Annotated in this window: 116 protein-coding genes, 1 tRNA gene and 1 riboswitch (2 of these 118 cut by a window edge); of the genes, 38 read left to right on the plus strand and 79 right to left on the minus strand. The window is 66.0% G+C overall.

All coding sequences use genetic code 11. From position 1 onward, the window contains the following. Window positions 1–168, plus strand: partial view of a ribonuclease R gene (gene rnr / locus OU998_RS11795; protein WP_267513740.1) — the 3' end only. It extends 2148 nt beyond the left edge of the window; the window shows 168 of its 2316 coding nt (coding positions 2149–2316); its start codon lies off the left edge, out of view; it ends in the stop codon at window positions 166–168. Window positions 169–184: 16 nt separating this feature from the next. Continuing rightward, window positions 185–904, plus strand: a complete 720-nt coding sequence (locus OU998_RS11800) for an NUDIX hydrolase (RefSeq protein WP_267513741.1) — start codon at window positions 185–187, stop codon at window positions 902–904. Window positions 905–906: 2 nt separating this feature from the next. Here the strand turns inward: OU998_RS11800 and OU998_RS11805 are convergent, their stop codons facing one another. After that, on the minus strand, window positions 907–1473 hold the full coding sequence (locus tag OU998_RS11805; protein ID WP_267513742.1) for a hypothetical protein: 567 nt from the start codon (window positions 1471–1473) through the stop codon (window positions 907–909). A 126-nt stretch (window positions 1474–1599) separates the two neighbouring features. Here OU998_RS11805 and rpmG point away from each other — a divergent pair, with 126 nt between their 5' ends. Then, on the plus strand, window positions 1600–1767 hold the full coding sequence (gene rpmG, locus OU998_RS11810; protein ID WP_008262536.1) for a 50S ribosomal protein L33: 168 nt from the start codon (window positions 1600–1602) through the stop codon (window positions 1765–1767). Between the two features lie 82 nt (window positions 1768–1849). Here the strand turns inward: rpmG and OU998_RS11815 are convergent, their stop codons facing one another. Both OU998_RS11815 and OU998_RS11820 read right to left on the minus strand, forming a co-directional pair. After that, the gene (locus tag OU998_RS11815) at window positions 1850–3211 is read right to left on the minus strand and encodes a PleD family two-component system response regulator (protein ID WP_267513743.1); all 1362 of its coding nucleotides are present in this window, start codon (window positions 3209–3211) and stop codon (window positions 1850–1852) included. Further along, window positions 3208–3573: a response regulator gene (locus OU998_RS11820; RefSeq protein ID WP_267513744.1), complete on the minus strand. Its 366-nt coding sequence runs from the start codon at window positions 3571–3573 to the stop codon at window positions 3208–3210. Before OU998_RS11820 ends, OU998_RS11815 begins: the two co-directional genes overlap by 4 nt. 107 nt (window positions 3574–3680) lie before the next feature. Between OU998_RS11820 and OU998_RS11825 the strand changes: the two genes are divergently transcribed. Genes OU998_RS11825 through OU998_RS11835 form a run of 3 tightly spaced genes read left to right on the plus strand, consistent with a single transcriptional unit; the run spans window position 3681 to window position 7045 of the window. Beyond that, window positions 3681–4949 carry a DNA polymerase IV gene (locus OU998_RS11825; protein ID WP_267513745.1) on the plus strand — a complete coding sequence of 423 codons (1269 nt, stop codon included), beginning with the start codon at window positions 3681–3683 and terminating at the stop codon, window positions 4947–4949. 8 nt (window positions 4950–4957) lie between these two features. Then, window positions 4958–6253 carry a nicotinate phosphoribosyltransferase gene (pncB, locus tag OU998_RS11830; RefSeq protein WP_267513746.1) on the plus strand — a complete coding sequence of 432 codons (1296 nt, stop codon included), beginning with the start codon at window positions 4958–4960 and terminating at the stop codon, window positions 6251–6253. Window positions 6254–6289: 36 nt separating this feature from the next. Next, a complete protein-coding gene (locus tag OU998_RS11835) occupies window positions 6290–7045 on the plus strand; it encodes a polysaccharide deacetylase family protein (protein WP_267513747.1) in 756 nt (251 codons plus the stop codon). A gap of 40 nt (window positions 7046–7085) precedes the next feature. Here OU998_RS11835 and OU998_RS11840 read toward each other — a convergent pair whose 3' ends face one another. Continuing rightward, window positions 7086–7352: a DUF1467 family protein gene (locus OU998_RS11840; protein WP_267513748.1), complete on the minus strand. Its 267-nt coding sequence runs from the start codon at window positions 7350–7352 to the stop codon at window positions 7086–7088. A 77-nt stretch (window positions 7353–7429) separates the two neighbouring features. Between OU998_RS11840 and OU998_RS11845 the strand changes: the two genes are divergently transcribed. After that, window positions 7430–7786, plus strand: a complete 357-nt coding sequence (locus OU998_RS11845; protein WP_267513749.1) for a 5-carboxymethyl-2-hydroxymuconate Delta-isomerase — start codon at window positions 7430–7432, stop codon at window positions 7784–7786. A 13-nt stretch (window positions 7787–7799) separates the two neighbouring features. Here the strand turns inward: OU998_RS11845 and OU998_RS11850 are convergent, their stop codons facing one another. The 25 genes from OU998_RS11850 to OU998_RS11970 all read right to left on the minus strand — a co-directional run bounded on the left by OU998_RS11850 (window position 7800) and on the right by OU998_RS11970 (window position 28915). Next, window positions 7800–8354, minus strand: a complete 555-nt coding sequence (locus tag OU998_RS11850; protein WP_267513750.1) for a DUF6680 family protein — start codon at window positions 8352–8354, stop codon at window positions 7800–7802. 115 nt (window positions 8355–8469) lie between these two features. Further along, complete coding sequence (locus tag OU998_RS11855) at window positions 8470–8808, minus strand: DUF3088 family protein (protein ID WP_267513751.1); 339 nt, start codon at window positions 8806–8808, stop codon at window positions 8470–8472. A 186-nt stretch (window positions 8809–8994) separates the two neighbouring features. Continuing rightward, window positions 8995–10668 (minus strand): ribonuclease J, encoded by a 1674-nt coding sequence (locus OU998_RS11860; RefSeq protein ID WP_267513752.1) that lies wholly within the window; start codon window positions 10666–10668, stop codon window positions 8995–8997. Then, window positions 10669–11445, minus strand: coding sequence for a type III pantothenate kinase (locus tag OU998_RS11865; protein ID WP_267513753.1), 777 nt, complete (start codon window positions 11443–11445; stop codon window positions 10669–10671). It lies immediately after the preceding gene. Window position 11446: 1 nt separating this feature from the next. Beyond that, window positions 11447–12211 carry a biotin--[acetyl-CoA-carboxylase] ligase gene (locus tag OU998_RS11870; protein ID WP_267513754.1) on the minus strand — a complete coding sequence of 255 codons (765 nt, stop codon included), beginning with the start codon at window positions 12209–12211 and terminating at the stop codon, window positions 11447–11449. A gap of 4 nt (window positions 12212–12215) precedes the next feature. Continuing rightward, complete coding sequence (gene nuoN, locus OU998_RS11875; protein WP_267513755.1) at window positions 12216–13658, minus strand: NADH-quinone oxidoreductase subunit NuoN; 1443 nt, start codon at window positions 13656–13658, stop codon at window positions 12216–12218. 8 nt (window positions 13659–13666) lie between these two features. After that, window positions 13667–15151, minus strand: a complete 1485-nt coding sequence (locus OU998_RS11880) for an NADH-quinone oxidoreductase subunit M (RefSeq protein WP_267513756.1) — start codon at window positions 15149–15151, stop codon at window positions 13667–13669. 4 nt (window positions 15152–15155) lie between these two features. Beyond that, a complete protein-coding gene (nuoL, locus tag OU998_RS11885) occupies window positions 15156–17228 on the minus strand; it encodes an NADH-quinone oxidoreductase subunit L (protein WP_267513757.1) in 2073 nt (690 codons plus the stop codon). Window positions 17229–17230: 2 nt separating this feature from the next. Then, the gene (nuoK, locus tag OU998_RS11890; RefSeq protein ID WP_008264046.1) at window positions 17231–17539 is read right to left on the minus strand and encodes an NADH-quinone oxidoreductase subunit NuoK; all 309 of its coding nucleotides are present in this window, start codon (window positions 17537–17539) and stop codon (window positions 17231–17233) included. Further along, entirely contained in the window at window positions 17539–18165 is a 627-nt protein-coding gene (locus tag OU998_RS11895) for an NADH-quinone oxidoreductase subunit J (protein ID WP_267513759.1), read from the minus strand. The genes nuoK and OU998_RS11895 overlap by 1 nt, the downstream gene beginning before the upstream one ends. Window positions 18166–18239: 74 nt before the next feature. Then, complete coding sequence (gene nuoI / locus OU998_RS11900) at window positions 18240–18731, minus strand: NADH-quinone oxidoreductase subunit NuoI (RefSeq protein ID WP_183195166.1); 492 nt, start codon at window positions 18729–18731, stop codon at window positions 18240–18242. After that, entirely contained in the window at window positions 18731–18958 is a 228-nt protein-coding gene (locus OU998_RS11905) for a hypothetical protein (RefSeq protein ID WP_267513761.1), read from the minus strand. The genes nuoI and OU998_RS11905 overlap by 1 nt, the downstream gene beginning before the upstream one ends. Next, complete coding sequence (locus OU998_RS11910; RefSeq protein WP_267513763.1) at window positions 18955–19188, minus strand: hypothetical protein; 234 nt, start codon at window positions 19186–19188, stop codon at window positions 18955–18957. The genes OU998_RS11905 and OU998_RS11910 overlap by 4 nt, the downstream gene beginning before the upstream one ends. Then, window positions 19189–20268, minus strand: a complete 1080-nt coding sequence (gene nuoH, locus OU998_RS11915; protein WP_267513765.1) for an NADH-quinone oxidoreductase subunit NuoH — start codon at window positions 20266–20268, stop codon at window positions 19189–19191. A 3-nt stretch (window positions 20269–20271) separates the two neighbouring features. Then, the gene (gene nuoG, locus OU998_RS11920) at window positions 20272–22317 is read right to left on the minus strand and encodes an NADH-quinone oxidoreductase subunit NuoG (RefSeq protein ID WP_267513767.1); all 2046 of its coding nucleotides are present in this window, start codon (window positions 22315–22317) and stop codon (window positions 20272–20274) included. Continuing rightward, window positions 22317–22562: a hypothetical protein gene (locus OU998_RS11925; protein WP_267513768.1), complete on the minus strand. Its 246-nt coding sequence runs from the start codon at window positions 22560–22562 to the stop codon at window positions 22317–22319. The genes nuoG and OU998_RS11925 overlap by 1 nt, the downstream gene beginning before the upstream one ends. Continuing rightward, on the minus strand, window positions 22562–23053 hold the full coding sequence (locus tag OU998_RS11930; protein WP_267513769.1) for a hypothetical protein: 492 nt from the start codon (window positions 23051–23053) through the stop codon (window positions 22562–22564). Before OU998_RS11930 ends, OU998_RS11925 begins: the two co-directional genes overlap by 1 nt. A gap of 2 nt (window positions 23054–23055) precedes the next feature. Beyond that, a complete protein-coding gene (gene nuoF / locus OU998_RS11935; protein WP_267513770.1) occupies window positions 23056–24369 on the minus strand; it encodes an NADH-quinone oxidoreductase subunit NuoF in 1314 nt (437 codons plus the stop codon). A 393-nt stretch (window positions 24370–24762) separates the two neighbouring features. Then, window positions 24763–25044: a hypothetical protein gene (locus tag OU998_RS11940; protein WP_267513771.1), complete on the minus strand. Its 282-nt coding sequence runs from the start codon at window positions 25042–25044 to the stop codon at window positions 24763–24765. Continuing rightward, window positions 25044–25721 carry an NADH-quinone oxidoreductase subunit NuoE gene (gene nuoE / locus OU998_RS11945; RefSeq protein WP_267513772.1) on the minus strand — a complete coding sequence of 226 codons (678 nt, stop codon included), beginning with the start codon at window positions 25719–25721 and terminating at the stop codon, window positions 25044–25046. The genes OU998_RS11940 and nuoE overlap by 1 nt, the downstream gene beginning before the upstream one ends. 3 nt (window positions 25722–25724) lie before the next feature. Then, window positions 25725–26060: a nuclear transport factor 2 family protein gene (locus OU998_RS11950; RefSeq protein WP_267513773.1), complete on the minus strand. Its 336-nt coding sequence runs from the start codon at window positions 26058–26060 to the stop codon at window positions 25725–25727. Beyond that, window positions 26057–27331: an NADH-quinone oxidoreductase subunit D gene (locus OU998_RS11955; protein ID WP_420709736.1), complete on the minus strand. Its 1275-nt coding sequence runs from the start codon at window positions 27329–27331 to the stop codon at window positions 26057–26059. The genes OU998_RS11950 and OU998_RS11955 overlap by 4 nt, the downstream gene beginning before the upstream one ends. Further along, window positions 27331–27960, minus strand: a complete 630-nt coding sequence (locus OU998_RS11960; RefSeq protein ID WP_267513774.1) for an NADH-quinone oxidoreductase subunit C — start codon at window positions 27958–27960, stop codon at window positions 27331–27333. The genes OU998_RS11955 and OU998_RS11960 overlap by 1 nt, the downstream gene beginning before the upstream one ends. Further along, entirely contained in the window at window positions 27957–28568 is a 612-nt protein-coding gene (locus OU998_RS11965) for a NuoB/complex I 20 kDa subunit family protein (RefSeq protein WP_267513775.1), read from the minus strand. The genes OU998_RS11960 and OU998_RS11965 overlap by 4 nt, the downstream gene beginning before the upstream one ends. After that, on the minus strand, window positions 28538–28915 hold the full coding sequence (locus tag OU998_RS11970; RefSeq protein WP_183195155.1) for an NADH-quinone oxidoreductase subunit A: 378 nt from the start codon (window positions 28913–28915) through the stop codon (window positions 28538–28540). The genes OU998_RS11965 and OU998_RS11970 overlap by 31 nt, the downstream gene beginning before the upstream one ends. Before the next feature lie 205 nt (window positions 28916–29120). Here OU998_RS11970 and OU998_RS11975 point away from each other — a divergent pair, with 205 nt between their 5' ends. Both OU998_RS11975 and OU998_RS11980 read left to right on the plus strand, forming a co-directional pair. Beyond that, window positions 29121–30731, plus strand: a complete 1611-nt coding sequence (locus OU998_RS11975) for an AbgT family transporter (protein ID WP_267513776.1) — start codon at window positions 29121–29123, stop codon at window positions 30729–30731. Window positions 30732–30988: 257 nt separating this feature from the next. Next, window positions 30989–31615, plus strand: a complete 627-nt coding sequence (locus tag OU998_RS11980; protein ID WP_267513777.1) for a TetR/AcrR family transcriptional regulator — start codon at window positions 30989–30991, stop codon at window positions 31613–31615. Here OU998_RS11980 and OU998_RS11985 read toward each other — a convergent pair. Genes OU998_RS11985 through OU998_RS11995 form a run of 3 tightly spaced genes read right to left on the minus strand, consistent with a single transcriptional unit; the run spans window position 31612 to window position 34532 of the window. After that, a complete protein-coding gene (locus tag OU998_RS11985) occupies window positions 31612–32364 on the minus strand; it encodes a prepilin peptidase (RefSeq protein WP_267513778.1) in 753 nt (250 codons plus the stop codon). The genes OU998_RS11980 and OU998_RS11985 overlap by 4 nt on opposite strands. A gap of 33 nt (window positions 32365–32397) precedes the next feature. Further along, window positions 32398–34266: a ferrous iron transporter B gene (gene feoB, locus OU998_RS11990; protein ID WP_267513779.1), complete on the minus strand. Its 1869-nt coding sequence runs from the start codon at window positions 34264–34266 to the stop codon at window positions 32398–32400. Continuing rightward, a complete protein-coding gene (locus OU998_RS11995) occupies window positions 34266–34532 on the minus strand; it encodes a FeoA family protein (RefSeq protein WP_267513780.1) in 267 nt (88 codons plus the stop codon). The genes feoB and OU998_RS11995 overlap by 1 nt, the downstream gene beginning before the upstream one ends. A gap of 154 nt (window positions 34533–34686) precedes the next feature. Here OU998_RS11995 and OU998_RS12000 point away from each other — a divergent pair, with 154 nt between their 5' ends. Further along, entirely contained in the window at window positions 34687–35199 is a 513-nt protein-coding gene (locus tag OU998_RS12000; RefSeq protein ID WP_267513781.1) for a c-type cytochrome, read from the plus strand. Between the two features lie 4 nt (window positions 35200–35203). Here the strand turns inward: OU998_RS12000 and OU998_RS12005 are convergent, their stop codons facing one another. From OU998_RS12005 to OU998_RS12020, 4 genes are all read right to left on the minus strand, one after another. Next, window positions 35204–38410 carry an efflux RND transporter permease subunit gene (locus tag OU998_RS12005; protein WP_267516788.1) on the minus strand — a complete coding sequence of 1069 codons (3207 nt, stop codon included), beginning with the start codon at window positions 38408–38410 and terminating at the stop codon, window positions 35204–35206. Beyond that, window positions 38410–39534 carry an efflux RND transporter periplasmic adaptor subunit gene (locus tag OU998_RS12010; RefSeq protein ID WP_267513782.1) on the minus strand — a complete coding sequence of 375 codons (1125 nt, stop codon included), beginning with the start codon at window positions 39532–39534 and terminating at the stop codon, window positions 38410–38412. Before OU998_RS12010 ends, OU998_RS12005 begins: the two co-directional genes overlap by 1 nt. A 110-nt stretch (window positions 39535–39644) precedes the next feature. Beyond that, window positions 39645–40313 carry a hypothetical protein gene (locus OU998_RS12015; protein ID WP_267513783.1) on the minus strand — a complete coding sequence of 223 codons (669 nt, stop codon included), beginning with the start codon at window positions 40311–40313 and terminating at the stop codon, window positions 39645–39647. A gap of 119 nt (window positions 40314–40432) precedes the next feature. Further along, window positions 40433–41197 carry a class II aldolase/adducin family protein gene (locus OU998_RS12020; RefSeq protein WP_267513784.1) on the minus strand — a complete coding sequence of 255 codons (765 nt, stop codon included), beginning with the start codon at window positions 41195–41197 and terminating at the stop codon, window positions 40433–40435. 188 nt (window positions 41198–41385) lie between these two features. Here OU998_RS12020 and OU998_RS12025 point away from each other — a divergent pair, with 188 nt between their 5' ends. From OU998_RS12025 to OU998_RS12035, 3 genes are all read left to right on the plus strand, one after another. After that, a complete protein-coding gene (locus OU998_RS12025; protein WP_267513785.1) occupies window positions 41386–42516 on the plus strand; it encodes a DUF2336 domain-containing protein in 1131 nt (376 codons plus the stop codon). Window positions 42517–42547: 31 nt separating this feature from the next. After that, window positions 42548–43327: an NAD kinase gene (locus OU998_RS12030; protein WP_267513786.1), complete on the plus strand. Its 780-nt coding sequence runs from the start codon at window positions 42548–42550 to the stop codon at window positions 43325–43327. Window positions 43328–43390: 63 nt separating this feature from the next. Continuing rightward, window positions 43391–43867 (plus strand): Hpt domain-containing protein, encoded by a 477-nt coding sequence (locus OU998_RS12035; RefSeq protein WP_267513787.1) that lies wholly within the window; start codon window positions 43391–43393, stop codon window positions 43865–43867. 72 nt (window positions 43868–43939) lie between these two features. Here OU998_RS12035 and OU998_RS12040 read toward each other — a convergent pair whose 3' ends face one another. Then, window positions 43940–45082, minus strand: a complete 1143-nt coding sequence (locus OU998_RS12040) for a DUF2336 domain-containing protein (protein WP_267513788.1) — start codon at window positions 45080–45082, stop codon at window positions 43940–43942. 84 nt (window positions 45083–45166) lie between these two features. After that, complete coding sequence (locus tag OU998_RS12045) at window positions 45167–45964, minus strand: transglycosylase SLT domain-containing protein (RefSeq protein ID WP_267513789.1); 798 nt, start codon at window positions 45962–45964, stop codon at window positions 45167–45169. Between the two features lie 177 nt (window positions 45965–46141). Between OU998_RS12045 and OU998_RS12050 the strand changes: the two genes are divergently transcribed. Continuing rightward, window positions 46142–46882 (plus strand): TonB family protein, encoded by a 741-nt coding sequence (locus OU998_RS12050; protein ID WP_267513790.1) that lies wholly within the window; start codon window positions 46142–46144, stop codon window positions 46880–46882. On the opposite strand, the gene OU998_RS12055 is transcribed toward OU998_RS12050, so the two are convergent. The 6 genes from OU998_RS12055 to OU998_RS12080 form a co-directional block, all read right to left on the minus strand. Further along, window positions 46879–47892 (minus strand): NAD(P)/FAD-dependent oxidoreductase, encoded by a 1014-nt coding sequence (locus OU998_RS12055; protein WP_267513791.1) that lies wholly within the window; start codon window positions 47890–47892, stop codon window positions 46879–46881. The genes OU998_RS12050 and OU998_RS12055 overlap by 4 nt on opposite strands. A gap of 170 nt (window positions 47893–48062) precedes the next feature. Then, window positions 48063–49253: an elongation factor Tu gene (tuf, locus tag OU998_RS12060; RefSeq protein WP_267513792.1), complete on the minus strand. Its 1191-nt coding sequence runs from the start codon at window positions 49251–49253 to the stop codon at window positions 48063–48065. A gap of 109 nt (window positions 49254–49362) precedes the next feature. Continuing rightward, window positions 49363–51441 (minus strand): elongation factor G, encoded by a 2079-nt coding sequence (fusA, locus tag OU998_RS12065; RefSeq protein WP_267513793.1) that lies wholly within the window; start codon window positions 51439–51441, stop codon window positions 49363–49365. Window positions 51442–51606: 165 nt separating this feature from the next. Continuing rightward, a complete protein-coding gene (gene rpsG / locus OU998_RS12070; RefSeq protein WP_267513794.1) occupies window positions 51607–52080 on the minus strand; it encodes a 30S ribosomal protein S7 in 474 nt (157 codons plus the stop codon). Window positions 52081–52161: 81 nt separating this feature from the next. Next, window positions 52162–52536, minus strand: coding sequence for a 30S ribosomal protein S12 (rpsL, locus tag OU998_RS12075; RefSeq protein WP_008260482.1), 375 nt, complete (start codon window positions 52534–52536; stop codon window positions 52162–52164). Window positions 52537–52836: 300 nt separating this feature from the next. Further along, entirely contained in the window at window positions 52837–53166 is a 330-nt protein-coding gene (locus tag OU998_RS12080; protein ID WP_267513795.1) for a hypothetical protein, read from the minus strand. Between the two features lie 870 nt (window positions 53167–54036). Between OU998_RS12080 and OU998_RS12085 the strand changes: the two genes are divergently transcribed. Further along, the gene (locus OU998_RS12085) at window positions 54037–54831 is read left to right on the plus strand and encodes a hypothetical protein (protein WP_267513796.1); all 795 of its coding nucleotides are present in this window, start codon (window positions 54037–54039) and stop codon (window positions 54829–54831) included. An 86-nt stretch (window positions 54832–54917) separates the two neighbouring features. Here the strand turns inward: OU998_RS12085 and rpoC are convergent, their stop codons facing one another. Both rpoC and rpoB read right to left on the minus strand, forming a co-directional pair. Continuing rightward, window positions 54918–59114: a DNA-directed RNA polymerase subunit beta' gene (rpoC, locus tag OU998_RS12090; protein ID WP_267513797.1), complete on the minus strand. Its 4197-nt coding sequence runs from the start codon at window positions 59112–59114 to the stop codon at window positions 54918–54920. A gap of 147 nt (window positions 59115–59261) precedes the next feature. After that, window positions 59262–63377 carry a DNA-directed RNA polymerase subunit beta gene (gene rpoB, locus OU998_RS12095; protein WP_267513799.1) on the minus strand — a complete coding sequence of 1372 codons (4116 nt, stop codon included), beginning with the start codon at window positions 63375–63377 and terminating at the stop codon, window positions 59262–59264. A gap of 372 nt (window positions 63378–63749) precedes the next feature. Here rpoB and OU998_RS12100 point away from each other — a divergent pair, with 372 nt between their 5' ends. From OU998_RS12100 to OU998_RS12130, 7 genes are all read left to right on the plus strand, one after another. Next, window positions 63750–64166 (plus strand): hypothetical protein, encoded by a 417-nt coding sequence (locus OU998_RS12100; RefSeq protein ID WP_267513800.1) that lies wholly within the window; start codon window positions 63750–63752, stop codon window positions 64164–64166. 78 nt (window positions 64167–64244) lie between these two features. Further along, window positions 64245–64586: a hypothetical protein gene (locus OU998_RS12105; protein ID WP_267513801.1), complete on the plus strand. Its 342-nt coding sequence runs from the start codon at window positions 64245–64247 to the stop codon at window positions 64584–64586. Between the two features lie 70 nt (window positions 64587–64656). Further along, a complete protein-coding gene (locus OU998_RS12110) occupies window positions 64657–65619 on the plus strand; it encodes an IS5 family transposase (protein WP_267513802.1) in 963 nt (320 codons plus the stop codon). A 185-nt stretch (window positions 65620–65804) separates the two neighbouring features. Then, window positions 65805–66368 carry an FKBP-type peptidyl-prolyl cis-trans isomerase gene (locus tag OU998_RS12115; RefSeq protein ID WP_267513803.1) on the plus strand — a complete coding sequence of 188 codons (564 nt, stop codon included), beginning with the start codon at window positions 65805–65807 and terminating at the stop codon, window positions 66366–66368. 138 nt (window positions 66369–66506) lie between these two features. Further along, on the plus strand, window positions 66507–66992 hold the full coding sequence (locus OU998_RS12120; RefSeq protein ID WP_267513805.1) for a hypothetical protein: 486 nt from the start codon (window positions 66507–66509) through the stop codon (window positions 66990–66992). Between the two features lie 137 nt (window positions 66993–67129). Next, complete coding sequence (locus OU998_RS12125) at window positions 67130–69091, plus strand: M61 family metallopeptidase (protein ID WP_267513807.1); 1962 nt, start codon at window positions 67130–67132, stop codon at window positions 69089–69091. A 253-nt stretch (window positions 69092–69344) separates the two neighbouring features. Further along, window positions 69345–71333, plus strand: a complete 1989-nt coding sequence (locus OU998_RS12130; protein ID WP_267513809.1) for a M61 family metallopeptidase — start codon at window positions 69345–69347, stop codon at window positions 71331–71333. Window positions 71334–71516: 183 nt separating this feature from the next. On the opposite strand, the gene OU998_RS12135 is transcribed toward OU998_RS12130, so the two are convergent. Beyond that, complete coding sequence (locus OU998_RS12135) at window positions 71517–72194, minus strand: type 1 glutamine amidotransferase domain-containing protein (RefSeq protein ID WP_267513812.1); 678 nt, start codon at window positions 72192–72194, stop codon at window positions 71517–71519. 164 nt (window positions 72195–72358) lie between these two features. Here OU998_RS12135 and OU998_RS12140 point away from each other — a divergent pair, with 164 nt between their 5' ends. After that, window positions 72359–72550, plus strand: coding sequence for a hypothetical protein (locus OU998_RS12140; protein ID WP_267513814.1), 192 nt, complete (start codon window positions 72359–72361; stop codon window positions 72548–72550). Between the two features lie 87 nt (window positions 72551–72637). Here OU998_RS12140 and rplL read toward each other — a convergent pair whose 3' ends face one another. The 5 genes from rplL to OU998_RS12165 all read right to left on the minus strand — a co-directional run bounded on the left by rplL (window position 72638) and on the right by OU998_RS12165 (window position 75455). Continuing rightward, window positions 72638–73021, minus strand: a complete 384-nt coding sequence (gene rplL / locus OU998_RS12145) for a 50S ribosomal protein L7/L12 (RefSeq protein ID WP_267513815.1) — start codon at window positions 73019–73021, stop codon at window positions 72638–72640. Between the two features lie 62 nt (window positions 73022–73083). Next, window positions 73084–73599 (minus strand): 50S ribosomal protein L10, encoded by a 516-nt coding sequence (gene rplJ, locus OU998_RS12150; protein WP_267513816.1) that lies wholly within the window; start codon window positions 73597–73599, stop codon window positions 73084–73086. Window positions 73600–73956: 357 nt separating this feature from the next. After that, window positions 73957–74508 (minus strand): DUF2059 domain-containing protein, encoded by a 552-nt coding sequence (locus tag OU998_RS12155; protein WP_267513817.1) that lies wholly within the window; start codon window positions 74506–74508, stop codon window positions 73957–73959. 65 nt (window positions 74509–74573) lie between these two features. Continuing rightward, window positions 74574–75023: an NUDIX hydrolase gene (locus tag OU998_RS12160; RefSeq protein WP_267513819.1), complete on the minus strand. Its 450-nt coding sequence runs from the start codon at window positions 75021–75023 to the stop codon at window positions 74574–74576. A gap of 72 nt (window positions 75024–75095) precedes the next feature. Then, the gene (locus OU998_RS12165) at window positions 75096–75455 is read right to left on the minus strand and encodes a winged helix-turn-helix transcriptional regulator (RefSeq protein ID WP_267513820.1); all 360 of its coding nucleotides are present in this window, start codon (window positions 75453–75455) and stop codon (window positions 75096–75098) included. Window positions 75456–75556: 101 nt separating this feature from the next. Between OU998_RS12165 and OU998_RS12170 the strand changes: the two genes are divergently transcribed. Together OU998_RS12170 and OU998_RS12175 are read left to right on the plus strand one after the other, a co-directional pair. Then, entirely contained in the window at window positions 75557–76165 is a 609-nt protein-coding gene (locus tag OU998_RS12170; protein ID WP_267513821.1) for an NAD(P)-dependent oxidoreductase, read from the plus strand. A gap of 159 nt (window positions 76166–76324) precedes the next feature. Next, window positions 76325–77491: an aspartyl/asparaginyl beta-hydroxylase domain-containing protein gene (locus OU998_RS12175; protein ID WP_267513823.1), complete on the plus strand. Its 1167-nt coding sequence runs from the start codon at window positions 76325–76327 to the stop codon at window positions 77489–77491. Between the two features lie 18 nt (window positions 77492–77509). Here the strand turns inward: OU998_RS12175 and OU998_RS12180 are convergent, their stop codons facing one another. The 3 genes from OU998_RS12180 to rplK form a co-directional block, all read right to left on the minus strand. Beyond that, complete coding sequence (locus OU998_RS12180) at window positions 77510–78037, minus strand: DUF2059 domain-containing protein (protein ID WP_267513825.1); 528 nt, start codon at window positions 78035–78037, stop codon at window positions 77510–77512. A gap of 117 nt (window positions 78038–78154) precedes the next feature. Next, a complete protein-coding gene (gene rplA, locus OU998_RS12185; RefSeq protein ID WP_267513826.1) occupies window positions 78155–78844 on the minus strand; it encodes a 50S ribosomal protein L1 in 690 nt (229 codons plus the stop codon). Between the two features lie 3 nt (window positions 78845–78847). Then, the gene (rplK, locus tag OU998_RS12190) at window positions 78848–79279 is read right to left on the minus strand and encodes a 50S ribosomal protein L11 (RefSeq protein ID WP_135193053.1); all 432 of its coding nucleotides are present in this window, start codon (window positions 79277–79279) and stop codon (window positions 78848–78850) included. Between the two features lie 317 nt (window positions 79280–79596). Between rplK and OU998_RS12195 the strand changes: the two genes are divergently transcribed. Continuing rightward, window positions 79597–80430 (plus strand): hypothetical protein, encoded by an 834-nt coding sequence (locus tag OU998_RS12195; RefSeq protein WP_267513829.1) that lies wholly within the window; start codon window positions 79597–79599, stop codon window positions 80428–80430. A 196-nt stretch (window positions 80431–80626) separates the two neighbouring features. Here OU998_RS12195 and OU998_RS12200 read toward each other — a convergent pair whose 3' ends face one another. From OU998_RS12200 to OU998_RS12225, 6 genes are all read right to left on the minus strand, one after another. Further along, on the minus strand, window positions 80627–81124 hold the full coding sequence (locus OU998_RS12200; protein WP_267513830.1) for a GFA family protein: 498 nt from the start codon (window positions 81122–81124) through the stop codon (window positions 80627–80629). A gap of 153 nt (window positions 81125–81277) precedes the next feature. Next, complete coding sequence (nusG, locus tag OU998_RS12205) at window positions 81278–81853, minus strand: transcription termination/antitermination protein NusG (protein WP_267513831.1); 576 nt, start codon at window positions 81851–81853, stop codon at window positions 81278–81280. A gap of 13 nt (window positions 81854–81866) precedes the next feature. Beyond that, complete coding sequence (secE, locus tag OU998_RS12210) at window positions 81867–82166, minus strand: preprotein translocase subunit SecE (protein ID WP_267513832.1); 300 nt, start codon at window positions 82164–82166, stop codon at window positions 81867–81869. 70 nt (window positions 82167–82236) lie between these two features. Beyond that, window positions 82237–82312 (minus strand) — tRNA-Trp (locus OU998_RS12215). Between the two features lie 96 nt (window positions 82313–82408). Then, complete coding sequence (locus OU998_RS12220) at window positions 82409–83743, minus strand: hemolysin family protein (RefSeq protein ID WP_267513833.1); 1335 nt, start codon at window positions 83741–83743, stop codon at window positions 82409–82411. 95 nt (window positions 83744–83838) lie between these two features. Continuing rightward, the gene (locus OU998_RS12225; RefSeq protein ID WP_267513835.1) at window positions 83839–83973 is read right to left on the minus strand and encodes a hypothetical protein; all 135 of its coding nucleotides are present in this window, start codon (window positions 83971–83973) and stop codon (window positions 83839–83841) included. Window positions 83974–84110: 137 nt separating this feature from the next. Between OU998_RS12225 and OU998_RS12230 the strand changes: the two genes are divergently transcribed. Continuing rightward, a complete protein-coding gene (locus tag OU998_RS12230; protein WP_267513837.1) occupies window positions 84111–84743 on the plus strand; it encodes a DUF938 domain-containing protein in 633 nt (210 codons plus the stop codon). Here OU998_RS12230 and OU998_RS12235 read toward each other — a convergent pair whose 3' ends face one another. Next, on the minus strand, window positions 84744–85145 hold the full coding sequence (locus OU998_RS12235; protein WP_267513838.1) for a hypothetical protein: 402 nt from the start codon (window positions 85143–85145) through the stop codon (window positions 84744–84746). 679 nt (window positions 85146–85824) lie between these two features. On the opposite strand from OU998_RS12235, the gene OU998_RS12240 reads away from it, so the two are divergent. Continuing rightward, window positions 85825–86604 carry a pseudouridine synthase gene (locus OU998_RS12240; protein WP_267513840.1) on the plus strand — a complete coding sequence of 260 codons (780 nt, stop codon included), beginning with the start codon at window positions 85825–85827 and terminating at the stop codon, window positions 86602–86604. Here the strand turns inward: OU998_RS12240 and OU998_RS12245 are convergent. The 3 genes from OU998_RS12245 to crcB are packed head-to-tail and all read right to left on the minus strand — an operon-like array spanning window position 86588 to window position 88766. Further along, window positions 86588–87352, minus strand: coding sequence for an ATP12 family chaperone protein (locus OU998_RS12245; RefSeq protein ID WP_267513842.1), 765 nt, complete (start codon window positions 87350–87352; stop codon window positions 86588–86590). The two genes, OU998_RS12240 and OU998_RS12245, sit on opposite strands and share 17 nt — an antisense overlap. Continuing rightward, window positions 87349–88374 carry an RluA family pseudouridine synthase gene (locus OU998_RS12250; protein ID WP_183195541.1) on the minus strand — a complete coding sequence of 342 codons (1026 nt, stop codon included), beginning with the start codon at window positions 88372–88374 and terminating at the stop codon, window positions 87349–87351. Before OU998_RS12250 ends, OU998_RS12245 begins: the two co-directional genes overlap by 4 nt. Further along, on the minus strand, window positions 88371–88766 hold the full coding sequence (crcB, locus tag OU998_RS12255; RefSeq protein WP_267513843.1) for a fluoride efflux transporter CrcB: 396 nt from the start codon (window positions 88764–88766) through the stop codon (window positions 88371–88373). The genes OU998_RS12250 and crcB overlap by 4 nt, the downstream gene beginning before the upstream one ends. A gap of 144 nt (window positions 88767–88910) precedes the next feature. Here crcB and OU998_RS12260 point away from each other — a divergent pair, with 144 nt between their 5' ends. Continuing rightward, a complete protein-coding gene (locus OU998_RS12260) occupies window positions 88911–90107 on the plus strand; it encodes a hypothetical protein (RefSeq protein WP_267513844.1) in 1197 nt (398 codons plus the stop codon). 14 nt (window positions 90108–90121) lie between these two features. On the opposite strand, the gene OU998_RS12265 is transcribed toward OU998_RS12260, so the two are convergent. The 4 genes from OU998_RS12265 to OU998_RS12280 all read right to left on the minus strand — a co-directional run bounded on the left by OU998_RS12265 (window position 90122) and on the right by OU998_RS12280 (window position 93162). Next, entirely contained in the window at window positions 90122–90610 is a 489-nt protein-coding gene (locus tag OU998_RS12265) for a CC0125/CC1285 family lipoprotein (protein ID WP_267513845.1), read from the minus strand. A gap of 65 nt (window positions 90611–90675) precedes the next feature. After that, complete coding sequence (locus tag OU998_RS12270; protein ID WP_267513846.1) at window positions 90676–91401, minus strand: RluA family pseudouridine synthase; 726 nt, start codon at window positions 91399–91401, stop codon at window positions 90676–90678. Window positions 91402–91468: 67 nt separating this feature from the next. Further along, window positions 91469–91846: a VOC family protein gene (locus tag OU998_RS12275; RefSeq protein WP_267513847.1), complete on the minus strand. Its 378-nt coding sequence runs from the start codon at window positions 91844–91846 to the stop codon at window positions 91469–91471. Beyond that, complete coding sequence (locus OU998_RS12280) at window positions 91843–93162, minus strand: replication-associated recombination protein A (protein WP_267513848.1); 1320 nt, start codon at window positions 93160–93162, stop codon at window positions 91843–91845. The genes OU998_RS12275 and OU998_RS12280 overlap by 4 nt, the downstream gene beginning before the upstream one ends. A 70-nt stretch (window positions 93163–93232) precedes the next feature. Here OU998_RS12280 and OU998_RS12285 point away from each other — a divergent pair, with 70 nt between their 5' ends. After that, complete coding sequence (locus tag OU998_RS12285; protein WP_267513849.1) at window positions 93233–93655, plus strand: VOC family protein; 423 nt, start codon at window positions 93233–93235, stop codon at window positions 93653–93655. Between the two features lie 282 nt (window positions 93656–93937). Here the strand turns inward: OU998_RS12285 and OU998_RS12290 are convergent, their stop codons facing one another. The 3 genes from OU998_RS12290 to rpsU form a co-directional block, all read right to left on the minus strand. After that, entirely contained in the window at window positions 93938–94528 is a 591-nt protein-coding gene (locus tag OU998_RS12290; RefSeq protein WP_267513850.1) for a hypothetical protein, read from the minus strand. A 230-nt stretch (window positions 94529–94758) separates the two neighbouring features. Continuing rightward, the gene (locus OU998_RS12295; protein ID WP_267513851.1) at window positions 94759–96162 is read right to left on the minus strand and encodes a Do family serine endopeptidase; all 1404 of its coding nucleotides are present in this window, start codon (window positions 96160–96162) and stop codon (window positions 94759–94761) included. A gap of 152 nt (window positions 96163–96314) precedes the next feature. Beyond that, a complete protein-coding gene (gene rpsU, locus OU998_RS12300) occupies window positions 96315–96569 on the minus strand; it encodes a 30S ribosomal protein S21 (RefSeq protein ID WP_267516790.1) in 255 nt (84 codons plus the stop codon). Between the two features lie 200 nt (window positions 96570–96769). Here rpsU and OU998_RS12305 point away from each other — a divergent pair, with 200 nt between their 5' ends. Together OU998_RS12305 and OU998_RS12310 are read left to right on the plus strand one after the other, a co-directional pair. Next, entirely contained in the window at window positions 96770–97417 is a 648-nt protein-coding gene (locus OU998_RS12305; protein WP_267513852.1) for a COQ9 family protein, read from the plus strand. Beyond that, window positions 97414–97614 carry a hypothetical protein gene (locus OU998_RS12310; RefSeq protein WP_267513853.1) on the plus strand — a complete coding sequence of 67 codons (201 nt, stop codon included), beginning with the start codon at window positions 97414–97416 and terminating at the stop codon, window positions 97612–97614. The genes OU998_RS12305 and OU998_RS12310 overlap by 4 nt, the downstream gene beginning before the upstream one ends. Window positions 97615–97629: 15 nt before the next feature. Here OU998_RS12310 and OU998_RS12315 read toward each other — a convergent pair whose 3' ends face one another. Both OU998_RS12315 and purE read right to left on the minus strand, forming a co-directional pair. Continuing rightward, a complete protein-coding gene (locus OU998_RS12315; RefSeq protein WP_267513854.1) occupies window positions 97630–98724 on the minus strand; it encodes a 5-(carboxyamino)imidazole ribonucleotide synthase in 1095 nt (364 codons plus the stop codon). Continuing rightward, window positions 98725–99216, minus strand: a complete 492-nt coding sequence (gene purE, locus OU998_RS12320) for a 5-(carboxyamino)imidazole ribonucleotide mutase (RefSeq protein WP_267513855.1) — start codon at window positions 99214–99216, stop codon at window positions 98725–98727. A gap of 168 nt (window positions 99217–99384) precedes the next feature. Here purE and OU998_RS12325 point away from each other — a divergent pair, with 168 nt between their 5' ends. Further along, window positions 99385–99948: a GGDEF domain-containing protein gene (locus OU998_RS12325; RefSeq protein ID WP_267513856.1), complete on the plus strand. Its 564-nt coding sequence runs from the start codon at window positions 99385–99387 to the stop codon at window positions 99946–99948. A gap of 22 nt (window positions 99949–99970) precedes the next feature. Here the strand turns inward: OU998_RS12325 and OU998_RS12330 are convergent, their stop codons facing one another. Then, a complete protein-coding gene (locus tag OU998_RS12330; RefSeq protein WP_267513857.1) occupies window positions 99971–101776 on the minus strand; it encodes an autotransporter domain-containing protein in 1806 nt (601 codons plus the stop codon). Window positions 101777–102064: 288 nt separating this feature from the next. After that, window positions 102065–102175: riboswitch (glycine riboswitch) on the plus strand. Between the two features lie 145 nt (window positions 102176–102320). On the opposite strand from OU998_RS12330, the gene gcvT reads away from it, so the two are divergent. The 4 genes from gcvT to gcvPB all read left to right on the plus strand — a co-directional run bounded on the left by gcvT (window position 102321) and on the right by gcvPB (window position 107131). Beyond that, a complete protein-coding gene (gene gcvT, locus OU998_RS12335) occupies window positions 102321–103433 on the plus strand; it encodes a glycine cleavage system aminomethyltransferase GcvT (RefSeq protein ID WP_267513858.1) in 1113 nt (370 codons plus the stop codon). A 171-nt stretch (window positions 103434–103604) separates the two neighbouring features. Beyond that, a complete protein-coding gene (gene gcvH / locus OU998_RS12340; protein ID WP_267513859.1) occupies window positions 103605–103970 on the plus strand; it encodes a glycine cleavage system protein GcvH in 366 nt (121 codons plus the stop codon). A gap of 233 nt (window positions 103971–104203) precedes the next feature. Then, complete coding sequence (gene gcvPA / locus OU998_RS12345) at window positions 104204–105550, plus strand: aminomethyl-transferring glycine dehydrogenase subunit GcvPA (protein WP_267513860.1); 1347 nt, start codon at window positions 104204–104206, stop codon at window positions 105548–105550. 12 nt (window positions 105551–105562) lie between these two features. Then, window positions 105563–107131 (plus strand): aminomethyl-transferring glycine dehydrogenase subunit GcvPB, encoded by a 1569-nt coding sequence (gene gcvPB / locus OU998_RS12350; protein WP_420709738.1) that lies wholly within the window; start codon window positions 105563–105565, stop codon window positions 107129–107131. A gap of 107 nt (window positions 107132–107238) precedes the next feature. Here gcvPB and OU998_RS12355 read toward each other — a convergent pair whose 3' ends face one another. Further along, window positions 107239–107889: a squalene/phytoene synthase family protein gene (locus tag OU998_RS12355; protein ID WP_267513861.1), complete on the minus strand. Its 651-nt coding sequence runs from the start codon at window positions 107887–107889 to the stop codon at window positions 107239–107241. Window positions 107890–107893: 4 nt separating this feature from the next. Further along, the gene (locus OU998_RS12360; RefSeq protein ID WP_420709739.1) at window positions 107894–108910 is read right to left on the minus strand and encodes a polyprenyl synthetase family protein; all 1017 of its coding nucleotides are present in this window, start codon (window positions 108908–108910) and stop codon (window positions 107894–107896) included. A 123-nt stretch (window positions 108911–109033) separates the two neighbouring features. Between OU998_RS12360 and OU998_RS12365 the strand changes: the two genes are divergently transcribed. Next, on the plus strand, window positions 109034–109789 hold the full coding sequence (locus OU998_RS12365; protein ID WP_267513862.1) for a tRNA1(Val) (adenine(37)-N6)-methyltransferase: 756 nt from the start codon (window positions 109034–109036) through the stop codon (window positions 109787–109789). A 375-nt stretch (window positions 109790–110164) separates the two neighbouring features. Here OU998_RS12365 and OU998_RS12370 read toward each other — a convergent pair whose 3' ends face one another. Next, a complete protein-coding gene (locus tag OU998_RS12370) occupies window positions 110165–110947 on the minus strand; it encodes a HisA/HisF-related TIM barrel protein (RefSeq protein ID WP_267513863.1) in 783 nt (260 codons plus the stop codon). Window positions 110948–111008: 61 nt separating this feature from the next. Continuing rightward, window positions 111009–111072: the 3' portion of a sulfur carrier protein ThiS gene (gene thiS, locus OU998_RS12375; protein ID WP_267513864.1), read on the minus strand. Its footprint extends 134 nt past the window's final position; the window shows 64 of its 198 coding nt (coding positions 135–198); the start codon falls outside the window, past its right edge — the gene reads right to left on this strand; the stop codon is at window positions 111009–111011.

The raw sequence follows: 111072 nt of genomic DNA on the forward strand, positions 1-111072 counted from the left end.
CCGGAGCCGCGCGATCCGAACGCCCCGGCCCCGCGCTATGGCATTCGCGGACGCGGCGGCGACGGCCCGCCGATGCGCGGCAAGACCCGACCGGGCGGCCCCAAGCCTCCGAAGGGCGGCCGTCCCTCAGGCGGCTTGAAGGGCGTCCGCAAGGGCAAGCGGAAGTGACCCCGGGATGAGCGGAATGAAGGATCCCCCCTTCGACGCCGCCCAAGACCTCGCTGACGCTCCCCGCGTCGGCGGCGCCCAACGGCCCAAGGACGCGGCGACCCTGATTCTGACGCGGGGCGGATCGCAACCCGAAGTGCTGATGGGAAGACGCGCGCCAGGGCATGTCTTCATGGCGTCGAAATGGGTGTTCCCGGGCGGGCGGATCGACCGGGCGGATTTCACCGCCGCCTCAACGGGCGATTTGACGTCCGACGTCGCACGGCGGCTGGGGACCGAGGTTCCCGCCCGCCGCGCCCGCGCCCTGGCCCTGACGGCGGTGCGCGAGACCTTTGAGGAGACAGGGCTGATCCTGGGCCGCCCCGCGCCGTCCGCCAGCGTCGCCGGAGCGTGGCGCGACTACCGCCAGGCGGGCGCCCTGCCCGATCTGTCGGCCCTGTCCTACATCGCCCGCGCCATCACCCCGCCCGGCCGGACGCGGCGGTTCGACGCCCGCTTCTTCATGGCGCCGGCGGAGGCCCTGCTGACGCCCGAGCCGACCGCCGGCTCGGGTGAACTGGACGAGATCGCCTGGCTGCCGCTGGAGGACGCTCGCGCCCTTGATCTGCCCGCCATCACCCGCTTCGTACTGGGCGAACTGGCCGAGCGGTTTGGCCAGGAGCGGACTAGCCCCGAACGCCCCCTCCCCTTCGTCCGCATGGTGCGCGGCCGCCACATCGTCGATCATAGGGACTGACCCTATTCGACGACCGGCTTCGTCAGATCGAACTCGACGCGGAAATGCCGGTTCGGTCGGCGCAGCTCATAGGCGAACATCCGATCCGGATGGACCTCCATCGCCCAGACATTGGTGGTCGAGACCGCCGCGTCGTTGGCGTTGAACAGGGTGATCGATTCGGCGTCGACCGGGAACTCCTGCCGTTCGGCCGTGCCGCCGCTCGTCGTATCGCCCCCGTACCAGTGCAGCACGTCGGTCGTGCCGTCCTCATGCCGGTGATCATGTTTCAGCCGCAGGCCGGCGTCCGTCTTCGTCACCACCCAGGTCCGCGAACGGTCTTCGCCCACGGCGAACGGGATCCGCACCTCGTCCGGCGAACAGTCGCGGACGTGCATGATCAGCCGCTCGCTGGCGAACCGGGCGTCGGCGGCGTCGGTCGTGACGACCCGGCCCTCAAATCGCTGGCCACACAGGGCGTTGAGCTGCGCCAGGAAATCGTTCCGGGCCGGAGCGGGGGCCGCATCTGCGACGTCCGCAGACGACAGGGAAATCAGGGCCGCTGCGGCCAGCAAGGATGCGATTTTCATACGCCCAGCCTATATATGCGCCGCGCCGCATCAAGGCGGCATCGCGCCCGTTGACTTTGGGTCGATCCTGAGTATGTTCCGCGCCTCTTATTTTAAGCGGCTTTCGCCGTCGCAGAGGTAATTCCGATGGCCAAACCGGCTTCCATCAAGATCCGCCTGAACTCCACGGCCGACACCGGCTTCTTCTATGTCACCAAGAAGAACGCCCGCACCATGACCGAGAAAATGGTCGTCAAGAAGTACGACCCGGTCGTGCGCAAGCACGTCGATTTCAAGGAAGGCAAGATCAAGTAAGCACTTGATCTGCTGATAAATTTAAGACGCCCGGCTGTTCACAGCCGGGCGTTTTTCTTGTTCGACGCAGCGTCCGAACGGCTCAGGCGGCCTTGGCGACCACCTTGTTGCGGCCACCGGCCTTGGCCTCGTAGACACCCTCGTCGGCGCGCTTGAGCAGGCTTTCCGGCGTATCGCCGTCGCCCGTGGTCGCCGCAACGCCTATGGAAATGGTGACGGCCAGCTGTTCTTTGCCGCCCATGACCCGGAAGGGCGCGGAGGCGATGTCGCGACGGATTCGCTCCGCCACCATCTGAGCGTCGTCCAGCCCGGCGCCCGGCATGACCACCACAAACTCTTCCCCGCCCATCCGGCACGGCAGATCGACAGCCCGCACATTGGTGGCCAGACGTACGGCGAACTCGGCCAGCACCTCGTCCCCGGCGTCGTGGCCGAAACCATCGTTGACGGATTTGAAGTGGTCGATGTCGAGCATCAGCAGGGCGACAGAAGCACCGCCGTGCGCAGCCCGTCCCACCAGAGCCTGCAACTGCCCGGTCATGTAGCGACGGTTATGCAGGCCGGTCAGGGCGTCGGTGACGGCCATCTCCAGGCTGCTGTCCAGCTTCTGGCGCAGAAAATCGGTATAGCGCTTGCGTCGGATCTGGGTGCGCACCCGCGCCGAAAGCTCCTCGGGATCGACGGGACGCGGCAGAATGTCGGTGGCGCCCAGTTCCAGCGCCTTGACCATGCGCGGTCGCTCGCTCGGCTCGACGATGGCCAGGATCGGCGCCCGGCGCGCATCGCCCGACTTGGCCAAGGCCACGACCCTCAAACCGTCGAAGGCTTCAGCCGCCACATTGACGATGATCAGATCCAGGGGGCCCTTGGCCGCCGCCATCGCCGCCTCTGGATCGGTCTCGATGGCGACGCGATGCTCGCGCCCCAATTCGGCGGCGATCTTCTCGGCCTGGGCGACGTTGTCGTCGACGATCAGAACACGCCCGCCTTCGCTGCGCAGGCGTGCGACCCCCTCGCCTTCCACGCCCATGCGCCGGCTGCTTTCCTCGCGCTCGCGCAGCTCGTCCATCACCTGTTTCAGCCGCGTCAACGACTTCACGCGCGCGAACAGGACGACGTCGTCGATAGGCTTGGTCAGAAAATCGTCCGCCCCGGCCTCAAGGCCGCGAATCCGGTCTTCGCGCCCGTCCAGCGCCGTCACCAGCACCACCGGTATGTGTCGCGTCTCCGCCCGCGCCTTCAGCAGACGACAGGTCTCGAACCCGTCCATACCCGGCATCATGACATCGAGCAGAATCAGGTCCGGCTGATGCTCGGCGGCGAGCTCAAGCGCGGTGGCACCGTTTTGGCAGGTCAGGACGTCATAATATTCGATGGTCAGCTTGGCTTCGAGCAGACGGACATTCACATCCACATCGTCGACCACCAGGATTCGCGCACTCATCCCAGATGCTGCCGTATCGTTTCGAGGAAGTGCACGACCGAGATGGGCTTGGAGATATAGGCCTCGCACCCGCCCTGGCGGATACGCTCCTCATCGCCCTTCATGGCGAAGGCGGTCACGGCGATGACCGGAATATGGTTCAACTCCTCGTCGTCCTTCAGCCATTTGGTGACTTCGAGACCGGAGATTTCAGGCAGCTGGATATCCATCAGGATCAGGTCCGGATGATGCGCCCGCGCCAGAGCCAACGCCTGCAGGCCCTCACGGGTCTGAAGGGTTTCATAGCCCTGGGAATCGAGCAGATCATGAAACAGCTTCATGTTCAGCTCGTTATCCTCGACGATGAGGACTTTTTTGGACATCGTCACCTGACCTGCCGCGCCTGCGAATTGGCGAGGCTTCATTGTGTGCGATACTGCCACTCTCAGTCTTAAGTTGGCGTGAAGCCAAGGTTACGGAGACCTTAAGCTTGGCCATAAAGGCCGTCTGCCGCGACTGCCTGTGGACCGGCGAAGACCCCGCCGGCCCGCCTGAACGACGCTGTCCGTCATGCGGATCGCGTCGTGTCGTCGCAGACCCCGAACTGGATCAACTGTCCATCGCCCACATGGACTGCGACGCCTTCTATGCGTCGGTGGAAAAGCGCGACCGACCCGAGCTGCGCGACAAACCTGTCATCGTCGGCGGCGGCAAGCGGGGCGTGGTCTCCACCGCCTGTTATGTGGCGCGCCAGTACGGGGTGGGCAGCGCCATGCCGATGTTCAAGGCGCTGAAGGCCTGCCCCGAAGCCGTGGTGATCAAGCCCGACTTCGCCAAATATGTTTTCGAATCGGAACGTATCCTCGGCGCCCTGGGTCGACTGACGCCCCTGATCCAACCCCTGTCGCTGGACGAGGCCTGGGTCGATCTGTCCGGCACCGAGCGGCTGAACGGCGGCCCGCCGGTCCTTCAACTGATCCGGTTCCAGAAGCAGATGGAAGACGAGACCGGCCTGACCGTCTCCATCGGCCTGGCCCCCAACCGCTTCCTGGCCAAGATGGCGTCCGAGATGGACAAGCCGCGGGGCTTCTCCGTGGTCGGCGCCGCCAACGCCCAGGCCCTGTTGGCGCCGCGCCCCGTCACAACCCTGCCCGGCGTCGGGCCGGTGTTCGGCAAGGCGCTACGCAGCGACGGCTACGCCACCATCGGCGATCTGGCGAAGGCCGACGTCCGCGACTTGGTCAAACGCTATGGCGAGTCCGGCCTGCGCCTGCACGACCTGTCCCACGCCCGCGACGCCCGCGCCGTGAACCCAGACCGGGACCGCAAGGGCATGAGCGCAGAGACCACCTTCAATGAAGACCTGGTCACGGCCGAGGCGCTGGAAACCGAGCTTTGGCCCCTGTGCGAAAAACTGGCGTCCAAGGCTCGACGCGACGGCGTCGCCAGCCGCGTCCTGGTGCTGAAGCTGCGCCGCGCCGATTTCAAGATCATCACGCGCCGCATCAGCCTGCCTGACCCAATTCAGACCGCCCGCGCCCTGTTCGCCGCCGGCCGTGATCTGCTGAAGCCCGAACTCGGGCCGCCCTATCGCCTGATCGGCATCGGCATGGCCGACATCCAAGATGCCGACGACAGCCCGAGCGGCCTGTTCCAAACCACTGAGACCCGCACCCTGAAGACCGAACGCGCCATCGACAAGCTGCGTGAAAAGTTCGGCAAGGACGCCGTGGTGGCGGGGCGAGCGTTGAAGCCCTAGAAAGCGGCATGGACCTCGCCAAACGCGCCTATGACCATGGTTTCCGCCTGGACCCCATCGTTCGCAGCCTGCTGGACACCGACTTCTACAAGCTGCTGATGCTGCAGATGATCTGGCGCGAGCATCGCGACACGCCGGTCGTCTTCCAGGTCATCAATCGCACCAAGTCCGTCCGCCTGGCCGACGAGATCGACATCGCCGCCCTGCGCGACCAGCTGGATCACGCCCGCACCCTGCGCTTCACCAACAAGGAACTGGTCTGGCTGTCGGGCAACAGTTTTTACGGCGTGAAACAGATCTTCTCGCCCGACTTCATCGCCTGGCTGACCGACTACCGCCTGCCCGAATACGACCTGTCGGTTCAGGACGGCCAGTATGTCCTGACCTTCTCCGGAGCCTGGGCCGAGGTGACGCTATGGGAAATCCCCGCTCTGGCCATCCTCAACGAACTGCGCTGCCGCACCGGTCTGCGCCGTCTGGGACGGTTCGAGATGGATGTCCTCTACTCACGCGCCAAGACCCGGCTCTGGTCCAAGGTCGAGCGGCTGCGCGCCCTGCCCGATCTCGCCCTGTCCGACTTCGGCACCCGCCGTCGTCACGGCTTCCTGTGGCAAAGGTGGTGCATCCAGGCGCTGAAGGAAGGCCTGGGCCGGTCCTTCATCGGCACCTCCAACGTGCTCCACGCCATGGAGAATGATCTGGAGGCCATCGGCACCAACGGCCACGAACTGCCGATGGTCATGGCGGCCCTGGCGCCGGACGATGCGGCCCTGGCCCAGACGCCCTATGCCGTGCTGGACGAGTGGCGGCGGCACTATGGCGGCAATCTGCTGGTCGTCCTGCCCGACGCCTTCGGCACCGAGGCCTTCCTGGACCAGGCGCCGGACTGGGTCGCCGACTGGACCGGCTTCCGCCCTGACTCGGCCCCGCCCATTGCTGCGGGCGAACGATTGATCGACTGGTGGCGCGAACGGGGCCGCGATCCGAAGGAGAAGCTGCTGATCTTCTCGGACGGCATGGACATCGACGGCATCGAAGCCGCCCACGCCCATTTCCATGGCCGAGCGCGTCTCAGCTTCGGCTGGGGCACCAATCTGACCAACGACTTCCGCGACTGTTCGCCCGCATTCGCGCCGGAGCTGGAACCCATCTCCCTGGTCTGCAAGGTCGTGGAGGCCGGCGGTCGCCCGGCCGTCAAACTGTCGGACAATCCCGAAAAGGCGGTCGGCGATCCGGCCGAGATCGAACGTTATCGCCGCGTCTTCGGCGTCCGCGGCCTGACCGTCCAACCGGTCAAGGTCTGAAACCCGGCCTTAAGCCCGATCGGTCATAAGAGCGGCATGAACGCCTTCATCGACAAGATACGCCGCCGCGCCGGCCTCTATCTGGATGTTCGTCCCGCGACGATCCAGCCGACGCGAGGCGTATTGAGCCTGTCTTTCGACGACATCCCCGCCTCGGCCTGGCTCGAGGCTGGGCCGGTGCTGGCGCAGCACGGGGTGAAGGCCACCTATTATGTCTGCGGCGGTCTCGCGGGCGGACGCAATCTGGATCTGCCCCAGTTCGAGACCGAACATCTGCAAGCCCTGCACGCCGCCGGGCATGAGGTCGGCTGCCACACCTACGAACACGTCTCGACCCTGCGCCTGTCGCCGGCCGAACTGGACGCCAGCCTGGCTCGCAACGCCGCCTGGGTGTCGGAACGGCTGGGCGATTATCAGATGCTCAGCTTCGCCTATCCGTTCGGCGACTGCGCCCTGACCACCAAGTCTGTGATCGACGGCCGCTTTCTATGCGGCCGAGGCGTGGGCAACGGGATCAATATAGGCCGTGCGGACCGCAGCCTGTTGCGGGCCATCGGTCTGGAGCGCCGCCGCCTGCCCAACTATGATCTCGAAAAGCTGATTGAAAACACCGCGGCGTCAAAGGGTTGGTTGATCGCCTACGGCCACGACGTCAGCGACGCCCCCACGCCCTACGGCTGCAAACCCGAAGACATCGACCGCCTGATCCGCCTGGCCAAGGCCGCCGATCTGGACATCCAACCCGTCGCGGCGGCGTGGCGGCTGGCCGAGGGCGCCCGCCCGCCATCCTAGCCGTTGCGCCTGAGAATTAATGACGGCCTTCCTTAGACCGTCACACCGCCGGCGCGCGCGAGAAGTCCGGCAGGGGCAGCCAGCCGGTGAAGATCAGCACCATGACGAAGACCCAGACCAGGGCCGCGACCCAGGTGGTGGTGATGAATTTGCGCTTCAGGTTCGGCGTGGTCGGCGCGCCCCACTGGGCGCCGTCCGTCGGCGGTTCGTGCGTCTCGCGCGAGGTTCCCAGCGGCAGGACCGCGAACAGCACCGTCCACCAGACGATGATGTAGATGCCGAACATGGTGATGGGGCCGATGGGCATGAGACCTCCTGGTCCGGGCTTTGGCGTCCGGTTGAAACCGGTCTAGAGGATCAGCCCCCCCTCGACGAGTCCCCGACATGCCGCAGATCACCGTGGAATACACCCGCCGCCTGGCCGAGATCGACTGGACCCCGGTGGCGCTGGAGATCCACCAAGCCGCCGTCGAGATCGCCGGGGCCGCCCTGTCGACCTGCAAGACCCGGCTGATCGCCCTGGATCACGTCGTCATCGCCGACGACGCGCCCGACACCGCCATGCTGGCCTGCCGCGTCGGCCTGATGCTGGGCCGCACGCCGGAGCAGAAGATCGCCCTGAGCGAACGGGTGCTGGAGATTCTGACCGCCGCCCTGGCCGGCAGGGCCGACAAGGTCGAGGTGTCGGCCGAGGTGTTCGAACTGGACGAGACCTATCGCAAGGCCACGCTCGGCGACTGATACACTTTCCGCTTTATCCGATTTTGGCTTTAAAAATACTCTGCCGATCCTTCGGAGTGCCGTCTTCGTTGAAGTACCATTTCCAACGCACGTCCATTTCCGCATTCTGAACTTGAGCAAATTTGGCATGCCCCACGGGATGATAGCTTCGTTGTATATCGGACGCCTTGATGTGGTCACTCATCCCTAAGTGCCGAATAATTCTTTCGATTATTGTATTGTAGCGTTCTACCTTAAGTTCCCAGGGGGTAGGTTCAGCTGTTGCGTTCCAGAACTGTTGATAGGCTTCCCTGACATCGAGTGCGTTCATAAAAACAATGTCGATCAGGTTAAGGGCGTTAACAGCATCACCATGAATGATATTGCCTCGATGCCGAAGCAACGTTTCCAATATATAGGACTGTGATCTCCGCTCAGCATCAATTCGGTCGTTCGTCCTTCGGAGTTCTTCTGCGATCTCCGCCGCACGTTTGGGTGCGCTGAAAGTGGCCCAGACGGCAACACAAGCGGCACCGAACGTCGCAATCGCAGCAATGGCTTGTACCCAAGCAGCGCCAACCTCAGCCATCTACAGCCCCCATTTACCTAGCGCGAGTTTTTGCCATGAAACTTGAGCGTGCGCCACGGCCCCCTGCCGTAAGACTTGGTCTTAAAAATCCGCGTATAGTCCTCCGGCCGCGCCCTCAGGGATGCGGCCGGCCGACGCCGTAGCGGGCCGCCAGATAGGGGGCGATGGCGTGATCCTGAAGGAAGCGACGCCCGGTCGTTTCGCTGACCTGGGCCTCGGGCCAGTCCAGTTCGCCGTCCAGGATCAGGATCGGGCAGCTCTGATGCGCTTCGCCGACCTCGGCGATGACCGGCGGGCGCGGGCGGGCATGGTCCAGATAGACCACCTCAAGGGCGTCCCGCAGCTGAGGATAGAAGGCGAGCACGCCCTCGACATAGGCGCCGGCCGGACAGAACCACGGGCCGCCCTGGTCGTCATGCCAGTCGGGATTCAGCAGGAAGAGTCGTTCGGCCATGAACGCGATATAGCCGAACCGGGGCGGATGAGGCGATGCCAATTCGCAGCCGCCACGCCTGTCCGGGAGGCCAAGCGGCTGAGAGCCGAGATACGGAGGGCTGAAGCTCGCCCCCTGCCCCACCTGTCCGGGGCGCGGACAGGTGGGCCCTCGAGACGAACCCGAGGGTGAAGCAGGCGCGGGGCGTCAGACGCGCAGAACGACCGTCTCGACGATGGGACGGCGATCCCAAATCTGCTGGCTCGCCTTCTTCAGCACGCGAGCGACGGCCTGTTCGATGACCATTTCGTCGTCCAGGGCGTCGCCCTTCAGGTTCTTGATCACCTGTTCGACGCGCTCGGCCAGATTATCCAGGGCGTCGCCCAGGGGCGTGGCGGTGTCGCCCGGCAGACCGACGCTGCGGATGTCGATGTCGCTGGCGATACGGCCGCGCTTGTCGAGGGCGAAGCTGACGATCAGCACGCCGTTGGTCGAGGCGTGGCGACGTTCCTTCAGGGCCTCGCCCTGCTCGGTCACCAACATGCCGCCGTCGACGTACAGGCGACCGTTCGGCACTTCGTCGATGATCTTGGCCGGTCCGGGGGCCAGGCGAACCATGTCGCCGTTGCGCGGGGTCACGGTCTCCTTGACGCCGATGTCCTTGGCCAGGTTGGCGTGTTCCAGCAGGAAGCGGCGCACGCCATGGGTCGGAACCGCGATCTGCGGCCGCACCCATTCGTACATCTGCTTCAGCTCGTCACGGCACGGGTGGCCCGAGACGTGGATGCCGGGATGGTCCTTCTCGGTGTAGAGGCGCACGCCCCGGTCCGCGAGGCGATCCTGTAGATTGCCGATGGCCAGTTCGTTGCCGGGGATCTGACGCGACGAGAAGATGCAATGGTCGCCCAGGCCCAGCTTCACGACCGGATGGGTGCCGTCGGCGACGCGCGACAGGGCCGCACGGGCCTCGCCCTGGCTGCCGGTGCACAGATACAGGATCTGGTCGGCGGGCCAGACGCGGGCCTCCTCGTCGGACAGGAAGGGTTTGACGTCCTGCAACATGCCGACGTGTTTGGCCGCAGCAGTGATGCGGTGCATCGAACGGCCGGCCAGGGACACGCGACGCCCGCAGGCCTCGGCGGCGCGGATGACGCTGTCCATCCGGGCCACGTTGGAGGCGAAACAGCCCACGGCGACCCGGCCCTTGAGGCTGGCGATCAGCTTGGAGATGGCGACGGCGACATCGCCTTCGGACCCGGCGACGCCCGGCACGAAGACATTGGTCGAGTCGCAGACCATGGCCAGCACGCCCTCGTCGCCCATGGCGCGAATGGCGGGGGCGTCGGTCTTCTCGCCGATGATCGGCTGGTCGTCGATCTTCCAGTCGCCGGTGTGGAACACCATGCCCAGGGGGGTGTCGATGGCCAGGCCGCTCGGCTCAGCGATCGAGTGGCTCATGTTGACGAAGGTCACGCCGAACGAGCCGATATCGACCGTGCCGCCCAGCGGCACCTCGATCAGCTGCACCTCGTCCAGGATGCCGCGTTCGCGCAGCTTGTCCCGGATCAGATAGGCGGTGAAGGGGGTGGCGTAGATCGGCGCCTTGATGCGCGGCCACAGCCAGCCCAGGGCGCCGATGTGATCTTCGTGCGCGTGGGTCAGGACGATGCCCTTGATCGTCTCGCCTTCCAGATAGGAAGGATCGGGCACGATCACGTCCACGCCGGGCGTGGACAGGTCGCCGAAGGTGACGCCGACATCGACGATCAGCCATTCACGATTGGCCTCTGGCCCGAAGCCATAGGCGTTGAGGTTCATACCGACCTCGTCCGAGCCGCCTAGCGGCAGGAAAACGAGTTCGTCTTGGGTTTGCTTTTTCATTCAGTCGTTCATTTGGGCGTTACGACGCCAGATTTCCAGGAGGCCGCGAATAGTCAGGTCGGGATCGAAGTGATCAATGCTGTCGGTCGCACCTTCGAACAGGCTGGCGACGCCGCCGGTTCCGATGACGGTCATGGGCCGCGCCCATTCCGCCTTGATGCGCTGCACCAAGCCTTCGATCAACGAAATATAGCCCCAGAAGACGCCGGACTGCATGGCCTCGACCGTGCCCTTGCCTATGACGTGGTCGGGGCGCTGAATGGCGATGCGCGGCAGTTTGGCCGCCGCCTCGTGCAGGGCCTGGAGCGACAGATTGATGCCCGGCGCGATCAGGCCGCCCTCGAAGGCGCCGTCGTCGGCGACGATGTCGAAGGTCGTGGCCGTGCCGCTGTCGATCACGATCAGATCGCCGGGATAGACCAGCTTGGCTCCGATGGCGTTGACCAGACGGTCGGCGCCGGCCTCGCTGGGTTTGGCGATACGGACGTCGATGCCCAGCTCGGCGTTCTCGCCGATGACCAGGGGTTCAATGTTCAGATAGCGGCGCGCCAGATTGCGCAGGTTGAAGATCGACTGGGGCACGACGCTGGAGATGATGCAGCCGCTCAGGGCCCCGAACGCCAGCCCCTTCATCCCCATCAGCTGGTTCAGCCAGACGGCGTATTCGTCGGCGGTGCGGCTGGCGTCGGTGGCGGCGCGCCACTGGGCGATCCAGTCCGAGCCGTCGTGGACGGCGAACAGCGTATTGGTGTTGCCCTGTTCGATGGCGAGCAGCATGTCAGGCCGCCCCTGCCAGAGATTTTTGCCCGAAGAAGACGTCGCCGGCCGAGATCAGGCGGACCGAACCGTCGGTCAGGCGCAGACGCAGGGCCCCGTCAGGCTCGACCCCTTCGGCCACGCCTTCCAGCGTCTCATTGTCCAGACGGGCGACGCAGGGACCGCCCAGGCCGGCCAGGCGGCTGGTCCAGGCGTCCAGCACCGGTTCGAAGCCGAGCGTCTGCCAGCGGCCCCACCAGACGGCGAAGGTCTCGGCCAAGATCTCGGCGGCGGCCTCGATGGGGGGGACATAGGCCAGGTCGGCGCGCAGGCGGGCGGCGATCGCGGTGGCGCCCCGTTCGGTATCGTCCGGCGCATGGGCCAGGTTCACGCCGATGCCGACGGCCAGCCACAGGTCGCCGTTCGCATGGGCGCCGGACTCGACCAGAATGCCCGAAACCTTGACCCCGTCCAGCAGGACGTCGTTCGGCCATTTGATCGTCACCAGGGCCGGCGAGACGAAGACGTCCAGCAGGTCGGCCACAGCCAGGGCCGCGACGAAGGTGGCCTGGGCCGCCTCGGCCGCTGACTTGGGCGTGGTGACCAGCAGGGTGGCGGCCAGGTTGCCCTTTTCGGTATCCCATTTCCGACCGCGACGGCCGCGACCTGCGGTCTGACGGCGCGCCACGATCCAGCGCGGTCCGGCCTCTCCCGCCTCGGCCAGACGACGCGCCTCGGCGTTGGTCGAGTCGATCTCGTCGAGGATGACCAGGGGTATGGGCGTCAACGCCCTAACCGTTCCCGAAGCCGGCGCTCGCAACCTTGGTCAGCGGCTCCAGCCAGATCAGACCCGCAATCACCAGCGGAAAGGCGAAGGCGGCGCAGGTCCAGCCGATGATGCTGGTTTCCGGCGAGGCCTTGTCCATCTTGATGTCGTCAACCGGCGCGTCGAACCACATCAGCTTGATGATCCGCAGATAATAGAAGGCGGCGACGACCGAGGCGACCAGACCGGCGGCCGCGACCGGCCACAGCCCGGCGTCGGCGGCGGCGCCGAAGACATAATACTTGGCCCAGAAGCCGGACAGCGGCGGCATGCCCAGGACCGAAAGCGACAGCACGGTCAGGGCGATGGCCGTGACCGGACGGTCCTTCTTCAGTCCCGCCAGATCGGCGATGCGGCGGATCGGGCGGCCCGACTTGGACAGGCTGAGCAGGATGGCGAAGAAGCCCAGCTGGTCGATGACATACAGGGTCATGAACATCAGCATGGCCTGTAGGCCTTCGCTGGTGCCGGCGGCGATGCCTAGCAGGGCGTAGCCTATGTTGGCGATGGACGAATAGGCCAGCAGGCGTTGGATGTCCTTCTGCGCAATCCCGCCGAAGGCCCCGACGACGAAGCTGAGCAGGGAGATGGCGATCAGGACCTGCGACCATTGCGCATGGGCCTCGGCGAAACCGCCTTCCAGCACACGGGCGATCAGCACCATGGCGGCGACCTTGGGCGCGGTGGCGAACAGGGCCACGACCGGCGTCGGCGCGCCCTCATAGACGTCAGGCGTCCACATGTGGAAGGGCGCGGCCGAGACCTTGAACGCCAGACCGCAGATCAGGAAGACCAGGCCGAACACCAGGCCGGGGCCCGGATGGTCGGCGGCGAAGGCGGCGATATCCTCGAACCGCATCGAACCGGCGAAGCCGTAGATCAGGCTGGAGCCGTAAAGCAGCAGGCCCGACGACAGGGCGCCCAGGACGAAATACTTCAGCCCCGCTTCCGACGCCTTGACGTCGTCGCGGTGGAAGGCGGCCAGGACGTACAGGGCCAGCGAGTGCAGCTCGATCCCGACGTACATGGAGATCAGGTCGCCCGAGGACGCCATCATCCCCATGCCGACCGCGGCCAGCACGATCAGGACCGGATATTCGAACTTGGCGATGTGCGTGCGCTTCATCCAGCCGTCGCCCAGGACGATGGCCACGGCGGCGGACAGATAGATGACGCTCTTGCCGTAGATGGCCAGCGGGTCGGCCACATAGGCGCCGTTGAAGGCGACGCCCCACGGTCCCATGAAGGCGATGACGGCGGCCGCGATCAGCAGCAGGACCGACAGGATGGACACCAGCCGGGCGCTCTTGTCGCCGATGAAGGCGCCGACCATCAGCAGGACCAGGGCGCCGACCGCGAGGGTCAGCTCCGAGGCGGCGAGATGCAGGGCGGAGGACAGATCAGGCATGCTTGGTCTCACCCGCCGATCGCGACGCGATAGGCATTGGTCAGGGCCTCGACGGCGGGCCCGGTGTAATCGAGGACGGCGGCCGGATGGACGCCCAGCCACAGGGTTCCGAGGATCAACGGCACGAACAGCGCAAGCTCACGCTTGTCGATGTCGGCGATGGTCATCAGCTTCGGATTGGTGATCTCGCCGAACATGACCGAACGATACAGGGTCAGGGCGTAGACCGCCGAGAAGATCACGCCCGAGGCCGCCACCAGGGCCGCCCAGGTCGAGGCCTGATAGGCGCCCGTCATGGTCAGGACTTCGCCGATGAAGCCCGAGGTGCCCGGAAGGCCGACGTTGGCCATGGTGAACATCAGGAAGATGGCGGCGAACCAGGGCATGCGCGAGGTCAGGCCGCCGTAGAAGGCGATCTCACGCGTATGCATCCGGTCGTAGACCACGCCGACGCAGAGGAACAGCGCGCCCGAGATCAGACCGTGGCTGATCATCTGGAACACGGCGCCCTGCATGCCCTGGTCGTTGCCCGAGAAGATCCCGAGGGTGACAAAGCCCATGTGGGCGATCGACGAATAGGCGATCAGCTTCTTGATGTCCGTCTGACGCCAGGCGACCAGCGAGGTGTAGACGATGGCGATCACCGACAGGGTGAAGACCAGCGGGCGGAACATCTCGGACGCGACCGGGAACATGGGCACGTTGAACAGGATGAAGCCGTAACCGCCCAGCTTCAGCAGGATTCCGGCCAGGATGACCGAGCCCGCCGTCGGCGCCTGAACGTGGGCGTCGGGCAGCCAGGTGTGGACCGGCCACATCGGCATCTTCACCGCGAAGGAGGCGAAGAAGGCCAGCCACAACAGGGGCTGAACCGCCGGGTCGAAGGCGTATTGCTTCAGCTCGGGGATGCTGGTGGTGCCGGCGGTGTGCGACATCCACAGCATGGCCAGCAGCATCAGCACCGACCCCAGCAGGGTGTAGAGGAAGAACTTGTAGGCCGCGTAGATGCGGTTGGCGCCGCCCCAGATGCCGATGATCAGGAACATCGGCACCAGGGTGCCTTCGAAGAAGATGTAGAAGAGATACAGGTCCAGCGCCGTGAAGACGCCGATGACCAGGGTCTCCAGCAACAGGAAGGCGATCATATATTCGACGACGCGCGTCTCGATCGATTTCCAGCTGGCCAGGATGCAGATCGGCATCAGGAAGGCCGTCAGCAGGACGAACAGGATCGAAATCCCGTCAACGCCCAGGTGATAGCTGGCCCCAGCGAACCAGGGGACCATCTCGACGAACTGATAGCTGACGTTCGACGGATCGAAGCCGGCGACCAGCACGACCGACACCCCCAGCACGACCAGGGTCGTCAGCAGGGCGATCCAGCGCGCGGCCGGGGCGGCGGCGTCCTGGGTCTTGGACGCCAGCCGAGCGAGGAAGATCGCCAGGGCGCCGACCAGCGGCAGGAATGTAACGAGGCTCAGGATGTAGGGCACGGGCTCAGACTCCCCACGCGAAGATGGCGAAGGTGAGCAGACCGGCCACCCCGAGCAGCATCACGAAGGCATAGTAATAGAGGAAACCGGACTGGAACTTGGACAGCCAGCCGGCCGATTTCAGCGACGCCCAGGCGGCGCCGTTGGGGCCGAGGCCGTCGATGATCTTCACGTCGAAGATCTTCCAGAAGAAGTCGCCGATGGCCTTGAAGCCGCGCACGAAGACGAAGTCGTACAGCTCGTCGAAATACCACTTGTTGTAGAGGAAGCGGTAGATCGCCCCGTCCCGCTCGGCCATGCGACGGCCCATGCCCTCGCGAGCGACATAGATCCAGTAGGCGAAGGCCGTGCCGGTCAGGGTCAGGATCAGCGGCGACCACTTCACCCAGGTCGGGACGTCATGGCTTTCGTGGAGCACATGGTTGTGCTCGCCGGTGAAGATGGCCCCGCGCCAGAACTCATGCTCGTGGTGGCCGATGAAGTGCGGCGCAAACACGAAGCCCGCAGCGACCGCGCCGACCGACAGCAGGATCAGCGGAACCAGCATGACCCAGGGGCTCTCATGCGGGTGCAGCGGGCCGTGGTGGCCATGGTCGTCATGCGCGTGGTCGTCATGCGCGTGATCGTCGTGGCCATGAGCGTGCGAGGCATGGTCGTCCTCATGATGGGCGTCGCCCTCTTCCTTCCACACCGGCTTGTTGTGGAAGGTCATGAAGATCAGGCGCCAGGAGTAGTAGGCCGTCAGACCGGCGGCGATCAGGCCGATGCAGAAGGCGAACATGCCGACCGCCGAATGACCCGAGGCGGCCGAGGCGAAGGCGCTCTCGATGATCGAGTCCTTCGAATAGAAACCGGCGAAGCCGCCGACGCCAGGGATGCCCAGGCCGGTGATGGCGATGGTGCCGATGGTCATGACCGCATAGGTGATCGGCAGCAGCTTCCACAGGCCGCCCATTTTCCGCATGTCCTGCTCATGGTGCATGCCGTGGATCACCGATCCGGCGCCCAGGAACAGCAGAGCCTTGAAGAAGGCGTGGGTGAACAGGTGGAACATGGCCGACTGATAGGCGCCGACGCCCGCCGCGAAGAACATGTAGCCCAGCTGCGAACAGGTCGAATAGGCGATGACCCGCTTGATGTCGTTCTGGGTCAGGCCGACCGTGGCGGCGAACAGGGCCGTGATCGCGCCGATGATGGCGATGATCTGCGAGGCGCCGGGGGCGTACTCATAGATGGGCGACAGCAGGCAGACCATATAGACGCCCGCGGTCACCATGGTGGCGGCGTGGATCAGGGCCGAGACCGGGGTCGGGCCTTCCATCGCGTCCGGAAGCCAGGTGTGCAGGAAGAACTGGGCCGACTTGCCCATGGCGCCGATGAACAGCAGGAAGCCGGCCAGGTCGAGCGCGGACCACTGGACGCCCAGGAACTCCCAGGTCGTGCCGGCCTTGGTCGCCACCAGCGGGAACAGTTCCGAGAACTCGATCGTCCCGTACATCCAGAAGATGGTGATGATGCCCAGGACGAAGCCGAAGTCGCCGACGCGGTTGACGACGAAGGCCTTGATGGCGGCGGCGCTGGCGGTCGGCTTCTTGAACCAGAAGCCGATCAGCAGATACGAGGCCAGGCCCACGCCTTCCCAACCGAAGAAGATCTGCATGAAGTCGGCGGCCGTCACCAGCGCCAGCATCATGAAGGTGAACAGGGACAGGTAGGCGAAGAAGCGCGGCCGGCTGTCGTCCTCGGACATGTAGCCCCAGGAATACAGGTGAACCAGCGACGAGACGCTGGTGACCACGATCAGCATGGTCGCCGACAGGGCGTCGATGCGGATCGACCAGGCCGACTGGAAGTCGCCCACATTGATGAAGGGGGCCAGGCGGATGGTGAAGGGCTCAAGATGGCCCCAGGTCCACTGGCCGAACACCGTCCAGGCGACGGCGCACGAGAAGAACAGCAGACCGGTCGTGATGGTCTGCGACGGGATATTGCCGATACGGCGGCCGAACAGGCCGGCGACGGTCGCGCCCAGCAGCGGGGCGAAGATCCCGAGAATGATAAGGGTGTGGAGGTTCACGCTCAGCCCTTCATCACGGAGGCGTCGTCGACGGCGATGTCGCCGCGGTTACGGAAGAAGGTCACCAGGATGGCCAGGCCGACGGCGGCCTCGGCCGCGGCGACGGTCAGGACGAACATGGCCATGATCTGCCCGCTGATGTCGTTCAGATAGGTCGAGAAGGCGACGAAATTGATGTTCACGGCCAGCAGGATCAGCTCGATCGACATCAGGATGATGATGACGTTCTTGCGGTTCACGAAGATGCCGAAGACCCCGATGGTGAACAGGATCGCCGCCACGCTGAGATAATGGATGAGACCGATGTCCATCAGAGAAGCTCCTCGGGCGTGACGCCCTGCCCGGTCTGAACCGACTTGATCTCCATCGCCTTGGCGGCGGAGCGGTTGACCTGGGCGGTGATGTCCTGACGCTTGACGTGCGTCTTGTGGCGCAGGGTCAGGGTGATGGCCCCGATCATGGCGATCAGCAGCACGATCCCGGCCGCCTGGAAGAAGTAGATATAGTCGGTGTAGAGCACCCGGCCGATGGCCTCGACATTGCTCATGTCGGGATCGGGCGCGCCGGGGCCGGTCAGACCAGCGGTCGCGCCGCCCTGGATCACCGCGCTGGAGACCACGATCATCTCAGCCAGCAGCACGGCGGCGACCAGGCCGCCGATCGGCAGGTACCGGGCGTAGCCTTCGCGCAGCTTCAGGAAGTCGACGTCCAGCATCATGACGACGAACAGGAAGAGCACCGCCACGGCGCCGACGTAGACGACGACCAGCAGCATGGCCAGGAACTCGGCCCCCAGCAGGACGAACAGACCCGCCGCCGAGAAGAAGGCGAGGATCAACCACAGCACGCTGTGCACCGGGTTGCGCGCGGTCACGACCAGAAGGCCGGAAACCGTGGCGACCGCCGCCAGCAGATAGAAGGCAATGCCTTGCAGCATGTCGGGACGAAGCCCCTTTCGTATCGGCCGCGACCCCGGTGAGGAATCGCTGACCCGTTCAAGCGAAGAGCGCCTTAGCGGTAAGGCGCGTCGAGTTCCAGATTCTTGGCGATCTGCCGTTCCCAGCGATCCCCGTTGTCGAGCAGGCGGGCCTTGTCGAACAGCAGCTCTTCGCGCGTTTCGACGGCGTATTCGGAGTTCGGCCCTTCGACGATAGCGTCAACCGGGCAGGCTTCCTGGCACAGGCCGCAATAGATGCACTTGACCATGTCGATGTCGTACCGGGTCGTGCGGCGGCTGCCGTCGGCGCGCGGTTCGGCCTCAATGGTGATGGCCTGGGCGGGGCAGATGGCCTCGCACAGTTTGCAGGCGATGCAACGCTCCTCGCCGTTCGCATAGCGGCGCAGCGCGTGCTCGCCACGGAAGCGCGGCGATTGCGGGTTGCGCTCGAACGGATAGTTCACGGTCGCCTTGGGGCGGGCCATGTACTTCAGGGTCAGGCCGATGGCGCCGATGGCGTCGAGCATCATCGCGCCCTTGGCGGCCTGGGCGATACGAGTGAACATCAGAAGCGATCCTCTGGCGCCGGGGCGCCGTTGGTTGAAGTCTGGGCGGGGCCGGCCGGAGCCGCTCCCTGGGTCTTGGACTGGGTCTGGGCCTGGGCGTCGCGCCATTCACGCTCGATACGTTCCTGACGGCGTTCCCATTGGTAGCCGGACTCGGGCATGCGCGTATCGGGCGCACAGGCCATAAGGGCGGACGACAGGAGCAAAAGAGGGATCAAGCGCTTCACGCCCCGCCTCCCCGCAGCACGTCCTTGCAGTCCATGTCCTTATAGCGCGGATCGTCCCGGCTCATCATCCGGCACAGGTTGACCCGTTCGCCGCCGCGACGCGCATCATCCTCACGCCGCTCCATGGACGCGACCGGATCGGTCGGCGCCGGAGCGGCGATGGGCGCGAAAGTGCAGGCGGAAAGGCCCCACGATGCGACCAGGGCCAGGATGACGGCGCGCGGGTTCATCTATGCACCCACCACGAAGACGCGCCAGGCGGCGGTGATGACCACGGCCACCAGCGAAGCGGGCAGGAAGACCTTCCAGCCCAGGCGCATCAGTTGGTCATAGCGGTAGCGGGGCACGAAGGCCTTCACCAGGGCGATGGCCAGGAACCAGAAGACCGTCTTGGTGATGAAGGTCAGCAGATAGATGGTGTAGGCGATCCAGGCCGGCAGGCCGTCCAGCGTCTCCTGCGACAGGAAGCCGGGGTTCCAGCCGCCGAAGAACAGGATGCTGATCATCGCCGACATGAAGACGATGTTGACGTACTCGCCCATCATGAACAGCAGATAGGTGGTCGAGCTATATTCGACCTGATAACCGGCCACGAGCTCGGATTCCGCTTCCGGCAGGTCGAACGGCGGGCGGTTGGTTTCCGCCAGGGCCGAGACGAAGAAGACGATCGACATCGGGAACAGGATCACGATCAGGGGCCAGGTGCCCTGCCCGCCGCCGAAGGCGTACCAGTTCCAGAAATAGCCGCTCTGACCTTCGACGATCTGCGACAGGTTCATCGTGCCGGCCAGCAGGATCACATTGATGATGATCAGACCCAGCGAGACTTCATAGGACACCATCTGCGCCGCCGAACGCAGCGAACCCAGGAACGGATACTTCGAGTTCGAAGCCCAGCCGCCCATGATGATGCCGTACACGCCCAGCGACGAGACCGCGAAGATGTACAGGATGCCGACGTTCAGATCCGACACCACCCAGCCCGGCGCGAAGGGGATCACGGCCCAGGCCATGAAGGCCAGGATGACGGTGATGATCGGCGCCATGATGAAGACCGCCTTGTCGGCGCCGGAGGGGATGACCACCTCCTTCAGCACGAACTTCAGCATGTCGGCGAACGACTGCAGCAGGCCGAAGGGGCCGACGACGTTCGGTCCCTTGCGCATCTGCACCGAGGCCCAGACCTTGCGGTCGGCCAGCAGCAGGAAGGCGACGGCGAGCAAGACGCACACGGTGATCAGCAGAACCTGACCCAGTGTGATCAGCGTCCAGCCGCCGGGGGTGGCCCAGAAAGAGGTAGCAGCGTCCATGACTTACTCCGCCGCCATCGCGACCGGGGCGATCCGCAGGGCGGACAGCTCGGCCATGGTCGCGCTGGCGCGCGCGATCGGGTTGGAAAGATAGGGGTCCGTGATCGCCGAGGCGAAGACCCGGTCGCCCAGGTCGCCCTTGACGCCCAGCTTGGACGGATCAAAAGCGGCCGGCGTCGGCAGATAGTCGATCCGGCCGAAGGTCGGATGATCGGCCATCAGCTTGGCGCGCAGCTGGTCCAGGGTGTCGTAGGCCAGGGTGTGGTCGACGCGGGCGGACAGGGCGCGGATGATGGCCCAGTCTTCCTTGGCCTCGCCCTTGGGGAAGACGACGCGTTCGGCCATCTGCACCCGGCCCTCGGTGTTCACATACAGGCCCGACTTCTCGGTATAGGCCGCGCCCGGCAGGATGACGTCGGCGCCGTGCGCGCCGCGGTCGCCGTGGCTGCCCAGATAGACGCGGAAGGCGTTCGAGCCGGTCGGATCGACCTCGTCGGCGCCCAGCAGGAACAGCACGTCCAGCGCGCCCGGCTTCAGCATGTCAGAAACCGTCAGACCGCCTTCAGCCGGCACGAAGCCCATGTCCAGACCGGCGACGCGCGCGGCGGCGTGGTGCAGAACGTTGAAGCCGTTCCAGCCTTCGCTGATGACGCCGACCTTCTTGGCCAGGGCGCCCAGGGCGTTCAGGACGGCGGCGCCGCCCTCCCCGTTCAGCGCGCCGGAGCCGACGATGATCGCCGGGCGCTCGGCCTTGGTCAGGAAGTCCATCGCCGACTTCGGCAGCTTGGCCAGGGTCTTCGAGCCCGCGCCCAGATAGGCGTAGTCGAAGGTCAGGTCGGCCTGTTCGCCGATGACGCCGATTTCGACCCCGCCCTTGATCCAGCTCTTGCGCAGACGGGCGTTCAGCAGCGGCGCCTCGACGCGCGGGTTGACGCCCACGATCAGGATGGCGTCCGCCTTTTCAATGCCTTCGAGGCCGGAGTTGAACAGCCAGCTCTCGCGCGGGCCATAGCCCAGGGCGGCGCCGTCCTGGCGGCAGTCGGTGTTCTTGGAGCCCAGGGCGCGGAACAGGTCCAGCGTCGCCTTCATCGACTCGGCGTCTTGCAGGTCGCCGGCGATCACGCCGATCCGGTCGGCCGAAGCCGCCTTCAGCTTGGCGGCGACGGCGTCCAGGGCCTCGTTCCACGAGGCGGCGCGCAGCTTGCCGTTCTCGCGGATCCACGGGCGGTCCAGGCGGCGCGCGGTGAGGCCGTCGACGACATAGCGGCTCTTGTCCGACAGCCACTCCTCGTTGATGCCCTCGTTCACGCGCGGCAGAACCCGCATGACCTCGGCCCCGCGATAGTCGGCGCGGATGTTCGAGCCCAGGGCGTCCATGACGTCGATGGTCTCGGTCTTCTTCAGTTCCCACGGACGATAGTGGTACTGCCAGGGCCGGTGCGTCAGGGCGCCGACCGGGCACAGGTCATTGACGTTGCCCGACAGTTCCGAGGCGACCGACTTCTCCAGATAGGTGGTGATCTCGGCGTCTTCGCCGCGCGAGATCATGCCGATGTCCGGCACGCCGGCGACCTCGGTGATGAAGCGGACGCAACGGGTGCACTGGATGCACCGCGTCATGAAGGTCTTGATCGTCGGACCCATGTTCTTTTCTTCGACCGCGCGCTTGTTCTCGGAATAGCGAGAGCCGTCGCGGCCATAGGCCATGGACTGGTCCTGAAGATCGCACTCGCCGCCCTGGTCGCAGATCGGGCAATCCAGCGGGTGGTTGATGAGCAGGAACTCCATCACCCCTTCCCGGGCCTTCTTGACCATCGGGGTGTCGGTGAAGATCTCCTGGCCCTCGGCGGCCGGAAGCGCGCACGAAGCCTGGGGCTTCGGCGGTCCGGGCTTCACCTCGACCAGGCACATGCGGCAGTTGCCGGCGATGGACAGGCGCTCATGATAGCAGAAGCGCGGGATTTCCTGCCCCGCGCGCTCGGCGACCTGGAGCACGGTCATCCCGGGCTCGAACTCGACTTCGACGCCGTTGACCTTGGCGATGGGCATTATTCTCGAACTCCGCCGTAAGGGCTGTCTACCAGGGTCAGACGTGTCTCGACCCGTTCGATACGTTGATCCAGGCGATCCAGGCGACGATTGACGCCTGCAAGCCCTTCCTCGACGTGGGTGGTGCGGACCTTAAGGTCGTGCACGTCCTCGCCGAGGCGATCCATCTTGGTTTCCATCGACGTCAGACGTCCTTCGACGCGACGCAGGATCTGAAGGCCGAGGTTGTCGGGTTCTTCCGCCATCACCGCGCCTCCTCTTCTGCGGGAACGGCCAGTTCGGCCTGTTCCGTCGTCCCATCCGGGAGGGTCTGGGTCACGGTGATCGCCTGACCGTCCATGACGTAGCGGATCACCGGATCGTCCGACTGGTTCATCCAGCGAACGAGCGTGGCGTCAGGCAGATCGAGCGGCTTCCACACGATCAGGTCTTTCTCGACACGGCAGTCTGCGCGCATCCGGCCGCCGTCGACCGGGGCGCGCCACGAGGCGTGGACCACGCCGCCTTCGACGCCATCGACGTCGATGGCCATCGGCGGCTGGCCGTGGATCGCGGCCAGACCGGCGCGGCAGACGCGACGCAGGTCGGCCGGGGTCAGCACCGCCGGCGCCGTCTGCACGGCGTCGGACGGCTTGGCCGCAGTCGCAACCTTTTCCGCAGGCGTCGGCGCAGCTTCACGCTCGCCGCAAGCGGCGAGAGCGAAGGCTCCGATCACGATGGCGGACGACAGGCGCATCACTACTCCGCCGCGATCGCGTGGCCGGCGAAGTTCGCGCGGCGGCTGCGGTAGTTGGCGATACGCTCTTCGATCTCGTGGCGGAAGTGACGGATCAGGCCCTGAACCGGCCAGGCCGCCGCGTCGCCCAGGGCGCAGATGGTGTGGCCCTCGACCTGACCGGCGACGTCCAGCAGCAGGTCGATCTCCGACGGATCGGCCTCGCCCACGGCCATCCGCTCCAGCACGCGCCACATCCAGCCCGTGCCTTCGCGGCACGGCGTGCACTGGCCGCAGCTCTCGTGCTTGAAGAAATAGCTGATGCGGGCGATCGCCTTCACGATGTCGGTGGACTCGTCCATCACGGTCACGCCGGCTGTACCCAACGACGAGCGAACCTCGCGCATGGAGTCGAAGTCCATCAGCACGGTTTCGGCCTGGTCGCGCGTGATGACCGGGCAGGAGGCGCCGCCGGGGATGATGGCTTTCAGATTGCCCCAGCCGCCGCGAACGCCGCCGCCGTGTTCTTCGATCAGCTGGCGCAGCGGGATGGACATGGTCTCTTCGACGACGCAGGGCGTCATCACGTGACCCGACAGGGACATCAGCTTGGTGCCGGTGTTGTTCGCACGGCCGAAGCCGGCGAACCAGTCCGCGCCGCGACGCAGGATGGTGCCGACGACGGCGATCGACTCGACGTTGTTCACCGTGGTCGGGCAGCCGTACAGGCCCGCGCCGGCCGGGAACGGCGGCTTCAGGCGCGGCTGGCCCTTCTTGCCTTCCAGGGATTCCAGCAGGGCGGTCTCTTCGCCGCAGATATAGGCGCCGCCGCCGTGGTGGATATAGACGTCGAAGTCCCAGCCGTGGACATTGTCCTTGCCGATCAACTTGGCCTCATAGGCCTGTTTGACCGCCGCCTCCATCCGCTCGCGCTCAAGCACATATTCGCCGCGCAGATAGATGTAGCAGGCGTGGGCCTGCATGGCGAAGGAGGCGATCAGGCAGCCTTCGATCAGCAGATGCGGATCGTGGCGCATGATCTCCCGGTCCTTGCAGGTCGCGGGCTCGGATTCATCGGCGTTGACGACCAGGTAGTGAGGGCGATCCTTCACTTCCTTGGGCATGAAGGACCACTTCAGACCGGTCGAGAAACCGGCCCCGCCACGGCCGCGCAGGCCGGACGCCTTGACGTTGTTGATGATCCAGTCGCGGCCAAGGTCCAGCATGTCCTTGGTGGCGTTCCAGGCGCCGCGGTTCTTCGCCCCGTCCAGCCCCCAGTCGTGGAAGCCGTACAGATTGGTGAAGATCCGGTCCTTGTCTTCGAGAATGCCGACCATCAGGCTGCTCCTCCGTCTACGCCGACGGGGGGGACCGAGAGCGGACTGGCGTTCGAGGCCGAGATCGCGTTGGCCGGGAGGCGGCTGACGCGGTTCAGGGCTGGGGGTGTTACGCGGTTCGGAAGCATCAGCAGGACCGGGTGAAGGCGTAGAGGACGCGGTCGCGGGGGCGACCGAAGGCGAGGTTGGCGGGGTTTGCGCCGATACGGGTCCGGCGCTCAGCGACAGACTGGCCGCGCCGGCCAGATTGACCAGCAATCGGCCCGTCTTGGCGGGGCTCCACCCGCCTCGGCCGCGCTTGGGCGCGCGGCGCCCTGCCCGTTTCTGATCCATCGACATGGCGCCCCCCGGCACGCTGCATCGAAGTTATGGAACCATAATAGATCGACGCCGTCATGACGTTGCGCCTTCCAACTCGCGCATCCGGCGTTTGTGGTGCCGATTGCGGGTGTAGATGGCGCCGAGGACGCAGGCCCAGCCGAAACCGAGCATGACATAGGAGGCGGTGAAGGCCCAGTCGCCCAGGCCCGGCGTCCCCTGACGGGTCAGCAGGATCAGCATGGCGGCGCCGACCACGAGCGCGAGCCCGCCCGCGCGCAGGGGGCGCGCGACCATGCGCAGCTCCTTGCGGTATGCGGCGCGGCCTTCGTCGCTGTCGAGGTCGGGTGCAGGCATCAGGCCGGGGCCTTCTCGACCGGCGCCGGATCGCTGTTGGGCAGCTTCTTGATCGGCTTGGCGGCCGAGCCGTCATACAGTTTCGGATCCAGCAGGGTCTTGGCGCCGCCGAGGGGAGCGGACGTATGACGACCCACGTACGACCCCGGCTTCGGCGTCTTGCCGGCGGCGAAGTCGTCGATGATCTGGCCGATGGTCTCGGGCGTCAGATCTTCGAAATAATAGTCGTTGATCTGGGCCATGGGCGCATTGGAGCAGGCGCCCAGGCATTCGACTTCCTGCCAGGTGAAGCGACCGTCGGCCGACAGATGGTCCTTGGGACCGATCTTGTCCTTGCAGACCTTCATCAGGTCATTGGCGCCGCGCAACATGCACGGCGTGGTGCCGCACACCTGAATCAGGGCGGTCTTGCCGACCGGCTCCAGCATGAACATGGTGTAGAAGGTCGCGACCTCCATCACCCGAATGAAGGGCATGCCCAGCAGCTCGCCGACGGCGCGGATGGCGGGTTCCGAGACCCAGCCTTCCTGCTTCTGCACCAGCCACAGGACCGGAATCACCGCCGACTGGCGACGGTTTTCCGGGTATTTCTTGATCCACCACTCGGCCTTGGCCTTGGCGTCCTTCGAAAAGGCGAAAGACGCCGGCTGTTCCTTGGCGAGACGACGAACGGACATCCGCTAGGCCTTCACAAAGTCGACGCGGGCGATCTTGTCGCCGGCGAACGAATAAATGGCGGCGACCTCGAAGGGCGTCGCCTCAGGCGAGCGGAAAACCCGCTCGTGATCGATGACGGTGTCGCCCACGACGATGCGCGACAAAAGTTCGGCGCGGTTCTGTGGGAACTGGGCGAACAGGCCTTCATGACGCAGGCGATAGGCCTCCAATCCTGTCAGATTGGGCGCGGCGTTCAGATCCGAAATGGTGATCGCATCGTCGAAGAAGGTGACGAAGGTCTCCAGATCCTGCGCGTTGTAGGCGTCCAACTGGCCCTGAACCACGGCTTGGCGGCTCATCGGTCCACCTCGCCGAACACGATGTCGAGCGAGCCCAGGATGGCGGAGACGTCGGCCAGCTGGTGGCCGCGGTTCATCCAGTCCATCGCCTGAAGGTGACGGAAGCCCGGCGCCGAGATCTTGACGCGATAGGGTTTGTTGGTGCCGTCCGACACCAGATAGATGCCGAACTCGCCCTTGGGCGCCTCGACCGAGGCATAGACCTCGCCCTCAGGCGTCTTGAAACCCTCGGTGTACAGTTTGAAGTGATGGATCAGGGATTCCATCGACCGCTTCATCTCGCCACGACGCGGCGGAACGATCTTGTTGTCCTCGATCATGACCGGCTCGCCCGGGCAGTTGCGCAGCTTGTGGATGCACTGCTCCATGATCCGCACCGACTGCTTTATCTCCTCGATGCGGCAGAGGTAACGATCCCAGCAGTCGCCGCTCTTGCCGACCGGAATGTCGAATTCCATCTCGGCGTAGCACTCGTAAGGCTGCGACTTGCGCAGATCCCAGGCGATGTCCGAGCCGCGCAGCATGACGCCGGTGAAGCCCCAGGCCAGGGCCTGTTCCTTGGACACCACGCCAATATCGACGTTGCGCTGCTTGAAGATGCGGTTCTCGGTGACCAGGCTTTCGATGTCGGCCAGGGCCTTGGGGAACTCCAGGCACCAGCGACCGATGTCGTCGATCAGGTCCATCGGCAGGTCCTGGTGGACGCCGCCGGGGCGGAAATAGTTGGCGTGCAGACGCGCGCCGCAGGCCCGCTCGTAGAAGATCATCAGCTTCTCGCGCTCTTCGTGGCCCCACAGCGGGGGCGTCAGAGCGCCGACGTCCATGGCCTGCATGGTCGCGTTCAGCAGGTGGTTCCCGATCCGGCCGATTTCCGAATACAGCACGCGGATCAGCTGGGCCCGATACGGGACCTCGATGCCGAGCAGCTTTTCGATGGCCAGGCAGAAGGCGTGTTCCTGGTTCATCGGCGCGACATAGTCGAGCCGGTCCAGATAAGGCACGTTCTGCAGATAGGTGCGGGCCTCCATCAGCTTTTCGGTGCCGCGGTGCAGCAGGCCGATGTGCGGATCGACGCGTTCGACGATTTCGCCGTCCAGCTCCAGCACCAGGCGCAGCACGCCGTGCGCGGCCGGGTGTTGCGGGCCGAAGTTGATGGTGAACTTGCGATCGTCCATCGCCTTGGCGTGGTCGGTGCGGTGGTCGATCGGCATGCCCTCGAAGGGATCGACGGCGCCGTTCACCGGCGCGGGGGTGCGAGCTCCGTCAGCCATCAGCCCTTCACTCCTGCCTTTTCGTCGCCAGGCAGCACGGGGGCCGGATAATCGGCCCCTTCCCACGGCGACAGGAAGTCGAACGTCCGGAATTCCTGCGTCAGCTTAACGGGCTCATAGACGACCCGCTTCTGCTCTTCGTCGTAACGGACCTCGACATAGCCGGTCATCGGGAAGTCCTTGCGCAGCGGATGTCCCTCGAAGCCATAGTCGGTCAGCAGGCGGCGCATGTCGGGGTGACCCGAGAACATCACGCCGTACATGTCGTAGGCTTCGCGCTCGAACCAGCCGGCCGAGGGATAGACCTCGGACACGGTCGGCACGGGCTGGACCTCGTCGGTCACGACCTTGACGCGAATCCGCGCGTTCCGGGTCAGCGACAACAGATGATAGACGATCTCGAACCGCTCTTCACGATCCGGATAGTCGGCGCCGCAGAGGTCCAGCAGTTGCTGGAACCCGAACTGATCGCGCAACGCCGTCATCACCGCGACGATCCGCTCGCGCGGCGCCACCAGGGTCAGCTCCCCAAACGCCACCTGAGCCTCGACGCCCAGTGCGCCCACCAGCTCGGCGCCCATCGGCGTCAGCGCGGCCTCAAACTGGGCCTGAACAGCCAGCGAGCTCATCGGTCGATGGTCCCCGTGCGACGAATCTTCTTCTGCAGCTGCAACAACCCGTACAGCAACGCCTCCGCCGTCGGCGGGCAACCGGGCACATAGACATCCACCGGCACCACGCGGTCGCAGCCGCGAACAACGCTGTAGCTGTAATGATAGTAGCCGCCGCCGTTGGCGCAGCTGCCCATAGACAAGACGTATCGAGGGTCTGGCATCTGGTCGTAGACCTTGCGGAGGGCCGGGGCCATCTTGTTGGTCAGGGTGCCGGCGACGATCATCAGGTCCGAGTGACGCGGACTGCCGCGCGGGGCCATGCCGAAGCGCTCGACGTCGAAACGCGGCATCGACATCTGAATCATCTCGATGGCGCAGCAGGCCAGACCGAAGGTCATCCACATCAGCGAGCCGGTGCGCGCCCAGGTGATGACGTCATCCAGCGAGGCTGTCAGGAAGCCGCGCTCGCCCAGCTCCATATTGACCGCTTCGAAAAACTTGTCGTGGATCTTGGGATCATAGCCCTCGACCATTGAGCGGGCGGCCGAGTTGGCCGGAACCAGTGCGCCGGGGAGCGGCGAGGAGGGTGCGACTATTCCCATTCCAGGGCTCCCTTCTTCCATTCGTAGATGAAGCCGATGGTCAGGACGCCGAGGAAGACCATCATCGACCAGAAGGCGAAGATCATGCCGGCGTGCGACAGGTCGAACATCGACACCGCCCACGGGAACAGGAAGGCCACTTCCAGGTCGAAGATGATGAAGAGGATCGACACCAGATAGAAGCGGACGTCGAACTTCATGCGCGCGTCGTCGAACGCATTGAACCCGCATTCATAGGCGGACAGCTTCTCTGAGTCGGGATTTTTCGGCGCCAGCAGCAGCGGCAGGGCGATGAAAAGCACGCCGATGAAGGCGGCAATGCCGGCGAAGATGATGACCGGCAGATACTCGAGCAAAAATGCGTTCATTCAAAGAACCTCGGCCGCCGGGGAGAGGCGGGATTCGGGGCTTCTTAGACCCAACATTCGCGCGGTTCAAACCCCTGGTGCGATTGGTTTTTTGTTGAGAACGGATCGCAACTTGCGAGGCCATATGTCGCAGCCGCGCCGCTTGCCGTTTCGCCCCCTTCCCGGCCCTACTGTGGCCTTGAAATCGTAACCGAAAGTCATCCGGATGAGCGCTGGCAGCCGTCTTCTGAACGCCGTCGAAAGAGTGGGGAATCGGCTGCCCGATCCCGTCTTTCTCTTTCTTTGGCTGATCGGCGGCTTAGTGGCGCTTAGTCTGGTCGGCGCCGGCCTCGGCTGGTCCGCCGTCAATCCGGTCACGGGTGATCGGCTGGTGGCGCAAAGCCTGCTGTCGGCAGAGAACCTCGAGCGGCTGATCATCGGCATGCCGCGCACCCTTGCGGACTTCCCACCGTTGGGGATCGTCATCACCATCATCTACGGCGCCTCGGTGGCGGAGAGGACCGGCCTGTTCGCCACAGCGATTCGCGGCGCCCTGCTGAATGCCCCGCGCGCCATACTGACGCCGGTGGTGGTGATCACAGGCATGGTCTCTCATCACGCCTCGGACGCCTCCTATGTGGTGGTGATCCCGCTGGCGGCGGTGATCTTCGCTGCGGCGGGCCGTCACCCTCTGGCCGGGCTGGCGGCGGGTTTTGCCGCCGTATCGGGCGGTTACGCCGGCAATCTGTTCCCCGGCGCCAGCGACGCCCTGATCCTGGGCATCACCGAACCGGCCGCCCGCCTGATCGACCCCTCCTATTCGGTGAACATCGCAGGCAACTGGTTCTTCATCATCGGGGTGGTGGTCGTCTTCACTCCTATCGTGTGGTTCCTGACCGACCGGGTCATCGAGCCACGCCTGGGCCGCTGGACGCCGTCCGAGGGCGTCGCCGCACCCGCCACGTCGGAAAAGCAACCCCTCACCGCCTCAGAGAAACGCGGCCTGTCCTGGGCCGGCCTGGCGCTCTTGGGCATGATCGGCCTCTGGACCTTGATCACCCTCCTGCCCGGCTCGCCGTTCGTCGATCCGGAGGCGGTGGCGGAACAGAAGTTCAATCCGCTGTACCGCTCGCTAGTCGCCTTCTTCGCCGTGACCTTCTTCGTCCTGGGCGGCGCCTATGGGGCCGGGTCCGGCTCGATCCAGTCGCACCGCGACCTGGTGAAGATGATGCGCGACGGGATCGCCCAGCTGGCGCCCTATATCGTCCTGGCCTTCTTCGCCGCCCATTTCGTCGCCATGTTCAACTGGTCAGGTCTGGGGCCGATCCTGGCCGTCAACGCGGCCGCCGAGCTGAAGACTCTGGCCCTGCCCGCGCCTCTTCTGCTGATCTGCGTCGTCCTGGTCTCATGCGTCTTTGATCTGTTCATCGGCTCGGCCTCGGCCAAGTGGTCCGCCCTGGCGCCCGTTGTGGTGCCCATGTTCATGCTGCTGGGCATTTCGCCCGAGATGACGACGGCCGCCTATCGGATGGGCGATTCGGTCACCAACATCGCCACGCCGCTGATGAGCTATTTCCCGCTGATCCTGACCTTCGCCCAGCGCTGGGATCCGCGCTTCGGCCTGGGCTCCCTGATGGCGACCATGCTGCCCTATGCGGGGGCCTTCCTGGTCGCGGGTCTGGCCATGGTGGCCGCCTGGGTGGCGTTCGATCTGCCCGTCGGCCCGGGAGTGGGCGTGTATTACGAACCGCCTGTCCCCGCGGTCGCCGCGCAAGAGCCGGTCACGGGGGGGCTGGCGGGCCCGCACAGCCCGCCGCAGGCGGCCGCGAGGCCGTAAGGGGACCAATTCGATCATCCATCCCCCCTCGCGCGTATCTTGCCGAAAGCGTCGAGCAACGGCTTGGCGCGTTCGGACGACAGGATGAAGACCCGTGCATCCAGAAGTGAGACAGAAACGACTAAATCCCGACGGCCGCTGGATTTTTTCGCCGCCTGTGCAATAACCTGATCCGCCTACGATACAGTTTCGCTTCTGCGTACCGAATGCGGCCGGCTCGAAGTTCTCGCGCTCCGCCTTTACCGACCATTGGGGATATGGCCGACAAGACCAACAAGCTGGGCCACAAGATCGGCGCGCGCGGGGGCCGTACCCGCCAGGCGATCCTCGATGCGACCCGCACCCTGCTCAACTCGCGTCACTATGGCGAAATCCGCGTCGCCGACCTCGCTTCGGCGGCAGGCGTGTCGCCGTCCAACTTCTACACCTATTTCAAGACGGTCGAAGAACCCGTCCTGGCCCTGTGCGAGACGGCGGCGACCGATTTCCAGGGACTGGCCGCCCATTTCCAGGCCGACTGGCCCGGCGACAAGGCCTTCAGCATCGGTCGAGCCTTCATCCTGGACGTCATGGCCATCTGGCGCGATCACGGCCAGGTTCTGCGGGTCGAACACATGCTGGCGGACAATGGCGAAGCGGCCTTTGTCGAAAGCCGCGTCCGGCGCCTGCGCCGCCTGCACCTGGCCATTGAACGCCGCGTCGCCCAGGCGCATGCCGCAGGCCTGCACCCCAAGGACTATAATCCGCGCCTGGCCTCCTACCAGATCGCCTCGATCGCCGAGTCGACCGCCGCCAGCTTCGACCTGTTGCGGCGCGCCGACACGCCCGAAGCCATTCTCGATACGGCAGCCATCATCATCGTCAAACTGACGACAGGCCGTTAGAGCCCCAAGGGGCCATACAGCCAGGTCAGCCAGATCCCCACGGCCAGAAACACCCCGAACGGCAGCTTGTCCGTCGCGCTGACCGAGCGGCGCACCACCAGCAGGCCGAACACCAGGCTGAGTCCGGCGGCCGAGGCCCACAGCAGCACGCTGGGCAGACCGATCCAGCCGACCCAGGCTCCGGCTCCGGCGAACAGGAAGGGGTCGCCCCCGCCCAGGCCGTCGCGCTTGCGGACCGCCTTGTACAGCCAGCCAACCAGCCACAGGCCGACGAAACCGACCACCGCCCCGATCAGGTGCGACAGGGCCACGTCCCATCCCGTCATGGCGGCCGCGATCAGGCCGGTCGCCGCCAGCGGCCAGGTCAGGACGTCCGGAAGCCAGAAATTCTCGCCGTCGATGATGGCGATCAGCAGCAGTTGCCAGCCCAGCACAGCGGTCACGGCGACCATCAGCCATGACGATCCGCTGAAGCCCGCCCAGGCGCCGATGACGCCTCCTCCAAGCTCGATCAGCGGATAACGCGGTGAAATAGCGACGCCGCAACGGGCGCAGCGCGCGCGCAAGACGAGCCAGCTGAACAGGGGGACCAGCTCCCACGGCCGCAGGGGCTGGTCGCAGCCCATGCACCGCGACCGGGCGACGACGATGTCCTCTTCACGCGGCAGGCGGACGCTGACCGCCGCCAGGAAGCTGCCGATGATCAGGCCCAGAAGCCCCATGACGACGGCGGCGAGAACAGGGCTCATCTCGGGGTCCGAACGGTGAAGAACCGCCCCCGCTTAGCCGCCCCCGAGCGCCACCGCCACATGATAGGTCGCGAACGAGGCCAGATAGGCCAGACCGAACATGTAGACGATCATGATCGAGGTCCATTTCCACGAGTTGGTCTCGCGCTTCACCACGCCCAGGGTCGCCACGCACTGGGGCGCGAAGATGTACCAGGCCAGGAAGGACAGGGCCGTCGCCAGCGACCATTGCGCCGACAGGGTCGAGGCCAGCAGACCCGTCGCATTCTCGGCGTCGGCGATGGCGTAGGTGGTGCCCAGGGCCGCCACGGCGACCTCGCGCGCGGCCATGCCGGGGATCAGGGCGATGACCATCTGCCAGTTGAAGCCGATAGGCGCGAAGATCGGCTCCAGCGCCCGGCCGATCATCCCGGCGAACGAATAGTCGATGTCGGGCATCGTCGCGTTCTCGGGCGGATAGGGGAAGGTCGCCAGCACCCAGAGCAGGATCACCAGCGGCAGGATGATCCGCCCCGCGCGGTTCAGGAAGATCTTGGCCCGGAGCCACAGGTTGAACAGGACGCTGCGCATATCCGGCGTCTTGTAGGCCGGCAGCTCCATCATGAAGGGCTCGACCGCGCCGCGCCAGAACACCTTGCGGATCAGCAGGGACACGACCAGGGCGCTGACGATGCCGGCGGCGTAGAGACCGAACATCACCAGGCCTTGCAGATTGGCGAAGCCCCACACTGTCTCGTTCGGAATGAAGGCGGCGATGATCAGCGTATAGACCGGAATCCGCGCCGAGCAGGTCATCAGCGGCGCAACCAGTATGGTGGTCATGCGGTCCCGCTTGGAATCGATCACCCGCGCCGCCATCACGCCGGGAATGGCGCAAGCGAAACTGGACAGCAGCGGAATGAAGGCGCGACCGTGCAGCCCCGCTCCGCCCATGATCTTGTCCATCAGGAAGGCCGCCCGGGCCATGTAGCCGAAGTCTTCCAGGGCGATGATGAACAGGAACAGGATCAGGATCTGCGGCAGGAAGACCAGCACGCTGCCGACGCCGGAGATGATGCCGTCGACGATCAGGCTCTGCAGCAGCCCCTCAGGCAGCACCGCCGCCACCAGGCCGCCCAGCCAGCCGATGCCGCCTTCGATGCCGTCCATCAGGGGCGCGGCCCAGCTGAACACGGCCTGGAACATGACGAACAGGATCGCCATAAGGATGATCATCCCGCCGACCGGGTGCAGCAGAACGGAATCGATCCGCCCGGTCAGGGTGTCCGGCCGCTCGGGCGCGCGCACGCAGATCTTCATGATTCGTTCGGCCTCGCGGGCGGCGGTGCGCAATTCGGCGGCGTCGGGGCTGTGCCAGATGTTCTCGCCCAGAGCGGCCGCCTCGACCTGCGCCTCGACGGCGGAGACCAGATCGTCGATCCCGCGCTTACGCGTCGCGACCGTGGTGATGATCGGCACGCCCAGTTCGGCGCGCAGTTGCTCCAGATCGATCCGAAGGCCCTGGCGCTGGGCGATGTCATACATGTTCAGCGCCAGCACCATCGGCCGGCCGACGGCCTTCAGCTCCAGGATCAGGCGCAGCACCAGACGCAGGTTGGTGGCGTCGGCGACGCAGACCACCACATCCGGGGGCGTCTCACCGGCCAGACGGCCCAGGACGGCGTCGCGCGTCACTTCCTCGTCCGGGCTGCGGGCCCGCAGCGAATAGGTGCCCGGCAGGTCCAGCACCGACATGGTCCGGCCGGACGCGGCGCGGATCAGCCCCTCCTTCCGCTCGACCGTGACCCCGGCGTAGTTGGCGACCTTCTGGTGGGCGCCGGTCAGGGCGTTGAACAAGGCGGTCTTGCCGCTGTTTGGATTGCCGACCAGGGCGACGCGGGCGGTCTTCAGGGCCATGTCCATCAGGCGGCGTCCAGCTTAATGGTCAGGCTGGCGGCCTCGTGCCGGCGCAGGGCCACGCGCATGTCGTCCACCTTCATGGCGATGGGATCGCGACCGAACAGCCCCTCGTGAAGCAATTCGATCCGGGCGCCCTCGACGAAGCCCAACTCGAGTAGACGGCGTTCCAGCTCGACCGCCTCGACTTGGTGGTGGCAATGGGCGCCCACTTGAATAATGACGCCGCGATCGCCCCGTCGGGCCTGGCTCAGCTTTATGGTATCGGTCAAATCTCGGCTCGCACCAGCGGGCGCCGCCCCCCGGCGGCCCCGCGTTTCCTTGACACTGATTATCAGGTGCGTGGGGGCCGCGTCCAGCAGGACAGGTTGACCAATTGCCGCGTCCCTCGTTTCCGGTATCACCGGCAAAAAACAGGATATCCCGATGAGCCGTCCCGTCCTCGCCGCTTCCCTGATTCTGACCCTCGCCGCCTGTGGCCAGGGCGAACCTTCGAACGGCCCGACGGGTCAGGCCGGCACGCCTGCGCATGTGGCGACGGAGGCTGAAAAGGCGATGCTGCTCGCCGCCCTGCCCGCCCCCTACAATACTGGGGACCTCGCCAACGGGCGTCGCGTCTTCGCCCGCTGCCGCGCCTGCCACACCATCGGCGAGGGCGCGCCCGATATGGCGGGTCCGAACCTTTACGGCGTGTTCGGGCGAAAGGCCGGGGATCGCCCGCGCTACAACTATTCGAACACGCTTCGGACGGCCCAGTTCGTCTGGGACGCCGACACGCTGGATCACTGGCTGGAAAACCCCAAAGCCTTCCTGCCCGGCAACAAGATGACCTTCGCCGGCCTGTCAGACGCGGCCGACCGGCGCGATGTCATCGCCTATCTGAAGGTGGAGACGGGCTTCCAGCCGCAGCCGCAGCCGGCGGCGACGCCCGTCTCCTGATCCGTCAGTGCGCGTCGATGGGCTTGGGCCCGCCGTCGCGCTGCTCCTGGGCTTCCCACTCTTCGATCTTGCGGGCGGTCCATTCCGGCGACTTGGTGAAGCGCGCCAGCACGGCATAGATCACCGGCACCACGAACAGGGTCAGCACGGTCGCGAAAATGGCGCCGGTGAAGATGACCACGCCGATGGTCTGGCGACTGCCCGCCCCCGCTCCCTGCCACAGCACCAGCGGCAGGGCGCCGAAGGCCGTGGCGATGGAGGTCATGATGATCGGCCGCAGCCGCAGCGACGACGACTCGATGATCGCCTCGCGGATCGTTCGACCCTGGTCGCGCAGCTGGTTGGCGAACTCGACGATCAGGATGCCGTTCTTCGCCGCCACCCCGATCAGGATGATCAGACCGATCTGGCTGTAGAGGTTCAGGCTGGACCCCGCCATCAGCAGGCCAAACAGCCCGCCGGCAGCCGCCAGCGGCACCGTCAGCATGATGACCGCCGGCGTGATCCAGCTTTCGAACTGGGCCGCCAGCACCAGGAAGACCAGCAGCAGGGCCAGACCAAAGGCCGCCACCACGGCGCCGCCCGCCTCCTGCTGGTCGCGCGCCGCGCCACCCCACTGGGTGACGACGCCGCCCTGCGGCTGTTTCGCCGCCTCGGCGCTGAGGAATTGCACCGCGTCGTCGATGGTCATGCCGGGGTTCAGATCGGCCTGAAGCGAGATCGACCGCTGACGGTCCAGACGACGCCGGTCCGGCGTGTCGCCAGACGTCTTCGTCGTCACCACCGCCGACAGGGGCACCAGTTGCCCGGCGCCGGTCGCGACATAGAGGGCCTCCAGATCCGCGACTTCGCGACGGTTGTCGCGATCCGTTTGCAGGATGACGTCATACTCCTGCCCGCCCTTAATATAGGTGGTGGCGGTGCGCGATCCGAACATGGTCTCCAGAGTCCGCCCGATAGCTTGAGACGACACGCCTAGCGCCGCCGCCTTCTGCGGATCCACATCGACCAGCAGGCGGGGCGAGTTCGGCTCATAGTTCAAGCGCGGACGAGAGAAGCCCGGATTGGCCTGGGCCGCCGCCAGCAGGGGCTGAAGCCAGTTGTAGATCTGCTGGTAATCCGTGCCCGTGGCGATCAGCTCGACGGAGTTGGAGTTGCTGCCGCCGCGCTGGAAGGCGCCAGGGGTCGAGGCGTTGACCTGGGCGTCGGTCTGACCGCGCAGCTTGCCGTTCAACTCCTGGGCGATCTCAGCGGCCGTGCGGTCCCGCATCGACCAGTCCGCAAGATTCAACACGCCGTTGCCGGAGTTGAAGCTGCCGCCGCCGAAACCGGGCGCGGACACCAGATAGGAGGCCGCCTCGCCGCTGGTCTTGTACTCGGCCAGCAAGGGCTCCAGCCCCATCATGATCTTGCGGGTATAGTCGAAACCCGCCCCCTCGGGCCCGGCGACGCGAACCTGAACTCGGCCCCGGTCCTCGTCCGGCACCAGCTCGTTCGGCAGGATCAGGAAGATTCCGCCAGCGCCCGCCGCGACCAAGGCGATCAGGGCGCCGACGCCGATCACGGCGATACGCCGCCCCAACAGCATGTCCAGCGACCGGGCGTACGAGGTTTTCAGCCCGTCCATGGCCCAGTCGACCCGGCGCGCCAGCCAGCCACCGCTCTGCGCCGGCTTCAGAATTTTGGACGCCAGCATCGGCGACAGGCTCAAGGCCAGGAAGGCCGAGAAGGCCACCGCTGCGGCAATCGCGGCCGCCAGCTCGACGAACAGCCGCCCGACATACCCCGGCAGGAACAGCAGCGGCGCGAACACCGACAGCAGGACGATGGTCGTCGCCACCACGGCGAAGAAGACCTGGCGTGCGCCTCGCTCGGCCGCCACCAGCGGCGGCTCTCCATGATCCAGCCGGCGCTGGATGTTCTCGACCACGACGATGGCGTCATCGACGACCAGACCGATGGCCAGAACAAGAGCCAGCAGGGTCAGCAGGTTCAGCGAGAAACCCAGGGGCGCCAGTACGATGAAGGTCGCCAACAAACAGATCGGCGCCACAATGGACGGGATCAGGGCCGCCCGCAGACTACCCAGGAAGATGAAGTTGACCAGGGCCACCAGGGCCATCGAGATGCCGATGGTGATCCAGACCTCGTCAATGGCGTGCGAGGTGAAGACGGAGTTGTCCGATCCGATCTCCAGCGTCACGCCGGGCGGCAGGCTGGGGCGGATCTCGTCGATCATCTTATGAACGCCGTCCGAAATGGCCAGGTCGTTCGACTGGGCCTGACGGGTCACGGCCAGACCGATCTGGTCCAGGCTGTTGCCGCGGAACAGACGACGCGGCTCCTCCGGCGCTTCCTCGACCCGCGCGATGTCGCCCAGCCGGGTCACATAGGTCGGCTGGCCCTGAATGATGGCGGAAGAGCCGCTGCCCGTGCCGGTCGCCACGGCGGCGGACGCCGAGGCCGAGCCTCGCGTGCCGATGGGCAACTGCCGGAAGTCGTCGGGTCGTGCATAGGTGCGGGCGACGCGGACCGTATAGTCCTTGTCGGTCGATTCCAGCGAACCGGCCGGCAGTTCGACATTCTGATTCGTCAGGGCCGTCTCGACGTCGGTGACGGTCAGGCCGCGCGCCGCCAAGGCGGCGGGGTCCAGCCATATCCGCATCGAATAGCGCTGCTCGCCATAGATGTTGACCTGGGCCACGCCCGGCACGGTCGCCATCCGGTCCACCAGATAGCGGTCGGCATAGTCGGTCAGCTGCAACCGGTTCATCGTCGTCGAGCGCAGGAAGACGATGATGATCGGCTGGCTGTCGGAATCGGCCTTGGCCACCTCCGGCGGATCGGCCTGGTCCGGCAGGCGTCCGACCACCCGACTGACGCGGTCGCGCACATCATTGGCCGCGTCGTCGATATTGCGGTCCAGCGAGAACTCGATGTTGACGTTCGACCGGCCGTCGCGGCTGGTCGAATTGATGCGTTCGACGCCCTGGATGCCGGCGATCTGCTGCTCGATCGGCTCGGTGATCCGGCTCTCGATCACCTCGGCCGAAGCGCCGGCGTAGGTCGTATTGACCGAGACGATGGGCGGATCCACGTCCGGCAACTCGCGCACGGGCAGGAAAAAGAAGGCGGCGGCCCCGATCACGCACAGGACGATGGCGGCGACGGCCGCAAAGACCGGGCGCCGGACCGAAACGTCGGACAGCATCATCGTGCGGAGCCCTGAGCGCCCTGAGACTGAGCGCCTTGCCCGCGTCCGGCGCCGGCGACGCTGACTGGTGCGCCTGGCTGGATACGGTTCAGCCCCGAACCGACGATACGGTCGCCGACCTCCAGACCGGACAGGATTTCGACGAAGCCGTTCTCGACCACGCCGGTCTCGATCTCCACCCGTTGCGCCGTCGAACCCTGAGCGCCCGCGGCGATGCGATACACGAAGGCGCCTTCGCCTTCATACTGAACGGCGGCTTCCGGCGCGGCGGGCGCTTGGCGCTGGCCCTGCTGCACCGCGACGCGCAGCAGCATGCCGGGGCGGATACGGCCGCCGGGATTGGGGAATTCGGCGCGGGCGGTGGCGGCGCGGGTGGTTTCATTGACGCGCGTATCGATCAGGGCGATCCGTCCCTGGAACGGCGTGTCGCCATAGGCGTCGGCTGTCGCAGTGATCGAAACGCCGGGGCGCAGGACGTTGAGGTAACGCTCGGGCAGCGGGAAATCGACGCGAATGGTCGAGGTATCGTCCAGGGTCGCGATGACCGCCCCCGGATTGATCAGGGTACCGGGCGTCACGGTCGTCAGGCCCAGGGTTCCGGCGAAGGGCGCCCGAATGATCCGATCGCCGCGACGCGCCTGGGCTGCGTCCAGCGATGCGCGGGCGGTGTCCAGGGCCGTCTCAGCCTGTTCCAGCAGCACCTGCGGCGCAATCCCGCGATCCGCCAGGGCCTTGTATCGTTCATATTCCCGCTGCGCCTGGGCGACATTGGCGCGCGCCTCGATGATGTCGGCGTCTTCCTCGCGCGCTTGAAGCTCCACCAGCGGCGCGCCTGCCGACACGGTCTGCCCGTCGGTGAACAGAACCCGTGTAATCAGTTCAGTCGTCGAGGACGTGATATTGACCGACCGCTGGCCGCGCGCGACGCCAAGAACGCGAATCTGATCCGAGAATTGGCGTTGAGACACCGTCGCCTCGGACACCTGCTGCCCGCCCCGGCGTCCACCACCTGGCGCACCGGCGGCCTCGTCGTCGGCGAACGCGACCTTCAGCACGGCGGCGAGAACCATCGCAGCCAACAGCACGGCGGCGGCGATCAGGAAGAAGTGGCGTCTTATCACGCGACAGACTTTCATTTCAGAGGACGCGCACGCTTAGCGGCTTCTCCACTGTGCGCAAGATTACCTATCGGTAACGTCGTGTACGACGGATTCCATCGCACGGATGACGATCAAAATCTGCGCCAGATCGCCACAACCGGTCCCTGCGCGATAGCCGTCTCTCGCCCCGCCACCGTCTGTCGCCAGCCCGCCTGCACGCTCCAGCCGCCGAGGTCGCGCGTCACCGAGGTTTCCACCGACAACCACCGCGCCCCGCCGTCGGCCGCGCCGCCGAACGCCTGCCCCATCACCAGCCAATCGCGCCCGATTCTGCCGCCGACCGTAGCGTCCACGCGGGTCTCGTGGGGCAGTCCGTCGCGCACACGACGCGCCGCCTGCACCTCGACAAATGATCGATCCATGCCCCAACGCCCGCCAAAGAGCGCCCCGGCGGCGCCCAGTGATCGACCAACGGACACGCGCGCCTCCCAGTCGTGCTCGCCGACGCCGGGGGCGGCGTAGCCGGCGTTGCGGCCCTGCCCCGCCTGAGCATAGCCGCCATACAGGCTGACGGCGTTTTGATCATCTCGCCAGACCTGCCATGTGGCTCCAACCTCGATCGGTCCCCGCCCTTCGTAGTCGACGAAGGCGTCTTCCCCCTGTTGCCAATCGGCCTTCAGTTGAAGCGTCAGCCGGTCGGTCAGTCCGTATTCGGCGAAGAGTCCCGCCGTACGGTCGGTTCGATCCACGTCCAGCGATTGCCTGTCGCCTGCGGGATCGAACCCCTCTTCCGCTCGCATGTCATCGTATTTGACGATCGCCTGTCCCTGGCCTTTGGGCTGAGTCCAGGCTCCGGCTGAGGCTGTGCCGGCCAGGCCTGCGAGGGCGACGGCCGCTGCGGCGACCGCCCCGGCCTGACCTAGGCGTCGTAGCCCGGCGACTTCCGATCCAGCTGACGCAAGGCCCCCGGCCAGGCGAGCGCGGAGATGAAGCCGATCCCTCGCCCCTGCTCCTTCGTCTCGGCCTGGGCGTGATCCGGCGCGATCAGCACATGTTCGCGCCCGCCGGCCAGGGCGGCCACCTGCTGCGCGCAGGCTCTCTCCAGGAAGAATATCCCGATCCATGCCTGCGCCGCCGTCTCCCCGACCGCGAGCGTGCCGTGATTTCTCAACAGCATCAGCGGCTTGTTCCCCAGATCGGCCACCAGACGTTCGCGCTCGTCATGGTTCAGGGCCAACCCCTCATACCCATGATACGCAACTTGGTGCTGTAGTAAACACGCGTTCTGGCTGATCGGCAGCAAGCCGTGCTGCTGAGCCGCCACCCCGACGCCGCTGACGGTGTGCAGATGGATGACAAATTTCGCATCCTCGCGCGCCGCATGGACCGCCGAATGGATGGTGAAGCCCGCCGGATTGATGAAGTTGGTCGTCTCCTGAACGATGTTCCCGTCCAGATCGACCTTCACCAGCGACGAGGCGGTGATCTCCTCGAAATAATAGCCGTAGGGGTTGATCAGGAAATGATGTTCCGGCCCCGGCACGCGGGCGGATATGTGGGTGAAGATCATGTCGTCCCAACCGTTCAACGCCACGAGGCGGTAAAGGGCGGCCAGTTCGACACGGACCTGCCACTCGGCTTCGGACACACGGGTTTTCAACGCAGGGCTGGCGCCATCGGCCATGGGAGATCCTCCTGGATTCAACTTGCCTCTAACGGGCTTTAGTTGACCGTCCTACCGCATCCGCCGTCCGTCAAGCGCAGAGCCAGACGCAGCGGCGTTAACCCTCACGTTTCAGCTTCCGTTAACCGCGCCTTCACGACACCGAATCTAAAGTATCACGGGTAAGCTTACTGCGTCCGGGAGTCGCCGTGTCCGCTGCCATACGAATGCCGACGTCTGAGGCGCTCGCGCCCGGCCTGTCCGCAACGGAACTTCTTGAGCTGGCGCGCAGCAAGGCCCCCGACGATCGCCTGCGTCTTCTATGCGGCGTCATCAGTCTGTGCGAATCCGCCGCGCCCTCCACGCCCATGCCGTCCGTGCTCGGCGAGATTTTCCTGGCCCTGGCCGGCCAGGCCGAGCGCGACATCCGCCAGCAGCTTTCCGAACGCCTCGCCTCCGCCGACTGGGCGCCCGCCGCCCTGATCGAAATGCTGGCGATGGACGAGATCGACATCGCCGCCCCCGTCATCACCGCCAGCCCGCTGCTTAAGGACGCCGCCCTGATCCGGGTGCTCGTCGAGACCACGCTGGAACATCAGATCGCCGTCGCGCGCCGCCCGCACCTCTCCAGCGGCGTGGTGGACGCCATTCTGGACCATGCCGACCCGATCACCATGACCGCCCTGGCCTCGAACCGCAGCGCCGATATCGGTGAAGCGGCGATGCACCGTCTGGTCGAACATTCGCGCCGTGTCGCCGGCCTGCGCGCCCCCCTCACCCGCCATCCGCGGCTGAACGAATCCCTGGCCCATGAGCTCTTCCAATGGGTCGGACAGGCGCTGCGCCAGTCGATCGGCGATCGGTTCGAGATCGACGACCGTCTGCTGAACGCAGCCGTGCGCACCGCCTCCGCCAACGCCGCCCACTATTCCACCTGGCGCCCCATTCCCAACGCCCGTCAGACCGAGGATCGCGAACGCCAGGAGATGGAGCGTCGTCTGATCGAGAAGTTGCAGGCGGCCGGTCAGCTGCGCCCCGGCATATTGATCCGCGCTCTGCGTGAACAACGCCTCGGCCTGTTCGAACAGGCCCTGGGGCAGTTGGGGCAGTTCACCCCAGGCCAGATCCGCAGCGCCGTCTACGCCCCGACCGCCGAGCCCCTTTACCTCGCTTGTCTCGCCGTCGGATTGGACAAGGCGGTCTTCACGTCCCTTCTGACCGAGGTCCGCAAACTGGCCGACGGCCTGCCCGGCGAGGGCGGCTGGACAACCACGCCGATGAACAGCCATTCGGCCGCCCGCGCCTTTCGTCAGATGATGGAAAAGACCGCGACCGTTTGACTTCGCGGTCAAGCTGAGGCTCACGTTCGGCGTGACCCAAACCCCTCCCGTCCCCGCCCTGGCTTTCGTCGCCAGCGACCGCCCCGAAGCCCAGGCGGCGCGTCTGGCCCTGATCGCGCGCTACGGCGCGGTGCCCGAGGAAGAGGCCGACGTCATCATCGCCCTGGGCGGCGATGGACAGATGCTGGAAACCCTGCACGGCAATCTTCGTCGCCGCACCCCGGTCTATGGCATGAACCGGGGATCGGTCGGCTTTCTGATGAACGACTATGACGAAGACGATCTGATCGCCCGCGTCATCGCCGCCGAACGCACCATGATCCATCCGCTTCAGATGGACGCCTGGACCGAAAGCGGCGAGGTCCATACCGGCCTGGCCATCAACGAGGTCTCACTGCTGCGCCAGACCCGCCAGAGCGCCAAGCTGAAGATCACCGTCGATGACCGCGTGCGTCTGGAGGAACTGTCCTGCGACGGCTGTATGGTTGCGACGCCGGCGGGCTCAACCGCCTACAACCTGTCCGCCCACGGCCCGATTATTCCGCTGGACGCCCGCATACTGGCCCTGACCCCGATCAGCGCCTTCCGTCCTCGACGTTGGCGCGGGGCCCTGCTGTCTCATGGCGCCAGGGTGCGGTTCGACGTGCTGGAGGCCGACAAGCGCCCGGTCTCCGCCACCGCCGACAATTTCGAAGTCCGACGCGTGTCGCGGGTCGAGGTCCGCGAACGTCGCGATGTCGCCTTGACCATGCTGTTTGACGCCGGCCGGTCCTTCGACGAACGGGTCATGACCGAGCAGTTCACCAACTGACCCCCTATACGGCTTCTTAAGGCGGCAGGGCTAAGCTCTGCTCAAATTCTATGGAGGTCCGCCATGAGCGATCCGGCGAACGTCAAGCCCGCCACGCCGTCTCTTCGTCCCAGGATCGGGGGCGGTTTCGGCATCAACGCCGACGCCATCGCCCGCGCGGAAGAAGCGCTCAAGGCCATGTCGGCCCAGTTCGGCCAATGGCTGAACGACGAGATCGTCAAGATGGATCAGGCCCAGGCCGACATCCATGAAAAGGGACTGACGGCCGATACCGCCAACGCCCTCTATTTCCGCGCCCACGACCTGAAGGGTCTGGGGACCACCTACGAATATCCGCTGGTCACCCGCATCGCCGGCTCCTTGTGCCGACTGCTGGATGACGCCGCTACTCGTGCGGAAGCGCCGCTCACCATCGTCCACGCCCACATCGACGCGATCCGCTCCGTGGTCCGCGACCAGATCAAGACTGACGAAAACCCCACCGGCCGCGTCCTGGCCGAATCCCTCGAAGCCGAGGTCTCTCAGCACAAATCCCGCTGAGCCTTTCTGGGTCGAATACAGCAAAGGGATCCGTCTACTGACGGATCCCTTTTTGCCGGCCGACGCGCGGGTTCAGGCGGCCGAGGCGGCCATCTGCGTCGGGCGCATGGGGGCCTGATCCAGCCGCTCCATCAGATAGGCGAGATCGTCACGCGGCACGTTCGGCCGCTGGGTCAGGAACCGCTCCAGCATACGCTGACGGAAGACCTCGCTCGACGTATCAACCCCCTCCGCCGACAGGGCTCGCCAGGTATCGACGCCGGCGCGGAAGGCCTGGAACAGGCGCGGCGGCAGGCCCGCCCGGTCATAGACGGCCTTCAGTCCCAGCGGCCCGGCGTCATGGATCATCAGCCAGGCCCGGTGGTGCGGCGTCGCCGCCAGCTCGGCCAGACCATGTTCCAGCATCGTCATCTGCCCGCGCGCCAATCCGCGCAGCAGCAGCGAGGCGTTCAGGACCTTGCGCAGGTTCAACTGGGCCATGAAGGCCGGCAAGTCGGCGCTGGACGCGGCCTGTTCCACCAGATCGATCGTCGCGCGCTCGCGAGAATATTGCGCCAGCCGGATGGCCGTCTCCGGCGCCACGGCGTGCCGCGAAACCAGGTGTTCCCGCACCGTCTCGCTGGCCAGTTCGATCAGGCGTTCGGTAATGTGAAGCGGCAGAACCTGACGATAGGCGACGGCGGCGACCACCTCGCCCGACTCAGGAAAACGATCCACGATCACGCCCAGGGCGCGCTCTGACAGATCGGCGTTGTCATTGGCCGCCAGAACCCTGACAGCCTGCTCGTGCCCCTCGTCAGCCAGGGCCTGCGACACATCGCGGGACACGCGCGGGCGGCCCGCCACGGCGATCTGGCGCACGGCTGAACCGGCGCGGACGATCTCGATCAGGTCGTCGTCGCTCAGCGCCGGCGAGGCGCCGATGATCGGCAGGGCGATACTGTCCAGGTCGGCCGCCAGACGCCGCGCCACATCATGGGGGATCAGGTCCGACGCCTTCAGCGTCACGGCCATGGCCCGGCGCACCAACTCCGCCGCATCAGTGGCCAACAGACGCACGATCTTCTGCGCCGCCTCCCGCTCGCGGTCGTCCAGCTCGGCCCGGTCCATGTTGCGGCACAGCTTGTGGGCGGCCTCGGCGCGCTCGTCCTCGTCCACCGCCTTGACCAGGCGTTGGATGTCCATTTCGGTGAGGCGGGCGCGGAAGGCGGTCATGGACGGCTCGTCAGGGAATCGGGCTTGCCGACATCATGACCCTGCCATGCTTAACGGTCGGTTTACCATCGAGGCATGCCGATCTCACGTCGAATCCTTGCCGTTGGGCGAAAAGGCCCCGCCGAACCCCGTCCCTGACGATCCGTCCTGGCCCAGCAACAGGGCCAGCAGCCCCTGCTCCTGCTTCAGCCGATCCAGCCGCGCGGCCAGGGCCTGATCGCGATCGCTCAGCTCAGGCGCGGGCGAGCGCGTCTCGCCGCTCCCGGCCGCCGGCGCGCCTTGGCCGGCGGAACGTTGCAGATTGGCGTGAACCTCGGCGACTGTGGCCGCGCGGCCGTCCTTGTAGAAGATGCTGCGATTGGCCCGGGCCGCCTCGGGAAACAGCGCGACGGCGCTGGCGCCCGGATTGCGGTCCATCGCCGCCATCAGACTGGCCGCGCCGGCCGGGCCCAGGAAGTGGGCGGCGTACAGATCCCCCGCGCCCGGCTCCTTGCCGGTGCGACCGCGCAGATAGGCGGCGTTCGACGCCGTCAGCTCCGCCGCCATGGTCGAGGCCGCATGGGGGTCGAACCTCAGGTCCAACACCACATTGCGCGCCGATCCCTCGACCCGCCAGCGCCCGTCCGATCCCCGGTGGATCAGGTCGGCGTACTGACCATAGCCGTGCTGGGCGCCGTGCTGTTTGACGGTGCCCAGCCAGGTCTGTTCGATGAATTGAAACAGGCCCGCCGCCGACGAGGTCGGCGCCTTGGCCGACGGATTCATCGCGCTCTCGCGACGCGCCGTCTTGATCAGAAAATCATAGTCTACCCCGACCGCTGTCGAGGCGCGTCTGATGGCCGCTTCTACGCCGCCTGAGGATGGAATCGCTCGGATGCCCATGACAGGCGAAGCCTCGTCGAACGTGGTTAATCAAGTCTTAATCGTTAACTACGGTGTTAACCAGTCCTGGGGATCGACCTTGGTCGAGCCCTGAAACCTCGCCGCAAAGTCGCCACAACCTGCGCGCTCACTTTCGGTTACGGGCGCTGCGGGGGCGGTGAACGAGGGAGTGTCGACATGATGATCCGTGCCGCCGGAGGACCCGGCGCAATCAGCCCCATCGACTTTGGGGGAGGCAGAAAACCTTTACCGCGCTGGATGTGGGCCGCCATCGGCCTGTCCGTCGTCGCCCACGTCGGGGTGGGGGTGGCGCTCTATAACCAGCGGTTCCAGTTGGACCAGCCACTGACCCAAGGCGTCATCGAAGATCCTATTGTCGATATCTTCGTCGAGCGACCGAAGCCCAAGCCCCTTCCCCCGTCTCAGAAGACCGCCGCGCCGCCGACGCCGATCCATGACCCCATCCTCAAGGCGCCGCCGACCGTCGAGACCGTGCCTTTGACGCCGCCGGACAAGACCGCCGAGACGGCGCCGTCCGGCCAGGTGATCGTCAGCACGGCTCCGAAGGGCGTCGAAGGCGGCACGGCGACGACCGAGACGCCGCCGATCCGCGCCGTCTCGGTCATCAACAATCCGACCTGGGCCAGTCGTCCGTCCGAGGCGCAGATGACGCGCGCCTATCCGACGCGCGCGGCCGACAGCGGCCTGTCCGGCGCGGCCAGCCTGTCCTGCACCGTCCGCATCGACGGCGGCCTGACCGCCTGCCGCGTCGCCGACGAAACGCCCAGGGGCCAGGGCTTCGGCCGCGCGGCCATGAGCCTGACGCGCGACTTCCGCATGAACCCCCGCACGGTCGATGGCCGCGCGGTGGACGGGGCCACGGTCAACTTCACCGTCCGCTTCGCCATGGCGGATTAAAAGCGTCGAGGATCGAGGGCGCGGGCTTCCGGCGACGGCGTCCGTCCCTCGATCGCATCGGCGACCACGCTCGCGACCAGCGGCCCCAGCAGCCAGCCGTTGCGACGCGGGGCCAGGGCCAGGAACAGCCCCTCCCCGTCCGGCGCCGCCCCGGCCATGGGCAGGCCGTCGGCCGATGCGCCGCGCACACCGGCGCGCCATTCGATGGTCAAGGGTTCGGGCGCCTGGCCCAGCACCCGCCAGGCGGCTTCCATCAGTCGCTCGCTCACGGCGGCGTCGGGCGCCGTATCGCGCCGGCCCGGCTCCATGGTCGCCCCGATCACCGCCCCGCCCGTCATCGGCGCCACATAGGCCCCCGGCCCGCGCACGGGGTGCGGCGTCAGATCCCGTACAACGACCCCGATCTGTCCCCGGATCGGCTGAACGCCGTCCACCAGGATGCGCGTCGCCGCCGGCGCCCCTGGAACGGCCGCATCCGTTCCCGTCGCCAGAACGACCGCCGACGCCGCCAGCGCCGCCCCGCCGTTCACCTCAACCCGCCATTCGTCCCCGACCTGGCGCAGACCGGTTGCGCGTCTCTCCAGAACCGCGCCGTCCAAAGACGCGCGCAGGGCCGCCATCGCCTGGTCCGGCTCGATTTGACAATCCTCGTCCGTCACCACCCGGTCTCCCTCGCGGCGTGCGGCGAAACCCAGGGCCGTCAGACGCCCTGCGATGGCGTCCACGTCGCCGCCGCGCCACTCGGCCGGACGGCGCGCCAGGGCGACGCCCGATGCGGCTGCAAAGGCCGGCCACAGGTCGCGGCCGGCGCGGAACAGGGCCGCGCGGTCCGGCGACACATCGTCGATCGCCGCCTCCATCGCCGGGGCCACCATGCCCGCGGCTACGCGTGAGGCATTGGCCCCGCCGGGATCGACCACGATCACCGCATGGCCGCGCCGCTTCAGCTCGAACGCCGTACTCAGGCCCAGCACGCCGGCGCCCACGATCACGATGGTAGGGGAAGACATCACCGCCTCCAGATCGACCCGCGCCGCGCCGAATGCAAGCCGCCGCCCCCGGACCTTTCGTCCTACGCCCACAGCAAAACGGCCCCGGAGTTTCCTCCGGGGCCGTTCTGTTAGGCGATTACATCCGTCTGGCCTCAAGTCGCGCGTGAACGCGTCAGGCCAAAGAATGACTACTCGATGATCTTGGCGACGACGCCGGCGCCGACGGTGCGGCCGCCTTCACGGATGGCGAAGCGCAGGCCCTGATCCATGGCGATCGGGGTGATCAGTTCGACGTTCAGCTCGGCGTTGTCGCCGGGCATGATCATTTCGACGCCTTCCTTCAGGTGAACGATGCCGGTCACGTCCGTGGTGCGGAAGTAGAACTGCGGGCGATAGTTCGTGAAGAACGGGGTGTGACGGCCGCCTTCTTCCTTGGTCAGGATATAGGCTTCAGCCAGGAACTTGGTGTGCGGGGTAATCGAACCCGGCTTGCACAGAACCTGACCGCGCTCGACGTCTTCGCGCTTGGTGCCGCGCAGCAGAACGCCGACGTTGTCGCCCGCTTGACCTTGGTCCAGCAGCTTGCGGAACATTTCGACGCCGGTGCAGGTCGTCTTCTGGACCGGGCGGATGCCGACGATTTCGACTTCTTCACCGACCTTGACGATACCCTTTTCGACGCGACCCGTGACCACGGTGCCGCGGCCCGAGATCGAGAAGACGTCTTCAACCGGCATCAGGAAGGGCAGGTCGAGCGGACGAGCCGGCTGCGGGATGTAGTCGTCCACAGTCTGCATGAGCTCGAGAACGCGCTGTTCGCCGATTTCCGGGTTCACGCCGTCGGTCGCGGCCTTGGCCGAACCCTTGGTGATCGGAATATCGTCGCCCGGGAACTGGTAGCTGCTCAGCAGCTCGCGCACTTCCATCTCGACCAGTTCCAGCAGTTCTTCATCATCGACCAGGTCGACCTTGTTCATGAAGACCACCAGGGCCGGCACGCCGACCTGACGGGCCAGCAGGATGTGCTCGCGGGTCTGCGGCATCGGGCCGTCGGCGGCCGAAACCACCAGGATCGCGCCGTCCATCTGAGCGGCGCCGGTGATCATGTTCTTCACATAGTCGGCGTGGCCGGGGCAGTCGACGTGGGCGTAGTGACGGTTGGCCGTCTCATATTCCACGTGCGCGGTGTTGATCGTGATGCCGCGGGCCTTTTCTTCCGGCGCAGCGTCGATGTCGGCGTAGTTCATCGCCTTGCCGCCGCTGGCCTTGGCCAGGGCCATGGTGATCGCCGCCGTCAGCGTCGTCTTGCCGTGGTCAACGTGGCCAATCGTGCCGATGTTGCAGTGCGGCTTGTTACGTTCGAACTTTTCCTTGGCCATTTTCTAGCTCCTAGGTCCCCGAACCGGGGTTCCTATAATCTTGGGGTTAAGGGCGCCCGGCCCTTGTCGGACCGGGCGCTTTTAGGTCCGCTTCTCCGAAAGGAAAAGCTTAGGCGTACTTCTTGATCACTTCGTCGGCGACGTGCTGCGGCACGGGCTCGTAGTGGTCATATTGCATCGTGAACTGGGCGCGGCCCTGCGACATGCCGCGCAGCGTGTTCACATAGCCGAACATGTTGGCCAGCGGCACGAAGGCGTTCACGACGGTGGCGTTGCCGCGCATGTCCTGACCCTGGATCATGCCGCGACGGCCGTTCAGGTCGCCGATGACCGAGCCGAGGTATTCCTCGGGGGTCACGACCTCGACCGCCATGATCGGCTCGAGCAGCTTCGGCGCGCCCTTTTCCTTCAGTTCGCGGAAGGCGGCGCGGGCCGCGATTTCGAACGCCAGCACGCTGGAGTCGACGTCGTGGTACTTGCCGTCCGTCAGGGTCGCCTTGAAGTCGATCAGCGGGAAGCCGGCCAGCAGACCCGAGTCCTTGATGGAGTTCAGACCCTTTTCGACGCCCGGGATGTATTCCTTGGGCACCGCGCCGCCGACGATCGAGTTCTCGAACACGAAGCCCGAGCCCGGCTCGCCGGGTTCGAAGGTGATCATGACGCGGGCGAACTGGCCCGTACCGCCGGTCTGCTTCTTGTGGGTGTAGTCGATGTCGACCGTGCGGCCGAGCGATTCGCGATAGGCGACCTGCGGCGCGCCGATGGTGGCCTCGACCTTGTAGGTGCGCTTCAAGATGTCGATCTTGATGTCCAGGTGAAGCTCGCCCATGCCCTTCAGGATGGTCTGGCCCGACTCGTGGTCGGTCGAGACGGTGAAGGACGGATCTTCCGAAGCCAGCTTGGCCAGGGCGACGCCCAGCTTCTCTTGGTCGGCCTTGGTCTTGGGCTCGACCGAGATTTCGATGACCGGGGCCGGGAATTCCATCTTCTCGAGGATGACGGGCGACTTCAGCGGATCGCACAGGGTGTCCCCGGTGCGGGTTTCCTTCAGGCCGGCCAGGGCGACGATGTCGCCGGCGAAGGCTTCCTTGACGTCTTCACGGTTGTTCGAGTGCATCTGCAGCATCCGGCCGACGCGCTCTTTCTTGTCGCGGCTGGAGTTCAGCAGGCTCATGCCCGTTTCCATCTTGCCCGAATACAGGCGGCAGAAGGTCAGCGAGCCGACGAAGGGGTCGTCCATGATCTTGAAGGCCAGGATGGACAGGGGCTCGTCATCCGAGGCCTTGCGCACGATCGGCTCTTCCGTCTTGAAGTCGATGCCCGGCGTCGGGGGGATGTCCAGCGGCGACGGCAGATAGTCGACCACGGCGTCCAGCAGCGTCTGCACGCCCTTGTTTTTGAAAGCCGAGCCACACAGGATCGGATAGAAGGCGCCGGTCAGCACAGCCTTACGGATGCACTTCTTCAGCACTTCGACCGAGGGCTCAACGCCGTCCAGATAGGCCTGCATCGCGTCGTCGTCGAGTTCGACGGCGTTGTCGATCAGGTACTGGCGGGCTTCGTTGGCCTTGTCGACCAGGTCAGCCGGGATGTCGCCGACGGTGAAGTTGGCGCCCAGGGCGTCGTTGTCCCAAACGACCGCGCGCATCTCAACGATGTCGACCAGGCCGGACAGGGTATTTTCCGAACCGATCGGGAACTGGATCGGCACAGCCTTGGCGCCCAGACGGTCACGGATCGATTGGACCGAGGCGTCGAAGTCGGCGCCGATCTTGTCCATCTTGTTGACGAAGACGATGCGCGGCACCGAATATTTGTCGGCCTGGCGCCAGACGGTTTCGGTCTGGGGCTCGACGCCGGCGTTGCCGTCCAGCACCGCAACGGCGCCGTCGAGCACGCGCAGCGAACGCTCGACTTCAATGGTGAAGTCCACGTGGCCGGGGGTGTCGATGATGTTCAGGCGCTTGCCCTGCCAGAAGGCGGTCGTCGCGGCCGACGTGATCGTGATGCCGCGCTCCTGCTCCTGGTCCATCCAGTCCATGGTCGCGGCGCCGTCGTGGACTTCGCCGATCTTATGGTTTTTGCCGGTGTAATACAGGATCCGCTCGGTCGTGGTCGTCTTGCCCGCGTCGATGTGGGCCATGATGCCGAAGTTGCGGTAGTCCTGGAGCGCGTGCGTACGAGCCATGAAAACGTGCCTTAGAAGTAGGTCTAGGACGCTTTGGGCGCCCTCGGGGTGATCGTCGATGCGGCGGATAAGCGAGCGCGGGCGATTTAGCTCAAACCGCCCGCGCCGGATAGTCTTAGATAGGAACCGTCCCTTAGCTTCGAAAGGGAGACGGTTTTAAGACGCTTACCAGCGATAGTGGCTGAAGGCGCGGTTCGCCTCGGCCATCTTGTGGGTGTCTTCGCGCTTCTTGACCGCGGTGCCGCGGTTGTTCGAGGCGTCCAGCAGCTCGGCGGCCAGCTTTTCGGTCATGGTGTTTTCACCGCGCTTGCGCGCAGCATTCACCAGCCAGCGGATGGCCAGGGCGCGGCGACGGTCCGGACGGACCTCGACCGGCACCTGATAGGTCGCGCCGCCGACGCGACGCGAGCGGACTTCGACCGAAGGCGCGACATTGTCCAGAGCGGTGTGGAAGGTCTCGACCGCAGTCTGCTCCTTCTTCTTGTCCGCCAGGATGTCGAAGGCGCCGTAAACGATGTTCTCGGCGACGGCCTTCTTACCTTCGTACATGACGTAGTTCATGAACTTGGTGACGATCAGATCGCCGAACTTGGGATCCGGCAGAACTTCACGCTTCTGGGCGCGGTGACGACGCGACATAGGTTATTCCTTGCAGTGCCCGGCGCTCGCCGGGAAGATCTCGAAAAGGCCTCCGGGTGCAAAGACCCGGACGCGAATGGCTTACTTCGGACGCTTGGCGCCGTAGTGCGAACGACGCTGCTTGCGGTCCTTGACGCCTTGCGTGTCGAGCACGCCGCGCAGGATGTGGTAGCGAACGCCGGGCAAGTCCTTCACGCGGCCGCCGCGGATCAGAACAACCGAGTGTTCTTGAAGGTTGTGGCCTTCACCGGGGATGTAGCAAACGGCTTCGTAGCCGTTCTTGGCCAGACGGACCTTGGCGACCTTACGCAGAGCCGAGTTCGGCTTCTTCGGGGTCGTGGTGTAAACGCGGGTGCAGACGCCGCGACGCTGGGGCGAACCCTCCAGAGCCGGCACCTTGTTACGGGTGGGCTTGGGCTTGCGCGGCTTGCGGATCAGCTGGTTGATCGTAGGCATTCGAAACTTATCTCGACTTCTGATGGAGGCGTGTGTCTTTCGACCGAAGCGCCTCTCGCCTTCTTGTGAACGGGGGACCATCCCCTCGCCCGGGTGTCATCGAGACTGATCGCGTGACGACAAACAGCCCCGGTTCGCTCCGGCGCACCGGAAAACACAAAGGGCCGGAACGCGCGCTTTGGGCGTTCCGGCGGGCACAGCCCGTCCGTTCAATTGTCACGATCTCAGCGACCGGCGAACCGGCCACGCCTCGAAAGTCCGGCGCGTATATGCGCGATGGGGGAAAAGGTCAAGAACGACCTAATCCTGGAGCCGGAAACGGGTGGTGAAGCGAACCTTCTGTCCCACTCGGCCGGCGTCCACCTCCACCCGCACGCCTCTTGCGGCCATGGCCAGCGCAGCCTCGCCGTAACCTTGATCGGAAGGTTGCTCGGAGATGACGACACAGTCCGTCAGCAATCCCCCCTCGGCCAAGACGCACTCCAGGGTCACGGCTCCATCCTCCGCAGTCGGGGTGAGGCTGCGTCCAACTACATGCGTGCCGTCCGACAGATTCGCGGCCGTTTCGGGCGTCGCGCACGCGGCGGCAAGACCGCTCAAGCCGATGATGAAAGCAAGTCGAGTTCTCATCCGTTCCCCCACAGAACACCTTATGCCGTACCACTTCAAGAGGAGGGGTTCTACGCGCCCTGTGCGCTCTGAAGCCACGCCATCACCGACCGTGCCGTCTCTTGGCCCAAGGCGCCCACACAGCCGTGACGCGAACAAGTCAAACCAGCGCCTGAATCCAGCCACCCTTGCAGTCGAGCGTCGCATCGAACGGTCGGGGGACGGCATGGCGACGACGGGCAAGATCGGCTGGGCGGGTGCGACGGCCGCTGCTCTGGGCGTCAACGCCGTGGTTCTGACCCTGCTGTCTATCGAGGACCGACGTGCGCGGACACCGCGGCTCCCGGCTGTCGGACCGATTCTGTATCTCGACATCGAGCCACGCGCGCCGCTGCCGAACGACCGGCCTCCGCCCACGGCGTTTCGGCGGTCCAGCCGCCCGCCCTCCCCTGCCGAGCAGCGAGCTTCCGTTCCGCCTAAGGGCTCGGATGAGGCGAAGACACCGGGTTTCTCCGCCCCCATCGGCGCTCGCATCGACGACCAGTGGCGCGTCACAACCGGCGCCGGCCGTTCCAGCGACGCTCTTGCGTCCTGTGACACGCCGCATCGCCTGTCCGCCGAAGCTCGCCAACGATGCGACGACCGATGGACGCGTTCAAACCAGGGACCGCGCGCCATCACCGGCTCAGGCGACACTGAACGGGACGCCGTCTTCGCCCGCCAGGGCGCCAGACGCCTCGCCGCATGGGAGGCGCAGCGCGCCGAACCGCCTCGGGGCGACCCGCCTTGTGAAAGGCCCAATCCCATGTCCGGGTGTGAAGGCGTCAATATTCAGGTCGATCTCTTTTCTTCGAGGGACGGCCTGCTGCCCAATCTGCGAAAGCGTCGTGAATGAGCGTATCCGCCCTGCCCCGTCTCAACTCCCGGCGTCCCGACTGGCGCAAGGCGGGTCTGGCGACGGCGGCTGTCGCCATCAACACCGCCCTGATCGCCGCCCTGTCCTTCACGGCGCTCGGGATTGAGGGGCGCGACATCGTGGCCGCCCCGCCGCCGGTCTATCTCGACATCGAACCCCGCCCCCTGTTGTTGAACGAACGCCCCCGCGTCCCGACCGTGGCCACGCCGGACATCGAACCCGCCGCCGCCCCGACGTCCTCGCCCTCCCCGTCCGTCCGAGCGCCAACGCCCGAGACCCAGGCCGTGCCCCGGCCCGCCCCTCTGCGTCCCCGTTTCGCCGCTCCGGCGCCGCCCGGCGCGCCGCCCCCGGCCGACGTGTGGCGGGTCGATCCCGCCAATCGTTCCGGGGCCATGGCGCGATCAATGCGCCAGGGCCTGCCCGGCTGCGCCTCTCCCGACCTGTTGAACGACGCCGAGCGCCGCCATTGCCGCGACGAGTTCGCCCGACGCGGTGAGAACGCCGCCCCGATCACCGGCTCCGGCAATCCTCAGCGCGACGCCGCCTTCGCCCGCGAGGGCGCGCGCCGTCTGGCGGAGTGGGAAGCCAAGCGCCGGCCCCTGTCCGGCGGCGTGGGCGTGGTCGGCCCTGCCGACTGCGTCGGCTCAAACTTCGGCACCGGCTGCGCGGGCGCTCAGCTGCCCGACGTGCAGGGCGTCGATATGCGTCAGGGCGCCGAGACCACCATCAACCGGGGCGAACGAACGCGCCAGTCCAGTCCCTCAAACTAACCGGCCCATAGAAACCGGCCCATAGAAAAAGGGCGGCGCCGTCGCCGGCGCCGCCCTCTTCATTTCATCACATCCGAACCCGGAGATCAGCCTTCGCTGCTCTCCAGCTCCAGTTGCAGATCGGCCGGCAACGGCTCGATCGAGTCTTCGCGGGCTTGCGTCAGCTCTGCATCGCGATCGTTGGCGATCTTTTGCAGGGCCCGCAGATAGGCGCCCGTACCGGCCGGGATCAGGCGGCCGACGATGACGTTTTCCTTCAGGCCTTCCAGCATGTCCTTCTTGCCGTGGACCGAGGCGTCGGTGAGGACGCGGGTGGTCTCCTGGAAGGACGCCGCCGAGATGAAGCTGCGGGTTTGCAGCGACGCCTTGGTGATGCCCAGCAGGACGGGCTGGGTGGTGGCGATCCGGCCACCGCGCTTCTCGACCTTCTCGTTCTCGAGCACGGCTTCGGCCACTTCGACGGTGTCGCCGCGGATCAGGGTGGTTTCACCCGAATCCAGGACTTCGACCTTCTGCAGCATCTGACGCACGATGACTTCGATGTGCTTGTCGTTGATCGGCACGCCTTGCAGTCGGTAAACCTCCTGCACTTCGTTCACCAGATACTCAGCCAGCGCCTCGACGCCCTGGATGCGCAGCAGGTCGTGCGGATCCGGGTTGCCGTCGATGATGTAGTCGCCCTTCTGGATCAGATCGCCGTCGTGGACGGAGATGTGTTTGCCCTTCGGGATCAGGAACTCGACCGGCTCGCCCTGCACGCCGTCGGCGTTGACTTCCGGCGTGATCTTGATGCGGCGCTTGTTCTTGTAGTCGCGACCGAATTCGACGCGACCATCCATCTCGGCGATGACCGCGCAGTCCTTGGGACGGCGGGCTTCGAACAGTTCGGCGACGCGCGGCAGACCGCCGGTGATGTCGCGGGTCTTGGCGCCTTCGGTCGGGACGCGGGCGATGATTTCGCCCGGCTTGACCTCATCGCCGTTCGACACGGACAGAACCGCGCCCACGGGCAGCAGGTAACGGGCGTCAGAGCCCGAGGCCAGCTTGGCGTAGGCGTCGCCCAAGGTGACGCCCATGGCCGGACGCAGGTCCGAACCACGCGGGCTGGCGCGCCAGTCGCTGACGACGCGCTGGGCGATGCCCGTCGCTTCGTCGGTTTCTTCCTTGACCGACAGGCCTTCGACCAGATCCTCGAAACGGATCAGGCCGCCGACTTCCGTCAGGATCGGGGTGGTGTAGGGGTCCCACTCCGCCAGGCGTTGGCCGCGCTTCACTTCGCCGCCTTCCTTGACCCGGATCCGGGCGCCGTACGGGGCCTTGTGCGTCTCGCGGTCCTTGCCGTCGACGACCACGGTCACGGTCACGTTGCGGCTCATGGCCACCAGGTCCCCGTGGGCCGCGACGACGGTCGGGCCGGCGATGCGGGCGTTACCGGCGTTGGTCGCCTCCATGAAGGAGGTTTCCGCCACCTGGGCCGTACCGCCGATGTGGAAGGTCCGCATCGTCAGCTGGGTGCCCGGCTCGCCGATCGACTGGGCGGCGATGACGCCGACCGCTTCGCCGATGTTGACGTTGGTGCCGCGCGCCAGGTCACGGCCGTAGCAGTGGGCGCAAATACCGGCTTCCGCCTCGCAGGTCAGGGCCGAACGGACCTTGACCGACTGGACGCCGGCGGCGTCGACCGCCTCGACCACTTCTTCCACCAGATAGGTGTCGGCGGGGAACAGGACGGTATCGGTGCCCGGCTCCTTGATGTCCTCGGCCGCATAGCGACCCAGGATGCGCTGACCCAGCGAGACCAGGACGTCGCCGCCTTCCATCACCGCGCGAAGCGTGATGCCGCGGGTCGAGCCGCAGTCGATCTCGGTGACGATCGAGTCCTGCGCCACGTCCACCAGACGACGCGTCAGATAGCCGGAGTTGGCGGTCTTCAGCGCGGTATCGGCCAGACCCTTACGGGCGCCGTGGGTGGAGTTGAAGTATTCAAGGACGGTCAGGCCTTCCTTGAAGTTCGAGGTGATCGGCGTCTCGATGATCTCGCCGGACGGCTTGGCCATCAGGCCGCGCATGCCGCCCAGTTGCTTCATCTGCGCCTGCGAACCCCGGGCGCCGGAGTTGGCCATCATGAAGACCGAGTTGATGTCGGGGTTTTCACCCTCGATCAGCACGCGCGGCTGCGCGATCTCGCCCATCATGGCGTCGGCGATCCGGTCCGTGGCCTTGGCCCAGGCGTCGACGACCTTGTTGTACTTCTCACCGCGCGTGATCAGGCCGTCGGCGTACTGTTGCTCGTACTCCTCCACCTGGGTGCGGGTTTCGGCGACCAGTTCGGCCTTCTTCGCCGGAATGACGATGTCGTCCTTGCCGAACGAGATGCCCGCCTTGGCGGCCTCGCGGAAGCCCAGGCCCATCATCTGGTCGGCGAAGATGACCGTCGCCTTCTGACCGCAGTGGCGATAGACCACGTCGATCAGATTGCCGATTTCCTTCTTGGTCAGGTTCTTCTCGAGCAGGCGATAGCCGACGTTCGGGTTGCGCGGCAGCAGGGCCGCCAGCTTCATCCGGCCCGGCGTGGTGTCGATGACCTTGGTCACCTCCTTGCCTTCGGCGTCCTGTTCCGTCCAGCGCGCCTTGATGCGGCTGTGCAGGGTGACGACCTTGGCGTCCAGGGCGGCGTCGATCTCGCCGATATTGGCGAACAGCTTGCCTTCACCCGGCTCGCCGTCCTTGACCAGCGACAGATAGTACAGACCCAGGACGATGTCCTGCGACGGCACGATGATCGGCTTGCCGTTGGCGGGCGACAGGATGTTGTTGGTCGACATCATCAGGACGCGCGCTTCCAACTGGGCCTCGAGGCTCAGCGGGACGTGAACGGCCATCTGGTCGCCGTCGAAGTCGGCGTTGAACGCCGTACAGACCAGCGGGTGCAGGCGGATGGCCTTGCCCTCGATCAGCTTGGGTTCGAACGCCTGGATGCCCAGACGGTGAAGCGTCGGCGCGCGGTTCAGCAGAACCGGGTGCTCGCGGATGACCTCGTCCAGGATGTCCCAGACGGCGGGCTGCTCGCGCTCGACCATGCGCTTGGACTGTTTGACGGTGCCCGACAGGCCCTTGGCGTCAAGGCGCGCATAGATGAAGGGCTTGAACAGCTCCAGCGCCATCTTCTTGGGCAGACCGCACTCGTGCAGCTTCAGTTCCGGCCCCACGGTGATGACCGAACGGCCCGAATAGTCGACGCGCTTGCCCAGCAGGTTCTGACGGAAGCGGCCTTGCTTGCCCTTCAGCATGTCGGCCAGCGACTTCAGCGGACGCTTGTTGGCGCCCGTGATCACGCGGCCGCGACGGCCATTGTCGAACAGGGCGTCGACGGACTCTTGCAGCATCCGCTTTTCGTTACGGATGATGATGTCCGGCGCCCGCAGCTCCATCAGGCGCTTCAGGCGGTTGTTCCGGTTGATCACCCGGCGATACAGGTCGTTCAGGTCGGAGGTCGCGAAACGACCGCCGTCCAGCGGCACCAGAGGACGCAGTTCCGGCGGGATGACCGGCACGATGGTCAGGATCATCCACTCGGGCTTGTTGCCCGATTCCAGGAAGGCCTCGATCAGCTTCAGGCGCTTGGACGCCTTCTTGGCCTTCATTTCCGACGGGCTGTCGGCCAGCTCGCCGCGGTGCTTTTCAGCCTCGGCGTGCAGGTCGATGCCCATCAGCAGGTTGCGGACGGCCTCGGCGCCGATCTCGGCGGTGAAGCCGTCATCGCCGTATTCTTCCTGGTAGCGATAGAACTCGTCTTCCGTCAGCAGTTGGTTCTGCTTCAGCGGGGTCAGGCCCGGCTCGGTGACGATATAGTTCTCGAAATACAGGACCCGCTCGACGTCCTTCAGCGCCATGTCCAGCATCAGCGAGATGCGCGACGGCAGCGACTTCAGGAACCAGATGTGGGCGACCGGGGCGGCCAGGTCGATGTGACCCATACGCTCGCGGCGAACGCGAGCCAGCGTGACTTCAACGCCGCACTTCTCGCAGATAATGCCCTTGTACTTCATGCGCTTGTACTTGCCGCACAGGCATTCGTAGTCCTTGGTCGGGCCAAAGATACGGGCGCAGAACAGGCCGTCACGCTCGGGCTTGAACGTGCGGTAGTTGATGGTTTCCGGCTTCTTGATCTCGCCGAACGACCACGACCGGATCTTCTCCGGCGAGGCCAGGGCGATCTTGATCTGGTCGAAGGTCGGGGTGACCGGGACCGGGTTGAAGATGTTCAGGACTTCCTGGTTCATCTTGTTTTCCTTCTGCGGCGGGGGCCGCGGTAAATCTTTGAGAGCGTGGGAGCTGCTGGTGACAAGTGGAAAGTGAGCAAGATGTGAGCGAAGAAAGAGCAACCTGCGCGCTCACTCCTTCGCTCACTCTTCACACCTTGCTCACCCTCAGCTGTTCTCCAGCTCCACGTTCAGACCCAGCGAACGCATTTCCTTGATGAGCACGTTGAAGCTCTCGGGAATGCCGGCCTCGAAGCTGTCGTCGCCGCGGACGATGGCCTCGTAGACCTTGGTCCGGCCGGCCACGTCGTCGGACTTCACCGTCAGCATCTCTTGCAGGGTGTAGGCGGCGCCGTAAGCTTCCAGAGCCCAGACCTCCATTTCCCCGAAGCGCTGACCGCCGAACTGCGCCTTGCCGCCCAGCGGCTGCTGGGTGACCAGCGAGTACGGGCCGATGGAGCGGGCGTGGATCTTGTCGTCGACCAGGTGGTGCAGCTTCAGCATATAGATGTAGCCGACCGTGACCGGACGCTTGAACTGCTCGCCGGTCTGACCGTCATACAGGATCGACTGGGCCGACTTGTTCAGCCCCGCCTCTTCCAGCAGGCGTTCGATGTCGCCGATGTGCGCACCGTCGAAGACCGGGGTCGCGAAGGGCACGCCCTTGGACAGGTTCTTCGCCAGTTCGATCAGGTCTTCCTCATCCTGCGGCAACGGGGTTTCCGGGCCGTAGATATGGGTCAGACGATCGATCAGCGCCTGCTTCTGACCACCCGCTTGCCAGGCTTCCAGCAGACCGGAGATCTGCTTGCCCAGGCCGGCGGCGGCCCAACCCAGGTGGGTTTCGAAGATCTGGCCGATGTTCATGCGCGAGGGCACGCCCAGCGGGTTCAGAACGACGTCCACGTGGGTGCCGTCTTCCAGGTGCGGCATGTCCTCGATCGGCAGGATCTTGGAGATGACGCCCTTGTTGCCGTGACGGCCGGCCATCTTGTCGCCGGGCTGAAGCTTGCGCTTCACGGCCACGAAGACCTTGACCATCTTCATCACGCCGGGGGGCAGTTCGTCGCCGCGTTGCAGCTTCTCGACCTTGTCTTCGAAACGACGGTCCAGTTGCTTACGGGCGTCTTCGAACTGGCGCTTCATCGCCTCCAGCTCGCCCATGGCCTTCTCGTCGTCCAGGGCGATCTGCCACCACAGACCACGGCTGACCTCGGCCAGCTTCTCTTCGGTCAGTTCGCCGCGGCCGATGCCCTTGGGACCGGAGACAGCGTTCTTGCCCAGGATCAGCGGCTTCAGGCGGCCATAGACGTTGCGCTCAAGGATCTTGAGCTCATCGTCGCGGTCCTTGCCCAGACGCTCGATCTCGGCGCGTTCGATCGCCATGGCGCGCTCGTCCTTGTCGACGCCGTGACGGTTGAAGACGCGAACGTCAACGATCGTGCCGGCGACGCCGGGCGGCAGGCGCAGGCTGGTGTCGCGCACGTCCGAAGCCTTCTCGCCGAAGATGGCGCGCAGCAGCTTCTCTTCCGGGGTCATCGGGCTTTCGCCCTTCGGCGTCACCTTGCCGACCAGGATATCGCCCGGCTGGACCTCGGCGCCGATGGCCACGATGCCGGCTTCGTCGAGGTTGCGCAGGGCTTCCTCGCCGACGTTGGGGATGTCGCGGGTGATTTCTTCCGGGCCCAACTTCGTATCACGCGCCATCACTTCGAATTCCTCGAGGTGGATGGAGGTGAAGACGTCGTCGCGCACGATGCGCTCCGAGATCAGGATGGAGTCTTCGAAGTTGTAGCCGTTCCAGGGCATGAAGGCGACGAGGGCGTTGCGGCCCAGGGCCAGCTCGCCCAGGTCCGTCGACGGGCCGTCGGCGATGACGTCGCCGGCCTTCACCTGGTCGCCCACGCGCACGATCGGGCGCTGGTTGATGCAGGTCGACTGGTTCGAACGCTGGAACTTCGACAGGCGATAGATGTCGACGCCCGAACGGGCGGCGTCCACGTCGCCGGTGGCGCGCACGACGATCCGGGTGCCGTCGATCTGTTCGACGACGCCTTCACGACGGGCGACCACGACGGCGCCGGAGTCCACGGCCACGACCGCTTCCATGCCGGTGCCGACCAGCGGCGCGTCCGACTGCACCAGCGGCACGGCCTGACGTTGCATGTTCGCGCCCATCAGGGCCCGGTTGGCGTCATCGTTTTCCAGGAAGGGGATCAGGGCGGCGGCGACCGAAACGACCTGTTTCGGCGACACATCCATCATGTCCACGGCGTCGCGGTTCAGCAGCTGGGATTCGCCGTTGATCCGGCCGGGGACCAGGTCCTCGACGATGACGCCGTTCTTCAGTTCGATGTTGGCCTGGGCGATCGTGTATTTCGACTCTTCCATGGCCGAGATGTAGACCACCTCGTTCTGGGCCACGCCGTCCTTCACGCGACGGTACGGGCTCTCGATGAAGCCGTACTTGTTGACGCGCGCGTGGGTGGCCAGCGAGTTGATCAGGCCGATGTTCGGGCCTTCCGGCGTTTCGATCGGGCAGATGCGGCCGTAGTGGGTCGGGTGCACGTCGCGGACTTCGAAGCCGGCGCGCTCACGCGTCAGACCGCCCGGGCCAAGCGCCGAAAGGCGACGCTTGTGGGTGATTTCCGACAGCGGGTTCGTCTGGTCCATGAACTGCGACAGCTGCGACGAACCGAAGAACTCGCGAACCGCAGCGGCGGCCGGCTTGGCGTTGATCAGGTCGTGCGGCATGACCGTGTCGATATCGACCGAGGACATGCGCTCCTTGATGGCGCGCTCCATCCGCAGCAGACCGACGCGGTACTGGTTTTCCAGCAGCTCGCCGACCGAACGGACCCGGCGGTTGCCCAGATTGTCGATGTCGTCGATCTCCCCGCGGCCGTCCTTCAGGCCGACCAGGATCTGCAGCACCTTCAGCACGTCGTCCTTGCGCAGGACGCGGATCTCGTCGGAAACCTCGGGGGTCTCCAGGCGCATGTTCATCTTGACCCGACCGACGGCCGACAGGTCATAGCGTTCGCTGTCGAAGAACAGCGAGTTGAACATGTTGTCGGCAGCTTCCGGGGTGGGCGGCTCGCCCGGACGCATCACGCGATAGACGTCGAACAGAGCGTCCTCACGGGTGTCGTTCTTGTCGATGCGCAGGGTGTTGCGCATGTAGGCGCCGACCGTGACGTGGTCGATGTCCAGCACCTCGATGGTGGTGAAGCCGTTTTGCTCCAGCACTTCGATGGTCGGGGCGTCCAGCTCGTCGCCGGCCTCGGCGAAGATCTCGCCGGTCTCGAAGTTGACGGCGTCATTGGCCAGGTACTTGGTGACCAGGGCGTCGGCGGCCAGCGACAGCGAGGTCGTCGTGTCGCCCAGCTTCTTGGCGGCGCGGGCGCTGATCTTCTGGCCGGCTTGCGCGATCACTTCGCCGGTGTCGGCGTCGACCAGATCGAACTCCGGCTTCACACCGCGCCAGCGCTCGGCCTTGTACGGCGTGACCCAGCCTTCGCCGCGCTTCTCGTAAGGCACGGTCTCGTAGAAGGTCTTCAGGATTTCTTCGCCGTCCATGCCCAGACCCATCAGGAAGGTCGTGGCCGGCAGCTTGCGGCGGCGGTCGATGCGGACATAGACCACGTCCTTGGCGTCGAACTCGAAGTCGAGCCACGAACCGCGGTACGGGATCACGCGGGCGGCGAACAGCAGCTTGCCCGAGCTGTGCGTCTTGCCCTTGTCGTGGTCGAAGAAGACGCCCGGCGAACGGTGCATCTGCGAGACAATCACGCGCTCGGTGCCGTTGACGATAAACGTGCCCTTGTCCGTCATGAGCGGGATATCGCCCATGTAGACGTCCTGCTCCTTGATGTCCTTGACCGAACGGGCTCCCGTTTCCTCGTCGGTCTCAAACACGATCAGGCGCAGCTTGACCTTCAGCGGCGCGGCATAGGTCATGTCGCGCTGGATGCACTCTTCAACGTCGTACTTCGGATCCTCGAACTCGTACGAGACGTATTCCAGGATGGCGCGTTCGTTGAAGTCCTTGATCGGGAACACCGACTTGAAGACCGCCTCGATGCCCTGCTCCTTGCGCTGGCCCGGACGGACCTCGCGTTGCAGGAACTGTTCGTAGGAAGCGCGCTGGACCTCGATCAGGTTCGGCATCGCGACCGCTTCGGGGATGCGCCCGAAGGATTTGCGGATGCGCTTCTTGCCGGTGAACGAGGTGGCGGAAGCGATCTGACCGTTGATGGCGAGATCGTGGGCGACGTCAGTCATTCAGTGTTTCCCATGACGCACACCCCGGGGAAGGCGCGCGTGAAATGCGGCAGCCACGGTGCGCGTTTTAAGCGTCCGCAGCCAGGTTTTCGGCGTCCACCCTCGGCCCGCTGCCGGGCCAGGACGCCTGAAATTTACCGGCTCCCTGGGGAAGGAGCCGCGCCTTCGCTCCGGTCGGAGGGCGACGGACCGGGCCTCGGCGCTTGCGCGCAGACTCTTTAGGAGTGTTGCGGAACGCGAACATATACTCGCTTCCACGGCGAAATAAAGACCTGGATCGCAGTTTTTCGGGAACCAGACGACGCCATGGCGAAACCGCCCGATTGACAACCCCGGCGACCGCCGCATGATCGTTTCAGGGGAGCCCGAACCATGCACAGACGCCTTACGATCCTGGCCGCCGCCGTTCTGCTGTCCGGCTGCCTGTCGATGAACGTCCCCGAGGACGCCTTCTTCTATCCCGACACCCGTCTGGCGGCCGAAAAGATCACCCTGCCCGCAGATATCCCTATGGGCTTCGAGGCCGATGTCCTCAGCCTTCCCTATTCGGGCGGAGCCGTGGGCGTCACCCGCGTCCGGACCGGTCGCGCTGGCGCGCCCCTGATCCTGTTCTGCGGCGGCAATCTGTTCCGGCGCAGCGCCGGCGCGGGCAAGACCGCCGCCAAGCTGGCGCCGTTCGGCGACGCCCTGATGTTCGACTATCCCGGCTATGGCGACACGGCGGGCCAGGCCGACTACGCGAACTTCATGGCCGCCGGCACGGCCGTCGCCGACGCCGCCCGCGCTTAGGCCGATGCTGAGGGCCGCAAGCTGATCGCCTGGGGCCATTCCCTGGGCGGGCCCGTCTGCGCCCAGGCCGCGCAATATATGCGCGCCGACGCCCTGGTGCTGGAGACGACGACCCCCAGCACCCGCGCCGCCGTGGACACCATGGTCGGCTGGGCCCGCCCCTTCGTGCGCATCCACATCGCGCCCAATCTGAACAGTATCGACATCCCGGCCGCGCTTCAGGGCTATCCCGGCAAGGTGGTGGTGCTGGAGGCCGGGCGCGACGACACCCTGCCCGCGTCCCTCAGTCGCCGCCTGGCCAGTGAACTTGGGGCCGAAGGCGTCCAGGTCGAACACCTCAGCTTCCCTCAGGCAGGCCACAACGACGTCGGCAAACAGCCTGACTTCCAGACCCGGGTGAAGGTGGCGCTAGACCTTTGAACCCTCTCCCGTCGGAGACCTTTGCATAACTGCGGTTCGGTGATTCACTCCTTTGAGAAGGAGACGGCTCATGCATCGGTCAAGCGGACAGGGTCACCTGAGCGAAGCCTGGCTTTCGCCGAGTTTGGGTCGCAACGAGCAGCTTGAGCGGATTGGCTCGGTGTTCGACTGGACGGCGGTGGAGCGGTTGGTGTCGGAGGTTTATTCGGCCCGGTCGGGTCGACCGTCTTGGCCGCCTCTGACGATGGTGAAGGCCTTGCTATTACAGCAGTGGTACGGACTGTCGGACCCGGGGCTCGAAGAGGCTCTGGGAGACCGCCTCAGCTTTCGTCGGTTTGTAGGCCTGGGTCTGGACGAGGGGGCGCCGGACCATTCGGTGATCAGCCGGTTCCGCAAGGCCTTGCGTGACCGGGGTCTGGACGGGGCGCTGTTTCAGGAGATCGGTCGCCAGTTGGAGGCGCGGGGCCTAGTGGTCAGGTCGGGGACGCTGATGGACGCGACCCTGGTGGAGGCTGCGGTGGCTCGGCCGTCGCGCGAGGCAGGCCTGGGCCGACGTGGGACAACCGATCCGGACGCGGACTGGACCATGAAGAACGGTCGGTCTCACTATGGCTACAAGGCTCATATGGGCGTCGATCAGGGGTCGGGGCTGATCCGGCGCGCTGAACTGACCTCGGCGAAGGTCAGCGACAGCGAGACGGCGGATCGGTTGATCTGCGGCGACGAGCGGGCCGTCTATGGCGATCGGGCCTATGAGCACAAGGGTCGCCGACGTCGGCTCAAGGCCGCCGGGATCAAGGATCGCATCCTGCACCGCAGCCACAAGCATCAGGACGGACTCCCCCACTGGCAGGCGGTTCGCAACCGGCTGATCGGTCCTGTCCGCGCCGCCGTCGAGCGCGTGTTCGGAACCCTGAAGCGCAGTTACGGCTATCGCCGGGTCCGATACCGAGGCCTGGAGGCCAACCGCCTCCAGCTCAGACTGCTGTGCATAGCCTTCAATCTCAGGAAGGCGGCGATGCTGCTGGCCTGAAGCCCATCAGATCGGCGAGACGCCCGCCTAAAACCAACCGCACCCCTCCGATCCAGCCCCCAAACACATCCTCAGCGCCACGCCTATCAAGAGCCCCGGCCAACAACAGGCTTACGCAAAGGTCTCCCAAGGGAGAAGGGAAAATCCCTCTGCCGCACCGCGCCACTCCCTGATAGCGTCGCCCTATGACTCGCATCGCCCTGCCCGCCGCCTTCGCCCTCGCCGCCCTGTCTCTCGCCGCCTGCGCCTCGCGCGGCCAACCCGTCACCTATGCCGAGACCATCTCGGCCGCCGCCCGCGCCGCCGCCCAGGTCGAGGGCCACACGCCCCTGACGCCGCAACAGGCCTGGGACGCGGGCAACACCGACTATCTGGCCTGGAACGGCGCCCGGCGCGGCTGGACCACCACCGCCAGCGGCCTGCAATATCGTCGCGTCGGCAAGGCCCATCCGAACGGCGCCCAGCCCGCCGCCACCGACACGGTCAAGGTCCACTATCGCGGGACCTTCATCGACGGACGCGAGTTCGACAGCTCCTACGCCCGCAACGAGCCGGCCGAATTCCCGCTGAACCGCGTCATCAAGGGCTGGACCGAGGGCGTCGCCCTGATGCGCGTGGGCGAGATCTACGAGTTCGTCATCCCCGCCTCGCTCGGCTACGGCTCGCGCTGGGTCGGCGGCGGCGAACTGCCGCCCAACTCAACTCTGCGCTTCTCGGTCGAACTGCTCGAGGTCAAGCCTGCGGGCTGAACGATCAGAGCGAAATAGGCGCGCAACGCTCCGTCGGATTGCCTAATTCTGAAATCGTTCGCCCGATCATTCAACGACTTGAGAATTAAATTCGCCTTCCAGCGCGCCTGAGCTGGCGGCTCAAGCAAGATGATCGGCATGACCGATGATCTTTCAAACCCCGTCTCCGCCCCGCCGTCTCCCTGGATCCGGCGCTCCCCCAAGGTCTGGGCCGCCGCCCGCGCCGACTATCTCGCCGGCGCCCCGGCCGCCGAGGTCTGCGAGCGCCATGGCCTCAGCCTGTCGACCTTCCGTTGGCGCGCCCGGACCGAAGCCTGGCGCCTTTGCGACCAGACCCAGGGCGACGTTCTTGCGCAGCAGCCTCCCGAAGAGGTCGCCCTGCTGGACGCCGGTGCACCCTGTAGCTCGGCGGACATCGCCCGTCTGGCCTGGGCCAATGTCGCCCGTGCGGTGCGCGAAGGCCGGCTGATCGAGGCGCGCGGCTGGAGCAAGCTGCACCAGGATCTGTTCCAGATGGCGAACTACGACAAGGCGACGGTGCTCAGCTACGCCTGGGCTACCGACCCGGAAAGCGCGCCCTTCCTGCCCGAAGTCCCCCCGCTGAGACCAAGGGAAGAAGGCTGACCAGCCGAAATTGCACTCTTTTACACATTGCACTGTTTTCGGCGGCGGAGTGCAATTTCGGCCCGCCTCAAGCCTTGACGCCCCGCGCCCTGCGGCGGACTGTCGCACCCTCCCCTGTGGCTTGAGAGTTCGTGTCGATGATCCCCTCCCGCCTGAGCGCCCTTGGGCTTAGCCTTGGCCTCCTGCTTGTCTCCGCCGCGCCTGCGGCCCTGGCCCAGCAGGCTTCGGCCGCGCTCCCCGCCCTGGCCGCGCCCCTGCCCGCCATCCCTGCCCCTCGCGACGTCGCCTATCCGGGCGTGATCACGCTCGATATCGACGCCACCAACCTGGCCCAGCACATCTTCGCGATCACCGAGACCATTCCGGTGGCGCAGGCAGGGCCGATGACCCTGTTCTTCCCCGAATGGCTGCCCGGCAACCACGGTCCCGTCGGCCCGGTCACCCAGCTGGCCGGCATCGAGATCACCGCCAACGGCCAGCGCGTCGAATGGGTGCGCGACACCCTCTCGCCCTTCGCCTACCACCTGACCGTCCCGGCCGGCGCGACCAGCCTGACCGTGACCCTGCAACACCTGTCGCCGACCAGCGGCAATCAAGGTCGGGTGACCATGACGCCCGAGATGCTGAACATCCAGTGGGAGAAGATGCTGCTCTATCCCGCCGGCCACTGGTCGCGGAACATAATGGTTCAGCCCACGGTCAAGTTCCCGACCGGCTGGCGGTTCGGCACGGCGCTGGAACCCGAGAGCAAGACCGGCGACCTCCAGACCTTCAAGACGGTCAATCTGGAAGTCCTGATCGACAGCCCCGTCTTCGCCGGCACCCACTATCGCCAGATCGACCTGAACCCCGGCGGCCGGTCGCCCGTCCGCGCCAACTTCGTCGCCGACGAGGCCAAGAGCCTGGAAGCCACCGACGAGCAGATCCAGATCCTGCGCAATCTGGTCGATCAGATGGACCGTCTGTACGGCGCCCGCCACTTCGACCACTACGACTTCCTGATCGCCATGACCGACAAGCTGGGCGGCATCGGGCTGGAGCATCATCGCAGTTCCGAGAACTCGGTCGATCCGGAGTTCTTCACCGGCTGGGCCACCCACCTTGGCGACCGCGACCTGCTCAGCCACGAGATGAACCACTCCTGGGACGGCAAATGGCGTCGTCCCGCCGATCAGTACGTCCCCAATTTCAACAGCCCGATGCAGAACAGTCTGCTCTGGGTCTATGAAGGCCAGACCCAGTATTACGGGCAGGTGATCGCCGCCCGCTCGGGCCTGCTGACCAAGGACCAGGCGATGGAGTCCCTGGCCCTGACCGCCGCGACCTACGACGCCCGCCTCGGCCGTCAGTGGCGCGCGCTTCAGGACACCACCAACGACCCGATCATCAGCCAGCGCCAGCCCAAGCCCTGGCTGTCGTGGCAGCGCGACGAGGACTATTACTCGGAGGGCCAACTGATCTGGCTCGACGTCGACACGACGATCCGGGAGAAGACCGGCGGCCGCAAGTCGCTGGATGACTTCGCCAAGGCCTTCTACGGCGTCCAGGACGGCAGTTTCGAACCCGCGCCCTACAGCTTCGAGGATGTGGTTGCGGCGCTGAACGGCGTGGTCGCCAACGACTGGGCGACCTTCCTGCGCACCCGGCTGGACGCGACCGGCCCCGAGGCCCACGCGCCGCTGGACGGCCTGACGCGCGGCGGCTGGCGCCTGGCCTATGGCGAGACCCCGACCGCCTATCAGAAGACCCTGTTCGGAGAGCTGAAGCGCAACGACTTCACCTATTCGCTGGGCTTCCAGACCGGCGAGAACAACGCCATCCGCAGCGTCCAGTGGGGCGGCCCCGCTTTCGACGCCGGCCTGGCGCCGGGCATGGAGATCGTCGCCGTCAACGGCCAGGCCTCCAACCCCGACCGCATCGCCGCCGCCGTCACCGCCGCCAAGGATCCGGCCGTGTCCGTGACCCTGATCGTCAAGGACGGCGACCAGTACCGAACCGTCGCCCTCCCCTACCACGACGGCCTGCGCTACCCGCGCCTGGAACGGATCGAGGGAACCCCCGACCGCCTGAGCGACATCCTGACGCCCCGCAAGCGCTGACGCTCACCCACACCTCCCCATTCGCGAAGGCGAATGGGGAGGACAGATCGCGCAGCGATCAGGAGGGGGCGACTCCGACAGTCGTGATGACCATGACAGCGTCTGACACCGAGTCGCCCCCTCCTGGCGCTCGCTGACGCTCCCGCCTGTCCTCCCCGCGCGCCTTCGCGCACAGGGAGGTGACGTTGTGTCCCTTGACGCCCCTCCCCCGCTCCCCGACGGTGGGCGCCTGCCCTCTCGCTCGGATGACCTGATGTCGCGTACCCGCCTGACCGCCGCCGCCTGCCTCGCCGCCCTGATGACCGCCGCAGCCCCGGCCCTGGCCCAGGACTTCCAGTCCACCCCGGTCGTCACCGACGCCAGCCGGGCCGCCCTGGCCCTGCCCCGGCCTCAGCCCGCCATCCCGGCGCCTGCCGACACCCCCTATCCCGGCGTCATCCAGTACCGGGCCGACATCACCGACCTGGACCGCCGCATTATCCGCGTCCGCCAGACCATCCCCGTCGCCGATCCCGGTCCCCTGACCCTGCTCTATCCAAAATACCTGCCCGGCAACCACGCCGACACCGGCCCGATCCAACTGCTGGCCGGCCTGACGGTCACCGCCAATGGACAGCGGATCGAGTGGCTGCGCGACACCCTCGAACCCTACGCCTTCCACCTCGACATCCCGGCCGGCGTGACCAGCATCGACGTCGCCTTCCAGCAGCTGACCCAGCCGGACAGCTCCAACTGGCGCGTCCTGATGGCCCCGGCCATGGTCAATCTGCAATGGGAGAAGGCCATCCTCTATCCGGCCGGCTACTACAGCCGCCAGATCCCCGTCGCCGCCTCGGTCGTCCTGCCCGCGGGCTGGAAATACGGCACGGCCCTGACGACGGCGTCCCGGGACGGCGACGTCGCCGCCTTCGAGACGACCGACCTCTACACCCTGATCGACAGCCCCATGTTCGCCGGCGCCCACTACCGCCGCGTCGATATCGACCCGACCGGCGCCCCGTCTGAATCAAGGGTGCACCTGAACCTCCTCGCCGACGAGGAGAAGGGCCTCGCCGCCACCGACGACCAGCTCAAACTGTTCGAGGCCATGGTCCAGCAGGCCGACCGCCTGTTCGGCGCCCGCCACTTCGACAACTACGAGTTCCTGTTCGCCCTGACCGACCAGATGGGCGGCATCGGCCTGGAGCATCACCGCAGTTCCGAGAACACCGGCGCCCCCGGCTTCTTCACCGACTGGGCCAAGAGCGCCGGCGACCGGGGCCTGCTGCCCCACGAATACACCCACTCCTGGAACGGCAAGTTCATGCGCCCGGCGGACGAACTGACCGCCAACCACAATGTCCCGACCCAGAACACCCTGCTGTGGGTCTATGAGGGCCAGACCGAATACTGGGGCGACGTCCTGGCCGCCCGATCAGGCCTCCATTCCAAGCCGGTGGCCCTGGCCACCCTGGCCAATGTCGCCGCCTTCTACGACAACCAGCCCGGTCGTCAGTGGCGCGCGCTTCAGGACACCAACAACCACAATCTGCTCGGCTACCGCGTGCCAGGCCAGTTCCCGTCGTGGATGCGCGGCACGGGCGACTACTACCGCGAAAGCCTGCTGGTCTGGCTGGACGCCGACACCCTGATCCGGGCCGAGACCGACGGCCGCAAGTCGCTGGACGACTTCGCCAAGGGCTTCTTCGGCCATAACGACGGCTCCTGGGCGCCCCAGGGTTACACCTTCGATCAGGTGGTGGCCGCCCTGAACGCCGTCCACCCGCACGACTGGGCCGGCTTCCTGCGCGACCGTCTCGACGCCGTCGGCCCCGACGCCCGCGCCCCCTTGGCGGGGATCGAGCGGGGCGGCTGGCGCCTGACCTATACCGACACGCCCACGGCCGATGAAAAGGCCGTCAACACCGGCTGGGCCAACGACTTCCAGTATTCACTGGGCTTCACCCTGGCCGGCGACAAGATCGCCAACATCCTCTGGGGCGGCCCCGCTTTCGAGCAGGGCATCGGCGCGGGCTGGAGCCTGGTCGCCGTCAACGGCAAGACCGGCTCGGCCGAGGCGCTACGCAACGCCGTCACCGCCGCCAAGGGGACGGACGCCCCCCTCGAACTGCTGATCAAGTCCGGCGACCGCTTCCGCACCGTCGCCTTCGACTACCACGACGGCCTGCGCTATCCGCGCCTGGAACGGATCGAGGGAACGCCGGATCGCCTGTCGGACATCCTCGCACCGAGGAAGCGCTAGAAAAGATCACCTCCCCGTCGGCGAAGGCCGACGGGGAGGCAGGCGTGAGCGTCAGCGAGCGCCAGGAGGGGGCGACTCGGTGTTTGAAGCTGGGTCGGTCACCCCCGCCGCCTGAGTCGCCCCCTCCTGGTCGCAAGCGCGACCTGTCCTCCCCCCGCGCCTTCGCGCGCGGAGAGGTGAGCCCTACTTCAACAACCCCAGCAGGGCCTCGGCCGCTTCACGCGACGAGCCCGGGTTCTGACCCGTCACCAACTTGCCGTCGACCACAACATACGACCCCCAGTCCGGCCCCTTGGAATAGTCGCCGCCGTTGGCGATCAGCACATTCTCCACCAGGAAGGGCACCACGTCCGTCAGGCCCACGGCGTCTTCTTCGGTATTGGTGAAGCCCGTCACCTTGCGGCCGTCGACCAGCGGCTTGCCGTCCGGGCCATGAACCGACTTCAGCACGCCCGGCGCATGGCAGACGAAGCCGGTCGGCTTGTCCGCCTTGGCGAAGGCCTCGATCAGGGCGATGGAATCGGCGTCGGTCGCCAGGTCCCACAGGGGGCCGTGGCCGCCCGGATAGAAGACGGCGTCGAAGTCCTCCGCCTTCACCGACGCCAGTTCGACGGTCGCAGCCAGAGCCGCCTGAGCCTCGGCGTCGGCCTTGAACCGGCGCGTGTCCTCGGTCTGGGCGTCGGCGTCATCGCTTTTGGGATCCAGCGGCGGCTGCCCGCCCTTGGGCGAAGCCAGCACGATCTCCGCGCCCGCGTCCTTCATCGCATAATAGGGGGCGGCCAGTTCCTCGAGCCAAAAGCCGGTCTTCTTGCAGGTGTCGCCGAGTTGATCGTGCGAGGTCAGAACCGTCAGGATCTTCATGTGGGGGATCTCCTTTTGAGGCCTAACAAATGGGAAGCCAGACCGATCCCGCCAATGGTCGAAAATCGGCCTGAGTAGCGCGCTCAGGAATCGCTTCACCCTGCCGGACAGTACAGAAGGAGACACGCGGCACGAGATCCTGGCTCAGAGCCCTGGTCTTCGGAGTGGGCGCATTTGGACTGGCGTCCGTCGCCAAGGCTGACTGCGCGATCGGAGACCCCGGCGCCACCCGCAGCGTCGCCTTCGGTCCCGACCGGCGCACGGTACAGATCCACATTCCGCGCGGCTTCGACCCCGCCAAGCCTGCGCCCCTGGTCTTCGTCCTGCACGCCCGCAGCACTGACGGCCTCAAGTAGCCCGAAGGGCGATAGGCCCAAAAAGAAAAGACCCGGCGGTTTCCCGCCGGGCCTTTCCGATATTCAGCAAATGCCGAAAGTCAGATCTTACTTGATCTGGACCTTGGCGCCGGCTTCCGTCAGCTTCTTGGCGACTTCGTCGGCGTTTTGCTTGGAGACGTTCTCGACGACGTTCTGCGGAGCGCCTTCGACCAGGTCCTTGGCTTCCTTCAGACCCAGGTCCGAACGCACGCCACGGACTTCCTTGATCACGTTGATCTTCTTGTCGCCGCCGTCGATCAGGACGACGGTGAACTCGGTTTGCTCTTCGGCGGCTTCAGCCGGAGCGGCGCCACCACCGGCCGGCATGGCCATGGCGACGGGAGCAGCGGCGCTGACGCCCCACTTTTCTTCAAGCAGCTTCGACAGTTCAGCAGCTTCGAGAACGGTCAGAGCGGACAGGTCTTCGACGATCTTGGCGAGGTCAGCCATTGTCAGTTTTCCTTCGGAGGATTGGTTTTAGAGAGTGATGCAGAGATGAAAGGCTGGGCCGCTTACGCGGCTTCCTTGGTGGCGTAGGCGTTGAACACGCGAGCCAGCTGACCGGCGGGTGCTTGCAGCACGCCGGCGATCTTAGTCGCAGGCGCATTGAGCAGGCCGATGATTTGGCTGCGCACTTCGTCGAGGGTCGGGAGCTTGGAAAGAACTTCCACGCCCTTCACGTCGACGACGGTTTCGCCCATGAAGCCGCCGATGATCTTGAAGCGATCATTGGTCTTGGCGAACTCGGTGGCGACCTTGGCGGCCGTACCGGGGTTCTCGGCGTATGCGATGCCCACGGGACCCTTGAACAGGCCGTGGTAGTCGCTGCCTTCTTGAGCTTCGAGCGCCTTCAGCGCCAGGCGGTTCTTGACCACCTTGAACGCGGCGCCTTCTTTGCGAAGGCGGCCACGCAGGTCTTCCATTTCCGCAACGGTCAGACCCAGGTTGTGGGTCACGACCACGGAGCCGGCGTCGGCGAATACGCCCTTGAGCGTTTCGATCGACTCGGCCTTTTGAGCGCGGTCCATTGCGGTCTCCAGTCTTGGTATTCGCCGCCGGGCTTATTCCCGACGACGGATTGGCCAAAGCGCCGTGCGTCGCCGCAAAGCGTTCAGGCCGGTCGTATTGTCCGAAGGATGCGTCTGACGGCGTCCGTCCCGGAATGCGGGCTGACAGCGGCAAGGTCGCGTCCCCATCTCCCCACGGCGTCAGAGGGCTCTCTGACTGTTATGGCCTGGGTGACCCCCACGCCCCGAAGTTCTCGGACAGGACCGTCAAAGGCGTGAACCTCTGACGGGAAGCGGCGCTCATACAGGCGTCGGGGTTAGAAATCAAGCCGCCGATCCCGACGCCTTGCAGCGCAGCGCCGACAGAACAGCTGAACCCTAGTCGCGACTGGGCTTGGTCGTCGTTCGAGCGCCTTCGCAATTGAACTGGGCGCAATATTTGGTCTGGAACTCGGTCATGAAACTCAGGACCACTGCGGCCTGGCTTTCCTGAACAGCGAGGCCCAGGCTGGCGGCCTTGGCGGCGACCGACTGGCCGACCGGACTGCGATAGAAGGCGATCTGCCCGCGCAACTCATCCTCGGTATAGATGTCGGCATAGATTGGCGCCATGTCGTCGAGCATGCGGTCGATCATCCGCGCCAACATCGGAGGCATGTTGGCGCGCACCCAGGCCGCCTCTTCGCCACCCTGTTCCCCGACCTTGCCCATCTGGTCGATCATGGCGCGCTCGATCTCCTTGGCGAAGTTCGGTCCCACCGAAATATCCAGGAGCTCACGCGCCAAAACTGAACGGGGCCCCATCCCATCATCCTGCCTCACGACGACCTCAAGCCGGTCGTCCCGTCTCGTCTCAGTGGTCTGCGCCTGGGTCGAGGTCGCGACCGCACCCAGCATCGCCGCTAGCATCAGATTTCGAATAATCGTCATGGTCCCCCCGGTCCTTCTCAATAAGAGAGTCGCGCGTCTTGCCGGCCAATTCAACCGGCGGCCGCTCAATCCGAAGATAACGTGACGTCGAAGCTGCGAATGAGGGCTTTCAGATCGAGCTCGCCGACCGCCGCCTCCGCATCCGCCTGACTCATCCAGCGCCGTTCGCGCTGATGCGCCTCGGGCCAGTCGCCCAGTTGAACCAGGACTTCCAGCGGGTAGACGGCCACCACATAGGCGCGCAGGTCGCCGTTACGCCCGATCTTGGAATAGCGGAAATGGCCGATAGAGGCCCCGCCGACGGCGCCGTGCACGCCGGCCTCTTCGAAGGCTTCCTGAGCCGCAGCCTGGGCGTCGGTCTTGCCGGCCATCCGCCCTCCCTTGGGGATGACCCAGCGCCGCGTCTCGCGCGACGTGATCACCAGAATTTCCAGGCCCGACGCGCCGATACGCCACGGCAGGGCCGCCACCTGGCGTGTGTCCGACCGGCCGGAGCGCTTTGCTGTCTTGGCCATGGACATCCCTCGTCGGCGGCGGTTGAAGACGCCCTTTCCCCGCCCGCGTCAACTGCTCCGTCCCAGGAAAGTTCAGTCCAGGCGCCGCTCGTCATAAGCGGCCTGCGCCTTGCCGACCTCGGCCATATTGTCCTCAGCCCAGTCGATCATCGCCTGGAGCGCATCGACCAGGGTCCCGCCCAGCGGCGTCAGGGCGTAGGAGACCGAGACCGGCACAGTCGGCGTCACCGTACGCGTGACCAGTCCGTCCCGCTCCAGTTGGCGGACAGTCTGGCTCAGCATCTTCTGCGACACGCCCTCGATACGCCGACGCAAGGCGTTGAACCGCATCGGGCCTTCACGCAACAGAACCAGAACCAGCGTCGTCCACTTGTCGGCGACCCTATCCAGCAGTTGCCGCGTCGGACAGGCGGCGGAATAGACGTCAGGCAAGCGGGTTTCCGCCAGGTGACCAGATGAGAGGAAAGTGCCTTCTTGTGACATGGGACCGCTTATAACACTTGGTACCCATTGGATACCACAGGAGATCGTCCATGAAAGTCGCAGTCCTCGGCGCCAGCGGTCGCGCCGGTTCCGAAATCACCAAGGAACTGGCGGCGCGCGGGCACGCCGTCGTCGCCATCGCGCGCAAGCCCGAGGCCATTCCCGCCGCGCCCGGCGTCACAGCGACTGCGGGGGATGCGTCGGACGCCGGCGCCTTGGCTGAACTCATAAAAGGTTCGGATGCGGTCATCAGCGCCCTACATTTCGACCTGTCAGCCGCGACCCTGCTCGGGGCGCTGAAGAACGCCAAGGTTCCCCGTCTGCTGGTCACGGGCGGCGCCGCCAGCCTGGAAGTCGCGCCCGGCGTCCGCCTGATCGACACGCCTGAGTTTCCCGAAGATTGGAAAGTCTTCGCCCAAGGGGGCATCGTCTTCCTGGACGCCCTTCGCAGCGAGACCGAAATCGACTGGACCTTCTTCTCGCCCGCCGCCTTCATCGAAGAAGGCCCCCGTCTGGGCGTCTTCCGTACCGGCGGCGACCAGTTGATCACGGACGACAAGGGCGAAAGCCGCATCAGCTTCGCCGACTACGCCATCGCCATGGTGGACGAACTGGAACAGCACAACCACAGCCGCGCCCGCTTCACGGCGGCCTACTGAGAAACGGCCGGCGGCGGGGCTTCGGTCCCGCCGCCACAGACCTCTGCAACACCCGCCGCCAAATCGCGGCGCTCCTCCCGATACGGACGATTCCGCATTGACCCCGGTCTGCGGCATGCAAGATTACAGAATATTCATCTGCGCTTGGGGGAGCGTCGCATGGCCAAGATCGACAGCGAGCAGGAGAGGCTTCTGCTCCAGGCGGGCCAGGCGCTGGCGCGGCATGACGCCCCGACAGCCCTGACATTGCTAGATCGCGCCGACGCGTTCGGACGCACGCACAACGGCCTGCTGAACCGCTCGATCGCCCATCGGCTTCTCGGCGACTTCCCGGCCGCGATCAGTTTTCTCGACCAGGCTCTGGAACTCCAGCCCTATGACTTCATGGCGCTTCTGGCCAAGGGCGCCATGGTCGAGAAGATCGCCGGCGCGAAGGCGGCCACGCCCATCTATCGCGACGCCCTGAAGATCGCCCCGCCCCGCAGCCATATCCCACCGACAGTAACCGCCCAGATGGACTACGCCGCCCATCTGGTTGACACACAGGCCAACGCCCTGCGCGACTTCATGCAGGCCGAAGTGGCCGCTCTGAAGGACGGCCTGGACGACACGATCCGCGACCGTTTCGACGAAAGTCTGGAGATCTACGCCGGCCTTAAACAGCCGGTGAAGCAGCAACCCCTGTTGCTGAACTATCCGCGACTGCCCGTCATTCCGTTTTACGACCGGACCCTGTTCCCCTGGCTGGGCGAACTGGAGGCGGCGACCGAGACCATCCAGGCCGAGCTGGAGCCGCTGCTGGAAGAGAGCTTCGACGCCTTCACCCCCTATATCGCCTTCCCCAAAGGCGCGCCGGTCAATCAGTGGGGGGAACTGAATCACTCCCGCAAATGGACCTCGCTCTTTCTCTGGAAGAACGGCGAGAAACAGCAGGCGATGTGCGACCGCTGCCCGCAGACGACGCGGATCCTGGAAGGCCTGCCGATGGCCCATCAGGACGGCTTCTCGCCCACCGCCGTCTTCTCGGCGCTTCAGCCGCGCACCCATATCCCGCCGCACACCGGATCTTCCAATGTCCGGCTGTTGGCCCATCTGCCGCTACGCCTGCCGGGCAGCGCGCGTTTCCGCGTCGGCAACACTGTGCGGGACTGGAAGATGGGCCAGGCCTGGGTCTTCGACGACACCATCGAGCACGAGGCCTGGAACGACGCCGACGACGTGCGGGTCATCCTGATCTTCGACGTCTGGAACCCCTATCTGACCGAGCAGGAACAGCTGCTGATCACGGCCATGATGAAGGCCCAGCGCGCCTTCATGCAGGCTTAGCGGCGCACGAGCGCCCAGTCAGTTCCCGGCGGCCTCCGCCATTGCGGACTTCAGTTCACGGCGCTGTTCGGCCGTGCATTCAAACTGGTCACACAGCAAATTGCCCATGTCGGCCATAATCTCTGGCATCATCGCCTGGACCGCCTCTGCCAAACGCGGCGCGGCCTGATAGCTCTTAGTCACCAGAGAGCGACCGATGTCGCTCTGGTAGAAATCCACCAGGCCCTGAAGTTCTTCCAGGGTGAAGATGTCGGCATAAATCGGGGCCATGGCCTCGAACATGCGGGGCATCATGCGAGCCGTCACTTCACTCATGACCTGACGGAATTTTGCCGCCTCATCCTCGGACATGCTTTCGAGCTCGGCAGGCATCATCATCGCCGTCATTTGACCAATGGCGGCGCCCATTTCCTCTCCCTGCATCAAGGCGACGAACTTGTTCGCGAGCGCCAGCCGCGCCGGGCCGTCGTCGCGCGTTTCGGCCAAGGCCGCAGGCGCGAAGAACAGCGTGAGGGCCAACATCAGCCCGCCGAAAACGTGTCTCATCCTAAACCCCCAGTTAGAGGCGCACACTGCCGGGCAGTCGCGATCAGGACAAGAAAAAAGCGGCGGGGATCGCTCCCCGCCGCTCTTCAGTAGCGATTGTCTTTCGACGCAGGCGGCTTAAGCGCCCAGCGACGCCGGGTCGACCTTGAAGCCCGGGCCCATCGTGGTCGACAGGCTGATGCGCTTCACATAGGTGCCCTTGGCGCCCGACGGCTTGGAACGCACCAGGGCGTCCACAATGGCCTTCACGTTGGCTTCCAGGGCGTCCTGGGTGAACGAGACCTTGCCGATGCCGGCGTGGACGATGCCCGCCTTCTCGACGCGGAACTCGACGGCGCCGCCCTTGGCGTCCTTGACGGCTTGGGCGACGTTCGGGGTCACGGTGCCGACCTTCGGGTTCGGCATCAGGCCGCGCGGGCCCAGCACCTTACCCAGACGACCGACCAGGGCCATCATGTCCGGCGACGCGATCACGCGGTCGAACTCCATGAAGCCGCCGGCGATCTTTTCGTACAGATCTTCGGCGCCGACGTGTTCAGCGCCGGCTGCGGTGGCTTCGGCGGCCTTGGCGTCCTTGGCGAAGACGGCGACGCGAACGTCACGGCCCGTACCCGACGGCAGGTTCACAACGCCACGGACCTGTTGGTCGGCGTGACGCGGATCGACGCCCAGGTTGATGGCGATCTCAAGGGATTCGTCGAACTTCGACTTGGCGTTTTCCTTGGCCAGCTTGATGGCGTCGGTGAACGGCAGCAGGTCTTGGGTGACGCCGGTGCGGGCCTTTTGAGCCTTGGTTTGCTTGGCCATGGTTTAGCCCTCCACCACTTCGAGGCCCATCGCGCGGGCGGAGCCTTCGATGATCTTGGTCGCGGCGTCGAGGTCGTTCGCGTTCAGATCTTTCATCTTCTTTTCAGCGATCTCGCGCAGTTGCGAAACCTTGACCGTACCAGCCGTTTCACGGCCGACCAGCTTCGAACCCGACTTCAGGCCCGTGGCCTGCTTCAGGTACCAGGTCGCCGGCGGCGTCTTGGTCAGGAAGGTGAACGACTTGTCCTGATAGACGGTGATCACGGTCGGAAGCGGGGTGCCCTTGGCTTCCTTCTCGGTGCGCGCATTGAACTCCTTGCAGAAGCCCATGATGTTCACGCCGCGTTGACCCAGAGCCGGGCCGATCGGGGGCGAAGGCGTGGCCGAACCGGCCGGCACTTGCAGTTTGATATAGCCGAGAATCTTCTTGGCCATTGGTCTCTCCTATGAATGACCCGACGACTTAACGGCGGGCCGGTGAGCCGTGGTGCGGCATGGCTGCCTCCCACGGATTTGACGCTCCACAAGCCGAGGCCGGTCGAGCGAAGGCGCGCGTGTAACAGAGGGGGGGCGGAAAGGCAAACTGGGGCCTATCTCGTTCCCGTGATTCGCACCTCGACCACACGGCGACACGCGAACGTTGGCATACAATCGACAACCCAGCGGAAGCCGAACTGGTGATCCTCTGTTTAAGGTCGTGAGCGGCCCCGCCTTGCTTGACCGGCCTAAACAGCGCCGCTTAACCTGCCAGCATGATCCTCACCGTACTCGCCGCTTTCGTCATGTCTACGGCCACGGTTGAAGAGCCCGTCTGCGCACCACCCAGTGGGGTGGAGCAACTCTGGGGTTCCGAGAATACCCGCTTCATCTTCATCGGCGAACGCCACGGGACGGTGGAGGCCCCCGGCGCCTTCGGTGAGATTGTCTGCGAGGCAGCACGAACACAGCCCATCACAGTTGCACTGGAATTGCCGTCATTTCTTCAGGCCGATTTGGATACGTATCTCGCATCCGATGGGGGTGGCGAAGCGCGTGCAGCATTGTTGGCAAACAATTTCTGGACCCGGGTTAAGGATGGGCGGGGCAGCATCGCCATGATCTCAATGATAGAGCGGGTTAGGGCGCTCAAGGCAGCAGGCCAAGACGTGGCATTCGCTGCGTTCCAACCCAGCCGGCCGAACCGCCCCAATGGGTTCGGTCAAGGCTATTACGAGATTGAAATGGCGGAAGCACTTTCCCGTGCGGCTCAGGATAGGCCCGACAGCCTCGTGCTGGTTCTTGTCGGGGCCCTTCACGCCGCCAAGTCCCGCTTGTCGTCCCTTGACAACAGCCTGGCCGCGGCCGGGCATCTTCCTCCGTCCGAGGTGATGTCGGTGAATGTAGCCCTCCAGGGAGGAGAGGCGTGGGACTGCACACAAGCGCCAGATGGCGGCTTGGAACCTGTTTGTGGCCCAAATTCCGAGATCACGAGAATCGATTCGTCAAAACGGGGTGTGAGCATCGAACTCGGTGGCGACAGCGCCTTCGACGGTATGCTTGCGCTGGGCCGCTCGACAGCATCTCCACCGGCCGTGACCGACGATTGAGGCTGAGGTTACGCCGTGAAAGGCGACATAGAGAGCTATAGAATAAGGGTCGTATGCTCGGCGCTTGAACACTAGGCGGCAACATCCCGCACCGGGCGGACATGTGAATCCCAGAGACACGCCCACCCTGGAAGGACGACGTAAGGACAGAGGCCTAAGGCATAAAAAGCAAATGGGGGAGAAGTAGGGCTTCGCCTCAGCCCTCTCCCGCCTTGCGTCGCTCGACCAAGTCCATCAACCGCTCGACCCGCTCGGGCGGCAGAACCTTCGTCTGGTCATAGACTGTCTCGAACACGGGGATGCCCTCCGGAAAGACCGCCCAGGGCATAGCGCTCTCGGTGAAGATGATCGCGTCAGGCTTAAAGTCGCCGGCTTGATCCAGCGTCCCGACCCGCACGCCAGCGCCCAATCGCCCGAGACGGGGATAGTGGCTCCAAACCGCCACGCCGCAGGATTTGCAACGCCGTATGACATGCGGTCCGCCGCTGCCCGCCGTGACGGAGTGATCGGACAGTTCGCCTTGGATCAGGGTCAGCCGTTCCGTCTCATAGAAGGCGTTGACCACAGAGGTGGAGCCGGTCTGCCTCTGGCACAGGCGGCAGTGGCAGTTGTTGACGAAGATCGGCTCGCCCTCGACCTGATAACGCACCGCGCCGCAGGCGCAGCCGCCTTCATGGATCCTATCGGCCGCCATCGCATCCTCCCCCTGACGCCATGAAATATCCAGCAGGCGGGGGCGGAAGGCAACATGCCCCGCCCGCCTCCCCCCTCAGGGACGAGCCGACGCGACAAGAAAAAAGCCGCGCCCTTTCGGACGCGGCTTCAAATCTCGACAGGTGCGTGAGCCTCAGCCCGCGACCTTCTCCACCTGGGCGTATTCCAGTTCGACCGGCGTGGCGCGGCCGAAGATCGACACGGCGACGCGCAGGCGGGCCTGTTCCTCGTCCACGCTCTCGACCGAACCGTCGAAGCTGGCGAAGGGTCCGTCGATGACCTTGACCTTTTCGCCGATCTCGAAGCGGATGGTGGGCTTCGGACGTTCGACGCCCTCTTCCACCTGGCCGATGATGTTCTGAACTTCACGTTCCGAGACCGGCAGGGGCTTGGTGCCGCCCGCGGCGCCCAGGAAGCCGGTGACCTTCGGCGTGTTCTTGACCAGGTGATAGGCCTGGTCGGTCATTTCCATCTTCACCAGCACATAGCCGGGGAAGAACTTACGTTCCGAGTTCACCTTGCGGCCGCGACGGATCTCGACGACGTCCTCGGTCGGAACCAGGATTTCGGAGAAGGCGTCTTCCAGGCCTTGCTGCTTGGCCTGATCGCGAATCTGCTCCGCCACCTTCTTCTCGAAGTTCGAGTAGGCGTTGACGATATACCACTTGTGGCGCGGATTGGCGGGCTTTGCGGGCGCTGCATCGGTCATGGGCGCGTCTTTCTCAGGATCCGAGAGCGATGATGTAGCGGAAGGCGAAACCGAGACCGGTGTCCACGATCCAGAAGAAGATCGCGGCGATGACCACCATGATGAAGACCATCACCGAGGTGATCCAGGTCTCCTTGCGGCTGGGCCACACGATCTTGCGACCTTCGGCCATGACCTGCTTGTAGAAGTCACTGACGCTCGTCCGCGGCTTCTTGGGCGCGGGCGCATCGATAGTGATGGCGGCGGCGGCCGCAGCGGTCTGGGGCTTGGAGCCCGCCTGGGGCCGCTTGCCGGGAGATTTGGCCTTGGCCATCAGTTGCTCTTCACACAATTGTTCCTGTCGCCCCAGATGGGAAGTCCCATCCGGAAGCGACAGGGGGGATTGGCAGGAGTTGGGGGACTCGAACCCACGACCCCCGGTTTTGGAGACCGGTGCTCTACCAGCTGAGCTAAACTCCTAGACAATCGCGCGAACCCTCGGGTCCGTGCGTTCGCCAGAGGGGGGCGTATGCCCGACGCCGCCCGTCATTTCAAGGGCGATGTGACACTTCCGGTTCAGTCTTCCAGATGTGCGGCGATCGCCTCGCGCTCGGCCTCGGCTTTGACCAGTTCCTTGAAGATCAGCTTGTCGATGCGGCGGTCGTCCATATCGACGACCTCCACCTCGAATCGCCCGACTTGCAACACTTCGCCCTCGTCCGGCACACGCGACAACTGGTGCAGAATCAGACCGGCGACGGTGTGGAAGCCTTCGTGCTCGCCGAAGTCCTCGCCCAGGGTGTCGGCCAGATCGTCCAGGTCGGTCTGGCCATCGACCAGCCAGCTGCCGTCCGCGCGCTGATGGACCCAGGCCTGTTCCTCGTCATGACCCTCGTCGAAATCACCGGCGATCATTTCCAGAATGTCGGTCGCCGTAACCACGCCCTCGAAGGCGCCGTACTCATCGACGATGAAGGCCATGTGGATGCGCGACCCCTTCAGGATCTCCAGCGCCTTCAGGACCGAAGTCGATTGGGGGATGAAGGCAGGCTCGGCCACCAAGGCTTCGATGTCGAACTTGCCGTGGGTCAGCAGGGCGTCCAGCAGGTCCTTCTTGTGGACCACGCCCAGAGGATTATCGACGTCGCTCTCGCGCGCCACCACGATCCGCGAATAGGGGCAGGTCCGGATTTCCTCGCGCAGCACCGCCTCGGTGTCGTCCAGGGCGATCCAGAAGACCTCATGGCGCGGCGTCATGGCCACGCGCACGGGCCGGTCGCCCAGACGCAGGATCTCTTCGATCATCACCTGTTCTTCAGGCTCGATCAGGCCGGCCGACGTGCCCTCCGCCAGGATGGTGGCCACTTCTTCCTGGGTGACGTCCGAACCGTCCCGGTCCTTAACGCCCAGAAGTTTGAGGATGCCCGAGGTCGAGGCCGTCAGCAGCAGGACGAAGGGTTTCAGCGCGATGGCCAGGGTCGCGATCGGCGGCGCCATCTTGGCCGCAATGGTCTCGGGGAAGATCAGCGCCAGACGCTTAGGCACCAGTTCGCCGACGATCAGCGAGATATAGGTGATGCAAACGACCACCAGGGCGGTCGAGAAGATTTCGGTATAGGCCGCCAGCGCCGGGAAGCTGACCTCCAGGATGCGATCCAGCTCGCCGGCAATGGTCGCCTGACCGTAGGCGCCCGCCAGAATGCCGATCAGGGTGATGCCGACCTGGACCGCCGACAGGAACTGGGTCGGTTCTTCGGCCAGCTTCAGCGCCTTGCGCGCGCCACGATCTCCCTTTTCCGCCCGGCTTTGAAGTTTGGACCTGCGGGACGAGACGACCGCCAATTCGGTCATGGCGAACAGGCCGTTGAGCACCACGAGGAGCAGAACGACGACAATAGCGATGAGTAACATCTAGGGGTTTTTGGAGACCAACGCGGCGCGACAGACGGCGTCCGCGCGGAGATAGTAGAGGATGACGCGGGTTTACGCCACGCTTTCCTTCGGCGTCAGCCCGCCCGCCCCGCCTCGACCGAACCATAGGCGCCGGACACCGGCCGTCCATCCGCGTCGTATTGCGACGCGCAGGCGGACATCCCCAAAACGGTGCCGATGAACAATCCGATATGAAGCGCGCGCCGCATCGTGGTTACCAACCCCTTAATCTCAGCGTTGGATATAAACGATTGATTAAGTCTTGGGCAAATGAACGCGCCTGTCAGACGAAAATCACGGCGCCGTTCCGCCTCCCCTTCCCGTCTGCGGAGGGATAAGAGAGGTTATGCAAACCTTGGACACGCTCGCCGCCTTGCCTGACGGCGCCCTATCGTCGCCGGCCGCGCAACGGAACTCAGGCGTGATTCTCGGAGTGCTGAAGGCCCACCTGCCTGTCCGTGGACGGGTGCTGGAGATCGCCGCCGGTTCCGGCGACCACGCCCTCGCCTTCGCTTCGGCCCTGCCGTCTCTGGAATGGACGCCCAGCGATCCAAGCCAAGAGGCCCGCGCGAGTATTTCGGCCTGGGTGCGCGCCGGTCCGTCCAACCTGTGTGCGCCGCTGGCGCTGGACGCGGCCGATCCCGAGACCTGGCCGCAGGACAGGTTCGACGCCGTCTATTGCGCGAACATGACGCACATCAGCCCCTGGTCGGCGACCGAGGGGCTGATGGATCTAGCCGGTCGCGTGCTGAGACGCCCCGGCGGCCTTCTGGCGCTCTATGGCCCCTATCGCGAGGCGGAGGTTGCGTTGGCGGAATCAAACGCCGCCTTCGACGAGAGCCTGAAGGCCCGCGACCCGGCCTGGGGCCTGCGCGATCGCGAAGCGGTCGAGGCCCTGGCCCGATCGCATGGCTTGGCCGCCACGCGTCGGGTCCAGATGCCGGCCAACAACCTGATGCTTCTGTTCAGAAGCGCCTGACTACAGGACCGAGACAGCGGCCGAGAGGTCGTTGCGTTCGTTGAGCAGGGTCGCCTTGCCGGCCTTGAACAGGGCGCCGTGGGCCTCTGCCGCGACGCCGAAGCTTTCCGCCGCCAGAGCCACCCCGTCGGCGAAGGCGATGACCAGAAGATCATTGGCTCGGGCCAGTTCGATCAGCGACCGCACGGCGGCAAGGCCCGCCTCGTCCTGCAAACCGCCCGGGACCACGAGGCCCTTCAAACGGCCCTCCACGATGTCGGTCGCCGTCGCCGTCGCCAGCACGGTGACGCCGCCGGTCACCAGGCTTGCGTCGCCCGTCGAGATCGGGGCCAGGCCCACGCCTTCGGCCCGCAGCGCGCCTTCGACGTCACCCAGCTCACCGAAGTCCATGTCACGCCGCATCACCAGCCCCATGCGGAGTCGGGTTGGAACGGGACGGTTGTAACCAGTGCGACGGGGTCCAGCGGAAGATTTGCTTTGAGCGTACAAGACGTCTCCTTCTATGTTTTCAATATTTTTTCAAATCTGACAGCCAAGGATGCCTGATCAATGACACGAACGAGCAAGAAAAAATGAAATCGGCGCGTCCGACATCAGCCGAAACGCACAATGGCTCATTTGTGGAATGACCGCAGATATAGTGAAATGGGTTGCCAGTTCAACAGCCGACGGTTCGATCGCCGTGCTTTTTATGCTGAAATAGTTCAGGGTCGATTCTTAAACCCGGGACGACACGGGTAATCATGCGAAGCTGCGCCGTCAAAAGCTGTGCAAGTTCAATTTGAAGCGCCCACCATGTCGTTGTTTTTGAAGTAAAAAACTCTACGGGAAAATTGCACTGTGCAATTCCGACTGCGAATTCAGCCGGGATCCCGTCCTGTCGCCGCACGGGATTGAGGCTCTCCCAGAATGTCAAAGACCCGGCGTCCATTGTAAGGCCGGCTGGACCAGCGCTGGGTAGAGCGACGAAATTATTTTCAAGCCCATGAAATCATGCGGCTTCCCTGACGGAATTAGGATGGCGGGAGTTCCGCAGCGACGCCGGATGGCCTAGACACCCCCATCGACTGGACGGAACCCTATGGCCTTCACCCGCACCTATGACGGCGACGAACCCGTTCGCGTTAACAAATGGCTGGGTCAGACCGGCGTCTGTTCGCGGCGCGAGGCCGAGAGCCTGATCGCCGAAGGCCTGGTCTCCATCGACGGCGAGACCATCAGCGACGCCGGCCGCAAGATCGAGCCGGGCCAGACCTTGACCCTAAACGACACCGCCCAGCAGGCCCTGGCCTCCGGCATGACCCTGGTGCTGCACAAGCCGGTCGGCTACGTCTCGGGACAGCCGGACCCCGGCAAGATCCCCGCCGTGCGCCTGCTCAAAACGCCCAATCGCATCGGTGACGGCGAGACCCCCGCTCGTGACGCCTCCCTGCCCCCCATCGGCCGGCTGGACGAGGATTCGCGTGGCCTGTTGCTGCTGTCGTCGGACGGCGTCGTGGCCAAGGCGGTGATCGGCCCGGCGTCCGAACTCGACAAGGAATATCTGGTCGTCGTCGACGGGGCGATCACCGAGGGCAAGCTAAGCCGCCTGCGCCACGGACTGGTGCTGAACGACAAGCCGCTCAAACCCGCCCGCGTCACCCAGATCGCACCGCAACGCCTGCGCTTCGTCCTGACCGAAGGCAAGTATCGCCAGATCCGCCGCATGTGCGAACTGGTCGGGCTGGAGGTCGTGGACCTGTACCGCATCCGCATCGGCCCGCTGGAGCTGGGCGACCTGCCCGAGGGCCGGTGGCGTCACCTGACCGATCAGGAACGCGAAGCGCTTATCGCCGCCTCAACGGCTAGCCCAACGCCCTGAACCACCGATCCAGCAAATCCGCCTCAGCGCGACGCGCCTGGGTGCGTTCTGCGGCCTCCGCGTCCACGCCCCACTGTTCCTCCTGAAACAGCTCGTCGATCCGCGACAGATCGAAGGCGACGCCGCCCGCCAGCGCCCCCTGCTCCACCGCCAGGGCCAGCACGGCCGACCCCAGCAGCGGCACGGCGGTCGCCAGACCCGTCAGGCGGAAATCATCCATCGCCAGGGCATGCGCCTTCACCCGCGCGATGGCGTCCGGCGACTGCGGCCGATGCACGATGCCCGTCGCCGGCTCTAGCGCCACCCCCATCTCGCGCGCGGCCCAGTCGCGCCACGGCTCCCATTCACGCTGCTGACGCTCGACCAGCGGCGTCGGATGTTCGGCCAGATAACAGACCACGTCCGAACCGGCGTAGGCGGCGATTTCGTCCGCCACCGGCTCGCGCGCCTGGCCGATCCGGTCGATGGCGGTCGAGGCCAGCCGGGTCGCCGGCATGGTCGAGGGCTCGACGATCTCGCCCTGCGCCGCCCATTCGTCGGCCACCAAATGCGCGGCGGCCTGCGTCGGCAGCACCAGCAGCGCCTTGGCCGGGGTCTTGGGCGTCCGCCCGTCCAGCAGCACCGCCCAGCCGCCGTCGTTGTGCGGCCCGACCGACACGGCGGTCCAAAAGCGACGCACCGTCTCCTGCGTTTCGCGGAACCCCTTGCGGGCGGCGACCATGGGATCGAGCGGGGGAATATGGCTCATCGAATTCTCTTCACGCCCAGGAAGGGATCGTCCTCCGCCTCGTCCTCGGAGAAGCCGAAGTGGGCGAAGCCGGCCTTCATTTCGGGGCTCAGGGGGGCGGTGACCTTCAGCACGCCGCCGCGCGGGTGATCCAGTTCGATGCTGCGGGCATGAAGCTGGAGCTTCAGCGGACCGGACAGTTCCTTGGATTTCTCGTCGCCGTATTTGGGATCGCCCAGGATCGGGTGGCCGATCCCGGCCATATGGGCGCGCAGCTGGTGGGTCCGGCCGGTGAAGGGGCGCAGGGCCATCCACGAGGCGCGGTGCGAGGCGCGCGACACCGTGCTGAACGCCGTCTCGGCCGGTTCAGCCTTGGGGTCCTTGCGTTCGGCCGGGCGCATCATCTCGAAGTCGTTGATGCCGGTCTTCTTCAGCGGCATGTCGATCTGGCCCGAATAGGGTTTCGGATTACCGATGACGATGGCCCAATAGGTCTTCTTGGCCTGACGACGGGCGAAGGCCCCGGCCAGCCGTTTGGCCGCCTCAGGCCCCTTGCCCAGCAGCAGGACGCCCGAGGTGTCGCGGTCCAGACGGTGGACCAGGCGCGGGCGATCCATCCCCTCGCCCCAGGCCGACAACAGACGGTCGACGTGGCGGCTGGTCTTGGTCCCGCCCTGAACGGCCAGGCCGTGCGGCTTGTTGATGGCGATGACCATGTCGTCCTCATAGAGGACCAGGGACTTGGCGAAGGCGATGTCGCGCTCCGACAGGGTGTGCAGATCGCCAGCCTGACGCGAGGTGTCGTCGGGGATCGGCGGCACGCGCACGGCGGCGCCGGCGGTCAGTCGGCCTTCCGGCTTGATCCGCGCGCCGTCCACGCGAATCTGGCCGCTGCGGGCCATCTTCTGCACCTGGATGTTCGACAGGTGCGGCCAGCGGCGGCGGAACCAGCGGTCCAGCCGGATGCCATCCTCATCCTCGGCGACATAGATGGTCAGGACTTCGCGCTTGGGCGCGTCCTCAATGGGGGGCTGGTCGGTCAAAGGGCGGCTCCAAAGGCGCGGCGGGCGACCATCAGGCCGATAAACAGGGCGACGACGGCCAGGACCACCGAGCCGACGACATAGGCGGCGGCCAGGGCGTAGTCCCGCCGCGCGATCATCATCACCGCCTCAAGCGAATAGGAGGAGAAGGTGGTGAAACCGCCCAGCACGCCGACGGCGGCGAACAGGCGGATCGTCTCCTGCTGAGCGCCACCCTTGAACGCCAGCCAGCCGACCAGAAGCCCCATGGCGAGGCCGCCCAGAACATTGGCCGCGAAGGTGCCCATCGGCCATGTGGCGTTCGGGGCCAGCCGGGCGGCCAGAAGACCGAGGCCGAACCGGGCCATCGAGCCCAGGGCCCCGCCGGCGGCGACAAGAAGAAACCGTGTCATGATCCGGCGCTATATACGCCGCCGCCGCCGAAAGCGAAGCCTCCCGCACCGTCACGCCCGTCTGACCGAAACTTCACTTGCTCTCAGACACGGTTAACGGCGATATCCAAGATGAGCCGTCAGCGGTTTGGGGGAAGCCAAGTCATGTCGCAGGAAGACAGCCAGAGCCCGGTGATCGCGCCGACGATGACGCCGCCGACGCCCGTCGCCGAACCCGAGGCGCCCGCCGCCGAGCAACCGCATGATCTGGCGCCGCAGGAGGCTCCGGAGGCCCCGCGCGCGGCGCCGCCGAATCCGACGCCGAGCGATACCCCCGCCGTGTCGGACGAAGGGGTTCTGCGCCCGATCCAGGAAAGCGACTATTTCACCCTGGACGACGCCTCGATCGCCAAGATCTCCGGCAATATCGACCTCTATTTCAACCAGCCTCTCGAGATCTTTCCCTTCTGGGAGAACGAGAAGAAGCCCGACCGTTTCCACGTCCTGTTCGCGCGCCAGATCGAGGAGCGGTTCCCGGCGGACCGCGACATCCGGGGCCGGGTTCACGCCTATGGTCGGCGCATCTTCCGCGCCCTGTGCGTCCATGTGGGCGTCAAGCGGCTGACCCAGGCCCTGGCCCTGATCGCCTTCGCCGTCCTGGCCGAGATGGGCCCGACCCTGTTCGCCGACTGGGCCGGCGGCCAGCCTGCCGGTCTGGGCCTGAGCGTCCTGGCCATGCTGATTACGGGCGGACTCTTCTTCGGCGTGTCGACCATCCTGTTCATCCAGTACCGCTTCCGGCTGGAGAACGACTCCTACGAGCTGTCGCGCGAGATCGTGCAGAGAACGCGGGAGCTACAGAACCTGTTCACCAACGCCCGCGCCCTGTCCGACCAGGCCGAGACCACCTATCAGATGGACGGCAAGGCCTGGGGCCAGCGCGCCCTCTATCTGACGCGGCTGGTCATGTGGATCGGGGCGCGGATGGAATATCTGGAGAAGTTCATCCAGATGGAGCTGTGGCGCGTGCGGCGCGAGCGCTACTGGATGCGCTGGTTCGGACGGATCACCGCCCCGACGGTGCTGCTGATCTGGCTGGTCGTCTTCGCCTTCTTACCCGCGCCGCAGGCTAATGAGATCGGCTTCCGCATCCTTCAGGTGGTCGCCGTCCTGCTGGCCGGCGGCGTGTCGTGGCTGTCCTATTTCCGCTGGCAGACGCCCGCCGAGGCGATTCAAAACAAGCTGGGGGCCGAGGGCTGGGTCCGCTACGCCTCGCTGGACGTCGACAACACCGTCGGCGACCAGGTGCGGCGCGACAAGGAACGGCTGGTCGAATATCGCGCCCTGACCAGAGGGCGCTGACCAGGGCGCGCTGATCAGCGCGGGATGGAGGCCTGCACCGACCGGGCGTCATAGGCGTTCGGACGGTCGGGCTTTTGCCCCCGCCCCATGACGATCTCCAGCGAGGTCGAGGTCGGGCTCGGCCCGCTGAAGTTCAGGCCCAGACCGACGCCGACGCCCGACGAAGAATCCCCCCCATAGCGGCTGGAGCCGCCGCCGATGGAGACGCTGGGCCGCACCCCGCCCGCGCCGCCGGGACGGCCGTCGGTCCAGCTCTGGGTCACTTCGAACCAGTCATAGCCTTGATCGGTGGTCAGGTCGGCCGCCCGCACCAGGGCGTAGTCCGCTACGGCGCCTGCCGCGCCCACACCGTGATAGGTGACGCGATACCGGTTCGACTCGATCCTCTGCTCCGAATACCCCTGCCCGCCCGGCGCGCGCTGGGCGCCATAGGGGGCCAGGCTGACGCAGGCGGCCAGGGCGAGCGTCGAGGCGGCGAGGCTGAGAATGGCGAGGCGCTTCATGGCGTTGTCTCCCTTTGACGAAGATAGCGTTGCTTGAGCCGGAGCGTTCCGTCTAGAGGCCCAGACTAGAGGTCAAGCGCCATCCGTAGGCCCGCGAAATCGGCGGGGGGCGCCGCCTCCACCGTCGTGGTCCCGCCCTCGGGATGCGGAAAGCTCAGCTTGGCGGCGTGCAGCATCAGGCGCGGCGCCGGCCCGACCTCGGTCGTCAACGCCCCGCCATAGCGAACGTCCCCGATCAACGGCCGACCCAGATGGGCCATATGGACCCGCAACTGGTGCATCCGCCCGGTCAACGGCTCCAGCTCGACCACCGCCCCCTGATCATTGGCGGCCAGGGTGCGATAGCGGCTCTGGGCCCCTTGCGCGCCGGGCGCGTCGAAGGCCACGACCCGCATATAGGACTCGCGCCCGATCTCCTCGCGTCGCAGCGGGGCGTCGATGGTCCCCGACGCCGGCTCGGGCGCGGCGGACAGCAGGGCCAGATACTGTTTCCGGAACCGCCGCATCTGCAACGCCTTGCCCAGGAAGCCCGCCGCCGGCTTGGTCTTGGCCGCCAGGATCACGCCCGAGGTGTCGCGGTCCAGCCGATGCACCAGTTCCGGCCGTTTGCCGTTCGACCGCGCAAAGGCCCAAAGCAGATCGTCCAGCGTATGGGCCTGGATCCTCCCGCCCTGGCTGGACAGGCCGGACGGCTTGGAAAAGGCGATCACATGGGCGTCCTCATGGATCACCCATGACCGGACGGCGGCGATCTCATCCTCGGACAGGGCGACGGGTTGGCGAGTGCTCATCGGGGGCTTCTAGACGTTTCGTCGTCAAAAATCCGAGACCGGATTCATGTCTTTTCCGGATAAGGCATCAGGCCTCATCTTTCAGACGCCATGGCGGATTGATCCGATTATCGCCTGCAAAATACAGACAGATCCGATTGCCGTCCGGGTCTCGCAGCCAGGCCTCCCGCCACAGCCAAGTCTGATCGACGGGATCGACGTCAAACGCCAGACCTGCCGTCTTTAGAGCCGCGACGCGCTCATCCAGATCCTGGCATTCAAAATAGACCGCTGTCCCGTTCGCTCGCACATCGGATACGAGATGGATCGAGAAGGTGGCACCGCCTGGACACAAGAAGCGTGCGTAGTGGGGGCTGGAAACGATGAGGGTCAGACCCAAGGTCTCGTAAAATACGCGCGCCGACGGGATGTCCGCGACCTGAACGGTGACCTGATTCAGATTCATGTTTGCTCCCCTGCTTCGCGCGCCGTCCGCGCCCGCATCTCGGCCCAGCGCTCCAGCCGCGCCTTGACCTTCTCCTCATGCCCCTCGCCCTTGGGCTTGTAGAAGGTGCGGCGTTCCATCTCGTCGGGGAAGAAGTTCGCGCCCGAGAAGCCCTCGGGCGTGTCCGGGTCGTACTGATAGCCCTTGCCGTAACCCAGCGACTTCATCAGCTTGGTCGGGGCGTTGCGGATGTGTGCGGGCGGCATCAGCGACCCGGTCTCATAGGCCGCCTTCTTGGCCGCCTTGAAGGCCTCGTACACCCCGACCGACTTGGGCGCGGTGGCCAGATGGACCACGGCCTGGGCCAGGGCCAGTTCGCCCTCGGGACTGCCCAGGAAGTCGTAGGCGTCCTTGGCCGCATTGGCGACCAGGATCGACAGGGGGTCCGCCTCGCCGATGTCCTCGACCGCCATCCGCACGATCCGCCGCGCCAGATACAGCGGATCCTCGCCCCCGTTCAGCATCCGCGCCAGCCAGTACAGGGCCGCGTCCGGGTCCGACCCCCGCACCGATTTATGCAGGGCGGATATGAGGTTGTAGTGTTCTTCTCTCGACTTGTCGTAGGCGGGCGCACGGCGTTGCAGCACCGCCGCCAGCCCCTGCACATCCAGATTTTCGCCTTCAGGCAGGTCGAACAGCACCTCCGACATGGTCAGCAGATACCGCCCGTCGCCGTCGGCCAGGGCCAGCATGGCCTGACGCGCCTCGGGCGACAGCGGCAGGGGCCGCTCCATATGGGCCTCGGCGCGGCTCAACAGTTGATCCAGCGCCGCGTCATCCAATCGCTTCAGCACATAGACCTGGGACCGCGACAGCAGCGCCCCGTTCAGTTCAAAACTGGGGTTCTCGGTCGTGGCCCCGACCAGGGTGACGACCCCGGCCTCGACGAAGGGCAAAAAGCCATCCTGCTGGGCGCGGTTGAACCGGTGGATCTCGTCGACGAACAACAGGGTGCTTTGCCCCGCCGCCCGCCGCATCCGCGCCGCCTCGAACGCCTTCTTCAGATCGGCGACGCCGGAGAAGACGGCGCTGATCGACTGGTATTCATAGCCCGCCGCCTGGGCCAGCAGCCGGGCGATGGTGGTCTTGCCGGTGCCGGGCGGCCCCCACAGGATCATCGACCCCAGCCGCCCCGCCTCGATCATCCGACGGATCGGCCCGCCGGGGCCGAGCAGATGATCCTGCCCCACCACCTCGTCCAGCGTGCGCGGGCGCAGACGGTCGGCCAGCGGCGCGTCGGGGGGCAAGATGCCGGAGGCTTCGAACAGGTCGGTCATTGCGACCTATGTAGTCGTGCCTAAAGCGGTTTTCACCCGTTAGTATGGTTCAGCGCCACAGAGATTCATCATGACCGACGCCCATCCGAACCAAGGCCCGACCAGCGGCCTGACGCCCCACCTGACGATTCCGTCGCGCGGGGCCTCGGCCGCCATCGACTTCTACATCATCGCCTTCGGGGCCGAGGTGCTGGATCGCCGCCTGGCCGAGGACGGCGAACGCCTGATCCACGCCCATCTAAAGATCAACGGCGCCAGCCTGATGCTGAACGACGAGTTCCCGGAATACACGGGTCAGGCGGACATTCGTCCGGTCGGGGTGACCCTTCACCTCCGGGTCGCCGATCCTGACGCCTGGTGGACCAGGGCCATGACCGTCGGCGGCGCCGAGCCGCTGATGGACATCGCGGACCAGTTCTGGGGCGACCGCTACGGCGTCCTTCGCGACCCCTTCGGCCACACCTGGTCGATCGGCGGGCCGACGAAGGGCTGAAGCTTCAGAGGGCTTTCACCCGCGTCACGGCCCAAGTCAGAGGCAGGCCGACGAGGATCATGATCGCTAACAAGCCGAGCATCCCACCCCATTCTGGTGGAAAGCGACTCTCGGCGAGCAGGAAGATCGTTATCATCCCTAAGCCCAGAACTAGGGCCTGAGACTTGGGTACGACGAGATCCTTCCCGCAGCGGACACATGCGAACGGCCTGCCCAATCCAAACTGGGTCTTAAAAAACGGGACACGCGTGTTGCAGTGCGGGCAGGTGGGGCCAATGGGCATCAGTTGCAAACCACGGTGTTGGAGCGGGCGACGTTCTGACGTCGAAGGGCGCTCCGACGGGATTCGCTAAGCCATTCGCCGCGCCGGTCGGTCCGGTATTCCACCACCGTATCCGGCAGGCAGGATTTCGCCATCGTCTCCTCGACCAACCACGCCTTGGTGCGGGCGTCGAAATCCGCCCAGGCGCCGTCCAGCCGTTCCACCGCAGTCGAACCGGCTTCGCGGTATAACAGCCAGCCTGGATTGATCCGGTTGCGCGTCATGAAGACATTCTGCCGTTCGGCTATGGCTTCCAGATCGGCCCCGCCTTCGACCATGCCGTTGGCAGACGCTTGAGTGCGTGAGATCAGGCTGGGATCGATCCCACCGTGGATGACGATCACGGCGCCCGGTTCGACGATCAGCCGGCCCGCCAGAGGCAGGAAATAGTTGGCGCAGGAGGAGTTGCACTCCCCTTTCACCGTCATGGTCAGACGCCGCCCCTCGAACCGCTCGGCGATCCGCATCGCCTGATCCGCCGAGCCGCCACGGCTGGTCAGCACCAGTTCGGTTGTCGTTGGGGCGAAACGGCCCTCGACGCAGGCGGTCATGGCTGCATCGATGGGGCCAGACAGAACAAACGTCTTTGGCGTGGCCTGATGGCACAACTCGTCACGCGAGGCGGCCTTAGCGCCCGCCAAGTCTATCAGCGCGATAGCCAGTCCCATCGCGCAGGCCAGTCCAACACCATGGTTCAAGTCGCCCCCCCTGACTTCGACACCACCTCAGCACGCGCATCGCCAACCCAAGGTAATCTCCAGACAGCAGAGAGCAAGCCTTCTTAGCGCAGTACGCCGGGGATCGGACGACCATTGCGGACGATGACGAACTCCCACGGCCCTCGGCCAGCGCTGGCGCTTTCCAAATCACGGGCCGTGCTGATTGAGCGACCGTTCAGACTGACGATCAAGTCGTTCTGTCGGAAGCCAGCACGCGCGGCGTATCCCCGACCTGAAAGGCCGATAATGATAACACCGCTCGCGAACGGGTCGCCGCCCAGGCGGTCGGCCAGGGCGGGGTTCAGGGCCACCACCTCGGCGCCGGCAAAGGGACCGGACTGGATGGTCACGCCCTGGTCGGGATCCGCGTCGCCCGGCAGGGTCTGGACCCGCGCCGTCAGCGTCTCGGCCCGGCCGTCACGCAATACAGCGACCTGGACCTGGTCGTTGGGGTTCCGGGAGCCGACGCGATAGTTCAGCCCGTTCTGGTCGTTGATCTCCTGACCGTCCACGGCGGTGATCACATCACCTTGGCGGATGCCGGCGCGGGCGGCGGGACCATTCGCATAGACGTCGGTGACCACCAGCCCCTGCGGCCGGCTCAGACCCAGGCTGCCGGCGATGTCGCCGGTGACGGTGTCGCCCTTCACCCCTAGCCACGGCCGAACCACCGCCTTGGCCCCGCCCAGGGCCGAATCGACCACCCGTTTGACCATGGCGGCGGGCACGGCGAACCCGACCCCAGCCGACGAACCTGAGCGCGAGAAGATGGCGGTGTTGATGCCGATCAGGTCGCCGTCCATGTCCACCAGGGCGCCGCCTGAGTTTCCGGGGTTGATGGCCGCATCGGTCTGGATGAAGGAACCGCTGTCGGAAATGCCGGTCTCGGTCCGGTTCAGGGCCGAGATGATGCCGTTGGTCACCGTCTGGCCCACCCCGAACGGATTGCCGATGGCCAGGACCAGATCCCCGACCTGCTGTTCTTCCTGATCGTCGATGGCCAGGACCGGCAGGCGGTCGCTGACGTTTTCCAGCCTCAGCACGGCGATGTCGCTGCGCTCGTCGGCCAGGATGACGGTGGCGGGAAACTCGCGCCGGTCGTTCAGCACCACCTTGATCTGCTGGGCGCCGTCGATGACGTGGTTGTTGGTCACCACGATCCCGTCCGACCGGACGATGACGCCAGAGCCGACGGACTCGGCCACCCGCGCCTGGGGCATGCCGCCGCCGAAGAACTGGAAGAAGGGATCGGCCTGGACCCGCTGAACGCTGCGCGCCGAGATATTGACCACGGCGGGCGCGGCCGAACGCACCACGGGGGCGAAGCTGGACTTCATCCCCGCCGCGTCGCTGGGGGCCGTGCGCGTCGGCTGGGCGAACTCGCCCTCCTGCGCCTTGGAACTGGTGGGGGCGCCGCAGGCCGACAGGGCCAGGGCGGCGGCGAGCACGATCGAGCGGGTCGTCATTGTCATCCGGGAAGCACAGCCTTCAATCCCGCCATACCGCCCGGCTTTTCGGGCGGGATCAAGGCGAGCGACGCATCCACGGATCGGAGCCAAACCAAGAAAAAGGCCGCCTCCTTGCGGAGACGGCCTCGAATTCTTCAGTTCGCGAGAACTTACCGGCTACCGGCGCCGGCGCCCGGAACGCGCGGCTTCGGCGCGGGCAGCAGGCCTTCACGCTGGGCGCGCTTGCGGGCCAGCTTGCGAGCGCGACGGACAGCCTCGGCCTTTTGACGGGCGCGCTTTTCCGAAGGCTTTTCGTAATGCACGTGGCGCTTCATTTCACGGAAGCTGCCTTCGCGTTGCATCTTCTTCTTGAGGGCTTTCAGCGCTTGATCGACGTTATTATCGCGAACGAAAATCTGTACCAGGTTGAACTCTCCTTTGGCCGCCCGCCGCGTCCTGTTGAGGGAGACGGGCGAACAAATAAAATCAGCGTCCGAAAGCCAAGCCCTCGGATGAAGGCGCGCTAGTACACGAGCCGCCCGTTTCTGTCCAGATCGCCTGGCCAGTTCGTCGCAACCATTCTTCGAGGCTCGAAACCCCGATCGGACCGGCGTATGATCGACCCATGACACAGAATGACGACTGGGCCGACCGGACTGAACAGACCGTGCTGGACGCGGCCGTCGCCCGAGCGCCCGCCCTGGGCTGGAACGCCCGTCTGGTCCGCGAAGCCTGCGAGGCCTGCGGCCTGTCGCGCGGCGACGAGGAACTGCTGCTGCCCAACGGCGCGCGCGATCTGGCCGCCCTGATGTCGCGCCGTCACGACGCCCGTGCGCTGGAAGCCCTGGGCGCCATCAACGCCAAGTCCTTGAAGATTCGCGAGCGAATCGCCCGCGCCGTGTCCGTGCGGATGGAGGCCGGCGCCGCCGACCTGGAAGCCACGCGCCGCTGCGCCGCCTTCCTGGCCCTACCGACCAACGCCGACCTGGGGCTGAAACTGGCCTGGGAGAGCGCCGATCACCTGTGGCGCTGGGCCGGCGACGAGTCGACCGACTGGAACCACTATTCGAAGCGCACCATCCTGTCGGGCATCCTTATCCCGGCCCTGACCATGCGCTGGTTCGACGGCCGCGATGCGGCGGAAGCCTTCGTCGCCCGCCGCATCGAAAACGTCATGGCCTTCGAGAAGTGGAAGGCGGGCAAGGACTTTGAGGCGCCGTTCCGCAGGGTGACGGGTGCCCTGAGTCGCGTGCGGTATGGGAGGGCGGTTTGAACGAGGCCACAGTTCTGGAAGCCGCGAAATCCAAGCCTCGCGCCATCGGTCTGCTGGCCATCGCGGTCACAGTGATAGCGCTCGGCCTGGTGGGATGGACCGTCGGCAATAGTATCGCCGCGTTGAACTCGGACGACTGCGTCGCTGTTACGACACCGATCGCGGGTGGAACGCAGATCAGCAGGACCTGTTCTTAACGTTCCTTCGGCGGCTCACAGCGCGCCCAGCACCCGATTCACGTGCGCCATCTTGCGCCCCGGCCGCGCCTCGGTCTTGCCGTACAGGTGCAGGCGCTCATCCGCCTTAGCCGACAACACCCGCCACTCTTCGACCTCATCGCCCAGCAGGTTCTTCATCTCGACGCGGGCGTGAGCCGCCGTGGGCCCCAGGGGCCAGCCGGCGACCGCGCGGATATGTTGCTCGAACTGGTCGCAGACGCAGCCGTCCTGGGTCCAGTGGCCGGTGTTGTGGACGCGGGGCGCGATCTCGTTGACCAGAAGCACGTCGTCGCCCCCCGCTACGGGAATCTCGAACAGCTCCACCCCCACGACGCCGACATAGTCCAGCCCGTCCAGGATCGCCTCGGCGATGGCGCGCGCGCGGACCTGGGTCTTCTCGTCCACCGTGGCCGGGGCCAGGGTGGTGCGAAGCACCCCACCCTCGTGCCGGTTCTCGCCGAGCGGATAGACCGCCATATGGCCGTCCCAGTCGCGCGCGGCGATGACCGACAGTTCGCGCACGAAGGTCGCCTTAGCCTCCAGAATCGCCGGACGGCCGCCCAGGCTTTCCAGGGCGGCGGGCGCGTCCTCGATGGTGTGGATCCAGACCTGACCCTTGCCGTCATAGCCTTCGCGGCGGGTCTTCAGCAGGGCGGGCAGGCCCAGTTCCGTCAGCCCCACTACCAGGTCGTCCAGCGTATCGACCACGGCGAAGGCGACCGTCGGGGCGCCCACCGCGTTCAGAAAGGTCTTCTCATCCACCCGGTCCTGCGACACGCGCAGGGCCGTCGGTCCGGGCGCGACCAGGGCGCCGGCCTCGGCCAGGCGTTCGATGGAGGCGGCGGGCACATTCTCGAATTCGAAGGTCACGACATCGGCGGCCCGGCCCAGGGCCGTCAGGGCCTCGGGGTCGTCATAGGCGGCGACGATCTGGGCGGTGGAGACCCGTCCCGCCGGGCTGTTGGGCTCCGGATCCAGGATGACGACGTCGAAACCCAGCCTCGCCGCAGCCTGGCTCAGCATCCGGCCCAATTGGCCTCCGCCGAGGATGCCGAGGGTCGAACCGGGGGGAAGCGGAAGCGTGGGCACTCAGTCCTCGACGGTTTCGGCGACAGAATCCGTCTGGGCGGCGCGGAAAGCGGCCAGCCGCTCCGCCAGAGCCTCGTCCGACAGAGCCAGGATCTGCGCGGCCAGTATGCCGGCGTTGGCGGCGCCCGCCTCGCCGATGGCCAGGGTCGCGACTGGAACCCCAGCCGGCATCTGCACGATGGACAACAGACTATCCATGCCCTTCAGGGCCTTGGACTGAACCGGCACGCCCAGCACCGGCAGTTCGGTCATGGAGGCGGCCATGCCCGGCAGGTGGGCGGCGCCCCCGGCCCCGGCGATGATGACCTTAAAGCCCGCCGCCTTGGCGCCAGTCGAGAACTCGACCAGTCGCTGGGGGGTGCGGTGCGCGCTGACGACCTTGGCCGTCCAGGCGACGCCCAATTGATCCAGTTTGTCGGCAGCCAGCTTCATAGTCGGCCAGTCCGAACGACTGCCCATGATGATCGCCACCGGCGTTGCGGAAGTCGCCATATCTTCAAGGCCCCTCGCGGAAAGGCCGCCCGTTACAGCACCCGGCGCACGCCCGCAACCGACCAGACCGGATTCCATACGGCGCAGCCTTCAATCCGGGGCGTTCACCCTCTAACATCGCCCTATCGCGCGTCCGGTTGAGTCGCGCCGCCGGAGCTTGCCTGCGCCGTGACCGACGTGGCCGAACACGACCTGACCGCCGAGATCGCGCGCCTGCGCGCCGAGCTGGACGACTGGAAACAGCGCGCCGCTGCGGCCGAGGCGGCGGCGGATCACGACGTCCTGACCCCGGCCCTGAACCGGCGCGGCTTCATCGCGGCGCTTCAGCGGACCATGGCCTATTGCCAGCGGCACGACGTGCCGGCGGTGCTGCTGTACCTCGACATGGATGGGTTCAAGGGTGTCAACGACCGTCTGGGCCATGCGGCTGGCGACGCCGCCCTGGTGGCCGTGGCACGGATGATGCTGGGGCATTTGCGCGAATCGGACGCCGTGGGTCGGCTGGGCGGCGACGAGTTCGCCTTGCTAATGCTGAACGCCGGCGTCGAGGAAGGCCGGGCCAAGGCGGGTCAGCTGGCCGAGGCGCTGAAGACCGAAGGCTTTGTCTGGAACGGCCAGCAGACCCCTCTGGGCGGCTCGTTCGGCGTCCGCGCCTGGGACGGCCATACCGACCCCGAAATCTGGCTGACCGAGGCCGACGCCGCCATGTGGGTGCGAAAGAAGGGGCGCTGAGGCCCCTTCCCCGCCTGCCGTCTTACAGGGGCAGCCGCAGCTGAATGCCGCCCATATGGCTGTCGGCATGTTCGCCGTAGCGACCGCGATAGGCGATCGTCACCTTGACCGGGCCCAGTGAACCCTCAACTCCGGCCGAGGCCATGAACTGGCCGCCGAACGGATCCTCGACCTCCCGCTCCAGAACCTGCGCGGGATTGTTGTAGATCCCGACGCGCACCGGATCGGAACTGTCGTCCAGCGCGTCGCGATAGCCGCCCTCGGCGAACAGGCCGAACCCGCCTATCTCCGCCTCGGCCCGCAGAGCAACCTCGCCGTTGATCGCCTTCATCTCGCGGTCTTCGTACTCGTACTGGGCGGCGACGCCCTGCTCCCAATAGCCGTCGACGTCGCTGGTGGCCCAGGTCACGGCGGCGCGGGGCGATAGGGCCACGCCCCCCATGTCGAACCACATGCCGCCCTGCAGTCGCGCGCCGCTGCTGAGGGCGCGCGTCTCAGCCGTGTGGACGATGGGGGCCAGGCTGGTGGTGCGTTCGATGTCGTCGATATTGTCGCGCGCCACCCCGACCGCCGCATTGACGAACAGGTCGCCCGAGCGCCAGCCGCCATACAGGTCCAGGCCGAAGCTCTCGACATTGAACGTCAGGGCCTGGCTCTCGACATCGGTCTTGCGCGCCGTGCCGGCCATGCCGAACCGCCAGTTCGCCGAGGGTCCGGCCTCAAGTGCGATCCGACCGCCCCAGCCGTCGCTGGACGATTCAGTGACCGCTCCCCGCGCGTCCGTGTCCACGCTGTCGACCATGGCCGAGGCGGTGACCGCCACGCCCGCTTCCCAGGTTTCACGACCGGACAAGGCCTCGCTGGCCGCGTCCAGGGCGTCTTCCCGATGACGGAAGGTGGTTTCGCCCTGCAAGGCCGCCTGCGAACCGATATCGCCGTAATAGAGATAGTCGGTCGCCAGACGGGCGATGATCTGGTGCCCGGCTGCGGTCGGATGAACACCGTCGAAATAGAAGTAGGAGTTCGGGTTGGAGCAGACCGTCACCCCGTTGAAACAGGCCTGGGTGACATTGGTCAGACCGAACTGACCGGGATTGGCGGCCAGAGTGTCGCTGACCTTGAACAGGTCCATCAGGATGATGTTGCTGCCGGGCCGAGCGGCGGCCGTCGTGTTCAAACCCGTCAACAGACTTGAGTTGAACGTCGTCACCGCATAGTCGGCCAGCGGCGCCGCAGCCGTGCCGCGAAATTGCGGCGTCAGGCTGAGCTTCGGCAGGTTGGTGACCAGTATGGTCCCCGCCCCCGCGCCGGCGACGCTGTTGACCAGGCTGTTGATGTTGGCGGCAGCCGTCGTCGCCACAGGAGTGATGGCCCCTACCGGACTGGCGGAGGCGCCGGCGGCAGGCAGCCCCTGGAAGATGTCATTGGCGCCGCCCAGGACGCTGACCAGGTCATTGGCACCGAAGGTCCCGCCCCGGCTGGTATAGGCCGCGAACTGGGTCAGCATGCCCGGCGGCGGGCCGACCGAGGCGTCGGTGCGGGCGCCCCCGAAGGCGTAGTTGATGCTGCCGCTGACGGAGCCGGTGAAATTGACTGCGTTAAAGCCCAGCAGTTCTGTGAACACCGGTCCGCTGGAAAAGCGGCCTTGATAATAAGGCGGCGAGGCCGGCTGCGTGCCGCCGGACGCCAGGTACAGATTGCCATTGTCGCTCAGGCTGTCGCCGAACACGACCAGGCGGTTGTAGGTCTGGGCCGAGGCCGAGCCCGCAAAGGCGCAGGCGGCGACGACCAGGGCGGCGACGGCGCCGCCGGTGAGATAGCGTGACATATGTTTCCTCCCACGGTCGTCGTGTGTCGCGACCGTTACAATGGAGGATGCGCCACTCTGCCGCGAGCGCAAGATGCCGCTAGGGAAGCATTCAACCAAATACGCCGGGTATAGGACGCTTATTCCCGACCAACACTCGCCGCCGCCCCTGTCTATCGCCGGTTTAGAGCAGGTTCAGATCGGCAGGATCGCCGTCTCGAACGCGCGTTTCAACTCGTGGGCGGCGAAGGTCTGGGCCGCTTGTTCCCCGACCGCTTGACTTGGAGCCGGAGTCGGTGGCTTAGGTCGGTTGCTCTCGCGGGAGAGTTCGAGACGGTTTTCCAGGCTTGGGAAATCGGCCTCGACGCCGAAGGCGCAACCGCCCCGGAAACGCTCAGGCAAACGGACCGCGACAGCATACGGACGCTGGAAAGTCGCTCTTTAAGGGCGCGCCGACGGAGCAAGGCGACATGATTTGGTCGCCGGAATCTCTCAGGCTTCAGGACAGCGGGGGCGCGAAGACGGCGGAGCTCCGCCACCAAACGCGACCGTGAAAGCCTGAACCATGACCGACCAAGCTCTGAAGACCACGCCTCTGAACGCCGCGCACCGCGCCCTGGGGGCCCGCATGGTGGGCTTCGGCGGCTATGACATGCCGGTTCAGTATGAGGGTGTCCTGGCCGAGCACCGCTGGACCCGCGAACACGCCGGCCTGTTCGACGTGTCGCACATGGGCCAGTGCAAGATCACCGGCGAGGACGCCACCGCCCAGTTCGAACGTTTCGTGCCCGGCGACTATGAAATCCTGAAGGCCGGCAAACAGAAATACTCCCTGCTGCTGAACGACAAGGGCGGCATCATCGACGACCTGATGGCCGGCCGCCCCGACCACGACGGCCTGTTCGTCGTCGTCAACGCCGGCAATAAGGACAAGGACTTCGCCTTCTGGAGCGCAAACCTCGAAGGCGACGCCAAGCTGACGGTGCTGGACCGCGCCCTGATCGCCATCCAGGGACCGGAGGCCGCCGAGGTCATGGCCGCGCACGAGCCGATCCTGGCCGAAATGGGCTTCATGGAATGCGCCCGCCTGATGCTGTTCGGCGCCGACTGCTACGTCTCGCGCTCGGGCTATACCGGCGAAGACGGCTATGAGATTTCGGTCCCGGCCGACCAGGCCGAGCGCATCTGGAACACCATCCTGGAGGACGCCCGCGTCAAGCCGATCGGCCTGGGCGCACGCGACAGCCTGCGGCTCGAAGCCGGCCTGCCGCTGCACGGCCATGACATCGACCCGACGACCTCGCCGGTCGAAGGGGCGCTGACCTTCGCCCTGTCCAAGTCGCGCAAGGAGCGCGCGGACTTCAACGGCGCCGACCGCATCCTGAAGGAACTGGCCGACGGTCCTTCGCGCGTCCGCATCGGTCTGATCGTCAAGGAAGGCGCCCCGGCCCGCGAAGGCGCCGAGATCGCCGACATGGACGGCAACGTCATCGGCAAGGTCACCTCGGGCGGCCCCTCCCCCACCCTGGGCAAGAACATCGCCATGGGCTTCGTGCCGCCGGCCTATGCCGCGCTGGGCGCGGACCTGAAGGTCATCGTGCGCGGCAAGACCGCCGCCGCCGAAGTCGTCGCCATGCCCTTCGTGGCGCAACGCTATTACCGGAAGCCGAAGGCCTGACCGCCCTCTCTTTCCGCCACCCTAGGCCTTGTGCCTAGGGTCCATAAACACCGACGCCCGCCGTCGGATCACGACTTTCGACACCGAGAGTCTGGATCCTAGGCACAAGGCCTAGGATGACGAGTTTAAACATCGGGCCGCTTGCGGGCGGGTCTTGCGAGGATAGTACAGATGAAGTTCACCAAGGATCACGAGTGGGTCAGCCTGGACGGCGACATCGCCACCGTGGGCATCTCGAAACACGCCGCCGACGCCCTGGGCGACGTGGTGTTCGTGGAAGTGCCTGAGGTCGGCAAGACCGTCGCCAAGGGCGCCAGCTTCGCTGTAGTCGAGAGCGTCAAGGCGGCGTCCGACGTCTACGCCCCCGTCTCGGGCGAAGTGGTCGAGGCCAATGACGCCCTGTCGACCGCTCCGGAAACCGTCAACGCCGCCCCGGAAGGCGACGGCTGGTTCGCCAAGATCAAGGTGTCGGACGCCGCGGAGCTGGACGCCCTGATGGACCGGGCCGCCTACGACGAGTTCCTAAAGACCCTCTGAGTTTCACGACGCGCCCTTTGTCATCCCGGCCGAAGCGAAGCGGAGAGCCGGGACGGACAGGGCGCCAGCTTTCCTTGTCCCGAAGAGCGAAGCTCATCCGGGACACACGCCGACCGACCTCCCGTTGTCCCGGTTCAGCCCTTCAGGCCGACCGGGACGGAAACATTAAAAGCCCCCGTCCCGGCTCTCCGCTTCGCTTCGGCCGGGATGACAAGCGGAATGTGAACTGAACCATGCGTTATCTCCCCCTGACGCCCGACGACCGCACGGCGATGCTCGCCGCCATCGGCGCGAAATCGATCGACGACCTGTTCGTAGACGTGCCCGAGGCGGCGCGGCTGGACGGGCCGGTGGACCTGCCCCGCGTGGCCGGCGAGATGGAGGTCGAACGCGCCCTGTCCGCCATGGCCGCCAAGAACGCCACGGCCGGCGCAACGCCCTTCTTCTGCGGCGCAGGGGCCTATAAGCACCACGTCCCAGCGACGGTGGACCACATCATTCAGCGGTCGGAGTTCCTGACCAGCTACACCCCCTATCAGCCGGAAATCGCGCAAGGGACCCTACAGTACCTGTACGAGTTCCAGACCCAGGTCGCGAACCTGACCGGCATGCCGGTGGCCAACGCCTCCCTCTATGACGGCTCGACCGCCATGGCCGAGGGCGTGCTGATGGCGACCCGCGTGACCCGCCGCAACAAGGCGGTGATCTCGGGCGGCGTCCACCCCCACTACGTCAAGGCGACCGAGACCGTGGTCCACGCCGTCGGCGTCGAGACCCAGGTTCTGGCCCCGGCCTTCGACGCCGAGGCCGCCGTGATCGACCAGATCGGTCCGGACACCGCCTGCGTCGTCGTCCAGACCCCGAACGTCTTCGGCACGGCGACGGATGTCACCAAGATCGCCGAGGCCGCGCACGCCGCCGGCGCCCTGCTGATCGTCGTGGTCACAGAAGCCGTGTCCATGGGCCTGCTCAAGTCGCCCGGCGAGATGGGCGCGGACATCGTCGCGGCCGAGGGCCAGTCGATCGGCAACGCCCTGAACTTCGGCGGTCCCTATGTCGGCCTGTTCGCCACCCGCGAAAAGCTGATCCGCCAGATGCCCGGCCGCCTGACGGGGGAGACCGTGGACGCCGACGGCGAGCGCGGCTTTGTCCTGACCCTGTCCACACGCGAGCAGCATATCCGCCGCGACAAGGCGACGTCGAACATCTGCACCAATTCCGGCCTCTGCACCCTGGCCTTCACCATCCACATGAGCCTGCTGGGCGAGACGGGGCTGCGCAAACTGGCCCTGCTGAACCACGAGAAGGCCGTGGCCACGCGCGACGCCCTGGCGGCCATTCCGGGCGTCGAGATCCTGACTGACCGCTTCTTCAATGAGTTCGCGGTGCGCCTGCCCAAGAATGCGGCCGAGGTCGTGGATACGCTTGCCGGGCATCATCTGCTGGCCGGCGTGCCCTACAGCCGTCTGGCGCCCGATGCGGGGATGGATGACGTCCTGCTGGTCGCCGCGACCGAGACCACCCTGGATGTGGACATCCAGATCCTGGCCAAAGCGCTTACCCAAGTCCTCGGCGCCTAAGGGATACTGACCATGAGCACCATGAACACTGTCGGCCGCCCGACCGCCCCGAACCAAGTCCAAACCAAGCCCGCCACCCTGACCGGCGGCCGCGGCCTGTTGCAGAACGAAGCCCTGATCTTCGAGGGCGACGGCTGGGGCAAGACCGGCGTCGATCTGCCGGAACCCAAGACGGACGGCTCCGACCTGGGCGACCTGGTCCGCAAGGATCCGATCGGCCTGCCCGGTCTGTCGGAGCCCGAGGCCATGCGCCACTATGTGCGGCTGAGCCAGAAGAACCACGCCATCGACCTGGCCATCTATCCGCTGGGCTCGTGCACGATGAAGCATAACCCGCGCCTGAACGAGAAGATGGCGCGCCTGGCCGGCTTCTCGGACATCCACCCGCTGCAGCCGATCTCGACGGTGCAGGGCGCGCTGGAGCTGATGGATACGCTGGCCCACTGGCTGAAGACCCTGACCGGCATGCCCGCCGTCGCCCTGTCGCCCAAGGCGGGCGCGCACGGCGAACTGTGCGGCCTGATGGCCATCCGCGCCGCCCACGAGGCCTCGGGCCAGCATGAGAAGCGCCGCAAGGTGCTGGTGCCCACCAGCGCCCACGGCACCAACCCGGCCACCGCCGCCTTCGTCGGCTACACCGTCGTCGAGGTCGCCCAGACCGAGGACGGCCGCGTGGACGTGGCCGACCTGGCGTCGAAGCTGGGCGACGACGTGGCCGCCATCATGGTGACCAACCCCAACACCTGCGGCCTGTTCGAGCGCGACATCCTGGAGATCAGCCGCCTGACGCACGCGGCCGGCGCCTACTTCTACTGCGACGGGGCCAACTTCAACGCCATCGTCGGCCGGGTTCGTCCGGGCGACCTGGGCGTGGATGCGATGCACATCAACCTCCACAAGACCTTCTCGACGCCGCACGGCGGCGGTGGTCCGGGCGCGGGTCCGGTGGTGCTGTCGGAGGCCCTGGCGCCCTTCGCGCCGGCGCCCTGGGTCGTGCACGACGACAACGGCTACCGCCTGATCGAGCGCGAGGAAGACGATGCCGAGCAGGCCTTTGGCCGTCTGTGCGCCTTCCAGGGCCAGATGGGCATGTATGTGCGCGCCCTGTCCTACATGATGAGCCACGGCGCCGACGGCCTGCGTCAGGTGGCCGAGGATGCGGTGCTGAACGCCAACTACATCAAGGCCCGCCTGTCGGACCTGATGTCGGCGGCCTTCCCAGACGGCCCCTGCATGCACGAGGCCCTGTTCGACGACGAGTGGCTGAAGGGCACGGACATCACCACGCTGGACTTCGCCAAGGCGATGATCGACGAGGGCTTCCACCCGATGACCATGTATTTCCCCCTGGTCGTCCACGGGGCCATGCTGATCGAGCCGACCGAGACCGAGTCGAAGGCCGAGCTGGACCGCTTCATCCACGCGATGCGCCTGCTGGCCGAGGCCGCGAAGGCCGGCGACGTCGATCGCTTCAAGGGCGCGCCCTTCCACGCCCCGCTGAAACGCCTGGACGAGACCCGCGCCGCCCGCTCGCCGGTGCTGCGCTGGACCGCGCCGGAAGGGTCGAACCAGGCGGCGTAAGACGGCGCGGATGTGTCTCGTCATCCTAGGATCCATACCCCGGCGGCGGCGACGTCCCGCTTCCAGACCGAGGGTATGGGTCCCAGGTGTTGCGTGTGGAGAGCGGCCTAAACCCGCCCGCGCAGACTGGCCCAGATCAAGCGGAGGCGTTTGACCGGTTCGGGCTCATCCGCACGTATCAAGGTCGCCGAGGCCACAGCCGGAAACGCCGCTGGGGGCAGGCCCTTCAACGCCGCGTTCGCCGCCTTGCGCCCCGCCCTCGCCTCGTCCGCGCGCCCCACCTGTCCAAGCCCACGCACCCGGCCCGCCTCAACCACCTTGTCCGCGTGGCCCGGACCGGCCAGCACATGGACCGCCGCCTGCATCGGGCCGACGTAGAAGGCGTCCAGGTCGTGGGGCTCGCCGTGGACCCGGCCGATATGGGCCTCGATCAGGGCGTCGAGGGGCGCGCGGTTCAGGGCGTGGCGGGCGACCAGGTCGGTCAGGGCCTCCAGCACAGGATGGCCCTTGCGGGGGATCCCGGCGAAGACCCCGTCCAACTGCTCGGCCCACCAAGTGTAGCGCATCTCGGCCAGCAGGGGCTGGGTCACGCGCGTCGGGATCGACATCAGCTCGGCCTCGAAGGCGTAGAGCGTGATCAGATCGGCGCGGGCGCGGTCGTCGGCGACCAGGCGGCTGGACAGCCAGCGGTCCAGATCGGCGGCGCGAACCTGGGCGTCCAGGGTTCCCGCCACCGCCGCCGGATCGGGTTCATTCACTGGTTCAGGCGGCACGCGAAACGGCGAAATCGGCCAGGTCTTCCAGGGCCGCGCGCCAGTCCGATGCGGGCAGGACGGCCAGGGCCGCCTTGGCCTGATCGGCATAGTCGCCGGCCAGATCCAGGGTCGCGCCGATGGCGCCGGAACCGACGACCAGCTCGCGGGCGCGAGCGAAATCCTCGGGCGTGCGTTCGCCCTTGGTCACGGTCCGCTCCCAGAAATCGTCCTCGCGGCCCCGGGTGCGGGCCACGGCCAGCAGCAGCGGCAGGGTGGCCTTGCCCTCGTTGAAGTCGTCGCCGGCGTTCTTGCCCAGGGCCTCGGCGGTCGCGCCATAGTCCAGGGCGTCGTCGGCCAGCTGGAAGGCGATGCCCAGGGCCATGCCGTAGTCGCGCAGCGCCTGGGTCGCAGCCGCATCGGCCCCGGCGCCCACGGCCCCCGCCTCGGCGGCGGCGGCGAACAGTTCAGCGGTCTTGGCCGAGATGATCTGCAGATAGGTGGCCTGATCCAGGTTCAGATCATGGGCGCGGGTCAGTTGCAGCACCTCGCCCTCCGAAATCACCCGCGACGCCTGGGCCAGAATGCCCAGGGCCCGCATCGAATCGGTCTCGACCATCAGTTCGAAGGCGCGGGCGAACAGGAAGTCGCCGACCAGGACACTGGTGGGCGCGCCCCAGATCAGATGGGCCGCCACCTTGCCGCGCCGCAGCTCGGAGGCGTCGACGATGTCGTCGTGCAGCAGGGTGGCGGTGTGGATGAACTCGACCGCGGCGGCCAGTTTCTTCGGCGACAGGATGTCGCCCTGCGCGCCCGCCGCCCTTGCGGCGGCGACCGTCAGCAGGGGCCGCAACCGCTTGCCCCCGGCCGAGACCAGGTGTTCGGCCAGTTTGGGGATGATCGGCACATCGGATTGCATCCGGTCGATGATCAACGCATCCACCTCGGTCATGTCGGATCCGGCCAGCCGGACGAGGGCGTTCACATCCCCCTGCGGGCGGGGAGCGGCGGCGAGGACAGCGTCCAAGGGATACTCTTTCACACGTTGCGCGGCATCGGCCGCGCAGGCAATTCCGACCGCGTCCGCTTGCCGGATCGCGATGGCGCGCACAATGGTGATCGACCCCCGGAGGGTCAAGGAGATTGAGGTTTGGACAGCGTCCCCGCCACGCCGGATGTCGTGGAGAACGCCCTGCTGAACGGCCGCGTGCGGCTGCGGCAACCCGCGCGCGGCTATCGCGCCGGCATGGACGCGGCCCTGCTGGCCGCCGCTGTCGCGCCCAGGTCGGGCGAGCGGCTGTTCGAGGCGGGCTGCGGCGCCGGCGCCGTGCTGATGCAGATCGCCGCCCGTCATGACGGGACGTCGCTGACGGGGCTGGAGCGTGATTCGCTCGCCGCCGATCTGGCGCGCGAGAATGCGGGGCTGAACGGGTTTGGGGATCGCACCACCATCATCGACGGCGATGTGGCGGCGGGGTTTCGCGCCCTGGACCTGACGCCGTTCGACTGGGCCGTGTCGAATCCGCCCTTCTTCGACGACCCCGGCGCCCTGCGCGCACCCGCGCCGGGCAAACAGGGCGCCTGGATGGCCGACGACGGCCTGGCCGCCTGGACCGGCCTGCTGCTGAAAGCGGTGCGGGAGGGGGGGCGGGTCGTGATCATCCACCGGGCCGACCGGCTGGCGGACCTGCTGGCCCTGCTGGGCGAAAAGGCCGGCTCCTTCGCCATCCGCCCGGTGCAACCCTTCGCCGACCAACCGGCCAAGCGGGTGCTGGTCCAGGCGATCAAGACCGGCAAGGCGCCCCTGCGCCTGCTCCCGCCGCTGGTCCTGCACGACCGCACGGGCGCGAAACACACGCCCGAGGCCGAGGCGATCCTGAGGGGCGAGGCGGCGCTGGATTGGTGAGGGTTTGGCGCTGGCACGAAAACAGGGTGACAAGGCGCCAAAGGCGCCAAAAGCGCCAGGTGGCTGATAGGGATTGAGAGTGCGTCGCCGTGGGTCATGGACGCATTTTACAGGCGCGGCGAACCCTGGTGGGAAAGGCGGCGCGAGAAACGGGCAAGCGGTTGAAAACCCTGGGACGGAACCAGCGTCATTGTGCGCGATGGGGGCCACCGACTTTCCTTCTCCCGGCGGGAGAAGGTGGCCCGAAGGGCCGGATGAGGGGTCCGCCGGTGGGCCAGTTCGCACCACCTTGCCCCTCACCCTTTCGCGCCAGAACGACGGCTGCGCCGCCGTGCGCTCAAGCCCTCTCCCGGCGGGAGAGGGAGACAGTAAGGCTCAGATCAATCCTGCCAGCGGCGACGAGGGGTCGGCGTACATCCGCTTGGGCATCCGGCCCGCCAGATAGGCGTCGCGGCCGGCGATGACGGCGTGCTTCATCGCCCGCGCCATGCGGATCGGATCCTTGGCCGCGGCGATGGCGGTGTTCATCAGCACGGCGTCGCAGCCCAGCTCCATCGCCCGGGTCGCATCAGAGGCCGTGCCCACCCCGGCGTCCACCAGAACCGGCACCTTGGCCTGTTCGACGATCAGGCGGACATTGACCTCGTTCTGGATGCCCAGGCCTGAGCCGATCGGGGCGGCGGCCGGCATGATGGCGGCGGCGCCGGCGTCTTCCAGACGCTTGGCCATGACCACGTCGTCGGTGCAATAGACCATCACGTCGAACCCGTCCTTTATCAGCAGGTCCAGCGCCCGCAGGGTCTCGATCATGTCGGGATACAGGTGGGCGGTGTTGGACAGGACCTCCAGCTTGACCAGGCTCCAGCCCCCCGCCTCGCGCGCCAGGCGCAGGGTGCGCACCGCGTCCTCGCCAGTGAAACAGCCGGCGGTGTTGGGCAGGAAGGTGAACCGGTCGGGCTTCACATAGTCGACCAGCATCGGCTGGTTCGGATCGGTCAGGTTCACCCGGCGCACGGCCACGGTCACGATCTCGGCCCCCGCCGCCTCGGCGGCGGCGGCGTTCTGGGCGTAGTCGGCGTATTTGCCGGTGCCCACGATCAGGCGGGAGGTAAAGGTGCGGCCGGCGACGGACCAGGTTTCGGGGGCTGTATCGGTCATGGGTGGTGACCTAGTCCTCCCTGGCCACAAGGGAAAGCGCCGTTGCTGCTTTTGATCGGGATCACCCGCCGCCGACGAATTGGACCAGTTCGATCCGGTCCCCCTCGGCCAGGGCGGTGACGGCG

Origin of the sequence: Brevundimonas sp. SL130 (assembly GCF_026625805.1) — a bacterium.
Classification (GTDB): Bacteria; Pseudomonadota; Alphaproteobacteria; order Caulobacterales; family Caulobacteraceae; genus Brevundimonas.

Coding starts and splice junctions, on each gene's coding strand:
- OU998_RS12225 (WP_267513835.1), bottom strand. CDS start 83,973: ATGCGGCGCGCGCTTCATATCGGATTGTTCATCGGCACCGTTTTGGGG.
- OU998_RS12280 (WP_267513848.1), bottom strand. CDS start 93,162: ATGACCGACCTGTTCGAAGCCTCCGGCATCTTGCCCCCCGACGCGCCG.
- gcvPA (WP_267513860.1), top strand. CDS start 104,204: ATGCGTTATCTCCCCCTGACGCCCGACGACCGCACGGCGATGCTCGCC.
- OU998_RS12370 (WP_267513863.1), bottom strand. CDS start 110,947: ATGACCGATACAGCCCCCGAAACCTGGTCCGTCGCCGGCCGCACCTTT.
- OU998_RS12120 (WP_267513805.1), top strand. CDS start 66,507: ATGACCGATGATCTTTCAAACCCCGTCTCCGCCCCGCCGTCTCCCTGG.
- OU998_RS12105 (WP_267513801.1), top strand. CDS start 64,245: ATGCGCGCCGACGCCCTGGTGCTGGAGACGACGACCCCCAGCACCCGC.
- OU998_RS12330 (WP_267513857.1), bottom strand. CDS start 101,776: ATGTCACGCTATCTCACCGGCGGCGCCGTCGCCGCCCTGGTCGTCGCC.
- OU998_RS11930 (WP_267513769.1), bottom strand. CDS start 23,053: ATGCGCCTGTCGTCCGCCATCGTGATCGGAGCCTTCGCTCTCGCCGCT.
- OU998_RS11925 (WP_267513768.1), bottom strand. CDS start 22,562: ATGGCGGAAGAACCCGACAACCTCGGCCTTCAGATCCTGCGTCGCGTC.
- OU998_RS12080 (WP_267513795.1), bottom strand. CDS start 53,166: ATGAGAACTCGACTTGCTTTCATCATCGGCTTGAGCGGTCTTGCCGCC.
- OU998_RS12020 (WP_267513784.1), bottom strand. CDS start 41,197: ATGGCCGATGGCGCCAGCCCTGCGTTGAAAACCCGTGTGTCCGAAGCC.
- nuoN (WP_267513755.1), bottom strand. CDS start 13,658: ATGCCTGATCTGTCCTCCGCCCTGCATCTCGCCGCCTCGGAGCTGACC.
- OU998_RS12045 (WP_267513789.1), bottom strand. CDS start 45,964: ATGGGCATCCGAGCGATTCCATCCTCAGGCGGCGTAGAAGCGGCCATC.
- OU998_RS11865 (WP_267513753.1), bottom strand. CDS start 11,445: ATGCTGCTCGCCATCGAACAGGGCAACACCAATACGCTGTTCGCCGTC.
- OU998_RS12275 (WP_267513847.1), bottom strand. CDS start 91,846: ATGAATCTGAATCAGGTCACCGTTCAGGTCGCGGACATCCCGTCGGCG.
- OU998_RS12115 (WP_267513803.1), top strand. CDS start 65,805: ATGACTCGCATCGCCCTGCCCGCCGCCTTCGCCCTCGCCGCCCTGTCT.
- OU998_RS12005 (WP_267516788.1), bottom strand. CDS start 38,410: ATGCTGTCCGACGTTTCGGTCCGGCGCCCGGTCTTTGCGGCCGTCGCC.
- OU998_RS11850 (WP_267513750.1), bottom strand. CDS start 8,354: ATGGCTGAGGTTGGCGCTGCTTGGGTACAAGCCATTGCTGCGATTGCG.
- OU998_RS11845 (WP_267513749.1), top strand. CDS start 7,430: ATGCCGCAGATCACCGTGGAATACACCCGCCGCCTGGCCGAGATCGAC.
- OU998_RS11950 (WP_267513773.1), bottom strand. CDS start 26,060: ATGAGCCGCCAAGCCGTGGTTCAGGGCCAGTTGGACGCCTACAACGCG.
- OU998_RS12195 (WP_267513829.1), top strand. CDS start 79,597: ATGATCCTCACCGTACTCGCCGCTTTCGTCATGTCTACGGCCACGGTT.
- OU998_RS11910 (WP_267513763.1), bottom strand. CDS start 19,188: ATGAACCCGCGCGCCGTCATCCTGGCCCTGGTCGCATCGTGGGGCCTT.
- OU998_RS11815 (WP_267513743.1), bottom strand. CDS start 3,211: ATGAGTGCGCGAATCCTGGTGGTCGACGATGTGGATGTGAATGTCCGT.
- nuoI (WP_183195166.1), bottom strand. CDS start 18,731: ATGTTCACTCGTATCGCCCAGGCCGCCAAGGGCGCGATGATGCTCGAC.
- nuoG (WP_267513767.1), bottom strand. CDS start 22,317: ATGCCCATCGCCAAGGTCAACGGCGTCGAAGTCGAGTTCGAGCCCGGG.
- OU998_RS12265 (WP_267513845.1), bottom strand. CDS start 90,610: ATGAAGCGCCTCGCCATTCTCAGCCTCGCCGCCTCGACGCTCGCCCTG.
- OU998_RS11835 (WP_267513747.1), top strand. CDS start 6,290: ATGAACGCCTTCATCGACAAGATACGCCGCCGCGCCGGCCTCTATCTG.
- OU998_RS11940 (WP_267513771.1), bottom strand. CDS start 25,044: ATGCCTGCACCCGACCTCGACAGCGACGAAGGCCGCGCCGCATACCGC.
- OU998_RS12180 (WP_267513825.1), bottom strand. CDS start 78,037: ATGAGACACGTTTTCGGCGGGCTGATGTTGGCCCTCACGCTGTTCTTC.
- feoB (WP_267513779.1), bottom strand. CDS start 34,266: ATGGACATGGCCCTGAAGACCGCCCGCGTCGCCCTGGTCGGCAATCCA.
- OU998_RS12040 (WP_267513788.1), bottom strand. CDS start 45,082: ATGACCGCCTTCCGCGCCCGCCTCACCGAAATGGACATCCAACGCCTG.
- nuoF (WP_267513770.1), bottom strand. CDS start 24,369: ATGGTCGGCATTCTCGAAGACAAGGACCGGATCTTCACCAATCTGTAC.
- OU998_RS12285 (WP_267513849.1), top strand. CDS start 93,233: ATGACCGACGCCCATCCGAACCAAGGCCCGACCAGCGGCCTGACGCCC.
- OU998_RS12305 (WP_267513852.1), top strand. CDS start 96,770: ATGACACAGAATGACGACTGGGCCGACCGGACTGAACAGACCGTGCTG.
- gcvH (WP_267513859.1), top strand. CDS start 103,605: ATGAAGTTCACCAAGGATCACGAGTGGGTCAGCCTGGACGGCGACATC.
- tuf (WP_267513792.1), bottom strand. CDS start 49,253: ATGGCCAAGGAAAAGTTCGAACGTAACAAGCCGCACTGCAACATCGGC.
- OU998_RS11860 (WP_267513752.1), bottom strand. CDS start 10,668: ATGAAAAAGCAAACCCAAGACGAACTCGTTTTCCTGCCGCTAGGCGGC.
- purE (WP_267513855.1), bottom strand. CDS start 99,216: ATGGCGACTTCCGCAACGCCGGTGGCGATCATCATGGGCAGTCGTTCG.
- OU998_RS11970 (WP_183195155.1), bottom strand. CDS start 28,915: ATGAACGCATTTTTGCTCGAGTATCTGCCGGTCATCATCTTCGCCGGC.
- rplL (WP_267513815.1), bottom strand. CDS start 73,021: ATGGCTGACCTCGCCAAGATCGTCGAAGACCTGTCCGCTCTGACCGTT.
- OU998_RS12135 (WP_267513812.1), bottom strand. CDS start 72,194: ATGAAGATCCTGACGGTTCTGACCTCGCACGATCAACTCGGCGACACC.
- OU998_RS12170 (WP_267513821.1), top strand. CDS start 75,557: ATGAAAGTCGCAGTCCTCGGCGCCAGCGGTCGCGCCGGTTCCGAAATC.
- OU998_RS12015 (WP_267513783.1), bottom strand. CDS start 40,313: ATGCGAGCGGAAGAGGGGTTCGATCCCGCAGGCGACAGGCAATCGCTG.
- OU998_RS12200 (WP_267513830.1), bottom strand. CDS start 81,124: ATGGCGGCCGATAGGATCCATGAAGGCGGCTGCGCCTGCGGCGCGGTG.
- OU998_RS11800 (WP_267513741.1), top strand. CDS start 185: ATGAAGGATCCCCCCTTCGACGCCGCCCAAGACCTCGCTGACGCTCCC.
- nuoK (WP_008264046.1), bottom strand. CDS start 17,539: ATGGACATCGGTCTCATCCATTATCTCAGCGTGGCGGCGATCCTGTTC.
- secE (WP_267513832.1), bottom strand. CDS start 82,166: ATGGCCAAGGCCAAATCTCCCGGCAAGCGGCCCCAGGCGGGCTCCAAG.
- OU998_RS11855 (WP_267513751.1), bottom strand. CDS start 8,808: ATGGCCGAACGACTCTTCCTGCTGAATCCCGACTGGCATGACGACCAG.
- rpoC (WP_267513797.1), bottom strand. CDS start 59,114: ATGAACCAGGAAGTCCTGAACATCTTCAACCCGGTCCCGGTCACCCCG.
- OU998_RS11805 (WP_267513742.1), bottom strand. CDS start 1,473: ATGAAAATCGCATCCTTGCTGGCCGCAGCGGCCCTGATTTCCCTGTCG.
- OU998_RS12160 (WP_267513819.1), bottom strand. CDS start 75,023: ATGGCCAAGACAGCAAAGCGCTCCGGCCGGTCGGACACACGCCAGGTG.
- OU998_RS12290 (WP_267513850.1), bottom strand. CDS start 94,528: ATGACCGCCTGCGTCGAGGGCCGTTTCGCCCCAACGACAACCGAACTG.
- OU998_RS11980 (WP_267513777.1), top strand. CDS start 30,989: ATGGCCGACAAGACCAACAAGCTGGGCCACAAGATCGGCGCGCGCGGG.
- crcB (WP_267513843.1), bottom strand. CDS start 88,766: ATGACACGGTTTCTTCTTGTCGCCGCCGGCGGGGCCCTGGGCTCGATG.
- OU998_RS12035 (WP_267513787.1), top strand. CDS start 43,391: ATGAGCGATCCGGCGAACGTCAAGCCCGCCACGCCGTCTCTTCGTCCC.
- rplJ (WP_267513816.1), bottom strand. CDS start 73,599: ATGGACCGCGCTCAAAAGGCCGAGTCGATCGAAACGCTCAAGGGCGTA.
- rplK (WP_135193053.1), bottom strand. CDS start 79,279: ATGGCCAAGAAGATTCTCGGCTATATCAAACTGCAAGTGCCGGCCGGT.
- rpmG (WP_008262536.1), top strand. CDS start 1,600: ATGGCCAAACCGGCTTCCATCAAGATCCGCCTGAACTCCACGGCCGAC.
- OU998_RS12155 (WP_267513817.1), bottom strand. CDS start 74,508: ATGACGATTATTCGAAATCTGATGCTAGCGGCGATGCTGGGTGCGGTC.
- OU998_RS12295 (WP_267513851.1), bottom strand. CDS start 96,162: ATGACGACCCGCTCGATCGTGCTCGCCGCCGCCCTGGCCCTGTCGGCC.
- OU998_RS11965 (WP_267513775.1), bottom strand. CDS start 28,568: ATGGAAGAAGGGAGCCCTGGAATGGGAATAGTCGCACCCTCCTCGCCG.
- pncB (WP_267513746.1), top strand. CDS start 4,958: ATGGACCTCGCCAAACGCGCCTATGACCATGGTTTCCGCCTGGACCCC.
- OU998_RS12175 (WP_267513823.1), top strand. CDS start 76,325: ATGGCCAAGATCGACAGCGAGCAGGAGAGGCTTCTGCTCCAGGCGGGC.
- OU998_RS11820 (WP_267513744.1), bottom strand. CDS start 3,573: ATGTCCAAAAAAGTCCTCATCGTCGAGGATAACGAGCTGAACATGAAG.
- gcvT (WP_267513858.1), top strand. CDS start 102,321: ATGACCGACCAAGCTCTGAAGACCACGCCTCTGAACGCCGCGCACCGC.
- rpsG (WP_267513794.1), bottom strand. CDS start 52,080: ATGTCGCGTCGTCACCGCGCCCAGAAGCGTGAAGTTCTGCCGGATCCC.
- nuoE (WP_267513772.1), bottom strand. CDS start 25,721: ATGTCCGTTCGTCGTCTCGCCAAGGAACAGCCGGCGTCTTTCGCCTTT.
- OU998_RS12235 (WP_267513838.1), bottom strand. CDS start 85,145: ATGCGGCGTGACATGGACTTCGGTGAGCTGGGTGACGTCGAAGGCGCG.
- OU998_RS12230 (WP_267513837.1), top strand. CDS start 84,111: ATGCAAACCTTGGACACGCTCGCCGCCTTGCCTGACGGCGCCCTATCG.
- OU998_RS11895 (WP_267513759.1), bottom strand. CDS start 18,165: ATGCTGCAAGGCATTGCCTTCTATCTGCTGGCGGCGGTCGCCACGGTT.
- OU998_RS12085 (WP_267513796.1), top strand. CDS start 54,037: ATGAGCGTATCCGCCCTGCCCCGTCTCAACTCCCGGCGTCCCGACTGG.
- OU998_RS12000 (WP_267513781.1), top strand. CDS start 34,687: ATGAGCCGTCCCGTCCTCGCCGCTTCCCTGATTCTGACCCTCGCCGCC.
- OU998_RS12110 (WP_267513802.1), top strand. CDS start 64,657: ATGCATCGGTCAAGCGGACAGGGTCACCTGAGCGAAGCCTGGCTTTCG.
- rpoB (WP_267513799.1), bottom strand. CDS start 63,377: ATGACTGACGTCGCCCACGATCTCGCCATCAACGGTCAGATCGCTTCC.
- OU998_RS12245 (WP_267513842.1), bottom strand. CDS start 87,352: ATGAGCCATATTCCCCCGCTCGATCCCATGGTCGCCGCCCGCAAGGGG.
- gcvPB (WP_420709738.1), top strand. CDS start 105,563: ATGAGCACCATGAACACTGTCGGCCGCCCGACCGCCCCGAACCAAGTC.
- OU998_RS12100 (WP_267513800.1), top strand. CDS start 63,750: ATGCACAGACGCCTTACGATCCTGGCCGCCGCCGTTCTGCTGTCCGGC.
- OU998_RS12240 (WP_267513840.1), top strand. CDS start 85,825: ATGGCCTTCACCCGCACCTATGACGGCGACGAACCCGTTCGCGTTAAC.
- OU998_RS12125 (WP_267513807.1), top strand. CDS start 67,130: ATGATCCCCTCCCGCCTGAGCGCCCTTGGGCTTAGCCTTGGCCTCCTG.
- nuoH (WP_267513765.1), bottom strand. CDS start 20,268: ATGGACGCTGCTACCTCTTTCTGGGCCACCCCCGGCGGCTGGACGCTG.
- OU998_RS11985 (WP_267513778.1), bottom strand. CDS start 32,364: ATGAGCCCTGTTCTCGCCGCCGTCGTCATGGGGCTTCTGGGCCTGATC.
- OU998_RS11840 (WP_267513748.1), bottom strand. CDS start 7,352: ATGCCCATCGGCCCCATCACCATGTTCGGCATCTACATCATCGTCTGG.
- rplA (WP_267513826.1), bottom strand. CDS start 78,844: ATGGCCAAGCAAACCAAGGCTCAAAAGGCCCGCACCGGCGTCACCCAA.
- OU998_RS11960 (WP_267513774.1), bottom strand. CDS start 27,960: ATGAGCTCGCTGGCTGTTCAGGCCCAGTTTGAGGCCGCGCTGACGCCG.
- nusG (WP_267513831.1), bottom strand. CDS start 81,853: ATGACCGATGCAGCGCCCGCAAAGCCCGCCAATCCGCGCCACAAGTGG.
- OU998_RS12220 (WP_267513833.1), bottom strand. CDS start 83,743: ATGTTACTCATCGCTATTGTCGTCGTTCTGCTCCTCGTGGTGCTCAAC.
- OU998_RS11975 (WP_267513776.1), top strand. CDS start 29,121: ATGAGCGCTGGCAGCCGTCTTCTGAACGCCGTCGAAAGAGTGGGGAAT.
- fusA (WP_267513793.1), bottom strand. CDS start 51,441: ATGGCTCGTACGCACGCGCTCCAGGACTACCGCAACTTCGGCATCATG.
- OU998_RS12050 (WP_267513790.1), top strand. CDS start 46,142: ATGATGATCCGTGCCGCCGGAGGACCCGGCGCAATCAGCCCCATCGAC.
- OU998_RS12260 (WP_267513844.1), top strand. CDS start 88,911: ATGTCGCAGGAAGACAGCCAGAGCCCGGTGATCGCGCCGACGATGACG.
- rpsL (WP_008260482.1), bottom strand. CDS start 52,536: ATGCCTACGATCAACCAGCTGATCCGCAAGCCGCGCAAGCCCAAGCCC.
- OU998_RS11955 (WP_420709736.1), bottom strand. CDS start 27,331: ATGGCTGACGGAGCTCGCACCCCCGCGCCGGTGAACGGCGCCGTCGAT.
- OU998_RS12130 (WP_267513809.1), top strand. CDS start 69,345: ATGTCGCGTACCCGCCTGACCGCCGCCGCCTGCCTCGCCGCCCTGATG.
- OU998_RS12055 (WP_267513791.1), bottom strand. CDS start 47,892: ATGTCTTCCCCTACCATCGTGATCGTGGGCGCCGGCGTGCTGGGCCTG.
- OU998_RS12270 (WP_267513846.1), bottom strand. CDS start 91,401: ATGAGCACTCGCCAACCCGTCGCCCTGTCCGAGGATGAGATCGCCGCC.